The organism is Pseudomonas fluorescens (genome assembly GCF_902497855.1).
Classification (GTDB): Bacteria; Pseudomonadota; Gammaproteobacteria; order Pseudomonadales; family Pseudomonadaceae; genus Aquipseudomonas; species Aquipseudomonas fluorescens_BI.
Map to the genome: position 1 here is coordinate 115344 of NZ_CABVHU010000011.1, position 113452 is coordinate 228795.

At 60.1% G+C, this 113452-nt stretch carries 105 protein-coding genes, 3 pseudogenes and 1 riboswitch (2 of these 109 only partly in view); of the genes and pseudogenes, 75 read left to right on the top strand and 33 right to left on the bottom strand.

The window, feature by feature from the left end; all coding sequences use genetic code 11:
- The 11 genes from ccmA to phnN form a co-directional block, all read left to right on the top strand.
- Nucleotides 1-207, top strand: the end of a protein-coding gene (ccmA, locus tag F8N96_RS21630; RefSeq protein WP_150799547.1) for a cytochrome c biogenesis heme-transporting ATPase CcmA. Its footprint begins 429 nt before the window's first position; the window shows 207 of its 636 coding nt (coding positions 430-636); its start codon lies beyond the left edge, outside the window; it ends in the stop codon at nucleotides 205-207.
- Nucleotides 204-872 carry a heme exporter protein CcmB gene (gene ccmB, locus F8N96_RS21635; RefSeq protein ID WP_064679079.1) on the top strand — a complete coding sequence of 223 codons (669 nt, stop codon included), beginning with the start codon at nucleotides 204-206 and terminating at the stop codon, nucleotides 870-872. Before ccmA ends, ccmB begins: the two co-directional genes overlap by 4 nt.
- 91 nt (nucleotides 873-963) lie before the next feature.
- Nucleotides 964-1719 carry a heme ABC transporter permease gene (locus F8N96_RS21640; RefSeq protein ID WP_064679078.1) on the top strand — a complete coding sequence of 252 codons (756 nt, stop codon included), beginning with the start codon at nucleotides 964-966 and terminating at the stop codon, nucleotides 1717-1719.
- Nucleotides 1716-1892: a heme exporter protein CcmD gene (gene ccmD, locus F8N96_RS21645; RefSeq protein WP_064679077.1), complete on the top strand. Its 177-nt coding sequence runs from the start codon at nucleotides 1716-1718 to the stop codon at nucleotides 1890-1892. Before F8N96_RS21640 ends, ccmD begins: the two co-directional genes overlap by 4 nt.
- Entirely contained in the window at nucleotides 1889-2344 is a 456-nt protein-coding gene (ccmE, locus tag F8N96_RS21650; protein ID WP_064679076.1) for a cytochrome c maturation protein CcmE, read from the top strand. The genes ccmD and ccmE overlap by 4 nt, the downstream gene beginning before the upstream one ends.
- A gap of 3 nt (nucleotides 2345-2347) precedes the next feature.
- On the top strand, nucleotides 2348-4336 hold the full coding sequence (locus F8N96_RS21655; protein ID WP_150799548.1) for a heme lyase CcmF/NrfE family subunit: 1989 nt from the start codon (nucleotides 2348-2350) through the stop codon (nucleotides 4334-4336).
- Entirely contained in the window at nucleotides 4333-4869 is a 537-nt protein-coding gene (locus F8N96_RS21660; protein ID WP_064679074.1) for a DsbE family thiol:disulfide interchange protein, read from the top strand. Before F8N96_RS21655 ends, F8N96_RS21660 begins: the two co-directional genes overlap by 4 nt.
- Nucleotides 4866-5339: a cytochrome c-type biogenesis protein gene (locus F8N96_RS21665; protein WP_150799549.1), complete on the top strand. Its 474-nt coding sequence runs from the start codon at nucleotides 4866-4868 to the stop codon at nucleotides 5337-5339. The genes F8N96_RS21660 and F8N96_RS21665 overlap by 4 nt, the downstream gene beginning before the upstream one ends.
- Nucleotides 5332-6534 (top strand): c-type cytochrome biogenesis protein CcmI, encoded by a 1203-nt coding sequence (gene ccmI, locus F8N96_RS21670; RefSeq protein WP_150799550.1) that lies wholly within the window; start codon nucleotides 5332-5334, stop codon nucleotides 6532-6534. The genes F8N96_RS21665 and ccmI overlap by 8 nt, the downstream gene beginning before the upstream one ends.
- Before the next feature lie 14 nt (nucleotides 6535-6548).
- Nucleotides 6549-6959 carry a hypothetical protein gene (locus F8N96_RS21675; protein ID WP_150764493.1) on the top strand — a complete coding sequence of 137 codons (411 nt, stop codon included), beginning with the start codon at nucleotides 6549-6551 and terminating at the stop codon, nucleotides 6957-6959.
- 116 nt (nucleotides 6960-7075) lie between these two features.
- Nucleotides 7076-7645, top strand: a complete 570-nt coding sequence (gene phnN / locus F8N96_RS21680; RefSeq protein WP_150799551.1) for a phosphonate metabolism protein/1,5-bisphosphokinase (PRPP-forming) PhnN — start codon at nucleotides 7076-7078, stop codon at nucleotides 7643-7645.
- A 36-nt stretch (nucleotides 7646-7681) separates the two neighbouring features.
- Here phnN and F8N96_RS21685 read toward each other — a convergent pair whose 3' ends face one another.
- The 11 genes and pseudogenes from F8N96_RS21685 to gcl form a co-directional block, all read right to left on the bottom strand.
- Nucleotides 7682-8257: a PIN domain-containing protein gene (locus F8N96_RS21685; RefSeq protein WP_150799552.1), complete on the bottom strand. Its 576-nt coding sequence runs from the start codon at nucleotides 8255-8257 to the stop codon at nucleotides 7682-7684.
- The gene (locus tag F8N96_RS21690; protein ID WP_150799665.1) at nucleotides 8254-8721 is read right to left on the bottom strand and encodes a helix-turn-helix domain-containing protein; all 468 of its coding nucleotides are present in this window, start codon (nucleotides 8719-8721) and stop codon (nucleotides 8254-8256) included. The genes F8N96_RS21685 and F8N96_RS21690 overlap by 4 nt, the downstream gene beginning before the upstream one ends.
- Nucleotides 8722-8911: 190 nt before the next feature.
- Entirely contained in the window at nucleotides 8912-10117 is a 1206-nt protein-coding gene (locus F8N96_RS21695) for an MFS transporter (protein WP_150799553.1), read from the bottom strand.
- A gap of 230 nt (nucleotides 10118-10347) precedes the next feature.
- A complete protein-coding gene (locus F8N96_RS21700) occupies nucleotides 10348-11346 on the bottom strand; it encodes a sulfate ABC transporter substrate-binding protein (protein ID WP_150799554.1) in 999 nt (332 codons plus the stop codon).
- Between the two features lie 220 nt (nucleotides 11347-11566).
- A complete protein-coding gene (locus tag F8N96_RS21705) occupies nucleotides 11567-12391 on the bottom strand; it encodes an ion transporter (RefSeq protein ID WP_150799555.1) in 825 nt (274 codons plus the stop codon).
- 21 nt (nucleotides 12392-12412) lie between these two features.
- A pseudogene (locus F8N96_RS21710) lies at nucleotides 12413-13328 on the bottom strand (urea transporter).
- Between the two features lie 142 nt (nucleotides 13329-13470).
- Nucleotides 13471-14886 (bottom strand): pyruvate kinase, encoded by a 1416-nt coding sequence (gene pyk, locus F8N96_RS21715; RefSeq protein ID WP_150799557.1) that lies wholly within the window; start codon nucleotides 14884-14886, stop codon nucleotides 13471-13473.
- The gene (locus tag F8N96_RS21720; RefSeq protein ID WP_150799558.1) at nucleotides 14876-16156 is read right to left on the bottom strand and encodes a glycerate kinase; all 1281 of its coding nucleotides are present in this window, start codon (nucleotides 16154-16156) and stop codon (nucleotides 14876-14878) included. Before F8N96_RS21720 ends, pyk begins: the two co-directional genes overlap by 11 nt.
- A gap of 160 nt (nucleotides 16157-16316) precedes the next feature.
- On the bottom strand, nucleotides 16317-17207 hold the full coding sequence (locus tag F8N96_RS21725) for a 2-hydroxy-3-oxopropionate reductase (RefSeq protein WP_150799559.1): 891 nt from the start codon (nucleotides 17205-17207) through the stop codon (nucleotides 16317-16319).
- A 147-nt stretch (nucleotides 17208-17354) separates the two neighbouring features.
- Nucleotides 17355-18137, bottom strand: a complete 783-nt coding sequence (gene hyi, locus F8N96_RS21730) for a hydroxypyruvate isomerase (protein ID WP_150799560.1) — start codon at nucleotides 18135-18137, stop codon at nucleotides 17355-17357.
- Between the two features lie 145 nt (nucleotides 18138-18282).
- Complete coding sequence (gene gcl / locus F8N96_RS21735; RefSeq protein WP_150799561.1) at nucleotides 18283-20058, bottom strand: glyoxylate carboligase; 1776 nt, start codon at nucleotides 20056-20058, stop codon at nucleotides 18283-18285.
- Between the two features lie 266 nt (nucleotides 20059-20324).
- Here gcl and F8N96_RS21740 point away from each other — a divergent pair, with 266 nt between their 5' ends.
- Nucleotides 20325-20765: a GlcG/HbpS family heme-binding protein gene (locus F8N96_RS21740; RefSeq protein WP_150799562.1), complete on the top strand. Its 441-nt coding sequence runs from the start codon at nucleotides 20325-20327 to the stop codon at nucleotides 20763-20765.
- 214 nt (nucleotides 20766-20979) lie between these two features.
- A complete protein-coding gene (locus tag F8N96_RS21745) occupies nucleotides 20980-21438 on the top strand; it encodes an REP-associated tyrosine transposase (RefSeq protein ID WP_150799563.1) in 459 nt (152 codons plus the stop codon).
- Between the two features lie 129 nt (nucleotides 21439-21567).
- Here the strand turns inward: F8N96_RS21745 and F8N96_RS21750 are convergent, their stop codons facing one another.
- Entirely contained in the window at nucleotides 21568-22173 is a 606-nt protein-coding gene (locus tag F8N96_RS21750; RefSeq protein ID WP_150799564.1) for a TetR/AcrR family transcriptional regulator, read from the bottom strand.
- A 134-nt stretch (nucleotides 22174-22307) separates the two neighbouring features.
- On the opposite strand from F8N96_RS21750, the pseudogene F8N96_RS21755 reads away from it, so the two are divergent.
- A pseudogene (locus tag F8N96_RS21755) lies at nucleotides 22308-23222 on the top strand (DUF808 domain-containing protein).
- A 188-nt stretch (nucleotides 23223-23410) separates the two neighbouring features.
- On the opposite strand, the gene F8N96_RS21760 reads toward F8N96_RS21755, so the two are convergent.
- Together F8N96_RS21760 and F8N96_RS21765 are read right to left on the bottom strand one after the other, a co-directional pair.
- Nucleotides 23411-24199, bottom strand: coding sequence for a VacJ family lipoprotein (locus F8N96_RS21760; RefSeq protein ID WP_150799565.1), 789 nt, complete (start codon nucleotides 24197-24199; stop codon nucleotides 23411-23413).
- The gene (locus F8N96_RS21765; RefSeq protein WP_150799566.1) at nucleotides 24192-25490 is read right to left on the bottom strand and encodes a serine/threonine protein kinase; all 1299 of its coding nucleotides are present in this window, start codon (nucleotides 25488-25490) and stop codon (nucleotides 24192-24194) included. The genes F8N96_RS21760 and F8N96_RS21765 overlap by 8 nt, the downstream gene beginning before the upstream one ends.
- Before the next feature lie 224 nt (nucleotides 25491-25714).
- On the opposite strand from F8N96_RS21765, the gene F8N96_RS21770 reads away from it, so the two are divergent.
- Nucleotides 25715-26083, top strand: coding sequence for a hypothetical protein (locus tag F8N96_RS21770; protein ID WP_150799567.1), 369 nt, complete (start codon nucleotides 25715-25717; stop codon nucleotides 26081-26083).
- A 125-nt stretch (nucleotides 26084-26208) separates the two neighbouring features.
- On the opposite strand, the gene F8N96_RS21775 is transcribed toward F8N96_RS21770, so the two are convergent.
- On the bottom strand, nucleotides 26209-27804 hold the full coding sequence (locus F8N96_RS21775; protein ID WP_150799568.1) for a beta (1-6) glucans synthase: 1596 nt from the start codon (nucleotides 27802-27804) through the stop codon (nucleotides 26209-26211).
- A gap of 300 nt (nucleotides 27805-28104) precedes the next feature.
- Between F8N96_RS21775 and F8N96_RS21785 the strand changes: the two genes are divergently transcribed.
- The 3 genes from F8N96_RS21785 to F8N96_RS21795 all read left to right on the top strand — a co-directional run bounded on the left by F8N96_RS21785 (nucleotide 28105) and on the right by F8N96_RS21795 (nucleotide 31207).
- Nucleotides 28105-28956: a glycine betaine ABC transporter substrate-binding protein gene (locus tag F8N96_RS21785; protein WP_150799569.1), complete on the top strand. Its 852-nt coding sequence runs from the start codon at nucleotides 28105-28107 to the stop codon at nucleotides 28954-28956.
- Between the two features lie 284 nt (nucleotides 28957-29240).
- Nucleotides 29241-29552, top strand: a complete 312-nt coding sequence (locus F8N96_RS21790) for a DUF485 domain-containing protein (protein WP_017337238.1) — start codon at nucleotides 29241-29243, stop codon at nucleotides 29550-29552.
- The gene (locus F8N96_RS21795; RefSeq protein ID WP_150799570.1) at nucleotides 29549-31207 is read left to right on the top strand and encodes a cation acetate symporter; all 1659 of its coding nucleotides are present in this window, start codon (nucleotides 29549-29551) and stop codon (nucleotides 31205-31207) included. Before F8N96_RS21790 ends, F8N96_RS21795 begins: the two co-directional genes overlap by 4 nt.
- Nucleotides 31208-31585: 378 nt before the next feature.
- Here F8N96_RS21795 and gltA read toward each other — a convergent pair whose 3' ends face one another.
- Nucleotides 31586-32875 carry a citrate synthase gene (gene gltA, locus F8N96_RS21800; RefSeq protein WP_150799571.1) on the bottom strand — a complete coding sequence of 430 codons (1290 nt, stop codon included), beginning with the start codon at nucleotides 32873-32875 and terminating at the stop codon, nucleotides 31586-31588.
- Nucleotides 32876-33238: 363 nt separating this feature from the next.
- Between gltA and sdhC the strand changes: the two genes are divergently transcribed.
- From sdhC to F8N96_RS21860, 12 genes are all read left to right on the top strand, one after another.
- On the top strand, nucleotides 33239-33613 hold the full coding sequence (sdhC, locus tag F8N96_RS21805) for a succinate dehydrogenase, cytochrome b556 subunit (RefSeq protein WP_150799572.1): 375 nt from the start codon (nucleotides 33239-33241) through the stop codon (nucleotides 33611-33613).
- Nucleotides 33607-33975, top strand: coding sequence for a succinate dehydrogenase, hydrophobic membrane anchor protein (gene sdhD / locus F8N96_RS21810; RefSeq protein WP_007959040.1), 369 nt, complete (start codon nucleotides 33607-33609; stop codon nucleotides 33973-33975). Before sdhC ends, sdhD begins: the two co-directional genes overlap by 7 nt.
- Before the next feature lie 3 nt (nucleotides 33976-33978).
- Nucleotides 33979-35751, top strand: a complete 1773-nt coding sequence (gene sdhA, locus F8N96_RS21815; RefSeq protein WP_150799573.1) for a succinate dehydrogenase flavoprotein subunit — start codon at nucleotides 33979-33981, stop codon at nucleotides 35749-35751.
- Nucleotides 35752-35762: 11 nt separating this feature from the next.
- Complete coding sequence (locus F8N96_RS21820; protein ID WP_064679033.1) at nucleotides 35763-36467, top strand: succinate dehydrogenase iron-sulfur subunit; 705 nt, start codon at nucleotides 35763-35765, stop codon at nucleotides 36465-36467.
- Nucleotides 36468-36728: 261 nt separating this feature from the next.
- Nucleotides 36729-39560, top strand: coding sequence for a 2-oxoglutarate dehydrogenase E1 component (locus F8N96_RS21825; protein ID WP_150799574.1), 2832 nt, complete (start codon nucleotides 36729-36731; stop codon nucleotides 39558-39560).
- Nucleotides 39561-39602: 42 nt separating this feature from the next.
- On the top strand, nucleotides 39603-40823 hold the full coding sequence (gene odhB / locus F8N96_RS21830) for a 2-oxoglutarate dehydrogenase complex dihydrolipoyllysine-residue succinyltransferase (RefSeq protein WP_010456848.1): 1221 nt from the start codon (nucleotides 39603-39605) through the stop codon (nucleotides 40821-40823).
- 98 nt (nucleotides 40824-40921) lie between these two features.
- Complete coding sequence (gene lpdA, locus F8N96_RS21835) at nucleotides 40922-42358, top strand: dihydrolipoyl dehydrogenase (RefSeq protein WP_128870177.1); 1437 nt, start codon at nucleotides 40922-40924, stop codon at nucleotides 42356-42358.
- A gap of 337 nt (nucleotides 42359-42695) precedes the next feature.
- Complete coding sequence (gene sucC / locus F8N96_RS21840) at nucleotides 42696-43862, top strand: ADP-forming succinate--CoA ligase subunit beta (protein ID WP_150799575.1); 1167 nt, start codon at nucleotides 42696-42698, stop codon at nucleotides 43860-43862.
- Nucleotides 43862-44743 carry a succinate--CoA ligase subunit alpha gene (gene sucD, locus F8N96_RS21845; protein ID WP_008148605.1) on the top strand — a complete coding sequence of 294 codons (882 nt, stop codon included), beginning with the start codon at nucleotides 43862-43864 and terminating at the stop codon, nucleotides 44741-44743. The genes sucC and sucD overlap by 1 nt, the downstream gene beginning before the upstream one ends.
- A gap of 414 nt (nucleotides 44744-45157) precedes the next feature.
- Nucleotides 45158-46471 carry a branched-chain amino acid transport system II carrier protein gene (brnQ, locus tag F8N96_RS21850; RefSeq protein ID WP_150799576.1) on the top strand — a complete coding sequence of 438 codons (1314 nt, stop codon included), beginning with the start codon at nucleotides 45158-45160 and terminating at the stop codon, nucleotides 46469-46471.
- Nucleotides 46472-46726: 255 nt separating this feature from the next.
- Nucleotides 46727-47464: a DUF599 domain-containing protein gene (locus F8N96_RS21855; RefSeq protein WP_150799577.1), complete on the top strand. Its 738-nt coding sequence runs from the start codon at nucleotides 46727-46729 to the stop codon at nucleotides 47462-47464.
- Nucleotides 47464-47865, top strand: coding sequence for an MAPEG family protein (locus F8N96_RS21860; protein ID WP_150799578.1), 402 nt, complete (start codon nucleotides 47464-47466; stop codon nucleotides 47863-47865). The genes F8N96_RS21855 and F8N96_RS21860 overlap by 1 nt, the downstream gene beginning before the upstream one ends.
- 64 nt (nucleotides 47866-47929) lie before the next feature.
- Here the strand turns inward: F8N96_RS21860 and F8N96_RS21865 are convergent, their stop codons facing one another.
- Entirely contained in the window at nucleotides 47930-48163 is a 234-nt protein-coding gene (locus F8N96_RS21865) for a hypothetical protein (protein WP_064679026.1), read from the bottom strand.
- Between the two features lie 158 nt (nucleotides 48164-48321).
- On the opposite strand from F8N96_RS21865, the gene F8N96_RS21870 reads away from it, so the two are divergent.
- The 3 genes from F8N96_RS21870 to htpG all read left to right on the top strand — a co-directional run bounded on the left by F8N96_RS21870 (nucleotide 48322) and on the right by htpG (nucleotide 51248).
- Nucleotides 48322-48798: a PaaI family thioesterase gene (locus F8N96_RS21870; RefSeq protein WP_150799579.1), complete on the top strand. Its 477-nt coding sequence runs from the start codon at nucleotides 48322-48324 to the stop codon at nucleotides 48796-48798.
- The gene (locus F8N96_RS21875) at nucleotides 48795-49247 is read left to right on the top strand and encodes a PaaI family thioesterase (RefSeq protein WP_150799580.1); all 453 of its coding nucleotides are present in this window, start codon (nucleotides 48795-48797) and stop codon (nucleotides 49245-49247) included. Before F8N96_RS21870 ends, F8N96_RS21875 begins: the two co-directional genes overlap by 4 nt.
- 81 nt (nucleotides 49248-49328) lie before the next feature.
- On the top strand, nucleotides 49329-51248 hold the full coding sequence (gene htpG, locus F8N96_RS21880) for a molecular chaperone HtpG (protein WP_150799581.1): 1920 nt from the start codon (nucleotides 49329-49331) through the stop codon (nucleotides 51246-51248).
- A gap of 173 nt (nucleotides 51249-51421) precedes the next feature.
- On the opposite strand, the gene F8N96_RS21885 is transcribed toward htpG, so the two are convergent.
- Nucleotides 51422-52309, bottom strand: coding sequence for a pirin family protein (locus F8N96_RS21885; protein WP_150799582.1), 888 nt, complete (start codon nucleotides 52307-52309; stop codon nucleotides 51422-51424).
- A gap of 61 nt (nucleotides 52310-52370) precedes the next feature.
- On the bottom strand, nucleotides 52371-52787 hold the full coding sequence (locus tag F8N96_RS21890; RefSeq protein ID WP_150799583.1) for an OsmC family protein: 417 nt from the start codon (nucleotides 52785-52787) through the stop codon (nucleotides 52371-52373).
- Nucleotides 52788-52939: 152 nt separating this feature from the next.
- Here F8N96_RS21890 and F8N96_RS21895 point away from each other — a divergent pair, with 152 nt between their 5' ends.
- Nucleotides 52940-53944, top strand: coding sequence for an amidohydrolase family protein (locus F8N96_RS21895; RefSeq protein ID WP_150799584.1), 1005 nt, complete (start codon nucleotides 52940-52942; stop codon nucleotides 53942-53944).
- Nucleotides 53945-54101: 157 nt separating this feature from the next.
- Here the strand turns inward: F8N96_RS21895 and F8N96_RS21900 are convergent, their stop codons facing one another.
- From F8N96_RS21900 to purM, 3 genes are read right to left on the bottom strand one after another with little or no spacing between them, the layout of a single operon-like run.
- Entirely contained in the window at nucleotides 54102-54815 is a 714-nt protein-coding gene (locus F8N96_RS21900) for a DUF3108 domain-containing protein (RefSeq protein WP_064679020.1), read from the bottom strand.
- A gap of 8 nt (nucleotides 54816-54823) precedes the next feature.
- Nucleotides 54824-55474: a phosphoribosylglycinamide formyltransferase gene (purN, locus tag F8N96_RS21905; protein WP_150799585.1), complete on the bottom strand. Its 651-nt coding sequence runs from the start codon at nucleotides 55472-55474 to the stop codon at nucleotides 54824-54826.
- Between the two features lie 11 nt (nucleotides 55475-55485).
- Entirely contained in the window at nucleotides 55486-56544 is a 1059-nt protein-coding gene (gene purM, locus F8N96_RS21910; protein ID WP_064679018.1) for a phosphoribosylformylglycinamidine cyclo-ligase, read from the bottom strand.
- Nucleotides 56545-56925: 381 nt separating this feature from the next.
- Here purM and F8N96_RS21915 point away from each other — a divergent pair, with 381 nt between their 5' ends.
- The 6 genes from F8N96_RS21915 to F8N96_RS21940 all read left to right on the top strand — a co-directional run bounded on the left by F8N96_RS21915 (nucleotide 56926) and on the right by F8N96_RS21940 (nucleotide 62263).
- Nucleotides 56926-57978 carry a DUF2066 domain-containing protein gene (locus F8N96_RS21915; protein WP_150799586.1) on the top strand — a complete coding sequence of 351 codons (1053 nt, stop codon included), beginning with the start codon at nucleotides 56926-56928 and terminating at the stop codon, nucleotides 57976-57978.
- 35 nt (nucleotides 57979-58013) lie between these two features.
- Nucleotides 58014-59090: an AI-2E family transporter gene (locus F8N96_RS21920; protein WP_150799587.1), complete on the top strand. Its 1077-nt coding sequence runs from the start codon at nucleotides 58014-58016 to the stop codon at nucleotides 59088-59090.
- A gap of 230 nt (nucleotides 59091-59320) precedes the next feature.
- Entirely contained in the window at nucleotides 59321-60025 is a 705-nt protein-coding gene (gene hda / locus F8N96_RS21925; RefSeq protein WP_150799588.1) for a DnaA regulatory inactivator Hda, read from the top strand.
- Between the two features lie 214 nt (nucleotides 60026-60239).
- Complete coding sequence (locus tag F8N96_RS21930; protein WP_150799589.1) at nucleotides 60240-60890, top strand: C40 family peptidase; 651 nt, start codon at nucleotides 60240-60242, stop codon at nucleotides 60888-60890.
- A 163-nt stretch (nucleotides 60891-61053) separates the two neighbouring features.
- Nucleotides 61054-61593 carry a C40 family peptidase gene (locus tag F8N96_RS21935; protein WP_150764436.1) on the top strand — a complete coding sequence of 180 codons (540 nt, stop codon included), beginning with the start codon at nucleotides 61054-61056 and terminating at the stop codon, nucleotides 61591-61593.
- A 16-nt stretch (nucleotides 61594-61609) separates the two neighbouring features.
- On the top strand, nucleotides 61610-62263 hold the full coding sequence (locus tag F8N96_RS21940) for a class I SAM-dependent methyltransferase (protein ID WP_150799590.1): 654 nt from the start codon (nucleotides 61610-61612) through the stop codon (nucleotides 62261-62263).
- Between the two features lie 133 nt (nucleotides 62264-62396).
- On the opposite strand, the gene F8N96_RS21950 is transcribed toward F8N96_RS21940, so the two are convergent.
- Entirely contained in the window at nucleotides 62397-63710 is a 1314-nt protein-coding gene (locus tag F8N96_RS21950) for a PQQ-dependent sugar dehydrogenase (RefSeq protein ID WP_150799592.1), read from the bottom strand.
- Between the two features lie 116 nt (nucleotides 63711-63826).
- A riboswitch (cobalamin riboswitch) is annotated at nucleotides 63827-64061 on the top strand.
- A gap of 80 nt (nucleotides 64062-64141) precedes the next feature.
- Between F8N96_RS21950 and cobO the strand changes: the two genes are divergently transcribed.
- The 14 genes from cobO to F8N96_RS22020 all read left to right on the top strand — a co-directional run bounded on the left by cobO (nucleotide 64142) and on the right by F8N96_RS22020 (nucleotide 75845).
- Entirely contained in the window at nucleotides 64142-64753 is a 612-nt protein-coding gene (cobO, locus tag F8N96_RS21955; protein ID WP_150764433.1) for a cob(I)yrinic acid a,c-diamide adenosyltransferase, read from the top strand.
- A complete protein-coding gene (locus F8N96_RS21960; RefSeq protein WP_150799593.1) occupies nucleotides 64750-66150 on the top strand; it encodes a cobyrinate a,c-diamide synthase in 1401 nt (466 codons plus the stop codon). The genes cobO and F8N96_RS21960 overlap by 4 nt, the downstream gene beginning before the upstream one ends.
- Complete coding sequence (bluB, locus tag F8N96_RS21965) at nucleotides 66147-66797, top strand: 5,6-dimethylbenzimidazole synthase (protein ID WP_150799594.1); 651 nt, start codon at nucleotides 66147-66149, stop codon at nucleotides 66795-66797. Before F8N96_RS21960 ends, bluB begins: the two co-directional genes overlap by 4 nt.
- Nucleotides 66794-67702, top strand: a complete 909-nt coding sequence (gene cbiB / locus F8N96_RS21970; protein WP_150764430.1) for an adenosylcobinamide-phosphate synthase CbiB — start codon at nucleotides 66794-66796, stop codon at nucleotides 67700-67702. Before bluB ends, cbiB begins: the two co-directional genes overlap by 4 nt.
- A complete protein-coding gene (gene cobD, locus F8N96_RS21975; RefSeq protein ID WP_150799595.1) occupies nucleotides 67695-68687 on the top strand; it encodes a threonine-phosphate decarboxylase CobD in 993 nt (330 codons plus the stop codon). The genes cbiB and cobD overlap by 8 nt, the downstream gene beginning before the upstream one ends.
- Nucleotides 68684-70135, top strand: coding sequence for a cobyric acid synthase (locus tag F8N96_RS21980; protein ID WP_150799596.1), 1452 nt, complete (start codon nucleotides 68684-68686; stop codon nucleotides 70133-70135). The genes cobD and F8N96_RS21980 overlap by 4 nt, the downstream gene beginning before the upstream one ends.
- A 150-nt stretch (nucleotides 70136-70285) precedes the next feature.
- Complete coding sequence (gene cobU / locus F8N96_RS21985) at nucleotides 70286-70807, top strand: bifunctional adenosylcobinamide kinase/adenosylcobinamide-phosphate guanylyltransferase (protein ID WP_150799597.1); 522 nt, start codon at nucleotides 70286-70288, stop codon at nucleotides 70805-70807.
- Nucleotides 70804-71859, top strand: coding sequence for a nicotinate-nucleotide--dimethylbenzimidazole phosphoribosyltransferase (cobT, locus tag F8N96_RS21990; RefSeq protein ID WP_150799598.1), 1056 nt, complete (start codon nucleotides 70804-70806; stop codon nucleotides 71857-71859). The genes cobU and cobT overlap by 4 nt, the downstream gene beginning before the upstream one ends.
- A complete protein-coding gene (gene cobC, locus F8N96_RS21995) occupies nucleotides 71856-72431 on the top strand; it encodes an alpha-ribazole phosphatase family protein (protein ID WP_150799599.1) in 576 nt (191 codons plus the stop codon). The genes cobT and cobC overlap by 4 nt, the downstream gene beginning before the upstream one ends.
- 2 nt (nucleotides 72432-72433) lie before the next feature.
- A complete protein-coding gene (locus tag F8N96_RS22000; protein WP_150799600.1) occupies nucleotides 72434-73168 on the top strand; it encodes an adenosylcobinamide-GDP ribazoletransferase in 735 nt (244 codons plus the stop codon).
- A 283-nt stretch (nucleotides 73169-73451) separates the two neighbouring features.
- Nucleotides 73452-73856 (top strand): MarR family winged helix-turn-helix transcriptional regulator, encoded by a 405-nt coding sequence (locus F8N96_RS22010; RefSeq protein ID WP_150799601.1) that lies wholly within the window; start codon nucleotides 73452-73454, stop codon nucleotides 73854-73856.
- Between the two features lie 52 nt (nucleotides 73857-73908).
- Complete coding sequence (locus F8N96_RS22015; RefSeq protein WP_150799602.1) at nucleotides 73909-75117, top strand: MFS transporter; 1209 nt, start codon at nucleotides 73909-73911, stop codon at nucleotides 75115-75117.
- Complete coding sequence (locus F8N96_RS35720) at nucleotides 75114-75236, top strand: hypothetical protein (RefSeq protein ID WP_257784576.1); 123 nt, start codon at nucleotides 75114-75116, stop codon at nucleotides 75234-75236. Before F8N96_RS22015 ends, F8N96_RS35720 begins: the two co-directional genes overlap by 4 nt.
- Before the next feature lie 57 nt (nucleotides 75237-75293).
- Nucleotides 75294-75845: a glutathione peroxidase gene (locus tag F8N96_RS22020; RefSeq protein WP_150799603.1), complete on the top strand. Its 552-nt coding sequence runs from the start codon at nucleotides 75294-75296 to the stop codon at nucleotides 75843-75845.
- Nucleotides 75846-76045: 200 nt separating this feature from the next.
- Here F8N96_RS22020 and F8N96_RS22025 read toward each other — a convergent pair whose 3' ends face one another.
- The 3 genes from F8N96_RS22025 to F8N96_RS22035 form a co-directional block, all read right to left on the bottom strand.
- Nucleotides 76046-77317 carry an OmpP1/FadL family transporter gene (locus F8N96_RS22025; RefSeq protein WP_150799604.1) on the bottom strand — a complete coding sequence of 424 codons (1272 nt, stop codon included), beginning with the start codon at nucleotides 77315-77317 and terminating at the stop codon, nucleotides 76046-76048.
- 145 nt (nucleotides 77318-77462) lie between these two features.
- On the bottom strand, nucleotides 77463-77948 hold the full coding sequence (locus F8N96_RS22030) for a hypothetical protein (RefSeq protein ID WP_150764419.1): 486 nt from the start codon (nucleotides 77946-77948) through the stop codon (nucleotides 77463-77465).
- Nucleotides 77949-78224: 276 nt separating this feature from the next.
- Nucleotides 78225-78449, bottom strand: coding sequence for a hypothetical protein (locus tag F8N96_RS22035; RefSeq protein WP_007898912.1), 225 nt, complete (start codon nucleotides 78447-78449; stop codon nucleotides 78225-78227).
- 1000 nt (nucleotides 78450-79449) lie between these two features.
- On the opposite strand from F8N96_RS22035, the gene F8N96_RS22045 reads away from it, so the two are divergent.
- Together F8N96_RS22045 and rmuC are read left to right on the top strand one after the other, a co-directional pair.
- Nucleotides 79450-79773: a sel1 repeat family protein gene (locus F8N96_RS22045; protein ID WP_150799605.1), complete on the top strand. Its 324-nt coding sequence runs from the start codon at nucleotides 79450-79452 to the stop codon at nucleotides 79771-79773.
- Nucleotides 79774-79948: 175 nt separating this feature from the next.
- Entirely contained in the window at nucleotides 79949-81313 is a 1365-nt protein-coding gene (gene rmuC / locus F8N96_RS22050) for a DNA recombination protein RmuC (protein WP_191630697.1), read from the top strand.
- A gap of 124 nt (nucleotides 81314-81437) precedes the next feature.
- Here rmuC and F8N96_RS22055 read toward each other — a convergent pair whose 3' ends face one another.
- The gene (locus F8N96_RS22055; RefSeq protein WP_150799607.1) at nucleotides 81438-84908 is read right to left on the bottom strand and encodes a PAS domain-containing hybrid sensor histidine kinase/response regulator; all 3471 of its coding nucleotides are present in this window, start codon (nucleotides 84906-84908) and stop codon (nucleotides 81438-81440) included.
- Nucleotides 84909-85151: 243 nt separating this feature from the next.
- Nucleotides 85152-85691 carry a TetR/AcrR family transcriptional regulator gene (locus F8N96_RS22060; RefSeq protein WP_150799608.1) on the bottom strand — a complete coding sequence of 180 codons (540 nt, stop codon included), beginning with the start codon at nucleotides 85689-85691 and terminating at the stop codon, nucleotides 85152-85154.
- Nucleotides 85692-85781: 90 nt separating this feature from the next.
- Here F8N96_RS22060 and F8N96_RS22065 point away from each other — a divergent pair, with 90 nt between their 5' ends.
- The 3 genes from F8N96_RS22065 (at nucleotide 85782) to F8N96_RS22075 (ending at nucleotide 90219) form a co-directional block, all read left to right on the top strand.
- Nucleotides 85782-86990, top strand: coding sequence for an MFS transporter (locus F8N96_RS22065; protein WP_150799609.1), 1209 nt, complete (start codon nucleotides 85782-85784; stop codon nucleotides 86988-86990).
- A 107-nt stretch (nucleotides 86991-87097) separates the two neighbouring features.
- Nucleotides 87098-88249, top strand: a complete 1152-nt coding sequence (locus F8N96_RS22070) for a TDT family transporter (protein WP_150799610.1) — start codon at nucleotides 87098-87100, stop codon at nucleotides 88247-88249.
- 95 nt (nucleotides 88250-88344) lie between these two features.
- Entirely contained in the window at nucleotides 88345-90219 is a 1875-nt protein-coding gene (locus F8N96_RS22075) for an MFS transporter (RefSeq protein ID WP_150799611.1), read from the top strand.
- Nucleotides 90220-90254: 35 nt separating this feature from the next.
- Here the strand turns inward: F8N96_RS22075 and F8N96_RS22080 are convergent, their stop codons facing one another.
- The 5 genes from F8N96_RS22080 to F8N96_RS22100 all read right to left on the bottom strand — a co-directional run bounded on the left by F8N96_RS22080 (nucleotide 90255) and on the right by F8N96_RS22100 (nucleotide 95195).
- Entirely contained in the window at nucleotides 90255-91181 is a 927-nt protein-coding gene (locus F8N96_RS22080) for a GGDEF domain-containing protein (RefSeq protein WP_150799612.1), read from the bottom strand.
- Between the two features lie 363 nt (nucleotides 91182-91544).
- Complete coding sequence (locus F8N96_RS22085; RefSeq protein WP_150799613.1) at nucleotides 91545-92285, bottom strand: YciK family oxidoreductase; 741 nt, start codon at nucleotides 92283-92285, stop codon at nucleotides 91545-91547.
- A 152-nt stretch (nucleotides 92286-92437) separates the two neighbouring features.
- On the bottom strand, nucleotides 92438-93109 hold the full coding sequence (gene mupP / locus F8N96_RS22090) for an N-acetylmuramic acid 6-phosphate phosphatase MupP (RefSeq protein WP_150799614.1): 672 nt from the start codon (nucleotides 93107-93109) through the stop codon (nucleotides 92438-92440).
- A gap of 4 nt (nucleotides 93110-93113) precedes the next feature.
- Nucleotides 93114-93812, bottom strand: a complete 699-nt coding sequence (gene ubiG / locus F8N96_RS22095; RefSeq protein WP_064678985.1) for a bifunctional 2-polyprenyl-6-hydroxyphenol methylase/3-demethylubiquinol 3-O-methyltransferase UbiG — start codon at nucleotides 93810-93812, stop codon at nucleotides 93114-93116.
- Between the two features lie 48 nt (nucleotides 93813-93860).
- Entirely contained in the window at nucleotides 93861-95195 is a 1335-nt protein-coding gene (locus tag F8N96_RS22100; RefSeq protein WP_150799615.1) for a TRZ/ATZ family hydrolase, read from the bottom strand.
- Nucleotides 95196-95303: 108 nt separating this feature from the next.
- Between F8N96_RS22100 and mtnA the strand changes: the two genes are divergently transcribed.
- From mtnA to F8N96_RS22180, 16 genes and pseudogenes are all read left to right on the top strand, one after another.
- The gene (gene mtnA, locus F8N96_RS22105; protein ID WP_150799616.1) at nucleotides 95304-96380 is read left to right on the top strand and encodes an S-methyl-5-thioribose-1-phosphate isomerase; all 1077 of its coding nucleotides are present in this window, start codon (nucleotides 95304-95306) and stop codon (nucleotides 96378-96380) included.
- Between the two features lie 447 nt (nucleotides 96381-96827).
- Entirely contained in the window at nucleotides 96828-99611 is a 2784-nt protein-coding gene (gyrA, locus tag F8N96_RS22115; RefSeq protein ID WP_150799618.1) for a DNA gyrase subunit A, read from the top strand.
- Between the two features lie 92 nt (nucleotides 99612-99703).
- A pseudogene (locus tag F8N96_RS35490) lies at nucleotides 99704-99784 on the top strand (outer membrane lipoprotein carrier protein LolA); the annotation flags it as partial.
- 28 nt (nucleotides 99785-99812) lie between these two features.
- A complete protein-coding gene (gene serC, locus F8N96_RS22120) occupies nucleotides 99813-100898 on the top strand; it encodes a 3-phosphoserine/phosphohydroxythreonine transaminase (protein ID WP_064678981.1) in 1086 nt (361 codons plus the stop codon).
- A complete protein-coding gene (gene pheA / locus F8N96_RS22125) occupies nucleotides 100898-101992 on the top strand; it encodes a prephenate dehydratase (protein ID WP_007899727.1) in 1095 nt (364 codons plus the stop codon). Before serC ends, pheA begins: the two co-directional genes overlap by 1 nt.
- 10 nt (nucleotides 101993-102002) lie before the next feature.
- Nucleotides 102003-103115, top strand: a complete 1113-nt coding sequence (hisC, locus tag F8N96_RS22130; RefSeq protein WP_150799619.1) for a histidinol-phosphate transaminase — start codon at nucleotides 102003-102005, stop codon at nucleotides 103113-103115.
- Between the two features lie 28 nt (nucleotides 103116-103143).
- Complete coding sequence (locus tag F8N96_RS22135; RefSeq protein ID WP_263596458.1) at nucleotides 103144-105351, top strand: bifunctional prephenate dehydrogenase/3-phosphoshikimate 1-carboxyvinyltransferase; 2208 nt, start codon at nucleotides 103144-103146, stop codon at nucleotides 105349-105351.
- The gene (gene cmk, locus F8N96_RS22140; RefSeq protein WP_150799621.1) at nucleotides 105348-106037 is read left to right on the top strand and encodes a (d)CMP kinase; all 690 of its coding nucleotides are present in this window, start codon (nucleotides 105348-105350) and stop codon (nucleotides 106035-106037) included. The genes F8N96_RS22135 and cmk overlap by 4 nt, the downstream gene beginning before the upstream one ends.
- A 120-nt stretch (nucleotides 106038-106157) precedes the next feature.
- The gene (gene rpsA, locus F8N96_RS22145) at nucleotides 106158-107852 is read left to right on the top strand and encodes a 30S ribosomal protein S1 (protein WP_140681797.1); all 1695 of its coding nucleotides are present in this window, start codon (nucleotides 106158-106160) and stop codon (nucleotides 107850-107852) included.
- 263 nt (nucleotides 107853-108115) lie between these two features.
- On the top strand, nucleotides 108116-108394 hold the full coding sequence (locus F8N96_RS22150; protein ID WP_150799622.1) for a hypothetical protein: 279 nt from the start codon (nucleotides 108116-108118) through the stop codon (nucleotides 108392-108394).
- Nucleotides 108395-108546: 152 nt separating this feature from the next.
- On the top strand, nucleotides 108547-108843 hold the full coding sequence (ihfB, locus tag F8N96_RS22155) for an integration host factor subunit beta (RefSeq protein WP_003369729.1): 297 nt from the start codon (nucleotides 108547-108549) through the stop codon (nucleotides 108841-108843).
- Nucleotides 108844-108873: 30 nt separating this feature from the next.
- Nucleotides 108874-109113, top strand: a complete 240-nt coding sequence (locus tag F8N96_RS22160) for a LapA family protein (RefSeq protein WP_150799623.1) — start codon at nucleotides 108874-108876, stop codon at nucleotides 109111-109113.
- 228 nt (nucleotides 109114-109341) lie between these two features.
- The gene (gene rfbB / locus F8N96_RS22165) at nucleotides 109342-110418 is read left to right on the top strand and encodes a dTDP-glucose 4,6-dehydratase (RefSeq protein WP_150799624.1); all 1077 of its coding nucleotides are present in this window, start codon (nucleotides 109342-109344) and stop codon (nucleotides 110416-110418) included.
- Nucleotides 110415-111308 (top strand): dTDP-4-dehydrorhamnose reductase, encoded by an 894-nt coding sequence (rfbD, locus tag F8N96_RS22170; RefSeq protein ID WP_150799625.1) that lies wholly within the window; start codon nucleotides 110415-110417, stop codon nucleotides 111306-111308. Before rfbB ends, rfbD begins: the two co-directional genes overlap by 4 nt.
- Nucleotides 111305-112195: a glucose-1-phosphate thymidylyltransferase RfbA gene (gene rfbA / locus F8N96_RS22175; RefSeq protein WP_150799626.1), complete on the top strand. Its 891-nt coding sequence runs from the start codon at nucleotides 111305-111307 to the stop codon at nucleotides 112193-112195. Before rfbD ends, rfbA begins: the two co-directional genes overlap by 4 nt.
- A 235-nt stretch (nucleotides 112196-112430) precedes the next feature.
- Nucleotides 112431-113452: the 5' portion of an LPS O-antigen chain length determinant protein WzzB gene (locus F8N96_RS22180; RefSeq protein ID WP_318187383.1), read on the top strand. It continues 70 nt past the right edge of the window; the window shows 1022 of its 1092 coding nt (coding positions 1-1022); it begins with the start codon at nucleotides 112431-112433; the stop codon falls past the right edge of the window.

Consider the following 113452-nt stretch of genomic DNA (forward strand, 5'->3'; position numbering starts at 1 on the left):
TTGGCGCGGTTGTACCTGGAAAGCCCGGCGCTGTGGATCCTCGATGAGCCCTTTACCGCGCTCGATAAACAAGGCGTGACGCAACTTGAAGAACACCTGGCCGCACATTGCGAAAGCGGTGGCATGGTGGTGCTGACCACGCACCACACCCTGAGCCGGATGCCGGCCGGTTATCGCGACATTGATCTGGGGAACTGGGCCGTATGACTGTCTTCGGCCTGTTGGTCGCCCGCGAGGCCCGTTTGCTGTTCCGCCGTCCCGCGGAATTGGCCAACCCGCTCGTATTCTTCGCGATCGTCGTTTCGCTGTTCCCGTTGGCGGTCGGGCCCGAGTCTCAATTGTTGCAAACCTTGTCTCCGGGACTGGTCTGGGTGGCGGCCCTTTTATCGGTTTTGCTCTCGCTGGACGGGCTCTTCCGCAGTGATTTCGAGGATGGTTCCCTGGAACAGTGGGTCCTTTCGTCGCACCCCCTGCCTCTTCTGGTATTGGCCAAGGTACTGGCACACTGGGCCTTCTCTGGCCTGGCACTGGTTTTGCTCGCACCACTGCTGGCGTTGATGCTCGGTTTGCCTGCCGCCTGTCTGCCGGTGTTGCTGCTTTCGTTATTGCTGGGTACACCGGTGCTGAGCCTGCTCGGTGCGGTGGGCGCGGCGCTGACGGTGGGGTTGAAGCGCGGCGGCCTGCTGCTGGCGTTGCTGATCCTGCCGTTGTACATCCCGGTGTTGATCCTGGGCAGTGGCGCCTTGCAGGCGGCCCTGCAGGGCATGCCGGCGACCGGTTATCTCCTGTGGCTTGGCAGCCTGACCGCCCTGGCGATAACCCTGACACCTTTTGCAATAGCTGCTGGCCTGAAGATCAGCGTCGGCGAATAATAATGAGGCCTGGTCAAATTTTGACCACTTCTTTGGAAGAAAGGCAGACTCCTGGCGCTTGAAGCCAGGAGCAACCGTGATGGAAACAGCAATGAACTGGACCTGGTTTCATAAGCTCGGCTCACCCAAATGGTTTTATGGCATCAGCGGCAAGCTGCTGCCATGGCTCAGTGTCGCGGCGTTGCTGCTGATCGGCGTTGGCGTAGTATGGGGGCTGGCCTTCGCGCCGCCGGACTACCAGCAAGGCAACAGCTTTCGCATCATCTATATCCACGTCCCGGCCGCCATGCTGGCGCAATCCATCTATGTGATGCTGGCCGTGTGCGGCATCGTCGGGCTGGTCTGGAAAATGAAACTGGCGGACGTCGCCCTGCAATGCGCGGCGCCCATCGGTGCCTGGATGACCGCCGTGGCGCTGGTCACCGGCGCGATCTGGGGCAAACCGACCTGGGGTTCGTGGTGGGTCTGGGATGCGCGACTAACGTCCATGCTGATCCTGCTGTTTCTGTACTTCGGTCTCATTGCGCTGGGCAACGCGATCAGCAATCGTGACAGCGCGGCCAAGGCCTGTGCGGTGCTGGCGATCGTCGGTGTGATCAATATCCCGATCATCAAATACTCGGTGGAGTGGTGGAACACCCTGCACCAGGGCGCGACCTTCACCCTCACCGAAAAACCGGCGATGCCGGTGGAAATGTGGCTGCCATTGCTGCTGACAGTGTTGGGTTTCTACTGTTTCTTCGGCGCCGTGCTGTTGCTGCGCATGCGCCTTGAAGTGCTCAAGCGCGAAGCCCGAGCGAGCTGGGTCAAGGCCGAAGTGCAAAACAGCCTGGAGGTCGCGCGATGAGTTTTGCTTCATTCGGCGACTTTCTCGCCATGGGCCATCATGGCCTGTATGTCTGGTCGGCCTATGGCATTTGCCTGGCGGTACTGGTCCTCAACGTGGCGGCGCCGGTCCTGGCCCGCAAGCGGTATCTGCAACAAGAGGCGCGTCGTCTGCGCCGGGAGAACGGCAAGTGAATCCCCTGCGTAAAAAGCGTCTCATCATCATTCTCGCGATCCTGGTCGGTGTCGGCGCTGCCGTCGGCCTGGCCCTGAGCGCCCTGCAACAGAACATCAATCTGTTCTACACCCCGACCCAGATCGCCAACGGCGAAGCCCCGCAAGATACGCGCATCCGCGCCGGCGGAATGGTCGAGAAAGGTTCGCTGCAACGGTCCGGCGATTCCCTGGACGTGAAATTCGTGGTCACCGACTTCAAGGAGTCCGTGACCATCAGCTACCGCGGCATCCTTCCGGATCTGTTCCGTGAAGGGCAGGGCATCGTCGCCCTGGGCAAGCTCAATGCCGATGGCGTGGTGGTGGCCGACGAAGTGCTGGCCAAGCACGATGAAAAATACATGCCGCCTGAAGTGACCAAGGCTTTGAAAGACAGCGGTCAATCTGCTCCAACGCCCGCGAAGGAGGGTTGAACCATGACTTCCGGCATTTTTATTCCTGAGCTGGGCCACCTGGCCATGATCCTGGCGCTCTGTTTCGCGCTGGTCCAGGCCGTGGTGCCGTTGCTGGGTGCCTGGCGCGGCGACCGCTTGTGGATGAGCCTCGCCCAGCCGGCCGCCTGGGGGCAATTCGCGTTCCTGCTGTTTGCCTTCGGTTGCCTGACGTACGCCTTCATGGCGGACGATTTCTCCGTGGCCTATGTCGCCAGCAACTCCAACAGCGCCTTGCCGTGGTACTACAAATTCAGCGCGGTATGGGGCGCCCACGAAGGCTCGTTACTGCTGTGGGCATTGATCCTCGGTGGCTGGACCTTCGCCGTGTCGGTGTTCTCCCGGCAGTTGCCGCAAGTGATGCTCGCCCGCGTGTTGTCGATCATGGGCATGATCAGCATCGGGTTCCTGCTGTTCCTGATCCTGACGTCCAACCCCTTCGAACGGATCCTGCCGCAGGCTCCAACGGACGGTCGTGACCTCAATCCCTTGCTGCAAGACATCGGCCTGATCGTTCACCCGCCGATGCTGTACATGGGGTATGTCGGTTTCTCCGTGGCCTTCGCCTTTGCCATCGCCGCGTTGCTCGGCGGTCGTCTCGATGCGGCGTGGGCGCGCTGGTCCCGTCCGTGGACCATCGTCGCCTGGGCCTTCCTCGGTATCGGTATCACGCTGGGCTCCTGGTGGGCCTATTACGAGCTCGGCTGGGGCGGCTGGTGGTTCTGGGACCCGGTGGAAAACGCCTCCTTCATGCCATGGCTTGTCGGCACGGCGCTGATTCACTCGTTGGCGGTCACGGAAAAACGTGGCGTGTTCAAGAGCTGGACCGTGTTGCTGGCCGTCGCCGCGTTCTCGTTGAGCCTGCTCGGCACCTTCCTCGTGCGTTCCGGCGTGCTGACCTCGGTGCACGCCTTTGCGTCCGATCCCGAGCGCGGCGTGTTCATCCTGATCTTCCTGTTGTTCGTGGTCGGCGGTTCGCTGACCCTGTTCGCCCTGCGCGCACCCGTGGTCAAGAGTCACGTCGGCTTCAACCTCTGGTCCCGGGAAACCCTGCTGCTGGGCAACAACCTGGTGCTGGTGGTGGCGGCTTCGATGATTCTGCTCGGCACTTTGTACCCGCTGATCCTCGATGCGATGACCGGGGCCAAGCTGTCGGTCGGCCCGCCGTACTTCAACGCGTTGTTCATTCCCTTGATGGCGTTGTTGATGGTGGTGATGGCGGTCGGCATGTTGGTGCGCTGGAAGGACACCCCGGTCAAATGGCTGATGGGCATGCTGACCCCGGTGTTGCTCGGCAGCGCCGCGCTGGCTGTGGTGGCCGGCGTCGCCTACGGTGATTTCAACTGGGCGGTGATCGCCACCTTCATGCTCGCCGCGTGGGTATTGCTGGCCGGCGTTCGCGACATTTTCGACAAGACGCGCCACAAGGGCCTGATCAAGGGCTTGCCGACCTTGACCCGCAGCTATTGGGGCATGCAGGTCGCGCACCTCGGCATTGCCGTATGCGCCCTGGGTGTCGTGCTCTCGAGCCAGAACAGTGCCGAGCGCGACCTGCGCCTGGCGCCGGGCGAATCCATGGCCCTGGGCGGTTACCAGTTCGTGTTCGAAGGCGCCAAACACTACGAAGGCCCGAACTTCACCTCCGACAAGGGCACGGTACGCGTGATCCGTGATGGCAAGGAAATCAGCGTGCTGCACCCGGAAAAACGCCTCTATACCGTGCAAAACTCGGTGATGACCGAAGCCGGGATCGATGCCGGTTTTACCCGCGATCTCTACGTTGCCCTCGGCGAACCGCTGGGCGATGGCGCCTGGGCCGTGCGTGTGCACGTCAAGCCGTTTGTGCGCTGGATCTGGTTCGGCGGCCTGCTCACCGGTCTCGGCGGGTTGCTGGCGGCACTGGATCGGCGTTATCGGGTCAAGGTGAAAAGCCGCGTGCGTGAAGCATTGGGCATGTCGGAGGCGACGGCATGAGACGTTGGCTGATGCTGTTGCCCCTGGCGATTTTCCTGGTGGTTGCCGTGTTCCTGTACCGCGGCCTGTACCTGAACCCGGCCGAGTTGCCCTCGGCGATGATCAACAAGCCGTTCCCGGAGTTTTCCCTGCCGGCGGTGCAGGGCGACAAGACCCTGACCAGGGCCGACCTCCTTGGCAAGCCGGCGCTGGTCAACGTCTGGGGCACCTGGTGCATTTCCTGCCGGGTCGAGCACCCGGTGCTGAACAAGCTGGCCGAGAAGGGCGTGGTGATCTACGGCATCAACTACAAGGACATCAACGCCGATGCCTTGAAGTGGCTGGATGAATTCCACAACCCGTACCAGCTGGACATCCGCGACGACGCCGGCACATTGGGCCTGAACCTCGGCGTGTATGGCGCCCCGGAAACCTTCTTCATCGACGCCAAGGGCATTATCCGCGACAAGTTCGTCGGGGTGATCGACGAGCAGGTCTGGCGTGAAAAACTGGCGGCCAAGTATCAGGCGCTGGTGGATGAGGCCAAGCCATGAAGCGCTGGATAGCTGCTGTGGTGTTGGGCTTGAGCATGGCCGGCGTGGCGCACGCGGCCATCGACACCTATGAGTTCGCCAAAGAAGGTGATCGCGAGCGTTTTCGCCAGTTGACCAAAGAGCTGCGCTGCCCCAAGTGCCAGAATCAGGACATCGCCGATTCCAACGCGCCGATTGCCGCCGACCTGCGCAAAGAGATTTTCCGCATGCTCGGCGAGGGCAAGGACAATCAGCAGATCATCGATTTCATGGTCGACCGCTACGGTGATTTCGTGCGCTACAAACCCGCGCTGAATGCCAAGACCGCCGTGCTCTGGTTCGGCCCGGCCGGCTTGCTGCTGGGCGGTTTCGTGATCATCGCCGTGATCGTCCGCCGTCGGCGCGTGCAAAGCGCTGCCACCAAGGATGAGCTTTCTGTCGAGGAGCGTGAGCGCCTCGACCAACTGTTGGATAAAACCAAGAATGATTGATTTCTGGCTCGCTGCAGGTCTGCTGCTTCTGGTTGCCCTGAGTTTTCTGCTGATCCCCGTTCTGCGTGGCCGTCGCGCCCAGCTTGAAGAGGATCGTACTGCCCTCAACGTCGCGCTCTATCAGGAGCGCGTGGCCGAACTGCAAACCCAGCAGGAGGAGGGCGTGCTCGATGCCGGGCAAATGGACACCGGCCGTGCCGAAGCCGCCCGCGAGTTGCTGGCGGATACCGAAGGCGTCGAGGCACCGCGGGTATCGCGCCTGGGCAAACCGTTGCCCTTGCTGGCGGCGATTCTGGTGCCGGTGCTGGGCCTTGGCCTGTATCTGCATTTCGGGGCCAGCGACAAGGTCGAACTGACCCGGGAGTTCACCCAGGCGCCACAGTCGATGGAAGAGATGACCCGTCGCCTGGAGCGTGCGGTCGAGGCGCAGCCGGATTCGGCTGAAGGCCTGTATTTCCTCGGTCGCACCTACATGGCTCAGGATCGTCCTGGGGATGCGGCGAAGATCTTCGAGCGCACGGTCAAGGTGGCCGGTCGCCAGCCGGAGTTGCTCGGCCAGTGGGCCCAGGCCCAGTACTTCGCCGATGGCAAGAAGTGGTCGGACAAGGTCCAGGCCTTGACCGACGAAGCGCTCAAGGCCGATCCGAAGGAAGTCACCAGCCTCGGTCTGCTCGGGATCGCCGCGTTCGAAAGCGAGCGTTACCAGGACGCCATCGACTATTGGAATCGCCTGCTCGAGCAGTTGCCGGCGGATGATAATTCCCGTGCCGCGCTGCAAGGCGGGATTGCGCGGGCCAGCGAAAAACTCGTCGCCAGCGGCGGCAAGGTGACCGAGGCGCCAGTGGCCAAGGTCGCGGCGGTGCTCAAGGTCCGTGTGGATCTTTCACCCGAGCTCAAGGCCAAGGTCCAGCCGGGCGACAGCGTGTTCATCTTTGCCCGCGCCACCTCCGGCCCACCCGCGCCACTGGCGGCCAAACGCCTGACCGTGGCCGACTTGCCGGCGACCGTCGAGCTGGGCGATGCCGATGCCATGATGCCGCAGTTGAAACTGTCGAACTTCCCTGAAGTCCAACTGGTTGCACGCATCTCCCGCGCCGGCCAACCCACGGCGGGCGAATGGATCGGTCGCAGCCAGCCCTTGGCCAGCAGCACCACCGCGCAGCAACAATTGACTATCGACAGTCCGGATAAATGACAGGAAATGCAACCATGACCGCCATCGCTCGTATCACCCTGCTCAGTATGGTTTTGGGGTTAAGCGCTTGCGCGGTCCAGCGGCCCGAGCCGACGCCGACGCCACTGCCGCCGATCCCGCCCTCGCAGCCCCGCCCGACGCCGTCTACCACGCCGACGCCGAGCAAGCCGAGCATTCCGGCCAAGCCCGCCAAACCGCTGCCCCGCACCTCCGCCAGTTTCGCCCCGCCGCCCGGTGGCAACAGCCACTGGGACCCCAAGCTCGGCGTCTACGTGCTCGAAGATCAGACCAACACCTTCTACCGCCAGCGCACCTACTACCGCTGGAACAACGGCTGGAGTCGTTCGATCAGCCCCAACGGGCCGTGGGAAGACACCACTATCCAGGGCGTACCGGGCGGGTTGGGACGACAGTTCGGGCAGTAACTAGTCAGCACGGAACAAGGCGACCTTCGGGTCGCCTTTTTGATCAAATAGACACGGAGCCAGGACGGTCTGCCGGTGGTCCGCCAAGTGTGGCGACAGGCACAGAGGGTGTATTGATGGCAGGCAGGTTGATCTATCTCATCGGACCTTCGGGTTCAGGCAAGGATAGCCTGCTGGATGCGGCACGAGCGCCGTTGGCCGATCGCGGCTGTCGCATGGTGCGACGGGTCATCACCCGTTCGGCGGAAGCCGTGGGGGAGGCGGCACATGGCGTGAGTGCGCAACGGTTTGCCGAGATGGAGGCACAGGGCGCGTTTGCCCTGAGCTGGCACGCCAATGGCCTGGCGTACGGCATCCCGCGGGAAATCGACGACTGGCTGGCAGCAGGGCAGGACGTACTGGTCAATGGCTCCCGTGGCCATCTGCCGGCTACGCGCCGGCGTTATCCAAACCTGCTCGTGCTGTTGCTGACCGTCGATCAAGCCGTTTTGCGCCAGCGCCTGCTGGCGCGGGGGCGGGAGTCGGTCACCGAGATCGAGGCGCGGCTGGCGCGCAATGCCCGCTTCAGCGAACGCGTGCTCGCCAGGCACGATCCGGCAGTGCGCGTGATCGATAACTCCGGGCCGCTGGAGCACACGGTCGAGCATTTGCTGGCCTGCGTCGACGGACAATCCGAATGCGCCTGACGTGCTGGGCACAACATAGGGTCATGGGAGCATCATTCAGAGTATGGCTGAGTAGAGTGTCAATGCTTTGCTCGACTGAACCAGACCCTGGCGCAAAAGGAGATCAAGATAGGTGCCGACGTCTATCGGTGGCATCTTCAACTGCTTTCGTTGACGTTGGGCCGCCGCTATCACTGCTGCAGGGTCCAGGTCAAAGAGGTTGTCGACGAACTGGTCAGGATGCTGAGCCTCGATACCGAAAGGACCTAGTACCTCACGAGGAAAGTCTTTCTGATTGAAAGTGACGATGACACTGGCATTGCAACGAATGGCGGCTGCCAGCACGTGTCGATCATCGATGTCGGCCAGCGTTAATCCTTCAATCAGGTCTTCGTAACCCGTTACACAAGCGTCGGGTAACGCCTGATCCATCAGCTCGGACGTGCGATCGAGTTGCTCTGCGGTCAGATCCTGACGGTTTTTCAGCAGGTTGCGCTTCCATTCGTTGTGTATCTCCAGAGACCATTTCGCTCTGAAACATCCAGAGAGCGCAAGCCACATCAGAAGATCTCTCAGGGGCGCGGGGTAGAGCACACAGGCGTCATAAACAGCGGTAAAAGAGGAGTGCCTCACTCGTATCCTGTCCTTAAGGCCTGTGCCTGCTCGGCAAGAAGCATCATTGCTTGCTCGCTGGCAGTGTCGCGCCGGTCTTTATAGTCCATCAAATCGACAAAGCGCACACGTCGGTGCTTGCCTGTTTTGTGGTAGGACAATTCGCCGGATTCAAGCAGCTTGATCAGGTGGGGACGTGAGACGTTGAGCAGATCCGCCGCTTCCTGGGTAGTCAACTCAGCGTGGACCGGGACCACCTTGACGGCGTTGCCGACTGCCAGCTCGGCCAAAATATCGACCAGCAGTCGCAATGCCGAGGTGGGCAGCTCAACGCTATGAGCTTCATTCTGTTGGTCAAAAATCTGGATGTGCTGAGTTTCGATTTGAGTCGTGAGGAAGGCAGCCAAGGTGCGCTGGCCTTCGACTGCAGCCTGCACCTCACGCTCCATGGGTAAGGTAATTGGGGGATGGGTGGCGAGTGACATGGCGGTTTCCAATAGTCTGAATAACTGAAGCTGGCAGGCTATTCGAATTATTCGAAAATCGCAATAAACGAAATATGCACCTGTGCGGTGCCCCCTGGCGATTTCACCAATGCGTCCAGAATCGATGAGGATAAGACTCATGCTGGGTGGGAACTTTAATCACACGCCGTAAAACAACGCATTTTGACGTTTACGCGGTAGCGAGCGAACGCTTCTCTGAAACACTCAAAAACCGCAACAACGCCAACAATGGAAACGCACTGCCGACGATCACGATCCACAACCAGCCGCCATGCTCATACACCGCGCTGGCCACCGACGAACCAAACGCGCCACCGATGAAGATGCTGGTCATGTATAGCGCATTCAAACGGCTACGACTCTTGGCGTCGAGGGCGTAGACCGCGCGTTGGCCGAGGACCATGTTCATCTGTACGCAGAAGTCGAGTACCACACCGGTGATCGCCAGGCCGATGACGCTGTAGACCGGATGGATGAAGGCCGGCAGGAAGCTCAGGCTGGCGAACAGCAGCGCCAGCAACGAAGCGATGCGGGTATGGCCGGCATCGGCCAGGCGACCGGCGATGGGCGCGGCAATGGCGCCGATGGCCCCGACCAGGGCGAAGATCGCGATCTGGGTTTGCGACAGGCCATGATTGCGCGCCAGTTCCAACGGCACGGCGGTCCAGAACAGGCTGAAGGTCGCGAACATGCAGCCCTGGTAAAACGCGCGCTGACGCAGTACCGGTTGTTTACGCAACAAGGTCCAGAGAGAACCCAGCAACTGGCCATAAGTAGCGCTGTGATCAGGCTGGCGCTTGGGAATGGTCACCGCCAAAACGACGCTGATCGCCGCCATCAACACTGCCGCAATCACGAACATCGCCCGCCAGCCGAAATGGTCGGCCACCACGCTGGACACCGGTCGCGCCAGCAGAATCCCCAGCAGCAAGCCGCCCATGATCCCGCCGACCACACGACCGCGAGACTCTTCCGGCGCCAGGTGCGCAGCCAGGGGAATCAGGATCTGCACCGACACCGAACTGAAGCCCACCAGCAGCGAAATCAGCAAAAACACGTTCGGCTGATCGGTGAACGCCGCGCCCAGGAGGCTGGCAATCGCCACCACACTGGTGATGATCATCAGTCGGCGGTTCTCGAGCAGATCCCCCAGCGGCACCAGGAATAACATGCCCAACGCATAACCGATCTGGGTCAGCGAAACGATGAAGCTGGCCATGGAGCTGCTCAGGCCGACGTCCGGAGCGATCAGGTCGATGATCGGCTGGGCGTAATAGAGGTTGGCCACAATGGCGCCGCAGCAGAAGGCGAACAGCAGGACCATGCCTCGGGTCATTGTCGCGGTGGCGTGGGGCACCCGGGTTGCTGGGCTCATAACGGGTCTCGCTAAACTGAAGGGAAGGCACGCAGGCTAAGCGGCAAGCCAAAACGGCGGAAGAGGGATTGGCGTGATAGTCATCATGCCTGTGGGGAATGATTGACCCCCGCTTGCAGGGTTGCCGAACTACCTTATGTCAAAAATTCGCGGCCTGATGATACATTCCCGCAGAAAATCCACAAAAAAAGGCGACCTCTGCAGGTCGCCTTTTTCGTTGGGCTTAGCGATTACTGACCGCTGTAAATCTGATCAAAAACCCCGCCATCATTGAAGTGGGTCTTCTGTACGGTGCGCCAGTCACCAAAGGTTTTCTCCACCGACAGGACGTCGACTTTCGGGAAGCGGTCGGTGTACTTTGCCAACACCGCCGGGTCACGCGGTCGCAGGTAGTTCGCCGCGGCGATCTCCTGGCCTTCCGGCGACCACAGGTACTTCAGGTATTCCTCGGCGGCGGCGCGGGTGCCTTTCTTGTCGACGGTCTTGTCGACCACCGACACCGGTGGCTCGGCTTCGGCGGAGACGCTTGGGTAGATGACTTCGAACTGATCGCGGCCAAACTCGCGAGCGATCATTTCCGCTTCGTTTTCAAAGGTCACCAGCACGTCGCCAAGCTGGTTGGTCATGAAGGTGGTGGTGGCTGCGCGGCCACCGGTGTCCAGCACCGGCGCTTGTTTGAACAGCTTGCCGACGAAATCCTTGGCCTTGGTTTCGTCACCGCCATTCTTCAGCACATAACCCCAGGCCGAGAGGTAGGTGTAGCGGCCGTTGCCCGAGGTTTTGGGGTTCGGCACAATCACTTGTACGCCATCCTTGAGCAGATCCGGCCAGTCTTTCAGGGCTTTCGGATTGCCTTTGCGCACGATGAACACGGTGGCCGAGGTGAAGGGCGCGCTGTTGTTCGGCAGGCGAGTGACCCAGTTGTCCGGGATCAGTTTGCCGTTGTCCGCCAGGGCATTGATGTCGGTGGCCATGTTCATGGTAATGACGTCGGCCGGCAGGCCGTCGATCACGGAACGCGCCTGTTTGCTGGAGCCGCCGAAGGACATCTGCAGGGTGATGTTTTCGTTGTGCTCGGCTTTCCAGTGTTTCTGGAATGCAGTGTTGTAGTCCTTGTAGAAATCTCGCATCACGTCGTAGGACACGTTAAGCAGGGTCGGTGCGGCTTGAGCCACGCTGGTCAATGCCAGGCCGGCGGCCAGAAGCGAGGCGCCAAAGAGTTTTTTCACTGCGCATTCCTTGTTGTGTGTGTAGGAGCGAGCGATGCGGCGATCCGACTTGCCCGCGAACCAGGCACCTCGGTGTTTCTGCTGCACCGAGGCGATCCCTTCGCGGGCAAGCCTCGCTCCTACAGGGTTGTTTTTCAGTCATTAACAGAGTGTTGCCACCGTTTTGCCAGCGACTATAGCCGGGCGTGCATAGTCCTTTAAAGATTAAAAAGTACTTTGCTTATTCCAGTTTCTTAAACAATGCATTGCCGCATCGCGAGCAGAACGCCGCCCCCTGTTCGTGGCTGTTTTTCTTGCACACCGGACAATCGGTCTGCTGCTGCTCACCGCGCATAGCGTTCGCCAGTTCGGCGGTGAAAATCCCGGTGGGTACGGCGATGATCGAGTAGCCGGTGATCATCACCAATGACGAAATCACCTGGCCCAATGGCGTCTTGGGCACGATGTCGCCGAAGCCTACGGTAGTCAGCGTCACGATAGCCCAATAGATGCCTTTGGGAATGCTGGTGAACCCGTGTTCCGGGCCTTCGATCACGTACATCAGCGTGCCGAACACCGTGACCAGGGTGCAGACGCTGACCAGAAACACCACGATCTTCTGCTTGCTGCCGCGCAGCGCCGACATCAGGTAGTTGGCTTGCTTCAGATAAGGGCTGAGCTTGAGCACGCGGAAAATCCGCAGCATCCGAATGATCCGGATAATCAGCAAGTACTGTGCGTCGCTGTAATACAGCGCCAGGATGCCGGGCACGATGGCCAGCAAATCCACCAGCCCGTAGAAGCTGAACGCATAGCGCAGCGGCTTGGGCGAGCAATACAGGCGAAGACCGTATTCGATGGCGAAGATGACGGTGAAGCCCCACTCGATATACGCCAGCACATTGGCGTAGTTCTGGTGGACCGTGTCGATGCTGTCGAGCATCACGATCACCAGGCTGGCGAGGATGATCAACAGCAAAATGCCGTCAAAGCGCCGCCCGGCCTTGGTCTCGCTCTGGAAAATCATGACGTAAAGCTCTTCACGCCAGTTTTTGCTGCTGTCCATGGAAAACGCCTGAACCGGGAATCAGCGAAGCCTAGGGTGATTCCCGGTGGTTGCGCAAGGCGCACTGTCCCACGGGGGCCTGGCGCAGTACCCGAATGCTCGCCTGGACCAGCCAGCAGGCGAGGATGAAAGGCGCGGTCAAGGTGGCCAGGCCGAGTGCGGCGAAGCCTGGTGTGAGCAGTATGGCCAGGACAATGCCCAGCAGCGGCAGCCAGGGCTGGCGGCGCACCTGACTCAAGGCGAGGGCGGCGAGCGCCGGGTTGTAGCCGCTCAAACCCAGCAGCGCATTTGAAGTTTCGTGATGTAACAGCGCGAATCCGAGGCCGGCCATCGAGCCGAGCAGCCCCCAGAGAAAGGCCCGACGATCAGCGATCAGCAGGCCTGCAGCTATCAGTGCACCGGCCAACGGATGACCCAGAAACATGACCTGGCTGAGCCCTTTCAACGACGCTGCGAGCAGGTTGAGCGTGTTCATTTCGATCAGCGGTGCGGGTTGGGCCGGGGCGGCAAAGCAGAGTAGCAGCCAACTGATTCCGACAAAGGGCGCAGTGTAGGCGGGCAGGCAACGGTGATCGCGGGCGCGTTTGAGCCATTGTTGAGTAAACATTGCACTCAGGCCGCCAGCGGCGATGATCAGTGGCGGCAGCATGGCGGACCAGGGCAAACAAAGGCTCAGCAGCAGGCCGAGCAAAACGCCGTTGTAACAGAACAGCCCGGCCTGGCGATCGGCCTTGGCGTAGCCGCGACGCTGGGCGGTGAGCAATCCGGCGACACCACCCAGCAGCGCTCCGCCAAGCAGAGAGGGCGCGGTGAAAAGAATCGCCAACAGGCACAGCAGACCGCACAGCGGGTGTCGCTGGAGGAAGATCTGGCTGAAGCCGTTGAGCAGGGCGGTGGCCCAGTCGGGGCAGTGGGTGTTGAAGTGGTGGGCAGGCATGATGGGGTCTATGGTTACAGATCGTTCCCACGCTCTGCGTGGGAATGCCTCAATAGACGCTCTGCGTCCGCTGTTGGGACGCAGAGCGTCCCGGCTGCATTCCCACGCAGAGCGTGGGAACGATCAGGGGCTGTTAGCGATGCTAAATCAACGTCTCGATGCGCAATGAGTTAGTCGACCCCGGCTGCCCAAACGGCACACCCGCGGTGATCAACAACGTATCCCCGCGCTGAGCCATCCCTTGCGCCTGGGCAATCTCCAGCGCCGTCGAGCACACTTCATCCACCTGCCGCAGCCGATCATTGACCACCGAGTGCACGCCCCACGCCACCGTCAACCGGCGCGCGGTCTGCCGGTTCGGCGTCAGGTTGAGGATCGGCACCGTCGGCCGTTCCCGCGCCGCCCGCAAGCTCGAAGTACCCGACTCGCTGTAGTTCACCAGCACCGCCACCGGCAGCACGTTGCTGATGCGACGGATCGCACAGCTGATGGCGTCGGATACAGTGGCCTCCGCCTTCGGTCGGCTGACGTCGAGTTGCGTCTGATAATCCGGGCCGTTTTCCACCTGGCGAATGATCTTGCTCATCATCTGCACGGCTTCCAGCGGGTACTCGCCGGACGCGGTTTCCGCCGACAGCATCACCGCATCCGCGCCTTCGGCCACGGCGTTGGCAACGTCGGTCACCTCGGCACGGGTTGGCGCAGGAGAGAAGCGCATCGACTCCAGCATCTGCGTCGCCACCACCACCGGTTTGCCCAGCTCGCGGCAGATGCCGATGATGTTTTTCTGAATCTGCGGCACGCTTTCGGCCGGCACTTCCACACCCAGGTCACCGCGGGCGACCATGATCGCGTCGCTCAGTTCGGCGATTTCCCGCAGTTGAGTCACCGCCGACGGCTTCTCGATCTTGGCCATCAAAAACGCTTTGTCGCCGATCAGCTCGCGAGCTTCGCGTATGTCTTGCGGACGCTGTACGAACGACAACGCCACCCAATCCACGCCCAGCTCCAGGCCGAAGCTCAGGTCGCGACGATCCTTGGCGGTCAGCGGACTCAGCTCGAGCACCGCTTGCGGCACGTTCACCCCTTTGCGGTCCGACAATTCGCCGCCATTGAGCACGGTGGTGTCGATGGCGTCGGCGTATTTGGTGACCACACGCAGCCGCAGTTTGCCGTCATCGAGCAGCAGGTCCATGCCCGGTTCCAGCGCCGCGATGATTTCCGGGTGGGGCAGGTTGACCCGGCGCTGATCCCCCGGCGTCGGGTCCAGGTCCAGGCGCAACGCCTGGCCGCGATGCAGTTGCACCTTGCCGTCGGCGAACTTGCCGACCCGCAGTTTCGGACCTTGCAGGTCCATCAGAATGCCCAGCGGATAATTCAGCTGGCGCTCGACTTCACGGATCCACTGGTAGCGCTGGGCGTGGTCGGCGTGATCGCCGTGGCTGAAATTCAGGCGGAAAATGTTGACCCCGGCCCGCACCAGCTCACGGATGTCGTCGATCCCGTCCGTGGCCGGACCGAGGGTGGCGAGGATTTTGACCTTTTTGTCAGGCGTCATTTTTTGTGCTCTCGAGGATCAGGATGGCGCGGAAGTCGTTGACGTTGGTGCGGGTCGGCTCGGTGACGATCAGGGCGTCCAGCGCCTCGAAATAGCCATAGCCATTGTTGTTGTCCAGCTCGTCGCTGGCGCTCAGGCCGAGAGCGGCGGCGCGGGCGTAGCTGTCCGGGGTCATGAGCGCGCCGGCGTTGTCTTCGGAGCCGTCGATGCCGTCGGTGTCACCGGCCAGGGCGTAGACGCCGGGCAGGCCTTTGAGGCTGTCGGTCAGGCTCAGCAGGAACTCGGCGTTGCGTCCGCCACGGCCGTTACCGCGCACCGTGACGGTGGTTTCACCGCCAGAGAGGATCACGCAGGGTGCCGCCAATGGCTGGCCATGCAGCACGATCTGACGGGCGATGCCGGCGTGGACCTTGGCCACTTCCCTGGCTTCGCCTTCCAGGTCACCGAGGATCAGCGGACTGAAACCGGCCTGACGGGCTTTCACCGCAGCGGCCTCGAGCGATTGCTGGGGGCGGGCGATCAATTGGAAATGGCTGCGCGCAAGGCTCGGATCGTCGGGTTTGACCGTTTCCGATTCCGGGCTTTGCAGCCAGTTGCGCACCGATGCAGGGATTTCGATGCCGTAGCGCTTGAGGATCGCCAACGCTTCGGTGGAGGTGCTCGGGTCGGCCACGGTCGGGCCGGAAGCGATGACCGTGGCAAGGTCGCCCGGTACATCGGAAATCGCGTAGGTATAAACAGTGGCAGGCCAGCAGGCTTTACCGAGGCGACCGCCCTTGATCGCCGAGAGGTGTTTGCGTACGCAGTTCATCTCGCCAATGGTGGCGCCGGATTTGAGCAGGGCTTTGTTGATCGATTGCTTGTCAGCCAGGGTGATACCGGCAGCGGGCAGGGCCAGCAATGCGGAGCCGCCGCCGGAGAGCAGGAAGATCACGCGGTCATCTTCGGTGAGGTCGCTGACCAGGTCGAGCACGCGTTTGGCGACCGCCAGGCCGGCGGCATCAGGCACCGGATGCGCGGCTTCGACCACTTCGATTTTTTCGCACGGGGCGCCGTGGCCGTAACGGGTCACCACCAGACCGCTCACTTCACCCTGCCAGCAACGCTCGACCACCCGGGCCATGGCCGCCGCGGCTTTGCCGGCGCCGATGACGATCACCCGACCGCTGCGGTCAGTGGGCAAATGGGCTTCGAGGACTTGCTGTGGATGGGCGGCGTCGATGGCTGTGGTAAACAGCTCGCGCAGCAGTTGTTGCGGATCGACCGACATGGCGGGCTCCCAATCTTGTTGTTCTTGGTTTACGCAGATGATCGTTCCCACGCTCCGCGTGGGAACGCAGCCCGGGGCGCTCCGCGTCCCATGCCGAAGCGGACGCGGAGCGTCCATAGAGGCATTCCCACGCGGAGCGTGGGAATGATCATGGGATGGCTTATTTATCGCGAATCGAGAAATTCGCCATGTGTTCCAGGCCCTTGATCAGCGCCGAGTGGTCCCAGTTGCTGCCGCCGATGGCCGCGCAGGTGCTGAACACTTGCTGGGTGTTGGCGGTGTTCGGCAGGTTGATCCCCAACTCGCGCGCGCCGGCCAGGGCCAGGTTGAGGTCCTTCTGGTGCAGGCTGATGCGGAAGCCAGGGTCGAAGGTGCCTTTGATCATGCGCTCGCCGTGCACTTCGAGGATCTTCGACGAAGCGAAACCGCCCATCAGGGCTTCACGCACCTTGGCTGGATCGGCACCGTTCTTCGAGGCGAACAGCAGGGCTTCGGCCACGGCCTGGATGTTCAACGCCACGATGATCTGGTTCGCCACTTTCGCGGTCTGACCGTCGCCGTTGCCACCGACCAGGGTGATGTTCTTGCCCATGGCCTGGAACAGCGGCAACACGCGTTCGAAGGCATCGGCATCGCCGCCGACCATGATGCTCAGTGTCCCGGCCTTGGCGCCGACTTCACCGCCGGACACCGGCGCGTCGAGGTACTGCGCGCCTTTTTCGTTGATTTTCGCCGCGAAGGCTTTGGTGGCGGTCGGCGAGATCGAGCTCATGTCGATTACGACCTTGCCTTTGCCGACACCGGCTGCGATGCCGTCGGCGCGGAACAGCACGTCGTCCACCTGCGGAGTGTCCGGCACCATGATGATAATGAATTCGGCTTCCTGGGCGACTTCCTTCGGGTTGGCCAGGGCGACAGCGCCAGCGGCGATCAGGTCGGCCGGGGCGGCGTCGTGGTGCGCCGACAGGAACAGGCTGTGACCGGCTTTCTGCAGGTTCAACGCCATTGGATGGCCCATGATGCCGGTGCCGATAAATCCGATTTTAGCCATGAGAAATTCCTCTTGTTTTTATTGCTGTTTCAAGCAAATGGGAGACTGCCTTTGTAGGAGCCGGCTTGCCGGCGAAGGCGTCCGCGTGGACAGCACAAGTCTCACGGGCCTCTTCGCTGGCAAGCCAGCTCCTACAGGGAAATTGCGTCAGATTGCGTTATGGGTTTTCAGCCAGCCCAAGCCCGCTTCAGTGGTGGTCAGCGGCTTGTATTCACAGCCGATCCAACCCTGGTAACCGATACGGTCCAGGTGTTCGAACAGGAAGCGGTAGTTGATTTCACCGGTGCCCGGTTCGTTGCGCCCAGGGTTGTCGGCCAACTGGATGTGGTTGATCTCGCCCAGGTGCGCGGCCATGGTGCGGGCCAGGTCGCCCTCCATGATTTGCATGTGGTAGATGTCGTATTGCAGGTACAGATTGGCGCTGCCGACCTGCTCGCGAATCGACAGCGCTTGCGCCGTGTTGTTCAGGTAGAAACCGGGGATGTCGCGGGTGTTGATCGCTTCCATCACCAGTTTGATGCCCGCCTCTTGCAGCTTGTCGGCTGCGTACTTGAGGTTGGCGACGAAGGTTTTTTCCACGGTGGCCTCGTCGACGCCTTGTGGACGGATACCCGCCAGGCAGTTGACCTGGGTATTGCCCAGCACTTTGGCGTAAGCGATCGCCAGCTTGACACCGGCGCGGAACTCTTCGACCCGGTCCGGCAGGCAGGCGATACCGCGCTCGCCCTTGGCCCAGTCACCGGCCGGCAGGTTGAACAGCACCTGGGTCAGGCCGTTGGCATCGAGCCTGGCCTTGATCTCGGCGGAGCTGAAGTCGTAAGGAAACAGGTATTCGACGCCACTGAAGCCAGCTTTGGCGGCCGCTTCGAAACGGGTAAGAAAATCCTGTTCGGTGAACAGCATGGACAGGTTGGCTGCGAAACGCGGCATGGTGGTTTCCCGTTAATGTTTTGTTGGGGTCGCTCCCACGCTCTGCGTGGGAACGCCTCAATGGACGCTCCGCGTCCGCTTTGGGACGCGGAGCGTCCCGGGCTGCGTTCCCACGCAGAGCGTGGGAACGATCATCAATCAGCAATTAATCGAGCAGCGAAATCGCGGTCGGCGCATCGTTGCCGACCAGCGCCAGGTCTTCGAATTCATTGACGGCGTTGATCTCGGTGCCCATGGAAATGTTGGTCACGCGCTCCAGAATAACCTCGACGATCACCGGCACCTTGAACTCTTCGATCAGTTCCTGGGCCCTGCGCAGGGCAGGCTGGATCTGAGCCGGTTCGAACACACGCAGCGCCTTGCAGCCGAGGCCTTCGGCCACCGCGACGTGGTCGACCCCGTAACCGTTGAGTTCCGGCGCGTTCAGGTTATCGAAGGACAACTGCACGCAGTAATCCATGTCGAAACCGCGCTGGGCCTGACGGATCAGTCCCAGGTACGAATTGTTGACCACCACGTGGATGTACGGCAGCTTGAACTGCGCGCCCACCGCCAGTTCTTCGATCATGAACTGGAAATCATAGTCGCCCGACAGTGCCACGACCTTGCGGGTCGGGTCGGCCTTGACCACGCCCAGCGCCGCCGGAATGGTCCAGCCCAGAGGACCTGCCTGACCGCAGTTGATCCAGTGACGCGGCTTGTAGACGTGCAGGAACTGCGCGCCGGCAATCTGCGACAGACCGATGGTGCTGACGTAGCAAGTGTCTTTGCCGAACACCTGGTTCATTTCTTCATAAACACGCTGCGGCTTGACCGGCACGTTGTCGAAGTGAGTCTTGCGCTGCAGGCTGGCCTTGCGCTGCTGGCAATCCTGCAGCCAGGCGCTGCGGTTTTTCAGCTTGCCGGCGGCTTGCCATTCGCGAGCGACTTCGATGAATACGGTCAACGCGGCCGCGGCGTCGGAAACGATGCCCAGGTCCGGGTTGAACACGCGGCCGATTTGCGTCGGCTCGATGTCGACGTGGATGAACTTGCGGCCTTCGGTGTACACGTCGATCGAACCGGTGTGACGGTTGGCCCAACGGTTACCGACGCCCAGCACCACGTCCGACTTCAGCAGCGTGGCGTTGCCGTAACGGTGCGAAGTCTGCAGGCCAACCATGCCGACCATCAGCGGGTGATCGTCCGGGATGGTGCCCCAGCCCATCAGGGTAGGGATGACCGGGATGCCGGTCAGCTCGGCGAACTCCACCAGCAACTCGCTGGCGTCGGCATTGATGATGCCGCCACCGGCGACCAGCAATGGGCGCTCGGCCTGATCGAGCATGGCCAGGGCCTTCTCGATCTGCACGCGGTTGGCGGTGGGCTTGGCCAGCGGCAGCGGTTCGTAGGCGTCGATGTCGAATTCGATTTCGGCCATCTGCACGTCGAACGGCAGGTCGATCAGTACTGGACCTGGACGACCGGAGCGCATTTCGTAGAACGCTTTCTGGAATGCGTACGGCACCTGGCCCGGTTCCATGACGGTGGTTGCCCACTTGGTCACAGGCTTGACGATGGCGGTGATGTCGACCGCCTGGAAGTCTTCCTTGTGCATACGGGCACGGGGTGCTTGCCCGGTGATGCACAGGATCGGGATCGAGTCGGCCGAGGCGCTGTAGAGCCCGGTGACCATGTCAGTCCCGGCAGGGCCGGAAGTACCGATGCACACGCCGATATTACCGGCCTTGGTGCGAGTGAAGCCCTCGGCCATGTGCGAGGCGCCTTCTACGTGGCGAGCGAGGACGTGATCGATGCCACCGACCTTCTGCAAGGCGGAGTACAGCGGGTTGATCGCGGCGCCCGGGATGCCGAAAGCGGTATCAACCCCTTCACGGCGCATCACCAGAACGGCGGCTTCGATTGCTCTCATTTTGCTCATGGTTTTGTGCCTCTTACGTTTTGTAATTGTATACAAGTGGCTGTGCGCTGAGTGTATTCACGGCGGACGGCGCAGGTCAATCCATTTTCTCAAGCGTCTGTTCCATTTGTCGGAAGCCTGCTCTGCTGTGGCTTTTCGTCGCATGTGGCGCTTTTCGAGAATTATTGTATACAAAAAAATAGTTCATTGTGTTCTATTTGTTGCAGCGGACTGTTGCACAAAAAGCAGTCCAACGGCTTTCCCTATAACAAAATGAGGACAGCACCATGAGCGCTTTAACCTTGAACGTTGCAGTCAACCTGACCAGTCAGGCCATTTCCGCCGGCCGCGCCATCTCTGCGGCCCCTTTGACCATTGCCGTGCTGGACGCCGGAGGCCACCTGCTGAGCCTGCAGCGCGAAGACGGCGCCAGCCTGCTGCGCCCGCAGATTGCCATTGGCAAAGCCTGGGGCGCGATTGCCCTGGGTAAAGGCTCACGCCTGCTGGCACTGGACGCCCAACAGCGCCCGGCATTCATTGCCGCACTGAACAGCCTGGGGCAGGGCAGCGTCGTGCCGGCCCCGGGTGGGGTGTTGATTCGCGATCAGGACGGGAATGTGTTGGGGGCGGTAGGGATCAGCGGGGATCTGTCGGATGTCGATGAGCAGTGCGCGATCAGTGCGATCGAGGCGTTGGGGTTGCGGGCGGATGCTGGAGTCACAGCTTGAATTTGTAATGATTGACTGACCGCTTTCGCGAGCAGGCTCGCTCCCACATGGGACAGTGGTGGACACAAAATGTCTGAACACTGCCAATCCACTGTGGGAGCGAGCCTGCTCGCGAAGGCGATCTTCCAGACACATTCAGCTAACAGTCTGCCTCACCCTCCGGCAATCACAGGTCTAGCTTTTCTCATGACTTCATCATGAAAAGGGCAAAGGAATGCCGGAATTATCTGCTTCGCACCGTCTCCGCATCGGCCGCTTTGCCGAGCAAAACCGTATCTACCTGCTGACCACCAACACACTTGATAGAAAACCTGTTTTCAAGGATTTCTTCTTGGGTAGATTAGTCGTTGAGCAATTTCGTGCCGCGCAGGACCTGGGCTCTGCTAACTCATTGGCCTGGGTTGTGATGCCTGATCACTTTCACTGGTTGATCGAATTGCAGCGAGGGTCGCTGAGTGCACTGATGCAAAAGACGAAATCGTTGAGTACCAAAGCGGTGAATCTGTCCACGGGTCGTGAGTTCAGCCTTTGGCAGCAAGGCTTCCACGATAGAGCGCTGCGTCGTGAGGAAGACTTGGTCAAGCTGGCTCGGTATATCGTAGCCAACCCATTAAGGGCGGGACTGGTCGAGAAACTTGGCGACTATCCGCTGTGGGATGCGATTTGGATTTGAATTGAAACCGAGTTGCCTTCTTCGCGAGCAGGCTCGCTCCCACAAGGAATTTGTGTCCTGCATAAAATTGGGATCCACTACAAAACCCTGTGGGAGCGAGCCTGCTCGCGAAGAAGGCAACCCGGTCTTTCAGTCCGGCTCACACCCCTTCAATACCAACCGGATAATCGTCTGCGCCGCCGCTTCATAATCGCTTTCATCAAGCTTGGCTTTGCCGGTTATAGCGGTGATCTGCCAGTCAAAGTCGGCATACGTCTGGGTCGCGGCCCAGATGCTGAACATCAGGTGGTTGGGGTCGATGGGGGCGATCTGGCCGCGGTCGATCCAGGTCTGGATGCAGTCGATGTTGTGCCTGGCCTGGCCGTTGAGTTGGTCGACCAGGTCGGGACTCAGGTGCGGGGCGCCGTGCATGATTTCGCTGGCAAACACCTTGGAGGCGAAGGGCAGGTCGCGGGAGATGCGGATTTTCGAACGGATGTAGCCGCTCAGCACTTCACTGGGCACACCGTCGGCATTGAACGGCGTCGACGCCTGCAGGATCGGCTCGATGATGCTTTCCAGGACCTCGCGGTAGAGGTTTTCCTTGGATTTGAAGTAGTAGTAGACGTTGGGCTTGGGCAATCCCGCCTTGGCTGCGATGTCACTGGTTTTGGTCGCAGCGAAGCCCTTGTCGGCAAATTCTTCACTGGCGGCACGCAGGATCAGTTCTTTGTTGCGCTCGCGGATAGTGCTCATAAACCAGGTGGTTCCTTGCCTGTACTGGCGGTTGCGCATGGTAGCACCGGCCTCGCGCGACGCTCAAGAATGCCCCGCAGCCGGTTGAGCCGCGCTATGCTGCGCAGCATTCATTCAAGAAGGAAGCCAGATTCATGGCAGGAAGCAGTTTGCTGTTGCTGATCGACGACATTGCCGCGGTGCTCGACGATGTGGCGTTGATGACCAAAATGGCTGCGAAAAAGACTGCCGGCGTGCTGGGTGACGATCTGGCGCTCAATGCCCAGCAGGTCAGCGGCGTACGCGCGGAGCGGGAAATTCCGGTGGTATGAGCGGTGGCCAAGGGCTCGTTCATCAACAAGCTGATCCTGGTGCCGTCGGCCCTGGCGATCAGTGCGTTCATCCCGTGGCTGGTCACGCCGTTGTTGATGGTCGGCGGCGCCTACCTGTGTTTCGAAGGCTTCGAGAAGCTCGCCCATAAATTCCTGCACAGCAAGGCCGAGGATCAAGCCGAGCATGCAGAGCTGGTCGAAGCGGTCGCCGACCCGGCCATCGATCTGGTGGCGTTCGAGAAAGACAAGATCAAGGGCGCGATTCGCACCGACTTCATCCTGTCGGCGGAAATCATCGCCATTACCCTGGGTACCGTGGCGGACGCCTCGCTGACCCAGCAGGTCATCGTGCTTTCAGGCATCGCCATCGTCATGACCATCGGTGTCTATGGCCTGGTGGCCGGTATCGTCAAACTGGATGACCTGGGGTTGTGGTTGACCCAGAAACCCGGGCAGATGGCTAAAAGCATCGGCGGCGGGATTCTGCGTGCGGCACCGTACATGATGAAGAGCCTGTCGGTGATCGGCACGGCGGCGATGTTCCTGGTGGGCGGCGGGATCCTGACCCATGGCGTGCCGGTGGTGCATCACTGGATTGAAAGCGTCAGCGCGGGGGCGGGCGGTGCCGGGTTCATCGTGCCGACGTTGCTGAATGCGTTGGCGGGGATTGTGGCGGGTGCGGTGGTGTTGGCGGGGGTGATGGTGGCAGGCAAAATCTGGAAAGCCATCAAAGGCTGAAGGTGGCACTGTTCCACTGTGGGAGCGAGCCTGCTCGCGAAAGCGGTGTATCAGTCAACATGGATGGCGACTGACACTGCCTCTTCGCGAGCAGGCTCGCTCCCACAGTGGCGTTGTGGTGTTTGGAACACCTCATCAAAAAAGGCCATTCGATTCGCACCGAATGGCCTTTTTTGTGGCCGATGGATTTACTCGGCGATCTGCAACTTGCGCGATTCGGTATACACGTAACGCACCTTCTCGTACTCGAACGGCGTATTCAGCTGGCCGTAGCGAAAGCCGGTCTGATAACGCTTGTCGATGCTGCGCAGGAGCCAGACCTCGGGATGGTTGGCGCTGACTTCGGCGACGTTCAGGAAGTTGATCGCGTTCTCGGCGGTGAAGTCGACGGCCAGGCCGCCGGTGTCGCGGATGTTCGAAGGGCCCAGGATCGGCAACACGAAGTAGGCGCCACCCGGTACACCATAGAAACCCAGGGTCTGACCGAAGTCTTCGTTCTGGCGCGGCAAGCCCATGGCCGTGGCCGGGTCCCACAGGCCGGCGATACCGACGGTAGTGTTGAGCAGCAGGCGCGCGGTGGTTTCCATCGAGCGCTTGCCCTTGAACTGCAGCAGGCTGTTCATCAGGTTCGGCACATCACCGAGGTTGTTGAAGAAGTTGCTGACGCCGGTGCGCAGGAAGCTTGGGGTGATGTAGCGATAACCGTCCACCACGGGCAGGAACACCCATTGGTCGAAGCGGTAGTTGAAGTGGTAGACGCGACGGTTCCACTCTTCCAGCGGGTCGTAGACGTTCAGCGCGTTGAGCGTCGAGCGCTCGAACTCGCGCTGATCCAGCCCCGGGTTGAATTTGAGTTTGCTCAGCGGCTCCTTGAAGCCGTCACTGTCGATCACGACCGGGGCGTTGGCTTTGCTGTTGTCGGCATTGGCGACGCTTGCACAGAGTAACGCGGCGATAAGCAGGGGGTATTTAGCCACGGAAAAACTCCAGCATGGCGTCGCTGTTGACGCGGTAGTTAAGGTTGCCGCAGTGGCCGCCCAGTGGATAAACAGTCAAGCGATCGCCGAAGGTCTTGCGCAGGAAGCCAAGGTCGCCAGGGCCGAGGATCACGTCGTCGGCGTTGTGCATGACCGCGATTTTCGGGCTGTCGCGCAGGTAGTCCTTGAGCGCATACAAACTGACCTGGTCGATCAGTTGCAGCAGGCTGCCGCCGTCGGTGCGGGCGCGCCACATCGGGATGACCTGTTCGGTGATGTAGCAATCGAAGTCGCATTGCAGTGCGCGCTTGAGGAACGGCGTGAGGGTGGTGCCTTCGGTGATCGGGTATTTCGGCGGCGTGATCAGGCCGCGACGGTTGATCAGGTCCGAGGTAAAGGCAATATCGGCCGCCGAGAAGCGGAACGAAGTGCCGATCAGCATGGCCATCTGTTCGTTGCTCAGATGCTGCTTGGACTGCTGGAAATCGTAGAGCAGCGCATCGTTGAGGTCGATGTAGCCCTTTTGCTGGAAGTAGCGGGTCAGTTTGTCCAGCACCAGTTCATAGAAGGTGGTGGAGTTGTTGATGCCTTTGACCTCGGTCTGGACCAGCTTGTCCAGATTGGTGATCGAGGTGTAGAGGTTGACCGGCGGGTTGAGCAGCAAGACTTTCTTGAAGTTGAAGCTGCGACGGGTTTCGTCAAGGTGGGCGACGAATGCTGCGTCCAGTGCGCCCAGGCTGTAGCCGGTCAGGTAGTAATCGGTGACGGCGACATTGGGGTTTTGCGCCCGCACGGCCTGCATCACCCGGTACATGTCTTCGGCGTCTTCCTTGGTGATGCCGGGCGTGGCAAAGCGTGAGGCCGCGCTCATGAAGTCGAAGCTGGTGGGCGACGACAATTGCACCACGTGGTAGCCGGCCTTGTAGTAGAGCTTCTTCAGGTATTCGTTGAGGGTGCTGTCATAACGCGCGCCGGTACCGGCGATCAGGAAGATCAGCGGCGCGGCTTTATCCTGGGTGGCGATGCGGTAAGTGAGTTTCTTCACCGGCCAGAAGTTGTCCGGCAGCTGGAATTCACGCTCCGGGCGCAAGGTGACGCTACGGGTTGACTGGTTGATGTCATCGTCAAGCGGCAGCTCCGGGCGCAGGTCCGGTGGCGTCGTGGCAATGGTCGCCTCGAACGGATTGGTCAAGGGGTAGCCATAACTGGCGGCGTCGATATCGACCGCCAGTGCGGACGCACTCAAAATAATGCCGCCAAACAGGGCGGCGAAGCGCAAGGAACGGAGCATGACTAGATCCCTTAGAGGAAGGTGCCGAATGAAGTTCGCAGGCTATGACCACGGGTTTTGCGCCAAAGTGCCATGGATCGGCACCAATCAGGCCTAATTTCGGAGTAATGGTAGCTGGACGATACACTTTGCAGCTGTTTCGTGACCAATTTTCTGTGTCGCGCGTTTGCTAACCGCTGCCGGGGGATTAAGCTGGCCGCCGTTTTCGCGTATTGGAGTGTTTCATGTCCCGCCGTCTGCCCGTGATTCTGCTGCTTGTTTTGCTGCCATTGTGGCTGGCCGCCAGTTATGGCGCGCGTTATGGCTTCATGGAGGATGCCCAGTGGGTCGGCATCTGTGTGGACGAGGCGAACCGTTGGGAGTGCCAGGTCCGTTCGAACCTTGGGTTGATGATTCATTTCAGGGTATTGGGCTGGGCTGCGCTGGCGGCAGCTGTGATCGGTTTTGTACTGCCGGGGCGGGCGGGGTGGTGGTTGGCCGTGTTGGCGCTGGTGTTCGGCTTGCCGGCGCTGGCGTTGTACAACACTACGTTGGCGGTTTTTGCGGTGGTGATTGCTGCACTGCGTCTGGTCCGAGCTTCCTCTAGCGTTTGATAGTCAGTCTTCGCGAGCAGGCTCGCTCCCACAATAGATCTTCAGTGTGCACAGAGTCCGTGTACGACGAAGATCAAATGTGGGAGCGAGCCTGCTCGCGAAGAGGCCAGTAGCCGCGCTGAAGATTACAATTTGCGAACCCGCAAACTGCGCCACAACGCCCCAACCATCAACACACTCACCAACGCCCAGCCCCAAGCCTGCTGGTTCTGCAGCCCTTCCTGATACAACTGCGGCGCAATCCCCGCACCGATGATGAAGGTCAGCAGGGCGATCTCCCGACGCGGCGCGCTCACCGGACGGCACAGGTACACCAGCGCTGGCAGGATGAACGCAACACTCGGGAAGCTGCGATAACGCGGATCGAACACCAGTTCCAGCATCGTCACCGCCGCGGCGAACCCTGCTGCTGCCAGCCACCAGCCAGCCCGACGTTCCAGGAAGTTGAAAGCCCGCTCACGCCAACCGGTACGAGCGCTCAATGTCAGTGCCGCATGGGCCAGCACCAGCAGGTTCAACGCCGTCAACAAGCCGACCCACAGCCACTCGCTGGCGAAACGGGTGGTGACACGGGCCAGGTCGCCCCAGGCGCCGATCGAGCAGGCGGCCAGCGCGCCGAGCAGTGGCAGCACCAGCGCCGCGCGCGTGTTGCGCACACGACCGCCGAGGATCAGCGTGCCGATGAAGATCAAGCCACCGACCGCCAGCCACTGCGACCAGTACGGTACGTTCGACACCGGCCCCGCCAGCACGCCCTTGTCCTGGCGATCGGCATCGAACAGCCCCCAGTAACCTCCGACCGCACCTTCGCTCGCGCGTTTCCACGGTTGGTCGAAGGCTTCGATCAGGTTGTAATGCCAGCCTTGCTGCTCGGCCATGATGACAAATCCGCGGATGAACCTGGCTTCATTGACCCGGCTCGGCAGGGCGGTTTTACGTTGGCGGCCTTCGCTCGGCCAGCCGGTTTCGCCAATCATCACGTCCTTGGGCGCGAACATGCTGCCGAAAGACCGACGCACGGAGGCCACCTGCGACAGGGCGACGTCGATGTCCGAAGGGTGATCCTCCCAGTACGGCAGCAAATGAATAGTGATGAAGTCTACCGCCGGAGCAACTTCCGGGTGCTTTTGCCAGAACTCCCAGACGTCGGCATAAGTGACAGGCTGTTTGACCTGGCTTTTGACCCGGTCAATCAGTTTCACCAGCTGTGCACCAGTGATTTCCTTGCGCAACAGGGTTTCGTTGCCAACGATGACCGAGGTCACCACGTCCGCATTGGCATTGGCCGATGCGATCAGCAGGTCGACTTCTTTGGCGGTGTCCACCGGGTTGCTGTTGACCCAGGCGCCAATCATCATCTTCAACCCGTGCTTGCGCGCCAGGTCAGGCAGGGCCTCGAGGCCGGTCATGGAGTAGGTGCGGATGCATTCGAAGCTTTTGGCCAGCAGCGCGAGGTCGGCGTCCATGCGTTCGGGGCGCAAGTTGAATGGCACATCGAACGGTGACTGGTCCTTGTCGAACGGGGTGTAGGAGGCGCATTGCAGCTTGTGCGTCGCGCTGGCGACGTCCGGCAGAATCACGGGTTTGCCGAGGCCGTACCAGAAGCCACCCAGGGCAAAAAGCCCCAGCAGGCACGCAAACAGATAAGCAAAAAAAGGAAAGCGCGATGTCGCGGGCATGGTCAGGCCGTCTGGGAGCAAAGCCGCGCATGTTACCTGCATTTGCCGCGCGCTTGGTGGCCTGCATGATTTTGACATGCAAAGTTCGGGCGGATTGGCCAGGGCACTTTCCGTGGTCTAGATTAATGGCGTTCTGATGTCGTTTCTCGATGCCTTGAGGTCGCTGGCAGAGCAGGTCGTTGTTGGCGTCAGGTTGATTATCGAGGCGTCAGTGCTCTCATGAAAAATCGCACTGAAGTTCGAACGGGTTTGCGGTGAGGCGCGATGGGGGCGCTGCGCACCATAACAATACGTTGACGCGACTCGGCATCCGTCGAGCGCAGCACTTTCGGGGAAGTAACGATGAAGATGCGACGACTTTTAGGCGCAAGTGCCGCTCTGGTGCTTGCGATCGGCTCCACCCAGGCGTTTGCCGCGAAGAACACCGTGACCATCGGTTACGTCGACGGCTGGTCCGACAGCGTTGCGACCACCCATGTGGCAGCCGAAGTGATCAAGCAGAAACTCGACTACGACGTGAAGCTGCAAGCGGTCGCCACCGGGATCATGTGGCAGGGTGTCGCCACGGGCAAACTCGACGCCATGCTCTCCGCCTGGCTGCCGGTGACGCACGGCGATTACTGGACCAAGAACAAGGATCAGGTGGTCGACTACGGCCCGAACTTCAAGGACGCCAGGATCGGCTTGATCGTGCCGGAGTACGTCAAGGCCAAGTCGCTTGAAGATCTGAAAACCGACGACAGCTTCAAAAAACGCATTGTTGGCATCGACGCCGGTTCGGGCGTGATGCTCAAGACCGAGCAGGCGATCAAGGACTACGATCTGACCGGCTATCAGCTCAAGGCCAGTTCCGGCGCCGGCATGATTGCCGAGCTGACCCGTGCCGAGAAGAAACAGGAATCCATTGCCGTCACGGGTTGGGTGCCGCACTGGATGTTCGCCAAGTGGAAACTGCGCTTCCTGGACGACCCGAAAGGCGTTTATGGCGCGGCTGAGACCGTGAACAGCATCGGCAGCAAGGGCCTGGAAGCCAAGGCACCGGAAGTGGCCAAGTTCCTGAAGAACTTCCAGTGGGCATCGAAAGACGAAATCGGCGAAGTGATGCTGGCGATTCAGGAAGGTGCCAAGCCTGAAGCGGCGGCGAAGGACTGGGTGGCCAAACACCCGGAACGGGTTGCTGACTGGACCAAATGATTTGAGCTGACCCTTCTGGTCAGTACCTCCCGAGGCCGCTTGGCGTTCATGCCAAGCGGCCTTTGCTTTTTCATGTGGGAGCGAGCCTGCTCGCGAAGGCGTCGTGTCAGTCAACATTCATATCGACTGACACGACGCCTTCGCGAGCAGGCTCGCTCCCACATTTGTTTAACGCATGCCTGGCCTGTCATGTCGTTCTAATACTAAGGTCGTCTGGAACCAGTTCCGCAGCCGCATAGAGTGGATGACGTTACAACTTCAACTGTGCTGCGAGGATAAAAACAATGAACGACAGCATTTACCTCTCGATTCAAAACAGCCCGCGCTTCAAGGAGCTGGTTAGTAAGCGAGAAAGGTTCGCCTGGATTCTTTCGGCGATCATGCTTGGGCTTTACTCCGGATTCATCCTTTTGATTGCTTACGGGCCGCATATCCTGGGCGCGAAAATCAGTCCTGAGTCATCTATTACCTGGGGCATACCCATTGGTGTCGGGCTGATTCTCTCGGCCTTTATCCTGACGGCAATCTACGTACGACGCGCCAATGGCGAATTCGACGACCTGAACAATGCGATTCTCAAGGAGGCTCAGCAATGATCCGGCGTCTAATGGCTCTATTGACCATCGCAGCCTTTGCACCTGGTGCCTGGGCAGGTGAAGCCCTGACCGGCGAAGTGCACAAACAACCGCTCAACGTTTCCGCGATCCTGATGTTCGTCGCGTTTGTTGGTCTGACCCTGTGCATCACCTACTGGGCTTCCAAGCGCAACAATTCGGCGGCCGACTACTATGCGGCGGGTGGCAAGATCACCGGCTTCCAGAACGGTCTGGCGATTGCCGGTGACTACATGTCCGCGGCGTCCTTCCTGGGTATTTCCGCCCTGGTGTTCACCTCCGGCTACGACGGCCTGATCTACTCGATCGGCTTCCTGGTGGGCTGGCCGATCATTCTGTTCCTGATCGCCGAGCGCCTGCGTAACCTGGGTAAGTACACCTTCGCCGACGTGGCGTCCTACCGCCTGGGGCAAACCCAGATCCGCACGCTGTCCGCTTGCGGTTCGCTGGTGGTGGTAGCGTTCTACCTGATCGCGCAAATGGTGGGTGCCGGCAAGCTGATCCAGCTGCTGTTCGGTCTCGACTACTACGTCGCCGTGATCCTGGTCGGTATTTTGATGTGCATGTACGTGTTGTTCGGCGGCATGCTGGCGACCACTTGGGTGCAGATCATCAAGGCTGTGTTGCTGCTGTCCGGTGCCTCGTTCATGGCGCTGATGGTCATGAAACACGTCAACTTCGACTTCAGCGCGCTGTTCTCCGAGGCGATCAAGGTTCACCCTAAAGGTGAGGCGATCATGAGCCCGGGCGGCCTGGTGAAAGATCCGGTCTCCGCGTTCTCCCTTGGCCTGGCGCTGATGTTCGGTACCGCTGGCCTGCCGCACATTCTGATGCGCTTCTTCACCGTGAGTGACGCGAAAGAAGCTCGCAAGAGCGTGCTGTATGCAACCGGCTTCATTGGCTACTTCTACATTCTTACCTTCATCATCGGCTTCGGCGCGATCCTGCTGGTCAGCACCAACCCGGCCTTCAAAGATGCGGCTGGCGCGCTGTTGGGCGGCAACAACATGGCGGCGGTGCACCTGGCCAATGCGGTGGGTGGCAGTATTTTCCTGGGCTTCATCTCGGCGGTGGCCTTCGCGACCATTCTGGCAGTGGTTGCCGGTCTGACGCTGGCTGGTGCCACGGCGGTGTCCCACGACCTTTATGCCAGTGTGATCAAGAAGGGCAAGGCCAACGACAAGGATGAGATCCGCGTCTCGAAAATCACCACCATCTGCCTGGGTGTGCTGGCGATCGGTCTGGGGATCCTGTTCGAAAGCCAGAACATTGCGTTCATGGTGGGCCTGGCGTTCTCGATCGCGGCAAGCTGTAACTTCCCGGTGCTGTTGCTTTCCATGTACTGGAAGAACCTGACCACCCGTGGTGCGATGATCGGTGGCTGGTTGGGTCTGGTGAGTGCCGTTGGCTTGATGGTGCTTGGGCCGACCATTTGGGTGCAGATCCTGCATCACGAGAAGGCGATCTTCCCGTATGAGTACCCGGCGCTGTTCTCCATGGCCATTGCGTTTATCGGGATCTGGTTCTTCTCGATCACCGACAAGTCGAAGGCGGCTGACAACGAGCGGGCGCTGTTCTTCCCGCAGTTTGTTCGTTCGCAGACGGGGTTGGGGGCGAGTGGGGCTGTTGCTCACTAAGGCTTCGGGTTTCTTATATATAAGCTGAGCTGGATGAAATGCCCTGGTCGAGAGATCGGGGCATTTTTTTGTGGGCGGTTATCGGACTTTGTTGGGTTTAGGTGCGGCGGTGGATTGAAGCGAAGGCGATTTCACATTTAACGATTATGTTGACTGATATACCGCCTTCGCTGGCAAGCCAGCTCCTACAGGGGGACAGGTACGCTTCAACGGATAGGCCGGCCGGGGCAGGCCGCCTCGCTTTGCTTTTGCGGTGTGCGCCCCCTTGAGAGGCTTCGTTCCGGTTCTGCGCAGTGGGCAACCCGGCACAAACAAAAACGGCCCCTATAAATAGAGGCCGTTCCCGGTACAGCTCAAGACATTATCGCAAGACAAGTCTTATTTGCGGTCTTCCAGATCAGGAATGTCACGCGACTTGGAGCCAATGTATAACTGCCGCGGACGGCCGATCTTGTAAGGGCTGGAGAGCATTTCTTTCCAGTGGGAGATCCAGCCGACGGTCCGCGCCAGGGCGAAGATCACGGTGAACATGCTGGTTGGAATACCGATCGCCTTGAGGATGATCCCCGAGTAGAAGTCGACGTTCGGGTACAGCGAGCGTTCGATGAAGTACGGGTCGGTCAGGGCGATCTCTTCCAGGCGCATGGCCAGTTCGAGTTGCGGATCGTTGGTGATCCCCAGCTCCTTCAGCACTTCGTCGCAGGTCTGCTTCATCACGGTGGCGCGTGGGTCGCGGTTTTTGTAAACCCGGTGACCGAAGCCCATCAGTTTGAACGGATCGTCCTTGTCCTTGGCCTTGGCGATGTACTGGTCGATGTTCGAGACATCGCCAATTTCGTCAAGCATGGACAGAACGGCTTCGTTCGCGCCGCCGTGGGCAGGGCCCCACAGTGCAGCGATGCCGGCGGCGATACAGGCGAACGGGTTGGCACCCGAAGAGCCGGCCAGGCGTACGGTGGAGGTCGAAGCGTTCTGCTCGTGGTCGGCATGGAGGATGAAGATCTTGTCCATGGCCTTGGCGAGTACCGGGCTGATCGGTTTGATCTCGCACGGGGTGTTGAACATCATGTGCAGGAAGTTTTCCGCGTACGTCAGGTCGTTGCGCGGGTACATCATGGGTTGACCCATGGAGTACTTGTAAACCATCGCTGCCAGGGTCGGCATCTTGGCCACCAGGCGGATCGCGGAGATTTCGCGATGCTGCGGGTTCTTGATGTCGAGGGAGTCGTGGTAGAACGCCGAGAGGGCGCCCACTACACCGCACATGACGGCCATCGGGTGGGCGTCGCGACGGAAGCCGTTGAAGAAGGTCTTCAGCTGCTCGTGAACCATGGTGTGGTTCTTGACGGTGCTGACGAACTGGGCCTTTTGTTCTGCAGTCGGCAACTCGGCGTTGAGCAGCAGATAGCAGGTTTCCAGGTAGTCCGACTTTTCAGCCAACTGTTCGATCGGGTAGCCGCGGTGCAGCAGGATGCCGTTGTCGCCGTCGATATAGGTGATCGCCGACTCGCAGGAAGCGGTCGACATAAAACCAGGGTCGAAGGTGAAACGGCCCGTGGCCGTCAGGCCCCGAACATCGATAACATCGGGACCAACGGTGCCGGTTAAAATGGGCAGCTCGACGGGGGCTGCGCCCTCGATGATCAACTGCGCTTTTTTGTCAGCCATGTGGCCTCCTATTTATGCTTGAAATCATCAGACAGACCCCCCACGCAGGGCCCGCACCACTATAGTGAGATAAATTCGAATGTCAATTTGCCTAAACTCTTGCTCCAGAAGGCTTTAACCGGACTTTTTCCTCGAAATTGACTGCCATTTACGCCTTTTATCCCACTTGTGCAATGCGCTATTGGGGGTAGGCGAACGCGTTGTCATTAGTAGCCTAACTGTCTATACTCGGCCACCGACCGCCAGGGGCTTTTGGGCCTGCTTTATTGGGGGTCGCATCCCTGGGTGGTGGTTACCTGACCAGTGCACTCCCCAACAACTTTGCCCTGATTGTTAGGGGCTCTTCAGTGTGAAAAAAAAGCCGTGAAAAGCCAACGACCTGTAAACCTAGACCTAAGGACCATCAAACTCCCCATCACCGGCGTTACGTCGTTTCTTCACCGTGTTTCCGGCATCATCCTCTTCCTGGGCCTTGGCTTCATGCTTTATGCATTGGGCAAATCCCTGGGTTCCGAGGAAGGTTTTGCCGACGTGAAGGCAACCTTGACCAGCCCGCTGGCCAAGTTCGTAGCATGGGGCCTCCTGTCCGCTCTTCTGTATCACCTGGTAGCCGGTGTGCGCCACTTGATCATGGACATGGGCATCGGTGAGACGCTGGAAGGCGGCACACTGGGCTCGAAAATTATCATCGCCATTTCCGTGGTGTTGATCGTTCTGGCAGGAGTTTGGATATGGTAACCAGCGTTACGAACCTTTCGCGTTCCGGTCTTTATGACTGGATGGCGCAACGTGTGTCTGCGGTCGTTCTCGCGGCTTATTTCATTTTCCTGATCGGATACCTCGTTGCGAACCCGGGCATTGGCTACGACCAATGGCACGGCCTGTTCGCTCACAACGGGATGCGTATCTTCAGTCTGCTGGCCCTTGTGGCCCTGGGCGCTCACGCCTGGGTCGGCATGTGGACCATCGCGACCGACTACCTGACGCCAATGGCGCTGGGCAAGTCCGCGACTGCAGTACGTTTCCTTTTCCAGGCAGTATGCGGCGTTGCGATGTTCGCTTACTTCGTCTGGGGTGTGCAGATTCTCTGGGGTATCTGATTCATGGCTAACATTCCAACGATTTCTTTCGACGCCATCATTATTGGTGGTGGCGGTGCCGGCATGCGCGCAGCGCTGCAACTGGCGCAAGGCGGTCACAAGACTGCCGTGATCACCAAGGTTTTCCCGACCCGTTCGCACACCGTTTCCGCTCAGGGCGGCATTACCTGCGCCATCGCCTCGGCTGATCCGAACGATGACTGGCGCTGGCACATGTACGATACCGTCAAGGGTTCCGACTACATCGGTGACCAGGACGCTATCGAATACATGTGTCAGGAAGGCCCGGCTGCGGTATTTGAACTGGACCACATGGGTCTGCCGTTCTCCCGTACCGAACAAGGTCGTATCTACCAGCGTCCATTCGGCGGCCAGTCGAAGGATTACGGTAAAGGTGGCCAGGCTGCCCGTACCTGCGCCGCGTCCGACCGTACCGGTCACGCGCTGCTGCACACGCTTTATCAGGGCAACCTGAAGGCCGGCACCACGTTCCTGAACGAGTACTACGCTGTTGATCTGGTGAAGAACCAGGACGGCGCATTCGTCGGCGTGATCGCCATCTGCATCGAAACCGGTGAAACCAGCTACATCCGCGCCAAGGCCACCGTTCTGGCCACTGGCGGTGCCGGTCGTATCTACTCGTCCACCACCAACGCCTTGATCAACACCGGTGACGGCGTCGGCATGGCCCTGCGTGCAGGCGTGCCGGTGCAAGACATCGAAATGTGGCAGTTCCACCCGACCGGCATCGCCGGCGCTGGTGTACTGGTTACCGAAGGTTGCCGTGGTGAAGGTGGTTACCTCATCAACAAGCACGGTGAGCGTTTCATGGAGCGTTACGCTCCGAACGCCAAGGACCTTGCCGGTCGTGACGTTGTTGCCCGTTCGATGGTTAAAGAGATCATCGCCGGCAACGGTTGCGGTCCGAATGGCGACCACGTATTGCTCAAGCTCGATCACCTGGGCGAAGAAGTACTGCACAGCCGCCTGCCAGGCATCTGCGAACTGTCCAAGACGTTTGCCCACGTTGATCCGGTGGTTGCTCCGGTTCCAGTCGTTCCGACTTGCCACTATATGATGGGCGGCGTTCCGACCAACATTCATGGTCAGGCGATCACCCAGGATGCCGAAGGCGTCGACACCATCATTCCTGGCCTGTTCGCAGTGGGCGAAGTGGCTTGCGTGTCGGTTCACGGTGCCAACCGTCTGGGCGGCAACTCGTTGCTCGACCTGGTTGTGTTCGGTCGCGCGGCGGGTCTGCACCTGGAAAAAGCGCTGACCGACGGTATCGAATACGACGACGCCACCGACGCCAACATTGAAACGGCCCTGGCCCGTCTGTCCGCTCTGAACGAGCGTACCGATGGCGAAGACGTGGCAACCCTGCGTCGCGAGCTGCAAAGCTGCATGCAGAACTACTTCGGTGTATTCCGTACCGGCGAATACATGCAGAAGGGTATTGCCCAGCTGGCTGACCTGCGCGTGCGTATCGCCAACGTCAAGATCAACGATAAGTCGCAGGCGTTCAACACTGCACGTATCGAAGCGCTGGAACTGCAGAACCTGCTGGAAGTGGCCGAAGCCACCGCTATCGCTGCAGAGATCCGCAAAGAGTCCCGCGGCGCTCACGCCCGTGAAGACTACGAAGATCGCGACGACGAAAACTGGCTGTGCCACACCCTGTACTTCCCGGGTGACAAGCGCGTGACCAAGCGTGCTGTGAACTTCTCGCCGAAGACTGTTCCGACTTTTGAACCTAAGATTCGGACTTATTAAGGGTGGCCGCCATGTTGAAAGTCAGTGTTTATCGCTACAACCCTGATCAGGACGCTGCGCCGTTCATGCAGGAATTCCAGGTCGATACCGGTGGTAAAGACCTGATGGTGCTGGACGTGCTTGCCCTGATCAAAGAGCAGGACGAAGGTTTCTCCTATCGTCGCTCTTGCCGTGAAGGTGTTTGCGGTTCCGACGGCATGAACATCAACGGCAAAAACGGCCTGGCGTGCGTCACGCCGCTGTCTGCCGTCGTAAAAGGTAACAAGTTGATCGTTCGTCCGCTGCCAGGTTTGCCGGTTATCCGTGACCTGGTCGTCGATATGAGCATCTTCTACAAGCAATACGAAAAAGTTCAGCCTTACCTGCAGAACGACACGCCGGCTCCGGCCATCGAACGTCTGCAAACCCCGGAAGAGCGTGAAAAGCTCGACGGTCTGTACGAGTGCATTCTGTGCGCTTGCTGCTCGACCTCCTGCCCGTCCTTCTGGTGGAACCCGGACAAGTTCCTGGGCCCGGCTGCCCTGCTGCAAGCGTACCGCTTCCTGGCAGACAGCCGCGACACCAAGACTGCCGAGCGTCTGGCTGCGCTGGATGACCCGTTCAGCGTATTCCGCTGCCGGAGCATCATGAACTGCGTCAACGTATGTCCGAAAGGCCTGAACCCGACCAGGGCCATCGGTCACATTCGTAACATGCTTCTGCAAAGCGGCGTGTGATTCAGCTGTAGTACCCGCAAGACCGCTGTACCCGTAGATGCTGCGGCGCAGGCTTCAACCGGCGCCGTAGTTTTAACCTGAGCAGCAGCTTGAAAGGCTGCGGCTCTTATTTTGAAGAAATGAGACAAGCAGGGGCATCCGGGCTGGTACCCGGACTATCAGTGTGATCCTAGTGGCTTGTTTTGGTCGCTGCATTCGGACTTCTGCAAGTTTGCTCGGTGTCGACACCGGTGGTGTTCCCCTAACCGAGGGTGACCAAGCATGCAAGAAAGCGTGATGCAGCGCATGTGGAACAGCGCCTACCTATCCGGTAGTAACGCTGCCTATGTGGAAGAGCTCTACGAGCTCTACCTGCACGACCCTAACGCTGTGCCAGAAGAGTGGCGCACCTACTTCCAGAAGTTGCCTGCTGACGGCAACTCTGCCACCGATGTTTCGCACTCCACGATTCGCGATCATTTCGTCTTGCTGGCAAAGAACCAGCGCCGCGCCCAACCGGTTTCCGCCGGCAGCGTGAGCAGTGAGCACGAGAAGAAGCAAGTTGAAGTGCTGCGATTGATTCAAGCCTACCGTATGCGTGGCCATCAGGCAGCCCAGCTTGACCCGCTGGGGCTGTGGCAGCGTCCTGCACCTGCAGACCTGTCGATCAATCATTACGGCTTGACCAATGCCGATCTTGATACGACCTTCCGTGCCGGCGACCTGTTCATCGGCAAAGAGGAGGCGAGCCTACGCGAAATTCACGAAGCGTTGCAGCAGACATATTGCCGCACCATCGGCGCCGAGTTTACGCACATCACCGATTCCGAGCAGCGCCAGTGGTTCCAGCAGCGTCTGGAAAGCGTGCGTGGCCGTCCGACGTACTCCGCCGACATCAAGAGCCACCTGCTCGAGCGCGTGACCGCCGGCGAAGGCCTGGAAAAATACCTGGGCACCAAATACCCGGGCACCAAGCGTTTCGGCCTGGAAGGCGGCGAGAGCCTGATTCCGATGCTCGACGAGCTGATCCAGCGTTCCGGCTCCTACGGCACCAAGGAAATCGTGATCGGCATGGCCCACCGTGGCCGTCTGAACGTGCTGGTCAATACCTTCGGCAAGAACCCGCGCGAGCTGTTCGACGAGTTCGAAGGCAAGAAGAAGGTCGAGCTGGGTTCCGGTGACGTCAAATACCACCAGGGCTTCTCGTCCAACGTGATGACCACAGGTGGTGAAGTTCACCTGGCCATGGCGTTCAACCCGTCCCACCTGGAAATCGTTTCCCCGGTGGTCGAGGGTTCGGTTCGCGCCCGTCAGGATCGTCGTAACGACCCTACCGGCGAGAAGGTCCTGCCGATTTCCATCCACGGTGACGCGGCATTCGCCGGTCAAGGCGTGGTCATGGAAACCTTCCAGATGTCGCAGACCCGCGGTTTCAAGACCGGCGGTACCGTGCACATCGTGATCAACAACCAGGTCGGTTTCACCATCAGCAACCCGCTGGACTCGCGTTCCACCGAGTACGCCACCGACGTTGCGAAGATGATCCAGGCGCCGATCCTCCATGTGAATGGTGATGATCCGGAAGCCGTATTGTTCGTGACCCAGCTGGCCATCGACTACCGCATGCAGTTCAAGCGTGACGTGGTGATCGATCTGGTCTGCTACCGTCGTCGCGGCCACAACGAAGCCGACGAACCAAGTGGCACCCAGCCGCTGATGTATCAGCAGATCGCCAAGCAGCGCACCACCCGTGAGCTGTATGCCGATCGCCTGACCCAGGGCGGTGTGCTCGACGCCGAGCGTGTTCAGGCCAAGGTCGACGAATACCGCAACGCGCTGGACAACGGTCTGCACGTAGTGAAAAGCCTGGTCAAAGAGCCGAACAAAGAGTTGTTCGTGGACTGGCGTCCGTATCTGGGCCACGCCTGGACCGCCCGTCACGACACGCGCTTCGACCTGAAAACCTTGCAGGAACTGTCCGCCAAGCTGCTGGAAATTCCGGAAGGCTTCGTGGTTCAGCGCCAGGTCTCGAAAATCTACGAAGACCGTCAGAAGATGCAAGCCGGCGGCCTGCCGATCAACTGGGGTTACGCCGAAACCATGGCGTACGCGACCCTGGCGTTCGAAGGTCACCCGATTCGCATGACGGGTCAGGACATCGGTCGCGGTACGTTCTCGCATCGTCACGCTGTCCTGCACAACCAGAAAGACACGGGCAGCTATATTCCGCTGCAGAATCTGTACAAAGGTCAGCCACGCTTCGACCTGTACGATTCGTTCCTGTCCGAGGAAGCGGTCCTGGCGTTCGAATACGGTTATTCGACCACCACGCCTGAGGCGCTGGTTATCTGGGAAGCCCAGTTCGGTGATTTCGCCAACGGTGCCCAGGTGGTTATCGACCAGTTCATCACCAGTGGCGAGCACAAGTGGGGCCGTCTCTGCGGTCTGACCATGTTGCTGCCTCACGGTTATGAAGGCCAGGGTCCGGAGCACTCGTCCGCTCGTCTGGAGCGTTACCTGCAGCTGTGCGCCGAGCACAACATCCAGGTAGCTGTACCGACTACGCCGGCTCAGATCTACCACTTGCTGCGTCGTCAGGTGATTCGCCCGCTGCGCAAGCCGTTGATCGTGCTGACTCCGAAGTCGCTGTTGCGTCACAAACTGGCCATCTCGACCCTGGAAGATCTGGCCGAAGGTTCGTTCCAGACCGTGATCCCGGAAATCGATGCACTGGATCCGAAAAAGGTCGAGCGCGTTGTTCTGTGTAGCGGCAAGGTCTACTACGACCTGCTGGAAAAACGCCGTGCCGAAGGCCGTGACGACATCGCCGTCGTGCGTATCGAGCAGCTGTACCCATTCCCTGAGGACGACTTGAAAGAAGTCCTGGCTCCTTACACCAACGTCAAGCATGCCGTTTGGTGCCAGGAAGAGCCGATGAACCAGGGTGCGTGGTACTGCAGCCAACACCACATGCGTCGCAGCATCAGCAACCTCGACAAGTCTCTCGTACTCGAGTACGCGGGCCGTGAGGCTTCTGCTGCACCTGCATGCGGTTACGCATCGATGCACGCCGAGCAGCAGGAAAAACTGCTGCAAGACGCCTTTACTGTTTAACGCCTTCGCGCACCTGAAACCGAATTTAAGGACCCACAGATAATGGCTATCGAAATCAAAGCCCCCACTTTTCCGGAATCGGTTGCCGATGGCACCGTTGCCACCTGGCACAAAAAGCCGGGCGACGCCGTCAAGCGCGATGACCTGATCGTCGACATCGAAACCGACAAAGTCGTACTGGAAGTGTTGGCTACCGCTGATGGCGTGCTGGGCGCTATCGTCAAGAACGAAGGCGACACCGTTCTGTCCGACGAAGTCCTGGGCTCCATCGAAGCGGGCGGCGCTGCTGCCGCTCCAGCTGCTGCCGCTGCTCCGGCCGCTGCACAAGCTGCTGCTCCAGCCGCCGAAGGCGAAGACGATCCTGTTGCTGCACCGGCTGCTCGCAAGCTGGCTGAAGAAAACGGCATCAACATCGCTTCCGTTGCCGGCACCGGCAAAGGCGGTCGTGTGACCAAGGAAGACGTTGTTGCCGCTGTAGCTGCCAAGAAAGCCGCTCCGGCTGCCGCGCCTGCCAAGGCTGCTGCACCTGCCGCTGCTGCCCCGGTGTTCGCTGCCGGCGATCGCATCGAGAAGCGCGTACCGATGACCCGCGTGCGGGCCACCGTTGCCAAGCGTCTGGTTGAAGCTCAATCGAACATGGCGATGCTGACCACTTTCAACGAAGTCGACATGACCGAAGTCATGGCCCTGCGTTCGAAGTACAAGGACCTGTTCGAGAAGTCCCACAATGGCGTGCGCCTGGGCTTCATGTCCTTCTTCGTCAAGGCTGCCACCGAAGCGCTGAAACGCTTCCCGGCCGTCAACGCGTCGATCGACGGTGCCGACATCGTTTACCACGGCTACGCTGACGTCGGTGTTGCTGTTTCCAGCGACCGCGGCCTGGTTGTACCGGTTCTGCGTAACGCCGAACTGATGAGCCTGGCTGAAATCGAAGGCGGCATCGCCACCTTCGGCAAGAAGGCGCGTGACGGCAAGCTGTCGATGGACGAAATGACCGGTGGCACGTTCACCATCACCAACGGTGGTACCTTCGGTTCGATGATGTCGACGCCGATCGTCAACCCGCCGCAAGCGGCCATCCTGGGCATGCACAACATTCTGCAGCGTCCTATGGCGATCAACGGTCAGGTGGTTATCCGTCCGATGATGTACCTGGCGCTGTCCTACGATCACCGTCTGATCGATGGCAAAGAAGCTGTGACCTTCCTGGTTACCATCAAGAACCTGCTGGAAGACCCGGCTCGTTTGCTGCTGGATATCTGATAGAAGCCGCTACAGGTTTCAGGCCACAAGCTGCAAGCAATTGCAGCCTGGCTTGAGGCTTGTGGCTTCAAGCTTGTTGCCAAAAGAGGATTTTTTGAATGTCGCAGAAATTTGACGTAGTAGTGATCGGCGCGGGCCCTGGCGGCTATGTGGCTGCCATCAAGGCCGCGCAGCTGGGTCTTTCGACGGCCTGCATCGAGAAGTACACCGACAAGGAAGACAAGCTGGCTCTGGGCGGTACCTGCCTGAACGTCGGTTGCATTCCTTCCAAGGCCCTGCTGGACAGCTCCTGGAAATACAAGGAAGCCAAAGAAGGCTTCGCGATCCACGGTATCAACCACGCCGGCGTGACCATGGACGTGCCAGCGATGGTCGGCCGCAAGGCCAACATCGTCAAAGGCCTGACCTCGGGTGTTGCCACCTTGTTCAAAGCCAACGGTGTGACCTCCATCCAGGGTCACGGCAAGCTGCTGGCCGGCAAGAAAGTTGAAGTCACCAAGCCTGACGGTTCGGTAGAAATCATCGAAGCCGAAAACGTGATTCTGGCGCCAGGTTCGCGTCCGATCGACATTCCACCGGCTCCGGTTGACCAGAATGTGATCGTCGATTCGACGGGCGCGCTGGAATTCCAATCCGTACCAAAACGTCTGGGCGTGATCGGCGCTGGCGTGATCGGTCTGGAGCTGGGTTCGGTCTGGTCCCGCCTGGGCGCAGAAGTCACCGTTCTCGAAGCGCTGGACACCTTCCTGATGGCCGCTGACGCTGCCGTTTCCAAGGAAGCGCTGAAAACCCTGACCAAACAGGGTCTGGATATCAAGCTGGGCGCTCGCGTCACCGGTTCCAAAGTGAACGGCGACGAAGTCGTGGTGAACTACACCGACGCCAAGGGCGAACAGACCATCACGTTCGACAAGCTGATCGTTGCCGTTGGTCGCCGTCCGGTGACCACTGATCTGTTGTCCGCCGACTGCGGCGTGACCCTTGACGAGCGCGGTTTCGTGCACGTTGACGATCACTGCGCCACCACCGTACCGGGCGTTTTCGCGATCGGCGACGTGGTTCGCGGCATGATGCTGGCTCACAAGGCCTCGGAAGAGGGCATCATGGTCGTCGAACGCATCAAGGGCCACAAAGCCCAGATGAACTATGACTTGATCCCTTCGGTTATTTATACTCACCCGGAAATCGCGTGGGTCGGTAAAACCGAGCAGACCTTGAAAGCCGAAGGCGTTGAAGTTAACGTCGGCACCTTCCCGTTCGCAGCCTCTGGCCGTGCCATGGCTGCCAACGACACCGGTGGTTTCGTCAAGGTCATCGCAGATGCCAAGACAGACCGCGTATTGGGCGTCCACGTGATTGGCCCGAGCGCTGCAGAACTGGTTCAGCAGGGCGCGATCGGTATGGAGTTCGGCACCAGCGCTGAAGACCTGGGCATGATGGTTTTCTCCCATCCGACCCTGTCCGAAGCCTTGCACGAAGCCGCTCTGGCAGTGAATGGCGGCGCCATTCACATCGCCAACAAGAAGAAGCGCTGAAAACTATGTGAAAACGTCGCGAGCGACGGAAAGACAAGGCAAAAATAGGCGAGGAAGCGGAGTTGACGTCAGTCAATGAGCATTTCGAGCCTGTTTTTAACGCAGTATTTCCTAGCGCAGCAGTTTTCACATGTTTGAAGAGACAATAAGAAACCACGGCGGAGTGGCCCGTCGTGAGCCTTGCAAGCAAGACTCACCGCGGAATATCCGCTGGACGCAGTCTTGCGTAGCTGCACCGGTTGTCCGGGAAGGCTACGCAAGCAGCAGTCACAGGTGGTGCGGCACTTGAACGAGTGCAGCACCGAATGCGCAGTACCTAACGAAGACGGTAATAAGCATGAATCTTCACGAGTATCAGGGTAAGCAGCTGTTCGCTGAATACGGCCTGCCAGTATCCCAGGGTTTCGCCGTAGACACCCCGGAAGCAGCAGCAGAAGCATGCGACAAGATCGGCGGGACCGAATGGGTTGTCAAAGCCCAGGTTCACGCAGGTGGTCGCGGTAAAGCGGGCGGCGTAAAGCTGGTTCGTAGCAAAGAAGACGCCAAGGCATTCGCTCAACAGTGGTTGGGCAAGCGTCTGGTGACTTACCAGACTGATGCCAATGGTCAGCCAGTCACCAAGATCCTGGTTGAATCGTGCACTGATATCGCTAAAGAGCTGTACCTGGGCGCTGTCGTTGACCGTTCGAGCCGTCGCATCGTGTTCATGGCTTCCACCGAAGGTGGCGTGGACATCGAGAAAATCGCTCACGACACCCCTGAGAAAATCCTCAAGGCCACTATCGATCCACTGGTTGGCGCTCAGCCATTCCAGGGTCGCGAGCTGGCATTCCAGCTGGGTCTGGAAGGCAAGCAAGTTGCTCAGTTCGCCAAGATCTTCGTTGGTCTGGCCAAGCTGTTCAAGGATCACGACCTGGCTCTGCTGGAAGTGAACCCGCTGGTGATCAAGGCTGACGGCGATCTGCATTGCCTCGACGCCAAGATCAACATCGACGCCAACGCCATGTACCGTCAGCCTAAGCTGAAAACTTTCCACGATCCGTCGCAAGATGATCCGCGCGAAGCGCACGCTGCCAAGTTCGAACTGAACTACGTAGCGCTGGAAGGCAACATCGGTTGCATGGTCAACGGTGCTGGCCTGGCCATGGGTACCATGGACATCGTCAACCTGCATGGCGGCAAACCAGCCAACTTCCTCGACGTGGGCGGCGGTGCTACCAAAGAACGCGTTACCGAAGCGTTCAAGATCATCCTGTCCGACACTAACGTCGCTGCAGTATTCGTCAACATCTTCGGCGGCATCGTTCGTTGCGACATGATTGCCGAAGGCATCATCGGCGCTGTGAAAGAAGTCGGCGTGAAAATCCCGGTTGTTGTTCGCCTTGAAGGCAACAACGCTGAGCTGGGCGCTAAAGTACTGGCAGAAAGCGGTTTGAACATCATCGCTGCTACCAGCCTGACCGACGCTGCTCAACAAGTTGTCAAAGCTGCGGAGGGCAAATAATGAGCGTCCTGATCAATAAAGACACCAAAGTTATCTGCCAGGGTATTACCGGTTCGCAAGGTAGTTTCCACACCCAGCAAGCCATCGAATACGGCACCAAGATGGTGGGTGGCGTAACTCCGGGCAAAGGCGGCACCGAGCACCTGGGTCTGCCAGTGTTCAACACCGTGAAAGACGCTGTAGCTGCCACTGGCGCCACCGCCAGCGTGATCTACGTTCCAGCTCCTTTCTGCAAGGACTCCATCCTGGAAGCAGCATTCGGCGGCATCAAGCTGATCGTTTGCATCACTGAAGGCATTCCTACCCTGGACATGCTGGATGCCAAGGTCAAGTGCGACGAGCTGGGCGTAGTCCTGATCGGTCCTAACTGCCCAGGCGTGATCACCCCAGGCGAATGCAAGATCGGCATCATGCCAGGTCACATTCACTTGCCAGGCAAGGTCGGTATCGTTTCCCGTTCCGGCACCCTGACCTACGAAGCTGTGAAGCAGACCACTGACGCCGGTTTCGGTCAGTCGACTTGCGTCGGCATCGGCGGTGACCCTATCCCGGGTTCGAACTTCATCGACATCCTGAAGCTGTTCCAGGAAGACCCGAAGACCGAAGCGATCGTCATGATCGGCGAGATCGGCGGTTCGGCTGAAGAAGAAGCGGCGGCCTACATCAAGGCTCACGTGACCAAGCCGGTTGTTTCCTACATCGCTGGTGTGACTGCCCCTGCGGGCAAGCGCATGGGCCATGCTGGCGCAATCATCTCTGGCGGCAAAGGCACTGCAGACGAGAAGTTTGCTGCCCTGGAAGACGCAGGCGTGAAAACCGTGCGTTCGCTGGCAGATATCGGCAAGGCTCTGTCCGAGCTGACCGGCTGGGCGATCAAGTAAGCCTCGCGCTTAGCTTGTAGCTCTGCTGACAAAGGCCACCTTCGGGGTGGCCTTTGTCGTTTCCGACCGAATCAAATGAAGCATCGGTCCCTGTAGGAGCCGGCTTGCTGGCGAACCAGGCGACACGGTGTATCAGACGTACCGCCTTCGCTGGCAAGCCAGCTCCTACAGGGTTCACCGTGGGATGAACGTTATGTATGAAAACGCGACATCGAAATGTCGTGTATCGGATAGTTCGCACCCTAACAGTGCGTTTCCTGCTCAAATTCGTTAGTCTAGCCGCCATTTTGCGTCCGCAGCCCACAAGGCCGCTACGCGCTAAACGGGTCAGTCCTATACGGGCCGACAGCATTTCCCTCACCCATAAGGGAAATCCCTCTCTAAATTCCGATTCAGTAGTGTGGTATTTCCTTAATGAAAGTGTTGAAAGGCCAGGACATCCTGGCACTTGGATTCATGACCTTTGCCCTGTTTGTCGGGGCTGGCAACATCATCTTCCCGCCTATCGTCGGCTTGCAGGCCGGACCTCATGTCTGGCTGGCGGCGCTGGGCTTCCTGATCACCGCAGTCGGTCTGCCGGTGATCACCGTGGTCGCCCTGGCCAAAGTCGGCGGCGCCATGGATGCCTTGAGCAGCCCGATCGGTAAAGTCGCCGGGGGCCTGCTGGCCGCTGCGTGCTACCTGGCCGTCGGCCCGCTGTTCGCGACGCCGCGCACCGCGACCGTGTCCTTCGAAGTCGGCCTGGCGCCGCTGACCGGCGAAAGCCCGCTGGCACTGTTCCTCTATAGCTCGGTGTACTTCCTGCTGGTGTTCTTCATCTCGCTGTATCCCGGCCGTTTGCTGGATACCGTTGGACGTTTTCTCGCACCACTGAAGATCATCGCCCTGGCTGTACTGGGCATCGCGGCGTTTGCATTGCCGGCAGGCGACATTGGCGCGGGCACCCCCGAGTACGTGGCGGCACCGTTCTCTCAGGGCTTCATCAATGGTTACCTGACCATGGATACCCTGGGCGCGCTGGTCTTCGGCATTGTCATCGTCAACGCCATCCGCTCCCGTGGCGTCGAGTCGCCGGCGCTGATCACCCGTTACGCGATCATTGCCGGGCTGATTGCCGGCGTGGGCCTGGCCCTGGTGTACGTCAGCCTGTTCCGTCTCGGTTCGGGCAGCCATGAAGTGGCCGCCGGCGCGACCAATGGCGCGGTGGTCTTGCATGCTTACGTGCAACACACCTTTGGCTCCCTGGGCAGCGGCTTCCTGGCGGTGTTGATCTCCCTGGCCTGCCTGGTCACGGCGGTCGGCCTGACCTGTGCCTGCGCTGAATACTTCAGCCGTGTGCTGCCACTGTCCTACAAGACCCTGGTGATTATCCTCGCCGCGTTTTCCCTGCTGGTGTCCAACCTGGGTCTCACCAAGCTGATCGCGTTCTCGATCCCGGTACTGACCGCGATCTACCCGCCGTGCATCGCCCTGGTAGCCCTGAGCTTCTGCAAGGACTTCTGGCATGAGCAAGGCCGTATTGTCGGCCCGGTGATGTTGGTGTCCTTCATCTTCGGCCTGATCGATGCGCTCAAAGGCGCCGGTCTGGCGGATTGGCTACCGACGCAGCTGGCTAACCTGCCGTTGAGCGAGCAAGGCCTGGCGTGGTTGGTACCTTCGGTCATGACGCTGGTGGTCGCGGTGGTGTGTGATCGTTTGCTGGGCAAGCGCGAAGAAGCGCTGGCTTAAGCAGCTGCCAGGGCCGCCACAAGCGGGCCTGTGAAAGCACAAACAGAAATGCCCCGTATCAATCGATGCGGGGCATTTTTTATGGGCATGATGCAGTGTCTTTTTCCTTGAACTAACGTCGAACCAATACCTTGTAGGAGCGAGGCTTGCCCGCGAAGGCGGTGTGTCAGGCGATAATTGTTCTCCAGTGACACCGCCTTCGCGGGCAAGCCTCGCTCCTACAGGATTCAATGCCAACGTCTCACAGGGAATTGCATGTCGTTCATCCTCGCCAACCTGATCCACATTCTCGCCGCCGTCTGGTTCGTCGTCTGTTGGGGCGGCTACACCCGTTATGCGACGTGGAAAGCCCGCGACACCGCGTGCCTGGCCAGCGTCCTGCACCTGTATCGCGAAGACTGGATGCGCCGCATGCTGCTGCGCGATAACCGTATCGCCGACGCCAGTGTGATCGGCAACCTGGAGCGCAACGCCTCGTTCTTCGCTTCCAGCACGCTGATTATCCTGGCCGGCATTCTCACGGTACTGGGCGCTTCCGAAAGAGCCGTGTCGTTGCTGGCGGATATCCCGATGGTGCAGCAAGCGTCCCAAGGCATGTCGGAAATCAAGTTGTTGTGCCTGGCGCTGGTATTCGTCTATGCGTTCTTTACCTTCAGCTGGTGCATGCGCCAGTACAATTTTGCGGCGATTCTGGTGGGTTCGGCACCGATGGTCGGTGAACGGCATGTTTCCGAACTGGAACGCAAGGCCTTTGCCGCCCGGGCAGCCCGGGTGATTTCCATGGCCGCCAACCAGTTCAACTTCGGCCTGCGCTCCTATTACTTCGGCATGACCATGCTGGCCTGGTTCGTCAGTCCCTGGCTGTTCATGTTGATGAGTGCCGGCGTGGTATTGGTGCTCTATCGCCGGGAGTTCCACTCCGACGTTCTCGACGTGATGGTCTATACCCCTACAGAGGCACCCTTGCCCGAGGCGAATAAAGAGGTCGCTTGATGAGTATTCCGTTCTGGTGTGTGTTTATCAGTGCCTTGCTGATTTATGTGGCCCGCATCCCGGTGGCCAAGGCCATGAAAGAGCAGGGCGGTTACGATAATCACCTGCCGCGCCAGCAGCAGGCGCAACTCACCGGCTTCGGTGCCCGGGCGCTGGCGGCGCATCAGAACTGTATCGAGGCATTCATACTGTTTGCGGTGGGGGTGTTGATGGCGCACACCACGCAGACGGCGGGGTGGCTTATCGATTCGCTGGCAATCATTTTCGTGATAACACGAATCATTTATTTGTTGTGTTATTGGACAGATCTGGCCTGGCAGCGCAGCCTGGTGTGGTTCATCGGGTTAGTGTGTTCGTTGTTGCTGATGATTAGTCCGACTTTTAGAAGCATTTTGCTCTAGCGCCGGATTGCAGACAAAAGAAAACCCGCATTTGGCGGGTTTTCTTTGTCACGCTAAAAACGTTTTAGTTTTTAGGTGCCTCTTTTGCAGCCGCTTCGTTCGATTCAGCCTGAGCTTTGGCAGCTTCGGCGTTTTCTTTCGCTGCGTCGTTCACTTTATCCTGAGCTTTGTTCATGTCTTGCTGAGCTTGCTCAGCATGTTGGTTAGCATCTTGAGCTTTGTCCTCGGATTTTTTATCGCAAGCAGCGAGACCGAGGGAAGCGGTCAACATCAAGGCAATAGCTAAAGTCTTACGCATGGGGTGTTTCTCCTTATGGAAAATATCTACTGGCCTTTCGAGCACAGCGCTTAGCGTTAAGTTCCTCAATTCATACAGATATATAAGAATATTCCGGCGGGAACTTTTACTCAAAGCGCCTAGTGCGATCTCAGGACACTAATAAGAGTTTTTATCAAATGGCCGAAAACCCCGTTTTTGAGCGTGCGACACGATTCCTGTCGGCGCTGCGACATTGTCAAGTACTCGGGCTGCGGGTTCACAGCGCGAGTTGTGACGGGCTCACTGTGATATTGCCGTACAGCCCGCAAATCGTCGGCAATCCGCAAACCGGCGTAATCCATGGAGGGGCACTGACGTCGCTGATGGACACCGCTTGTGGCATGTCCACCCTTTGCGTGTTGCCCGAGTTCGAAGTGTGTCCGACCCTGGACCTGCGCATCGATTACATGCACGCCGCCGAACCGCACAAAGATGTCTATGGATTCGCCCAGTGCTACCGGGTTACCACCGATGTGATCTTCGCCCGCGGCTTTGCGTACCAGGACGACCCTGAACACCCCATCGCCCATGTCGTCGGCACCTTCATGCGCATGGGTAAGGCCATCAAGGGCACCAAGGGTTTTGGCGGTGTGATCGCCGGAGCTGCGCAATGACTGACAACTTCAAACAACAACTGCAACAGGCCCATGAACAGGGGGACTACGCCTCGCTGCTGCACCTGGTTCCCTATGCCAAACTGATCGGCATCGAGTGTTCGCGCGTGGGGGATGAGTTGCTGTTTCGCTTGCCGGCCAATAAAGACAACATTGGCAACCCTCTGCTGCCGGCGATTCATGGCGGCGTGATTGCCGGGTTCATGGAGTTGGCCGCGGCGCTGCACCTGCTGGTTTTCACCGGATCACCCGGCGTGCCGAAGATCATCGACTTCTCCCTCGACTACCTGCGCGCAGGGCAATTTCGTGATACCTGGGCCAGGTGCCAGGTTTGCCGCCAGGGGCGGCGCGTCGCCAACGTAGCGATTACGGCCTGGCAAAGTACCGAATCCGAGCCGATTGCCACGGCCCGGGCCCACTTCAAAATCGAAGAGCCCTTGAAATCCTGATCTGAGCCCCCAACTTTGATGACAACCCGCCGCCGACCGTCAAGGTTGCGGCTTATGCCATCTGATTGGAGTTTGATGACCATGAGTGTGGAAACTCAAAAGGAAACCCTGGGCTTCCAGACCGAGGTGAAGCAGCTGCTGCACCTCATGATCCATTCGCTGTATTCCAACAAGGAAATTTTCCTTCGCGAATTGATCTCGAACGCCTCTGACGCTGTCGATAAATTACGCTTTGAAGCCTTGGCCAAGCCTGACCTGCTGGAAGGTGGCGCCGAGCTGAAAATCCGTGTGAGCTTCGACAAGGACGCTAAAACCGTCACCCTCGAAGACAACGGCATTGGCATGAGTCGCGAAGACGCGGTGACCCATCTGGGCACCATCGCCAAATCCGGCACCGCCGATTTCATGAAACATCTGTCCGGCGACCAGAAGAAAGATTCGCACCTGATCGGTCAGTTCGGTGTGGGCTTCTACTCTGCGTTCATCGTCGCTGACAAAGTCGACGTGTACAGCCGCCGTGCCGGCCTCGCTGCCAGCGAAGGCGTACATTGGTCGTCCAAGGGCGAAGGCGAATTCGAAATCGCCACCGTCGAGAAAGCCGAGCGCGGTACCCGCATCGTCCTGCACCTGAAATCCGCTGAAGACGAGTTCGCCGATGGCTGGCGTCTGCGCAACATCATCAAGAAGTACTCCGATCACATCGCTCTGCCGATTGAGTTGCCGAAAGAAGCGGCCGCTGTTGAAGGCGAAGCTCTTGATGGAGAAGCGGGGCCGGCCGTTGAATGGGAAACCGTCAACCGCGCCAGCGCCCTGTGGACCCGTCCGCGTACCGAGATCAAGGACGAGGAATACCAGGAGTTCTACAAACACGTCGCGCACGATTTCGAGAACCCGCTGAGCTGGAGCCACAACAAGGTCGAAGGCAAGCTGGAATACAGCTCGCTGCTCTACGTACCGGCCCGTGCACCGTTCGACCTGTACCAGCGTGAAGCCCCTAAAGGCCTGAAGCTCTACGTGCAGCGCGTATTCGTCATGGATCAGGCCGAGTCGTTCCTGCCGCTGTACCTGCGTTTCATCAAAGGCGTGGTCGATTCCAACGACCTGTCGCTGAACGTGTCGCGGGAGATCCTGCAGAAAGACCCGATCATCGACTCCATGAAGTCGGCGCTGACCAAGCGTGTGCTCGACATGCTGGAAAAACTGGCGAAGAACGACCCTGAGCAGTACAAGAGCTTCTGGAAAAACTTCGGTCAGGTCATGAAAGAAGGCCCGGCAGAAGACTTCGCCAACAAAGAGAAAATCGCCGGCCTGCTGCGTTTCGCCTCCACTCAGGGCGAAGAAGGCGAGCAAGTGGTTTCCCTGGCCGAATACCTGGCGCGCGCCAAGGAAGGCCAGGACAAGATCTACTACCTGACCGGCGAAACCTACGCACAGGTCAAAAACAGCCCGCACCTGGAAGTCTTCCGCAAGAAAGGCATCGAAGTGCTGCTGCTGACCGACCGCATCGACGAGTGGCTGATGAGCTACCTCAGCGACTTCGACGGCAAGAGCTTCGTCGACGTGGCGCGCGGTGACCTGGACCTGGGCAACCTGGACTCGGAAGAGGACAAGAAAGCCGCGGAAGAAGTCGCCAAGTCCAAAGAAGGCCTGGTTGAGCGCCTGAAAACCGCTCTGGGCGATTCGGTGGCCGAAGTGCGGGTTTCCCACCGCCTGACCGATTCCCCGGCGATTCTGGCCATCGGCGAGCAGGACCTGGGCATGCAGATGCGTCAGATCCTGGAAGCCAGTGGTCAGAAGGTTCCGGAGTCGAAGCCGATCTTCGAATTCAACCCGGCTCACCCACTGATCGAGAAACTCGACAACGAGCAGAGCGACGAACGCTTCGGCGACCTGTCGCACATCCTCTTCGATCAGGCGGCCCTGGCGGCCGGCGACAGCTTGAAGGACCCGGCCGCGTATGTGCGCCGCCTCAACAAGCTGCTGGTTGAACTGTCGGTTTAACGGCGTTGTACAAAAAAACCCGCTTCGGCGGGTTTTTTTTGGATGCTGTTAACAGGGTGCAGAAGTGGATGATCATTCCCACGCTCTGCGTGGGAATGCCTCCAGGGACGCTCCGCGTCCAGTGACGCGGAGCGTCACGGGCTGCATGCCCACGCAGAGCGTGGGAACGATCATTACAACGGGGTCGGCTCGCTTCGGTGTTTCGGCAGCTCGATCCGCTCGCTTTCCCCCGGCACCGTCGGCCAATCCCCGGCCGCCCAGCGTCGCCGCGCTTCTTCGATGGCCGCCGGATCACTCGCCACAAAATTCCAGTTGATCCGCCGCGGTCCATCCAGCGGTGCGCCGCCGAACAGCACGGCGTGGCAGTCGCTCTCGGCGAACAGCGTCATCTCTTCCCCGGCAGGCAACACCGACAGCGTATGGGGTTCCAACGGCTCGCCATCCAGCTGCGCCTCGCCACTCAACACATACAGCGCCCGCTCTTCATGCTCGGCAGGTATGAGCAAAGTGGTGGCCGTTTGCAGGTTCAATTCTGCATACAGCGTAGGAGAAAGCACCGGCACCGGCGATTCCAGGCAAAAGCCTGACCCGGCAATCATCCGGATCTTCACGCCAAGGTTATCGCTGACCGGCAGTGTGGCCGCCGGATGGTGGCTGTAGTGCCCCGGGCCTTGTTCATACTCCTTGGGCGACGCCAGCCAGATCTGCAGCCCATGCATCCTGAACCCTCTGTCCTTCAGCGCCTGCGGTGTGCGCTCGACGTGGGCAATTGCGCTACCCGCTGTCATCCAGCTGACATCCCCGGCCTCGACCACCTGATCGGAGCCAAGGCTGTCTTTGTGCTGGATTTGCCCTTCGAACAAGTAGGTGAGGGTGGACAGGCCAATATGCGGATGCTGTCGGATGTTCATGCCATGGCCTGCCGGGTACAGGGTTTCCAGCATGTGGTCGAAAAATACAAAGGGCCCGACACTGCGGCATTTGGCTGACGGCAAAGGGCGAAGAATCGGTTGGCCTTCGACGTCTTCGGCGCGGGGACGGATCACGAGCGGAGTGTTCATGGTGCATTCCAGGCTGAGCGGGTGACGCGTGGAGCATAACCCGCTTGCGCAGCCCTTGCCGCTATTGGCTGAACGCACCTTCGGACAGATGGGTTTCGATGCTGACCTCAGTGCTGGTCATCAGCTTGTGTACCGGGCAGCGATCGGCTACGCGGTGCAGTTCGTCGCGCTGGGCGTCGGTGAGTACGCCCTTGAGGGTCAGTTTGACGTGCAGGGCATATTTGCCTTTCTGTTCTTCGCTGTTATCGCGTTTGACCTCGACCGTGACACCGGTCAGCGGGATGTCTTTCTTTTTGGCGTACATCTTCAGGGTCACGGCCTTGCAGGCGCCGAGGGCGGCGTCGAAGTAGTCGTGGGGCTCTGGCGCAGTGCCTTCGCCGCCGATATCTTTGGGGACATCGGCAAACAACTCGTGCTCATCGATCTGGATGCTGTGACGAAAACCTTCGGCGGAAACGGTATTGACGGTAACAGTCATGGGAAACCTCGTAGGCTAGGAAAAGTCATTCAGTCAAAAAAGACCTTGAAGGTATAGAGCATTCCTACAAGTATGCGTTCCACTTTCTTGCCTTGATGAACCCTGGACCTTGCGGTGGGGTCTACGCTGTTCCTACATTCCGGAGATCGCCCGTGCCTGTGTTCCGCTACAGCGTTGCCTGCCTGTTGGTCTTTGCCAGCCACGTTGCCAGCGCCCGGGAATATGCCTACAGCGATGCGCACCTGCATTACGTGGACTTTTTTCAGGAAACGGCCGGCATGCCGAAATTGCTCAAGGCCATGGCCGACAACCGCATCGAGCATGTGATGATTTCCGGCATTCCGGTGGCCAAGAAATGGCACGAAGACGAACCCAAGCGTCCACGTTATTACGCTGGCGATGATGCCGATGCCTACTGGTACAGCGCCACCGATGTCATAGTCGCCGCTGCTGTGAACAGCTTGCCCCCCGAGCAGCGTCAGTACTTTCACCCGTTCCTGTCAGGGTTCAACCCCAACGACAAGAACTCCGCGGCGCATATCCAGCGCATGCTCGATCTCAATCCCGGTCTGTGGCAGGGCATAGGCGAAGTCTTTACCCGCCATGACGACCTGACTGCGCTGACGTCCGGCGACACGCCACGGGCGAATAACGAAGCGATGACGCGGATCTATCACCTCGCCGCCGAAAACGACTTGCCGGTCATGCTGCATTCCAACATCACCTCCAAGCGCGAAAGAAATCCACTGTACCTGGCGGAAGTCGAAGAGCCGCTGCGCAATCATCCGCACACCCGATTCATCTGGGCCCACGCAGGTACCAGCGCCGAGATTCATCGCCACCAGACCCGGCTGGACTTTCTGCTGCCAACGTTGACCCGCATGCTTGATGCTTACCCCAACCTGTTCGTCGACCTGTCCTGGAGCATGCTGACGCCCTATCTGCTCGATGAGCAGGGCAAGCCTCGGGGCGAGTGGTTGAAGCTGGTGGAGCGCTTCCCGGAGCGCTTCATGCTCGGTTCCGATGTGGTGGGACGTTTCAACAAGCTTGGTAAGGAAATGCGCAGTTTCGATCCGTTTCTCGATGCGTTGCCGGAAGAGGTTGCCAGAAAAGTCGCGCGGGATAACTTCCTGGCGATCCTGCCGCGCTCCCTGTAGGAGCCGGCTTGCCGGCGAAGGCGGCCTCAAGCCTTGCAGCGTCTATGAAAACGCCTTCGCCGGCAAGCCGGCTCCTACAGGGAACGTATTGCACAGGGGGGTATTTGACAGGCGAAAAAAAGCCCCGCATCTGCGAGGCTCTTACGTATCGACCGGATCAGCTGCCTTTGACAGCCTTGCCGTTGACCGTGCCATCGAGGAGCATGATGTTGTACTCCTTGCCGTCCGTCTCGACTTGTTGCAGGCGGACCAGCAGGTAGTCCCAGTCCTTGGCGAACCACAGCACGGTGATGCGTTTGCTCTGTGTAGGATCGCGCACGCGCTCGACCTTGATCGCATCGATCTGGCCGGCCTTGGTGTCGACTTTTTCCGAACCCAGTACGCGGAAGTCATAGGTATCGACTTCGCCATCATCGACGACCTGATAGCTCATGCTTTTCTTGCCGGCGGCCACGTCATGCTGCAGTGCCAGCTGATAAGTGGATTTGTCGACCATGCCGCGGTTGAGCGGGAGTTTGACCGGGTCGCCGCGATCGGTGCCGGTGACCATTTTGTTGGTCCAGTCGAAGTCCAGGTCAGCCTTCTTGGCTTTGCCCAGGCCGCCACGTTCGAAATGGTAGGACTGGGGCAGCAAGGTGTCCTTGTCCAGGGTCAGGGTGCTTTCTTCGGTCAGGCTGGCGATCATCATCGAGGCCTTGAAGCTGAGCTTCCAGGCGCCGTTGGCTTGCTTGGTCAGGCTGCGCTCCGCGGTGCCGCTCATCGGCAGCTGCTTCCAGTCGGCGGTGTAGCTGGCGGAGAAAGGTTGAAGTTCTGCAGCCTGCGCAAAAGGCAGGACGAGCAGAGCGCAAGCGAAGAGCAGGGCGCGACGCATAAAATCTCCTAGGTTCGAATCAAGTGGCCGCTGGCGGCGAGTAGCTTCCCATCCAGTAAAGCACCTTGCTCGCCGAGTGATAAACGACCTTCGGCAAACCAGCGTACAGCCATCGGGTAGATCAGGTGTTCCTGGCCATGGACTCGCTGCGCCAGACTCTGCGGCGAATCCTGCAACTCTACCGGTATTACTGCCTGTACGACCAGTGGTCCGCCATCGAGTTCCTCGGTGACAAAGTGCACGGAGCAGCCGTGCTCGGTGTCGCCGGCCTCCAGCGCGCGCTGGTGAGTGTGTAACCCTTTGTATTTGGGCAGCAGCGAGGGATGGATATTAAGCAGGCGACCCTGGTAATGGCGCACGAAACCGGCGCTGAGAATGCGCATGAAGCCGGCCAGGACCACGAGTTTGGGATTGAAGGCGTCGATCATTTCGGTCAGCGCGGCATCGAAGGCCTCGCGGCCTTCGAAAGCCTTGTGATCCAGGCAGCGGGTATCGATACCCGCGTCCCTGGCGCGTTGCAGGCCGTAGGCGTCGGCGCGGTTGGAAATCACCGCAGCGATGCGGGCCGGGCTGTCGCCGGTCCGCGTGCTGTCGATCAAGGCCTGCAAGTTACTGCCGGTGCCGGACAACAGCACCACCACATCACAGGTCTGGGACATCCGCTCTTGCATCAGTGTGCCTTGAGGTTTTTCAGTTCGACCTGGGCCGCGCCTTCGGCAGCGGTGGCGATCTGGCCGATGACCCAAGGCTGCTCGCCAGCTTCACGCAGCACGTTCAGCGCGGTTTCGACGTGCTCTTGAGCGACGCAGATGACCATGCCCACGCCGCAGTTCAGCACGCGGTGCATTTCGTTTTCGTCAACGTTGCCTTGCTCTTGCAGCCAGTCGAACACGGCAGGGCGAGTCCAGCTTGCCACGTCAACCACCGCTTGAGCGCCTTTTGGCAGAACGCGCGGGATGTTGTCCAGCAGGCCGCCGCCGGTGATGTGGGCCATGGCCTTGACCGCGCCGGTGTCCTTGATCAGCTTGAGCAGCGGCTTCACGTAGATGCGGGTCGGAGCCATCAGCAGGTCGGTCAGCGGCTTGCCGTCGAGCTGGATGTTTTCGATGTCGGCACCTGCCACTTCGATGATCTTGCGGATCAGCGAGTAGCCGTTGGAGTGCGGGCCGGAAGACGGCAGGGCGAGCAGGGCATCGCCGGCAGCGACTTTCGAGCCGTCGATGATTTCGGATTTTTCCACGACGCCGACGCAGAAGCCGGCCAGGTCGTAGTCTTCGCCTTCGTACATGCCTGGCATTTCAGCGGTTTCGCCGCCGACCAGGGAGCAGCCGGACAGTTCGCAGCCGGCGCCGATGCCGGTCACGACCTGGGTCGCGGTTTCGACGTTGAGTTTGCCGGTGGCATAGTAGTCGAGGAAGAACAGCGGCTCGGCGCCGCACACCACCAGGTCGTTGACGCACATGGCCACCAGGTCGATGCCGATGCTGTCGTGCTTGTTCAGGTTCAGGGCCAGGCGCAGCTTGGTGCCGACGCCGTCAGTACCGGAAACCAGCACAGGCTGCTTGTAGCCGGCCGGGATTTCGCAGAGGGCGCCAAAACCGCCCAGGCCGCCCATGACTTCCGGGCGCGCAGTGCGCTTGGCGACGCTCTTGATGCGTTCGACCAATGCTTCACCGGCGTCGATGTCTACACCGGCGTCCTTGTAGCTCAGGGAGGGTTGCTTGCTCATGATCCAGGCCTTTAGGGGGGATTCAGGGGTAACGACCGAGTCCAGCGGGACCACTTGTACAGGCGAGGGCGATTGCCGAGCGCAAATTCAAGGGCCCGGCTGTTGCCGGTCTGCGAAGGCGCGCGATTTTATCAGGCTTGAGGCACAGCGGCCATCCTCAGGCCGACAGCAGGGGCATATCGGTTGAAAAAAACTGTAATTGCCCGGGTTGGTGCAATCGTGCAGGGCTGTATAAGGTAGCGCTATTAACCGTCTATCGTTAGGGCAGTGCGAAAAACTTACCCGGGCCGTGTGAATGTTTTGCATCGAGCGAGGGTCACAGCCTTGCTCCTTTGTCTTCATGCGGTCTGTTCCAGCCGCTCTCGTTGTCAGGAATCTTCCATGCGTTTTCTCAAATTGCTGTTTATGGGCGGTTTATCCTTGGTCAGCCTCGCCAGTCAGGCCGAAACCGTCAAAGGCCTTTATCAGGTGCGCGAGCCTGTCAACAGCCAGGCGCCCGAGGAGCGCGATCAAGCCACCCAGCGGGCGCTGGATACCCTGGTATTGCGCCTGACCGGTGATCCCAAGGCGGCGCAAAGCCCGGGGCTGGCGGCGCTGCGCAAGGATCCGCAACAGATCATCAGTCAATTCGGTTTTGAGGCCGGCCCGCCGGAAGTACTGAAGGTCGATTTCGACCCGGCCACCACGGAGCAGGCGTTGCGCCGTGCCGGGTTATCGCTCTGGGGCGCGAACCGACCGTCGATCCTGGGCTGGTGGTTGAACGATGCGACCGAGGGCTCGAGCCTGGTGGGCGATGGTCAGGCCAGCGCGACGCCGTTGCGCAGTGCGGCACGCTACCGTGGTTTACCGTTGCGCTTGCCGCTGGCGGACCTGAATGAGCAGATCGTTGCCACCGCGCCGAATCTGGAAGGCACGGATCCGGCGCCGTTGCGCGGAGTTTCGGAACGTTACAATGCCGATGCCTTGCTGGCCGTGCATGCCCGTGAAGAGGGGGGGCAGTGGCAAGCCAAGTGGCGCTTGTGGCTGGGCGATCAGAAAGAGGCTGGCAGTGTGCAGGGTGCGGATCAGGCCGCCGTGGCCGATGCCGTCATGTTGGCGGTCAGTGAGCGTCTGGCGCCGCGGTTTGTGGTCAAGCCGGGTGCTTCGAGTGAACAATTGCTGGAAGTGCAGGGCATGAACCTGGAGCGCTATGCGGCCCTTGGGCGTTTGCTCGAACCTTTTGGCGCGCGCCTGCAAAGCGTCGATGGCGACCGGATTCTGTATCGGGTCAAAGGTAGCGCCGAACAGTTGAAGGCGCAGTTGTCCCTGGCCAGGTTGCAGGAAGTGCCGGCCGGTGAGGCGCCTGCCCCCGCGGCCCCGGCCCAGCCTTCGGCCGATGGCTCGGTACCTGCCGTGGCGCCGAAACCGACGCCGCAGCTGCGTTTCCGTTGGTAAGTTGTTCTTTCCTTATATAGAAGCTGGAGTGGTTCATGGCCGATACGCGGCGTTGGTTCTGGTTGGGTGGGGTGATCCTGCTCTGCGCGTTTTTCTGGCTGTTGCATCCGATCCTGACGCCCTTTCTGGTCGCGCTGCTGCTGGCCTATCTGTTCGACCCTCTTGTCGATCGACTGGAGAAAGCCGGTCTGTCCAGGACCTGGGGCGTGATCGCGGTGTTTGCGCTGTTTACCGTGATCTTCACCACCTTGCTGTTGGTGTTGGTGCCGATGCTCGCCAAGCAGTTGTTTCGCTTGTATGAGCTGACGCCACAAATGCTCGACTGGTTGCAGCACAGCGCACTGCCTTGGGCGCAATCGAAATTTGGCCTGTCGGATGGTTTCTGGAAATTCGACAAGCTCAAGGCAGCGATCAGCGAACACATGGGCCAGACCACTGACATTGTCGGCGTGGTGCTGAGTCAGGCGACGGCTTCCGGGCTGGCATTGATCGCTTTGCTGGCGAATCTGGTGCTGATCCCGGTGGTGATGTTCTACCTGTTGCGGGACTGGGACCTGATGATGGCCAAGATCCGCGGCCTGCTGCCCCGTGATCGCGAAGCGCGTGTGATGACACTGGCCGGTGAATGCCATGAAGTGCTGGGTGCATTCGTGCGCGGGCAGTTGCTGGTGATGGTGGCGCTGGGCGTGATCTACGCGGCGGGCCTGATGCTGATAGGGCTGGAGCTGGGGCTGTTGATCGGTCTCATTGCCGGTCTGGCCGCGATCGTGCCGTACATGGGTTTTGTCATCGGGATTGGTGCGGCATTGGTTGCCGGCCTGTTCCAGTTCGGTGGCGACCTGTACCCGATGGTTGGCATCGTCGCAGTATTCATGGTCGGTCAGGCGCTGGAAGGCATGGTATTGACGCCTTTACTGGTGGGAGACCGGATCGGTCTGCATCCGGTGGCGGTGATCTTCGCGATTCTGGCGGGGGGCGAGCTGTTCGGCTTCACCGGCGTGCTGCTGGCGTTGCCGGTGGCGGCGGTGATCATGGTGCTGGTGCGTCACGTGCATGATTTGTACAAGGATTCAGATATGTACAGCGGCGGCGTCGACGAGCCCGAGCTCTGAGGTAGGTGGACCGTTGCTCGCGGGCAGCCTGGTTCATCGCCGGGTTGACCTGCCGCTTTTGCATCGCTTTTGCCCTTGGCGCCAAAAAAACTGTCATAAAACCAGTGCATTAACGCAAACCGTTGATTTTGCTTGTGGTCTGTCGCATTGTGCGGTCAGCTTCACGGGTATAAACTTCGCAAACTTTACACAGAGGCCACTAACGGTTCCCCTGGAACTGTTCAGTCAGCATGAAACCGATTCAGCTGCCCCTAGGTGTGCGTCTGCGTGATGACGCTACCTTTATCAATTACTACCCAGGCGCCAATGCCGCTGCACTCGGCTATGTCGAGCGGCTATGCGAAGCCGACGCCGGCTGGACCGAAAGCCTGATTTATCTCTGGGGCAAGGACGGGGTAGGGCGTACGCATCTGTTGCAGGCGGCCTGCCTGCGTTTCGAACAGCTGGGAGAGCCGGCGGTGTATCTGCCGTTGGCCGAGCTGCTGGACCGTGGCATCGAAATCCTCGACAACCTCGAACAATACGAGCTGGTCTGCCTGGATGACTTGCAGGCGGTCGCCGGGCGTGCGGATTGGGAGGAGGCGCTGTTCCATCTGTTCAACCGTCTGCGTGACAGCGGTCGGCGCCTGTTGATCGCCGCTTCGACGTCGCCGCGTGAGCTGCCAATCAAACTGGCGGATCTCAAGTCCCGTCTGACCCTGGCCCTGATCTTCCAGATGCGCCCGCTTTCCGACGAAGACAAATTGCGCGCCTTGCAACTGCGCGCTTCTCGTCGCGGCTTGCACCTGACCGACGAAGTCGGGCATTTCATCCTGACGCGGGGCACTCGCAGCATGAGTGCGCTATTCGAGTTGCTCGAGCGCCTCGACCAGGCGTCTCTTCAAGCCCAGCGCAAGTTGACGATTCCGTTCCTCAAAGAGACGTTGGGCTGGTGAAACCCATGTCTGACGCAGGTTTCGGCAGTTTTCCGACGCCAGCAAAGCTGCATGCCTACAGATCTGCAGGCTGCGCGACGACTAAATGGGGCTTAAGCGCTTAGATGTAATCGAGAAGCCGGGAAGTCACATAAAGGTCGATTGAATTTGCAAATGAGCATGATTGCGGGCATAGTCGCGGCCTCTCTTATAACTATCAGCCACGGTCGTGCTCATGCTAAAGCGCTTCGCACCCCTCGTGCCTCTCGCACTCGTCACCCTGTTGTTTGGTTGCGCTGCTCATTCTCCAGTGCCCCAGCAAGAGCAAAAACAGCAGGTTATCAATTCAGTTACCGCCCAATCGACTTCCGTTCTTCTCCAGGAAGCCATTGAGCAAGAGGCGGCCAGCGATAAAGAACTGGCCAGCTTCGGCAATGGCAAGTCCTACCAGCTTCCGGTTCTGGCCGACAGCATCCTCGAACGCGGCATGTCCCTGATCGGCACCCGTTACCGTTTCGGTGGCACCTCCGAAGCCGGTTTCGATTGCAGTGGCTTTATCGGTTATCTGTTTCGTGAAGAAGCCGGTATGAACCTGCCGCGCTCCACCCGCGAAATGATCAACGTGGACGCCCCGCTGGTGACCCGCAGCGATCTGAAACCGGGTGATTTGTTGTTCTTCGCCACCAACGGCCGTCGTGGGCGCGTCAGTCATGCCGGGATCTACCTGGGCGACAACCAGTTCATCCATTCCAGCAGCCGCCGCAGCGGTGGTGTCCGGATTGACAGCCTGGGCGACAGCTACTGGAGCAAAACCTTCATCGAAGCCAAGCGCGCACTCGCCATGGCGCCGGATTCGATCCCGACGATCGTCACTGCCCGCAAGTAAGCGGACATTTTGTAAGGTGAACTTAAAGTCTTACTTGAAGTTTGCCGTGCAGCAGCTAGAATCTTGATCTAATATTGATGGCAAACCGCCTGCGTCCTGCGCAGGCGGTTTTCTTTTCTGCCCCGCCGGTGGAAAAGCCGCAGCCAGATCAGGGTGTTCTGTTATGACGATGTCAGCCCGCTTCGCAATCCTGCTCTTCGCCGCGCTGCTCAGCGCCTGCGCCAGCCGCACACCGCCACCCCCTGCGCCGGTGATTCGCGCGCCGCTGGTTTTCGGCCCCTCCCAAGCCTTTTCTCCCGCCGTGGAAGACGTACTGTTTCGTGCGCTCGGCCTCGTCGGCACGCCCTATCGCTGGGGCGGCAACACGCCGGATTCGGGGTTTGATTGCAGCGGGTTGATCGGGTACGTCTACCGGGATGTGGCCGGTATTTCCTTGCCGCGCACGACTCGCGAGATGATCGGTATGCAAGCGGCCAGTATCGGCAAGGAAGGCCTGCAAACCGGCGACCTGATTTTCTTCGCGACCAATGGCGGCTCCCAAGTCAGCCATGCCGGGATCTATGTCGGTGAAGGCCGTTTTGTCCATGCGCCGGCCACGGGCGGTACGGTCAAGCTCGACAGCTTGTCCAAGGCTTATTGGCAGAGGGCTTATCTGAGCGCCAAGCGTGTGCTTCAACCAGAGCATCTGGCGCATAACCCATAGATTGCAGAGTTTGGTCATGACCGCTCGCACGCTCAATCTCGACGATTCCCTGTATCAATACCTGCTCGACGTCTCTCTCCGGGAGACGCCGCTGCTCAAACGCTTGCGCGACGAAACCCAGGCGTTGCCCATGGCGCGTTGGCAAGTGGCGCCGGAGCAGGGGCAATTCCTCGCCTTGCTGGTAAAGCTCACCGGCGCCAGGCGTGTGCTGGAAGTGGGCACCTTCACCGGTTACAGCGCCTTGTGCATGGCGGCGGCATTGCCGGAGGACGGTTCGCTGATCTGTTGTGATATTCCCGGCGACTACAACACGACCGCACGCCGTTACTGGCAGGAAGCGGGTCTGGCGCAGCGGATCGACCTGCGGTTGGCGCCAGCGTTGGAGACCCTGGCGGAGCTGGATTGCCCGGGACAGTTCGACCTGGTCTTCATCGATGCCGACAAGGCCAATTACCCGTGCTATCTGGAGCATGCGCTGCGTTTGCTGAGGGTCGGCGGCCTGGCCGTGTTCGATAACACCCTGTGGAGTGGGCGGGTGCTCGAGGACAATCCTGAAAGCGCCGACACCCGCGCCATCCAGGCGCTCAATCGGGCCTTGAAGGATGACGTGCGGGTGGATTTGTCGCTGTTGCCTGTAGGTGATGGGTTAACGCTTTGCCATAAACGCTGATCTCCTGTGGGAGCGAGCCTGCCCGCGAAGTGGCCAGCAAATTCAACCTCATTTTTGGCTGATCGACCGCTTTCGCGAGCAGGCTCGCTCCCACAGGTGCTATGCGTCTCCTGTAAGTGATGGGGTATTGCAGTTATTTGGCAGTCGACACCCGCCACACCTTGTTCCCCACATCATCCGCCACCAGCAAACCGCCCTGCCGATCGATCACCACCCCCACCGGACGACCCATGGCTTTTTCGTCATCGGTGAGGAACCCGGTGAGCACATCGACCGGTTGCCCGACTGGTTTGCCGGCGCTGAATGGCACGAAAATCACTTTGTAGCCACTGTGCGGGTCGCGGTTCCACGAGCCGTGCTGGCCGACGAAGGCGCCCTCCTTGAACTGCGTCGGCAGGGTGTTGCCTTCAGCAAAGGCCAGGCCCAGCGATGCCGTGTGCGGGCCGACTGCGTAGTCCGGCGCAATGGCCTTGGCCACCAGGTCCGGATTCTGCGGGGTCACGCGCGCATCGACATGTTGTCCGTAATAGCTGTAGGGCCAGCCGTAGAACCCGCCGTCCTTCACCGATGTGATGTAGTCCGGTACCAGGTCGCTGCCGATTTCGTCGCGTTCATTGACGGCGGTCCACAGCGCTCCACTCCGGGGTTCCCAGGCCAGGCCGTTGGGATTGCGAATGCCTGAAGCGAAGATCCGGTGGTTGCCGGTGGCGCGGTCCACTTCCCAGATCGCCGCGCGACCTTCTTCCTGGTCCATGCCGTTTTCGGCGACATTGCTGTTGGAGCCCACCGTCACGTACAGCTTGCTCCCGTCCTTGCTGGCGATGACGTTTTTGGTCCAGTGATGATTGAGCGTGCCGCCCGGCAGATCGACCACTTTGATCGGTGGCGACTTGATCGCCGTCTCGCCATTTTCATAGTGGAAGCGCAGCAAGCGGTCCGTATCGGCAACGTACAGGTCAGTGCCGACCAGGGTCATGCCGAACGGCGAATTGAGGTTTTCCAGGAACACCGTACGGGTTTCGGCGATGCCGTCGTGGTCCTGGTCCCGCAGCAAGGTGATGCGGTTCGGGCTCGGTACGGCAGCACCGGCACGGCCCATGACTTTCTTCATGACCCAGCCTTTAACGCCCTTGCCATCATCGGGCTTGGGTGGCGCGTTGGTTTCGGCGACCAGCACGTCGCCGTTGGGCAATACATACAGCCAGCGCGGGTGATCGAGGCCTTCGGCAAAGGCGGCAACCTGAGTGCCCGCCGCGGCGACGGGTTTCGCGCCGTCTGGCCAGCCGATCGCCGGGGCGACGTTCACCGTCGGGATCAGGGTCTTGTTCGGTTTCGGCAGCCTGGGCGACGGTCCGGTGCCGTCCATGACTTGCAGGCTGGAGGTTTCACCACAGGCGGCAAGCCCTCCGGCGAGCGCGATGACGAGAACGAGCTGGGGCTTGCGCATGCTGATCTTCCCTATGGACGCGTTGATACAATCATAGAGAAGCCCAGACGCGCGATGGTTCAACCGGTCAGCCGCGGGGCTCTTTCTCAATTGACGCTCCACCCCCAACCCTCTAACCTTCGCGGCTTGTTTCAGGTGCTCTGTGGCCATGGCCGACAGAGTGAAACAGGGAAGTCGGTGAGTGACAGTCTTCGAACGATGAAGCGTCATGATCCCGACGCTGCCCCCGCAACGGTAAATGAGTGAAGACTGCGCCTTGAGCCACTGTGTCGAAAGCCGACATGGGAAGGCGCGCAGTCCGGCCAGCGCCGCTCATGAGCCCGGAGACCGGCCTGATCCATCCAGCGGCATCACGGTGGGCGATGCCAGGCTTTTTGCCGTCTATTCTTGTGCCTGCCCGCCGTTATCCAGCCTCAACGGAGAGCTCCCCCATGACTGATACCCCCGATCGTGATGAACGTCACCTGGCGCGCATGCTGCGCAAAAAAGCCGTGATCGATGAACGCATCGCCAATTCCCCGAACGAATGCGGCCTGCTGCTGGTGCTGACCGGCAACGGTAAAGGCAAGAGCAGTTCGGCCTTCGGCATGCTCGCCCGCTCCCTGGGCCATGGCATGCAGTGTGGCGTGGTGCAGTTCATCAAGGGCCGCAACAGCACCGGCGAAGAATTGTTCTTCCGCCGTTTTCCGGAGCAGGTGCGGTTTCATGTGATGGGCGAGGGTTTCACCTGGGAAACCCAGGACCGCCAGCGTGATATCGCGGCCGCCGAAGCCGCCTGGGCGGTGTCCCGGGAACTGCTGAGCGATCCGTCCATCGGCCTGGTGGTGCTCGATGAGTTGAACATCGCCCTCAAGCACGGTTACCTCGACCTCGATCAGGTGCTCAGCGACTTGCAGGCGCGCCCGCCGATGCAACATGTAGTGGTTACCGGTCGCGGTGCCAAACCGGAAATGATCGAGCTGGCCGACACCGTCACCGAAATGGGTGTGGTCAAGCACGCGTTCCAGGCCGGGATCAAAGCGCAAAAAGGCGTCGAATTGTGAGTCAGCCACGTCATTGCCCGGCGGTCTTGATTGCCGCGCCGGCCTCCGGTCAGGGCAAGACCACCGTCACCGCCGCGCTGGCCCGGTTGCACCGCAATCAAGGGCGCAAGGTGCGGGTCTTCAAGTGCGGTCCGGATTTCCTCGACCCGATGATTCTCGAGCGCGCCAGCGGTGCGCCGGTGTATCAACTGGACATGTGGATGGTCGGCGAGCAGGAAAGTCGTCGACTGTTGTGGGAAGCCGCTGCTGTTGCCGACCTGATCCTGATCGAAGGGGTCATGGGGCTGTTCGACGGTACGCCGTCCAGCGCCGACCTGGCACGGCACTTCGGTGTGCCGGTGCTGGGGGTGATCGACGGCACTGCGATGGCCCAGACCTTTGGCGCGCTGGCCCTGGGGCTGGCGCGCTATCAGCCGGACTTGCCGTTTGCCGGGGTGTTGGCCAACCGCGTGGGCACCTTACGGCATGCGCAATTGCTCGAAGGCAGCCTGACGGAAGGCCTGCGCTGGTATGGCGCCCTGTCCCGGGAAACCGGGATCGAATTGCCGAGCCGTCACCTGGGGCTGGTTCAGGCCAGCGAGTTGAACGATCTTGATCTGCGCCTCGACGCGGCGGCCGATGCCCTGGCCAGCAGTTGCGAGGTGGCATTGCCGCCGGCCGTGGAATTCGCCGCCCCTGATGTGATCCCTGCCGAGCCGTTGTTGGCCGGCGTGCGGATTGCCGTGGCCCGTGACGAAGCCTTTGCCTTCACCTACGGCGCGAGCCTGGATTTGCTGCGCGCCATGGGCGCCGAGTTGCTGTTTTTCTCGCCGATCCGGGACACCGGATTGCCGCAGGCGGACAGTCTGTACCTGCCGGGCGGTTATCCGGAGTTGCACCATCTGGCGCTGTCGCGGAACACATCGATGCTCGACGCGATTCGCGCTCACCATGGGGCGGGCAAACCGTTGTTGGCCGAGTGCGGAGGCATGTTGTATTTGCTGGATTCGTTGACCGATGTCGAAGGCACCCGTGCCGAATTGGTCGGCTTGTTGGCCGGCGATGCGGTGATGCAAAAGCGTCTGGCTGCGTTGGCTTTGCAGGCGGTTGAACTGCCGGAAGGTTTGATGCGTGGGCACACTTATCATCATTCGTTGACCAGCACCGGGCTTGAGCCGATTGCCCGTGGGCTGAGCCCGAATGGCGGGCGCGGGGCGGAGGCGGTTTATCGTGAGGGGCGGATGACGGCCTCTTATGTGCATTTTTATTTTCCGTCCAATCCATCGGCGGTTGCCGCATTATTTGCGCCTGACCGTGAGGCCGCCTTCGCGAGCAGGCTCGCTCCCACATTGGTCAATGAGTTGTCTGACGAAACGCGGTCCCCTGTAGGAGCTGGCTTGCCAGCGAAGAGGCCATGACAGACAACGCCTTCTCCGAAGCCGAACGCGAAGCGGTCTACCGTGTGATCGCCGAACGCCGCGACATGCGCCACTTCACCGGCGGCACCGTCGCGCCCGATCTGCTGCGGCGCCTGCTCGAAGCCGCCCACCAGGCCCCGAGCGTGGGCCTGATGCAGCCCTGGCGCTTCATCCGCATCAGCGACCGCGCCCTGCGCGGCAAAATCCAACAGCTGGTGGAAGAAGAACGCATCCGCACCGCCGAAGCCCTCGGCGAGCGCAGCGACGAATTCATGAAGCTCAAGGTCGAAGGTATCAACGACTGCGCCGAAGTGCTGGTCGCGGCGCTGATGGACGATCGCGACCGGCATATCTTCGGCCGCCGCACCTTGCCGGAAATGGACATGGCCTCCTTGTCCTGCGCGATCCAGAACCTGTGGCTGGCCTCCCGTGCCGAAGGACTGGGCATGGGTTGGGTCTCTTTGTTCGAGCCGCAAGCCCTGGCCGCCTTGCTGGAAATGCCCGTTGGCGCCAAGCCGCTGGCCGTGCTGTGCCTGGGGCCGGTGAAGGAATTCTATCCAGCACCGATGCTGGCACTCGAAGGCTGGGCCCAGGCGCGTCCGCTTGGCGAATTGCTGTATGAAAATTATTGGGGAGTGAGTCAATGAGTGTGGCGTTGTTGAGTGTCGCCGCGGTGGCGCTGGATGCGCTGCTGGGTGAGCCCAAACGCTGGCATCCGCTGGTGGCGTTCGGCCGTTTTGCCGACCGCATCGAGCAACGTTTCAACAGCGAAGGTCGCGGCTGGCGCAGTCACGGCGTCACCGCCTGGGTCATCGCGGTCGTGCCGCTGACCTTGCTGGCCACGGCGTTTTCCTGGGCGCCTTATGTCGGCTGGATCGTCGAAATCCTCGCGCTCTATTGTGCCCTCGGCATGCGCAGCCTCGGTGAACACGTCGAGCCAGTGGCCAAGGCCCTGCGCAGCGATGATATTGAAGAAGCCCGCAAACGGGTGGGTTATCTGGTCAGCCGCCAGACCAGCGAACTGGATAAAACCGAAGTCGCCCGCGCCGCTACCGAATCGGTGCTGGAGAACGGCAGCGACGCGGTATTTGCCGCGCTGTTCTGGTTCGCGGTAGCGGGGGCGCCCGGGGTGGTGCTCTATCGCCTGAGCAACACCCTCGATGCGATGTGGGGTTACCGAAACGACCGCTTCGAACGTTTCGGCTGGGCCGCGGCCAAGATCGATGACGTGCTCAATTACATTCCCGCACGCCTGGTGGCGTTGACCTACGCACTGCTCGGCAAGACCCGCCTGGCATTGAAATGCTGGCGCACCCAGGGCCCGACCTGGGACAGCCCGAATGCCGGGCCGGTGATGGCCGCCGGGGCTGGCGCGCTCGGCGTCGAGTTGGGCGGGGCGGCGATCTATCACGGTGAACTGCATCAACGCCCGCAACTGGGTGAAGGCCCGCCGGCGGATGCCGACTCCATCGACCGTGGCTGGCAATTGGTCAAGCGCGGGGTATGGTTATGGTTGCTGATCCTTTGCGTGGGGGCTGAATTTTATGCTTGAGCACGGAGGTCGATTGCGCAGGGCGGCGCTCGAATACGGCATCGCCGAAGCCGACTGGCTGGACCTGTCCACCGGTCTTGCACCCTGGCCGTTTGCAGTCGCGCAGGTGCCATTGCGCGCCTGGGCACGATTGCCGGAAACCGATGACGGTCTGGAGCAGGCGGCCTGCGACTACTACGGCGCCGCACAGGTGCTGCCGGTGGCCGGTTCGCAAATGGCGATCCAGCTGTTGCCGCGTTTGCGTCGCATCGGCAAGGTCGGCGTGCTCTCGCCCTGTTACGCCGAGCACGCCGAAGCGTGGCGCCGCAACGGTTATATCGTGCGTGAAGTGCTGGAGCAGGAAGTCGACTTCTTTCTCGACAGTCTCGACGTGCTGGTGGTGGTCAACCCGAACAATCCCACCGGCCTGAGCCTGACCCCGAGTCGCCTGCTCGACTGGCATGCGAAACTGGCTCAGCGCGGTGGCTGGCTGGTGGTGGACGAGGCGTTCATGGACAACACGCCACACTTGAGCCTGGCGCCTTTTGCCGATCAGGTCGGGTTGATCGTGCTGCGTTCCTTCGGCAAGTTTTTTGGCCTGGCCGGTGTGCGCCTGGGCTTTGTGCTGGCCGAGCGCCGGCTGCTCAAGTTGCTGGCCGAGCAAGTAGGACCGTGGGCGGTCAGCGGACCGACCCGGGTAGTGGGGCAGGCTTGCCTGTTGGACACCGAAGGCCACACCCGCCAACGGCAGCGCACCGAAGCGGCCAGCGAGCGCCTGGCGCGGCTGCTGGCACAACAGGGTTTCGCACCCCAGGGCGGCTGCGCGCTGTTTCAATGGCTGATCACCGAGCGCGCCGAAGCACTGCATGAATTCATGGCGCGGCGCGGCATTCTGCTGCGGTTATTCACTCACAACAGCAGCCTGCGATTCGGCTTGCCCGCCGACGAAGCCGACTGGACACGTCTCGCGCAAGCGTTCGAAGCCTACGCCAAGGAAAGCCAATGACGACGTTGATGGTGCAAGGCACTACATCGGACGCGGGTAAAAGCACGCTGGTGACGGCGCTCTGTCGTTGGGTCACCCGGCAGGGCGTCAGCGTCGTGCCGTTCAAGCCACAGAACATGGCGCTCAACAGCGCCGTGACCGCCGATGGCGGTGAAATCGGTCGCGCGCAAGCGGTGCAGGCCCAGGCGGCCAACCTTGAACCGCACACCGACATGAACCCGGTGCTGCTCAAACCCAACAGCGATACCGGCGCCCAGGTGATCATTCATGGTCGCGCCGTCACGACCATGAATGCGGTGGCCTATCACGACTACAAATCCATCGCCATGCAAGCGGTGCTGGCTTCCCATGAGCGCCTGAGCGGGGCTTATCCGGTGGTCATGGTCGAAGGCGCCGGTTCGCCGGCCGAGATCAATCTGCGTGCCGGCGACATCGCCAACATGGGGTTCGCCGAGGCGGTGGACTGCCCGGTGGTGCTGATTGCCGACATCAATCGCGGCGGGGTTTTCGCCCATCTGGTGGGCACCCTGGAATTGCTGTCGCCGAGTGAACAGGCGCGGGTCAAAGGGTTCATCATCAACCGCTTCCGCGGCGACCTCGCGTTACTGCAGCCGGGGCTGGATTGGCTGGAGGCGCGCACCGGTAAACCGGTGATCGGCGTGTTGCCGTATGTGATGGACCTGCACCTGGAAGCCGAGGACGGTATCGATCAGCGCCAGACCGACAAGGCGGACCAGGTGCTCAAAGTGCTGGTGCCGGTGCTGCCGCGGATCAGCAACCACACCGATTTCGATCCGCTGCGTCTGCACCCGCAAGTGGACTTGCAATTCATCGGCCCGGGCCAGGCTATCCCGCCCGCCGACCTGATCATTCTGCCCGGTTCGAAAAGCGTGCGCAGCGATCTGGCGTATCTGCGTGCCAATGGCTGGGACAGCGCCATCAGTCGTCATCTGCGCTATGGCGGAAAAGTGCTGGGCATCTGTGGCGGCCTGCAGATGCTCGGTGAGCAGGTGCATGACCCGCTGGGCCTCGAGGGTGCGCCGGGTTCCAGCGCCGGTTTGGGTTGGCTGGCCTTCGACACGCAGCTGGAACAAGAGAAGCAGTTGCGCAATGTCCGCGGGCGTCTGGCGCTGGAAGATGCGCCGGTCACCGGCTATGAAATCCATGCCGGGGTGACTACCGGGCCGGCGCTGGAAAACGCAGCCGTGCAGTTGGACGATGGTCGCTGCGATGGCGCGCAAAGTCTTGACGGGCAGATCTTCGGCACCTATCTGCATGGCCTGTTCGAATCCCCGGCGGCCTGCAGTGCGTTGTTGCGATGGGCGGGTTTGCAGGCTGTGCAGGAGGTGGATTACCACGGGTTGCGCGAGCGCGATATCGAGCGGTTGGCGGATCTGGTGGAGAAACATCTGGATACCGGGTTGTTGCGTCAGCTCTGTGGGATTTGAGTTGATTTTGAAAGCGCCTTCGCGAGCAGGCTCGCTCCCACATTCAATCGGTGGCGAACACAGATTCTGTGTCCGCTGGGAATCAGTGTGGGAGCGAGCCTGCTCGCGAAGGGGCCAGTCGCTACAACGCCTATTTAAAGGGATATGACCATGCTCCAACTGATCCTCGGCGGCGCCCGCTCCGGCAAAAGTCGCCTGGCTGAAAAGCTGGCAACAGACACCGGACTCCAGGTGACCTACATCGCCACCAGCCAACCCCTGGACGGAGAAATGAACGATCGGGTCGCCCATCACCGTGCCCGTCGTCCGGCCGAATGGGCGTTGATCGAAGAACCCGTCGAGCTGGCCCGCGTCCTGCGCGAAACCGCCAGCGTCGATCGTTGCCTGCTGGTGGACTGCCTGACGCTGTGGATGACCAATCTACTGATGCTCGAAAATGCCGAGCGTCTGGTGGCCGAACGCGAAGCCCTGCTCGACTGCCTGGCATCGCTGCCGGGCGAGATCATTTTTGTCAGCAACGAAACCGGAATGGGGGTCGTGCCGCTGGGCGAATTGACTCGCCGTTATGTCGATGAAGCCGGCTGGCTGCATCAAGCCTTGGCCGAACGTTGTCAGCGCGTCGTCCTGACCGTCGCCGGCCTGCCCCTGACTTTGAAAGGAACTGCGTCATGACTCAATCCTGGTGGCTGAACCCGTGCAAGCCGATCGACGCCCAAGTCGTCGAACAAGCTGAGGCGCGACAGCAGCAACTGACCAAACCGGCCGGCTCCCTCGGTCGTCTCGAGTCGGTGGCAGTGCAATTGGCCGGGCTGCAGGGCCGGCTGAAGCCGAGCCTGGATCAGCTGTGGATCGCAATTTTCGCCGGTGACCATGGCGTGGTCGCCGAAGGGGTGTCGGCGTTTCCCCAGGCGGTCACCGGGCAGATGCTGCTCAACTTCGTCAACGGCGGGGCGGCGATCAGCGTGCTGGCGCGGCAACTGGGGGCCTCCCTTGAAGTGATCGATCTGGGCACCGTGACGCCGTCGTTGGAGCTGCCGGGCGTGCGTCACCTCAACCTCGGCCCGGGCACCGGCAATTTCGTGGACGGTCCGGCCATGACTCGCGCCCAGGGCGAACTCGCCTTGCAGGCCGGTCGCGACAGCGTGCAGCGAGCCATCGCGGCGGGCGCGCAGTTGTTCATTGGTGGTGAAATGGGCATCGGCAACACCACCGCGGCCAGCGCCCTGGCCTGCGCCTTGCTCGATTGCCCGGTGCTGCATCTGGCCGGGCCGGGTACCGGGCTCGACGCGGCGGGGGTCAGCCATAAGGCGCAGGTCATCGAGCGCGCGTTGGCGTTGCACGGCGCTCAGCGTGGCGACGTGCTGCAAACCCTGTTCAACCTCGGTGGTTTTGAGATCGCGGCGCTGGTCGGCGCGTATCTGGCGTGTGCCCAGGAAGGTGTCGCGGTGCTGGTGGACGGGTTCATCTGCAGTGTTGCCGCGCTGGTCGCGGTGCGCCTGAACCCGGATTGCCGCGAATGGCTGTTGTTCGGCCATCGCGGTGCCGAGCCGGGTCATCGCCATGTGCTGGAAACCCTGAACGCCGACCCCCTGCTGGACCTGGGGCTGCGCCTGGGTGAGGGCAGCGGCGCCGCGTTGGCGGTGCCGTTGCTGCGCCTGGCCTGCGATCTTCACGGGCAGATGGCGACCTTTGCCGAAGCCGCGGTAGCGGATCGTCCGGCATGACCTTGCACCTTGATCTCTTGCGCCACGGCGAAACCGAACTCGGCGGTGGCCTGCGCGGCAGCCTCGACGATGCGCTGACCGATAAAGGCTGGGCGCAGATGCGCGCGGCGGTCGTCGAGCAAGGGCCTTGGGATCGCCTGGTCAGCTCACCTCTGCAACGCTGCTCACGGTTCGCCGAAGAGCTCGGAGCACAACTGGGTCTGCCCGTGCAATTGGATAAAGATCTTCAGGAGTTGCATTTCGGGGCCTGGGAAGGGCAGAGCGCCGCGACGCTGATGGAGACCGATGCCCAGGCGTTGGGTTTGTTCTGGGCCGATCCCTATGCGTTTACGCCGCCTGAGGGAGAGCGGGTCGAGGATTTTTCGACGCGGGTGTTGGCCGCGGTCGAGCGTTTGCAGGCAACCTGCGCGGGGCAGCGGGTCTTGCTGATCAGCCATGGCGGTGTGATGCGTTTGTTGCTGGCCCGGGCGCGGGGATTGCCGCGTGAACAGTTGCTCAATGTCGAAGTCGGTCATGGTGCGTTGTTCTCGCTGGCCATCGGGGCTGACGGCTTGTTGACGGAAGCGAGCTGAACATGCTGCCGTTCTGGATTGCCCTGCAGTTCCTGAGCAGTCTGCCGATTCGTCTGCCGGGCATGCCTACGCCACAGGAAGTGGGGCGCTCGCTGCTGTTTTATCCGCTGGTCGGTTTACTGATCGGCGTGATTCTGTGGGCGCTGAACTGGCTCTTGCTAGGCACGCCTTTGTTGCTGCACGCGGCGTTGTTGTTGACAGCGTGGGTGTTGCTCAGCGGCGGGTTGCATCTCGATGGCCTGGCCGACAGCGCCGATGCCTGGCTCGGCGGGTATGGCGACCGTGAGTGCACGCTGACGATCATGAAAGACCCTCGCAGCGGGCCGATCGCGGTGGTGACGCTGGTGCTGGTGCTGCTGCTCAAATTCGCTGCGTTGCTGGCGTTGATCGAGCAGCCACACAGCGTTGTGCTGATCATCGTTCCATTGATCGGCCGTGGCGCGATGCTGGGTTTGTTCCTGACCACGCCTTATGTGCGTCCCGGCGGTTTGGGGCAGGCACTGGCTGACCATTTGCCGCGTCTGGCGGGTATGCAGGTGTTGGCGGTCAGTGTGGTGGCCTGTGTACTGGTGGCGGGTCTCGGTGGGGTTTTGGCCGTGGTGCTGGCAGCGCTGGTATTTGCCTGGTTGCGGCACGCAATGCTGCGGCGATTGGGCGGGACGACGGGCGATACGGCGGGAGCGTTGCTGGAGTTGCTGGAAATGATAGTGATCGTAGGCCTCGCGGTAATCCTGTAGGAGCGAGGCTTGCCCGCGAACCAGGCGCCGCGGTGTATCTATCGCCCCGCGTCATCGTTCTTCGCCGGCAAGCCTGGCTCCTACAGCGAACCAGGGCGCCGCGGTGTATCTATCGCACCGCGTCATCGTTCTTCGCCGGCAAGCCTGGCTCCTACAGCGAACCAGGCGCCGCGGTGTATCTATCGCCCCGCGTCATCGTTCTTCGCCGGCAAGCCTGGCTCCTACAGGCGGTGTAATGTCTAAAAAATTTGCTTTCATTTAACCGCGGGTATATACACGCACCATGCTCGACTCCCAATGTTTATGCATCAACCTGCGTCGCGCCGCCCGTGGCGTCAGCAGGCACTACGACGGCGCTCTCGACGGCTTCGGGATCAACGTTGCCCAGTATTCTTTACTGTGCAATCTGCAACGCCTGGATCAACCGAGTATTTCCACCCTGGCCGAGGCCATGGGGCTGGATCGCAGCACCCTGGGACGCAATCTGCGGGTGCTGGAGGGCGAAGGGCTGGTCATGCTGGTCGAAGGCGCAGACATGCGTAATCGCATCGTCAAGCTCACCGAGGCCGGCGCGGAACGCCTGACAGCGGCGTTGCCCGCCTGGGAGGCGGCGCAACAGCGCCTGGTTGATCGGCTGGGCGCCGAAAAACGCGAAACCTTATTGAAGCTGTTGGACGAACTGGCTTGAAGCCGGTTTTTCCGATTATAAGCGGGTATATACCCGCAACTGGGGAACAAAAATGACATCGATGTGGCGTACGTGCGGATGGGTGCTGTTGGGGAGTGCGCTGATTCTCGCGTTGTCTCTGGGCGTACGGCATGGCTTCGGGCTGTTTCTGGCGCCGATGAGTGCCGAGTTCGGCTGGGGGCGTCAGACATTTGCCTTCGCCATTGCCTTGCAGAACCTGATCTGGGGCTTGGCGCAACCGTTCACCGGCGCCCTGGCCGACCGCTTCGGTGCGGCGAAAGTGGTCGCCATCGGCGGTGTCCTCTACGCCTTGGGCCTAGTGTTCATGGGCCTGTCCGACTCGGCGGTGACCTTGTCGCTCAGTGCCGGTCTATTGATCGGTATTGGTCTGTCGGGCACCTCGTTCTCGGTGATCCTCGGCGTGGTGGGGCGCGCGGTGCCGCCGGAGAAACGCAGCATGGGCATGGGCATCGCCAGTGCCGCCGGTTCTTTCGGCCAGTTCGCCATGTTGCCCGGCACGCTGGGCTTGATCGGCTGGCTGGGCTGGTCCGTGGCGTTGCTGGTACTGGGCCTGCTGGTGGCGCTGATCGTGCCGCTGGTGAGCATGCTCAAGGACAAACCCCTGCCGGTCCTCGGCCATGAGCAAACCCTGTCCGAAGCGCTGCACGAAGCCTGCTCCCACTCGGGCTTCTGGCTGCTGGCGTTCGGCTTTTTTGTCTGCGGCTTCCAGGTGGTGTTCATCGGCGTGCACTTGCCGGCTTATCTGGTGGACCAGCATCTTCCGGCCACCGTCGGTACCACGGTGCTGGCGTTGATCGGGCTGTTCAATATATTCGGTACCTACACGGCGGGCTGGCTCGGCGGGCGGATGTCCAAGCCGCGTTTGCTCACCGGTCTTTACTTGCTGCGGGCGGTAGTCATCGGGTTGTTCTTGTGGGCGCCGGTGACGACGACCAGCGCCTATCTGTTTGGCATGGCGATGGGTTTCCTGTGGCTGTCGACCGTGCCCTTGACCAACGGCACGGTCGCGACCTTGTTCGGCGTACGAAACCTGTCCATGCTCGGCGGGATTGTGTTCCTGTTCCATCAGCTCGGATCATTCCTCGGCGGCTGGTTGGGCGGGGTGGTGTATGACCGAACCGGGAGTTACGACTTGATCTGGCAGGTAGCGATTCTCTTGAGCCTGTTGGCCGCCGCCCTGAACTGGCCGGTGCGTGAGCAGCCGGTGGCACGCCTGCAAAGCCGGATGAGTGCGATATGAACAGCCTCTGGCCGCGGATTGCGCTGACGGCTGTCTGCGCCTCGCTGCTGGCCTTGGCGTGGTGGGGCTGGCATCAGGGCGGGCTGGCCTTGATGCAGTTGGGCATGGGTGCTTGCTAGCAGGCTGTGAGGGCGAGTAACGTCGTGACTGACGACTCTCCTCAAGGATGCACCGACATGCTGATGCGCTGGCTTGCAGTTCCCGCGTTAGTGGTAGCCTTTACCGGATTGGCTCACGCGGCAGAATGCCCCGATCTGTTGCAGGGGTCGTTACCCAAGTTGCGCGCCAAGGAAACCATCGACCTGTGCCAGCGCTTTGCCGGCAAGCCGCTGGTGGTGGTCAATACGGCCAGCTTCTGTGGCTTCGCCCCGCAATTCAAAAGCCTTGAAGCGCTGAATCAGCGGTACAAGGATCAAGGGCTGGAGGTGATCGGCGTTCCATCCCATGACTTCAAGCAGGAATCGAAGGATGGTGCCGAGACCGCCAAGGTCTGTTACGCGAATTACGGCGTGACCTTCACCATGACCGAGCCGCAGAAAGTCCGTGGTGACGACGCCACTCACCTGTTCAAGGTCCTGGCCAGGCAGAGCAGTGCGCCGAAGTGGAATTTCTATAAGTACGTGGTCGATCGCCAGGGCAAGGTGATCGCCGATTTCTCCAGCCTGACCAAGCCCGACGATCCCGAATTCATCGAAGCCGTGGAGAAAGCCCTGGCTTCGCAACCCTGATCGACACCCCTTGTAGGAGCTGGCTTGCCAGCGAAAGCGATGTATCAGTCACCATTAATGTTGGATGGAATATCGCCTTCGCTGGCAAGCCAGCTCCTACAGGGGGAGCAATCATAGTCCGATAAAAAGCCCCGCCTCTGTTCAAGAGCGCGGGGCTTTTTCAATTCAGGCGGCGAGGGGTTCAGGCTCGCCGTGAATCATCAGAAACGGTAGGTCGCGCCTACACCGAAACCATTCGCATAGTTTTCATACTTGGCGTCGTAGGCTTGGCGGCCGTTGTTGTCGTTGACCTTGACCGACTCTTCATGCAGGTACGAATACGCCACATCGATGGTCAGGTCATCGGTCGGGCTCCAGCCGGCACCGAGGCTGAAGATTGTGCGATCGCCAGTCGGGATGCGTGGGGAGCGGTTTTCGTTGTTGGTCGGCGCCTGGTCAACGGACAGACCGGTACGCAGTACCCATTGCTTGTTCAGCTGGTACGACGCGCCAATAGCGTGAGCCCAGGTGTCGTGCCAGTTCTGCTCTTCGGTGATGGTGCCGAAGCCGCGTGCGGCCAGAGCGGCGGGAACGCCTTCGTTCTCGACGGAGATTTCTTTCAGGCGACTCCAGCGAGTCCAGGTGCTGCCTGCGTAGAGGGTCCACTGGTCGTCCAGTTTGTGGGTAACCGAGAAGTCGACCGATTCAGGCGTAGTGATGTCCAGCGAAGCGTCGAACTTCTGGTTCGGGTTCTGACCCAGGGCGCCGAGGAGGCCGTAGTTGACCTTGGTATCACCATCCAGCTTGTACTTCACTTTCGAGTGATAGGTCATGCCGACGCTGGTGCTGTCGGTGGCTTGAACCAGGATACCAACGTTGTAGCCCAGCGCGGTATCGTCACCCTTGATCTTGACTTCGCCGTCCGGCGCGGCCGGGTTCAGCGACAGGTTCGATTCCAGCTTGCCGTCGATGCGGTTGATGGTCGGGCCGAAACCGATGGAAACCTTGTCGTTGAAGGCGTAGCTGACGGTTGGCTGGAGGGTGACGATCTTGACTTCGCTCTTGCTGCCGAAGTAACGGCCGGCAAAGCCGTTCTCGTAATCGGTCACCAGGCCGAATGGAGCGTACACGCCGATGCCGAATGCCCACTGGTCATCGATTGGCTTTACGTAGTAGCCCATGGGTACACCCATGAAAGGGACCATGTCACCTTTGTTGGTGCCACCGTTCGGACGGGAGCTGGCATCACTGATGTCAGTGTGTGCATCGATAAATGCAACACCGCCGGTCACTTGTTCGCGTTTGAGGCGAGACATGCCGGCAGGGTTGCCAAAAATGGTGGATGCGTCGTCGGCAGAAGAAGATCGCCCGGCAAAACCTGTACCCATCCCGCTGATGCTTTGTTCGTTGAGGGCAAAGCCACTTGCAAAGATCTGGGTGGATGCCAAGGCAACGGCGAGGCTAATGGTGGTTTTGAGCATTACTTTTTTCATTATTAGAACTCCTGGTGATCACCGGGGCGAAAATTACCAAGAATTTCGTTCGGGCGCTATAGGCTGTATCGCTTGATTTAGAGCGGTTTTGTAGGACAATCCGACCAGATTCGCGACATGTTGCGCGATCTTTCGAAAAGGAGGGTCAGCAGGCGACCTGATTCAGCGGTGAAACACAGGTTTGCCAGGCGAAGGTGAAGTCACGCAGGCGTCCTTGAGGCTGGAAGGTCTGGCGCCAGATTCGGGCCATTCCCATCAGGTCGTCTGCGGCTTCGGGGAGCGGGGTATTCTGTTCTTCTACCAGCAGCCAGGCGATGGCGGTGGCGTAACGCAGGTTGACGGTCAATTCGAGGTGCGGGCTACTGAGGAATGCATGCTGGCTGGCCAGGCCGCGAACCAGGCTGGCACGCTCCGGGTCCAGTGCCAGGTAGTGGTCCCAGAGCGCCTGGTGGCGGAGTTCGGCAATTCGGTACAGGCCGTGTCCACGGCGGTCATGCAGGGCGGAACCAAGGGCAGACTGGCTGGCGGCAATGCCCAGCAGCAGGGATTCGGCAGTTGCGCTATGGCGCCCGAGGTAAATCAAGGTCGGACGGATCACATAACGGCACAGTTCGCTGGCAGCGATACCCATAACACCCTCGAAACGCGAAGTAGTCGGCGAGTCCTGAAGGGGCCTTGGCAGCAGTGGATCGGCTCAGGCTCGCCGGAAGCGGAACAGGCCGCTTGAGTTGAAGTGTAGTGTCATATTCGCGCCGTAAAGGACTGTTTTTAAAATATTTCCGGCTTCGAGTTATAACCTTTATATCGGTTAGTGCTTAGGCAGTGGCGAGGCAATGGGAAACATCGGGCAATAAAAAGCCCCGCTTTTTTGAGCGAGGCTTTTACGGTTTTCAGTCTTGCTGGCGTATCAGGCAACCAGTGCCTGACGGGTACGCTCGATCACGGCCTGCAGCGGCTCGGCGCTGGAGTATTGATCGGGGTACAGGCGTTCGCTGTGACGGGCGATGCCGTGTTCGTTGACCAGGGTAAAGCTGAAGCAGCCTTTGCGGGCGGCCATGATCAGGCAGTTCATCGGTGCAAAAGCGTTGGTCAGGGTGCGGATAGCATCCTGGGTGTGGATTTGAGTAGACATAGTCATTGGGTGTTCCTACAAGCGACACGGATAAGAGCCGTGCAAAATTAAAACGTTCCAGTGACGACGACCACCGTTGGTCGAACGAAGAACCCGACTGGAACAAAGCAGCCAGTTTGAAGCGCTGATAATTGGCGCGCTTGGGCTGGCAGGTAGGTACTTAGGAGGGCAGGCAACACATCAAGGGCAAAGGTTCTGGGCCCGGGGTGAAGATCCTGATCAATTTGCAGGCTGGTTCGGTCAGAGTAAGTGATCTTCGCAACACCCTTTGCTTTCGATTCAAAGGCTGTGTTGACGCAAGGTTTACCTGGAAACCATCGAGGTGGTCGATCCCGCTTTTTCGGTGGAGGCTTCCTTGGGGAAGGCTGACCGGGGGGATTTGTTCGACCAGAATTGACTTTCAGCTTGGTACTAACGCCGCGGATAGTAACGCAATGATTGGGCAAAGGGAAGGGTTCTGGCAAAAAAGATGCCTGCCCTCGCATTTTCCGCCTCGCGCGTCGGGCGTCTTGGATAGCTCAAGACCGGCGTTTTCGCGCTGTGGTAGCACAGATTCCGATATTCGGTCGTCGATATTCGTCGAGTTCGCACTGGGCTGGATCAGGGGTTTTGCCAGGGTTTATCCCCAGGACCGACACGAAAATGCTCCGAAAAAACGTCCCGATATAACTGCCCGAAAGGTACTTGTGCACATTAGTTGCGCGGGCTGTCACCCCACTGTCATCTAGCCTTCAACCCGGGTGGGTGCCTGTATCCGAAATTTAAGTCAATGAAAAACATCGCTTTTTTTTACTGGTGAAAAAATCGTCAGTTTGACTGCGAGCCCCATTCCATAGGGCTTTGCGAGAGTTAAAGGGAGGTTGTCCACTGAGTTATCCACAGCTTCTGTGGATTGTCCCGAGCGCTTGCTCTAGGACGGGCGTGCCGGGTTTTTTTAGGCTTTACCTGTAAGAAAAAAAGAGTAGAGTGGCGCGCCTTCCGATCTGTCCCACAGTGCTTTATGAAGTTTCGCTCAGTATCAATCTCAGTCACTTCCACACCCGCCCCTGTTACTCCGCCCAAGCGTTTTTCGATGCGTGTGGCCGAGTGGTTGCTGGACAGCCCGCGTCTGGGTGAAAACACCAACGTCAAACACTTCGCCGGACGTTTGCTCAAGCAACCGGCCCGTGAAGGCGTCGTCGCCGCGCAAAGTCGGCTCGGTCAGCTGATGTGCCGCGAGTGCGGCAATGCCCGGGATCGCCGAATCGGTCAGGACCTGCTGCGCCAGGCTGCGCGGGCAGGGGATCGACGCGCCCAGCAGGAACTGGGTCTGATCGAAGACTGAGCTGTCCAAGACCTGACGCCTTGGTTAACCTTCAAGTTTTATCGAATGGGCAGGATTGGCTATGGCTATGGACTTGACCAGCGCGTTACTCGGTCTGGCGGGTGCTGCGCTGCCGTTGCTGGTATTGGCTTGGCAATTACAGCGCCGGGCGAGCGCGATGCAGTCGCAGGTGGCGTTGCTGGAAGAGCGCCTGACCACCGCCCATCTGGCTCAGGATGGACTGAACGCCCAACTCGAAGCCTGCCGCGATGAAATCGCCGATCTGGGCCAGGCCAACACGGCCCGGCAAGCGGACCTGGCCGCGGTGCGCCGTGAAGTCGAACTGCTGCAGATCGAGCGCGACGACGCCCGCGATGCCGCTCACGCGTGGAACCTGGAGCGCGCCGGCAAAGAAGCCGAGTTGCGTCGTCTGGACGCCCAGGCCGCCTCGCTCCACGCCGAACTGCGTGAGCAGCAGGAAAGCCATCAGCAGCGTCTCAGTGACCTGCAGGGCTCGCGAGACGAGCTACGCGCGCAGTTTGCGGAGCTGGCCGGCAAAATCTTCGACGAGCGTGAGCAGCGTTTTGCCGAAACCAGTCAGCAGCGCCTGGGGCAGTTGCTCGATCCTTTGAAGGAACGCATCCAGTCCTTCGAAAAACGCGTCGAGGAAAGTTATCAGGCCGAAGCCCGGGAGCGTTTCTCCCTGGCCAAGGAGCTGGAGCGGTTGCAGCAGTTGAACCTGCGCCTGAGCGATGAAGCAACCAACCTGACCCGGGCCTTGAAAGGCCAGAAAACCCAGGGCAACTGGGGTGAATTGATTCTGGAGCGGGTGCTGGAACATGCGGGCCTGGAGAAGGGGCGCGAATACCAGACCCAGGTCAATCTCAAGGGCCCGGACGGTGAGCGATTCCAGCCGGACGTGATCATTTATCTGCCGGGCGACAAGCAGGTGGTGGTCGACTCCAAAGTCAGCCTGACGGCCTATCAGCAATTCGTGGCGGCCGAAGACGATGCCATCGGCCAGATCGCGATCAAGCAACACGTGCTGTCGCTGCGCAATCACGTCAAAGGCTTGTCCGGCAAGGACTATAAGCGGCTCGACGGTTTGCACAGCCTGGATTTCGTCTTGCTCTTCGTCCCGATCGAAGCGGCGTTTTCCGCCGCGCTGCAGGCTGAGCCGACGCTGTTCCAGGAGGCTTTCGACCGCAATATCGTGATCGTCAGCCCGACGACGCTGCTGGCGACGTTGCGTGTCATCGACAGCCTGTGGAAACAAGAGCGGCAAAGCCAGAACGCCAGGGAAATCGCCGAGCGAGCCGGGTGGCTGTACGACAAGTTCGTGCTGTTCATCCAGGATCTGGATGAGGTCGGCAATCGCTTGCAACAACTGGACAAGGCCTATAGCTCCGCGCGCAACAAGCTGACGGAAGGGCGTGGCAACCTGGTCAGTCGCAGTGAGCAGCTCAAGTTGCTGGGCGCGCGGGCGAGCAAGAGCCTGCCGGCGGACCTGCTGGAGCGGGCGATGACGGATGTGGATGGTTTGGCCGAGTTGCCGGAGTAGATGATCGTTCCCATGCTCTGCGTGGGAATGCATCCCGTGACGCTCTGCGTCACAGCTGCTGAAGCGGACGCGGAGCGTCCGTGGCGGCATTCCCACGCAGAGCGTGGGAACGATCTCTGCCACCCTACAACGGCAAATGCCGACTCAACAACGCCCGCAACGCCGCCGGTTTCACCGGTTTGGCCAGGTAATCCAGCCCGGCCGCATGCACCTGCGCCACCATCTCGGGGCGCCCGTCCGCACTGATCACCACGCCCGGCACCGGTTCGCCCAATCGCGTCCGCAGCCAGGCCATCAGCTCGGTCCCGGTCTCGCCATGGTCCAGGTGGTAATCCACCAGCGCCAGTTGCGGACGCATCCCGTCGCTGAGCAACGCCGCGCATTCGTCGCGGTTGCGTGCGGTCCAGACCTGGCAACCCCAGCGTGTCAACAGGCTGTTCATGCCAATCAGGATGCTGTCTTCGTTATCGATACACAGTACCTGCGCGCCGCTCAACGGTTTGCCGTTGAGTTCGACGACCTTGGCCGGCGTCGCGGTTTGTGCCCGGGCCAATGGCACGCTGACGCTGAACACGCTGCCGCGCCCGGGCCAGGAGCGAACCTGCAGGGTATGGCCCAACACGCGACACAAGCCGTCAGCAATCGCCAGGCCCAGCCCGAGGCCTTTCTCGGCGCGGGTCTGGTGGCTGTCGAGACGTTTGAATTCCTCGAAAATCACCCGTTGCTTATCTTCCGGAATGCCCGGGCCACGGTCCCAGACCTCCAGGCACAATTCGCCCTTGCGCCGCCGAACCCCCAACAGCACCGGCCCTTTACCGTAGCGGAAAGCGTTGGTGAGGAAGTTCTGCAAGATCCGCCGCAACAGTTTGCTGTCGCTGTCGACCCGCAACGTACTGCCCCTGACCCGGAATTTCAGCCCCTGGTCTCGGGCCAGCGCCTGGAATTCGGCACTGAGGACATCGAACAACTCATTGAGCACGAATGGCTTGGGATCCTTGTTGATCTTGCCGTTTTCCAGGCGGGATATGTCCAGCAAGTCGCTGATCAGGTCCTCGGCCGAGCGCAGCGAGGTGTCCAGGTGATGCACCAGTTTCTGCGCCTCGCTGGACAAGCCGTCGTCCTGGTGAGTCAGGGCGGCGGAGAATAGCCGCGCCGCGTTCAGCGGTTGCATCAGGTCATGGCTGACCGCGGCCAGGAACCGGGTTTTCGACTGGTTGGCCGACTCGGCGGTGCCCTTGGCTTCGGTCAGGGCCACGTTGAGCTGCGAGAGTTCGTGGGTCCGCTCGGTGACCCGTCGCTCCAGGCCTTCGTTGGCTTCGGTCAGCGCCTGTTCGGCCTCGCGGAACGCGGTGATGTCGGTGAAGCTCATGACGAAACCACCGCCCGGCATCGGGTTGCCGATCAGCTCGATCACCCGGCCATTGGGGAACAGTCTTTCCGAAGTATGGGCGCGGCCTTGGCGCATCCAGTGCAGGCGGCGGGCGACGTGCACTTCCGCTTCGCCGGGGCCGCACAGCCCGCGTTCGGCGTTGTAGCGAATGATGTCGGCAATCGGTCGCCCGACGCTGATCAAGCCGTCCGGATAGTTGAACAACTCCAGGTAACGCCGGTTCCACGCCACCAGCCGGAGTGACTGGTCGACCACGCTGATGCCCTGGGTGATGTTCTCGATCGCGCCTTGCAGCAGGGCTCGGTTGAATTGCAGCACTTCCGAGGCTTCGTCGGCGATTCGCACGACATCCTCGAGTTGCATCTCCCGACCTTCGATGGCCGCCTTCACCACCGCGCGAGTCGAGGACGCGCCGAGCACACCGGCCAGCAGGCGCTCGGTGTGGGCGATCCATTCGCCGTCGGCGTTCTGGTTCGGGTTGAAGCCTTTGCCCTGGCGGTAGGCGAAACGGATGAAACTCTGACGGGCGCGTTCTTCACCGACGAAACGGGCCGCCAATTGCAGCAAATCGTTGATCTGTACCGCCAGCATGGAGCGGGAGCTGGGACGGGCGCTGATTTCCTGACCGATGAAGCGACCGGCCTGCCAGTGTTCCGACACCCGGGTGCGCGATAGCACCGACACCCAGGCAAACAGGGTGAAGTTGCCCGCCAGGGACAGCACCACGCCTTGGGTCAGCGGGGTGATCGGCAGGTGCAGCGGGTTGCTGTGCAGCCAGGTCAGGCCCGGGAAGCTGCTCAAGGACCACCCCAGGCTGTGGGCGGCGATCGGCAGGATCAGGGTGTAGAACCAGAGGAACGTCCCAGCGGCGAGACCGGCGAATACCCCCCGACGGTTGGCCTGTTTCCAGTACAAGGCGCCGAGCATGGCCGGGGCCAGTTGGGTCACGGCGGCGAAGGCAATCTGGCCGATGGTTGCCAGGCTTGCGGTCGAGCCCAGCAGGCGATAGCTGACGTAGGCCAACAGCAGGATCACCACGATGGTGACCCGGCGCACCGAGAGCATCCACTGGCGGAACACTTCGAACGGCCGCTCGGCGTTGTTGCGTCGCAGCAACCACGGCAGCAGCATGTCGTTGGAGACCATGGTCGACAGCGCCACGCTGGCGACGATCACCATGCCGGTCGCCGCCGAGGCACCCCCGATAAACGCCAGCAATGCCAAGGCCGGATGAGACTGCGCCAGGGGCAGGCTGATGACAAAAGAATCCGGCAAGACCGAGCTGGGCAGAAGCATCTGGCCGGCGAGGGCGATCGGGACCACAAACAACGCCGCCAGCGCCAGGTAAGCCGGGAACACCCATTTGGCCACCCGTAGATCCTGAGGGTCGATGTTTTCCACCACGGTTACATGGAACTGGCGGGGCAGGCAGATGATCGCCATCATTGCCACGCCGGTCTGGACGACCATGGACGGCCAGTTGATGGTTTCCTTCCAGTATTCCTCCAGGCGTGGGGCGAGCATGGCCTGATCGAACAGGTCGCCGGGACCGTCATAGAGGCCGTAGGTCACGAACGCGCCGACCGCAAGAAACGCGAAGAGTTTGACCAGGGATTCGAACGCAATCGCCAGCACCATGCCGCGGTGGTGTTCCGTGGCGTCGAGGTTGCGGGTACCAAAGACAATGGTAAACAGCGCCAGCACCAGCGACACGACCAGCGCCGTATCCTGGGCGCGAGTGCCCGTGGCGTCCGCGCCCGCGCCGATCAGCAGATTCACCCCGAGCACGATGCCCTTGAGCTGTAACGCGATATAAGGCAGTACCCCGACCAGGCAGATCAGCGCCACCACCACCGCCAGCGCCTGGGACTTGCCATAGCGCGCGGCGATGAAGTCGGCGATGGAGGTGATGTTCTCCTGCTTGCTGATCATCACCATTTTTTGCAGGACCCACGGCGCGCAGACCAGCAGCAGGATCGGCCCGAGATAGATCGGCAGGAATGACCAGAGTTGTTCGGCGGCCTGGCCCACGGCGCCGAAGAAGGTCCAGCTGGTGCAATAGACCGCCAGTGACAGGCTGTACACCCAGGCACGCACGCGCGGCGGCAAGGGCGCGCTGCGCCGGTCACCGTAGAAGGCGATGGCGAACAGGATGGCCATATAGGCCAGGGCGACGGTGGCGATCAGCCCGCTGGACAGCGACATGGTAACTCCGGACAAAAGACGCCCGGGACTCCCGCCCGGTGAGACAGTCTCGCACGAGCGCCGGCGTTAGTCAGTGTCGACCAAGGTCGTGGCGTGGCGGGGTGTCGCGGGGGGCACCCAGATCTTCGGTGTCTGTTCGGGCCTCTTCGCGAGCAGGCTCGCTCCCACAGGGTTCTCTGTGAGTGGCAAATAGTGTGCACACCGAAGATCCCTGTGGGAGCGAGCCTGCTCGCGAAGGCGGTTTCACTGACCCAACGCCATCTCGATCAACCGATGCAACTCCCCAACCTCCAGCGGCGCTTCTGAAAACAGGATGCGAAACACCGTAGGCGCCGCCACCAGGTTGATCAATCGATCGACGCTCGGCTTCGGCTGAGCGGGATAACGATCCAGAATCGTCTGCAACTGCGCGCCAATGATGGATGCGCAATAGATCGGCAGCGTGCTGCTTTGCACATCGCGCAACATGTTGCGACCGGGTTGCGAGCTCATCTCGTCCAGATACTGCTCTGCCCAGGCCATCACGTCGCCACGTAGGCTGCCGGTGTTGGCCGGTTCATTGTCCGGGCGCATGCGGGCGAGGGCGACATCGGCCAGCAGCGCCGACAAGTCTCCCCAGCGCCGGTAAATGGTCGACGGCGTGACCCCCGCGCGAGCGGCGATTTGCGGGACGGTCAGGGTAGAGCGCTCCTGCTCCTGGAGCAGGTCACGGACGGCCGAATGAATCGACTCTTGCACCCGGGCGCTACGGCCACCGGGGCGTAAACCTTCTTTAATAGCCATGCATCGGACCTTAACACAAAGAATTTGCTTTAAGCGTTCGCCAGTAGCACACTCCGCAAAAGCAAAAAATTAGCTTTTGCGGAGTGTGCAATGCTTTCTTCAAAGTCGAACAGTTCTGCTTCCAGCCGTGCAAGCCTGTGGTTCCTGGCGATCACCTTGCTCAGCTTTCTCGCCGCTTCCACTGCCCCGACGCCCTTGTATCACCTGTATCAGGAACACCTGCAGTTCTCGGCAGCGACCCTGACCGTCATTTTCGGTGTATACGCCATCAGCTTGCTGGTGGCGCTGCTGACGGTCGGTTCCCTTTCGGATTACCTGGGCCGCAAACCGGTGATTTTCACCGCTGTATTGCTGAACATGCTCGCGATGCTGCTGTTTATCAATGCCGACAGTGTGGCGTGGTTGATCAGTGCGCGGGTGCTCCAGGGATTTGCGACGGGGATGGCCACCGCGGTTTTGAGTGCCGCATTGCTCGATACCGATCGTCAGCAAGGACCACTGATCAACAGTCTCGCGCCGTTGCTGGGCATGGCGGTCGGAGCCATGGGCTGCGGGTTGTTGGCCGAGTTTGCGCCCTTGCCGTTGCAACTGACCTATTGGGTGTTGCTTGCGCTGTTCGTGATGCAGGGGCTGTACGTCTGGCGCCTGCCTGAAACGGTCAGTCCACAAGCGGGGGCCTGGGGGGCGCTGCGGCCGACCCTGCATGTACCGATCCAGGCACGGTCCACCTTGTGGCGGGTGTTGCCGCTCAATATCGCGACCTGGGCGCTCGGCGGTTTTTATGCATCGCTGGCACCTTCGTTGGTGCGCACGGCCACCGGCTCGGACTCGAACCTGATTGGCGGCGCGACAGTGGCGGTCTTGACCCTGACAGGTGCGTCGATGATCTTTACCCTGCGCAATCGGCCCGCCGCCAGGGCGCTGCTGTTGGGGGGCACATTGCTGCCAGCGGGTGTCGTATTGATTTTGCTGGGGGCGCACGGTGCCAGCCTGCCCTTGTTTTTCCTCGGCACTCTGGTGGCCGGTTGCGGATTCGGCGCCGGGTTCCTGGGGGCGGTGCGCAGTCTGGTGCCGCTGGCGCTGCCCCACGAGCGGGCCGGGTTGATGTCGGCGTATTATGTGCTCAGTTATCTGGCGTTCTGTTTGCCGTCGTTGCTGGCGGGAAACCTGACACGGACGTTCGGCCTGGTGGCAACCACCGACGGGTATGGCGCGGTATTGATCGTGCTATCGCTGGTGGCGTTGCTGGGGTTGATGCATCAGCGGTCAGTCAAGGTCTGTAGCACCGATGTCGGGTGATCGCAATATCTATGAAGTAGATAACAGTTAGAGATATTACCCGTTATATAGATATTCGATTTGGTTCTACGATGAATTCCACCTCAACAAGAGGACAGGAGTTCGCCATGACATACCCCAACACCGCTACAGCCGGTTTCAAACCTTTCGGTCATTTGCAGCACCCGCGTGAAGTGATCCGCCAGTTCACCCCGAACTGGTTCGCCGCCACCATGGGCACCGGTGTGCTGGCATTGGCCCTGGCGCAATGGCCTGGTGCGAGTCCCGGCGTGCAGGGGATCGCTGAAGCCCTCTGGCTGTTCAATATCGTACTGTTCGTGGTCTTCTCAGCGCTATACGCCGCACGTTGGCTGCTGTTTTTTGATGAGGCGCGGCGGATTTTCGGTCATTCAACCGTGTCGATGTTCTTCGGCACCATCCCGATGGGCCTGGCGACCATCATCAATGGTTTTCTGGTGTTCGGTCTGTCGCGCTGGGGCGATGGCGTGATCGCTGTTGCCGAAATACTGTGGTGGCTGGACGTGGCGATGTCCGTGGCCTGTGGCGTGCTCATCCCGTACCTGATGTTCACCCGCCAGGAGCACAGCATCGATCAGATGACGGCAGTATGGTTGTTGCCGGTGGTGGCCGCCGAAGTCGCCGCCGCCAGTGGCGGGCTGTTGGCGCCGCACCTGGCGGATGCCCATTCGCAATTAGTGGTGTTGGTCGCCAGCTACGTGCTCTGGGCCTTTTCCCTGCCGGTGGCATTCAGCATCCTGACCATTTTGCTGTTGCGCATGGCCTTGCATAAACTACCCCACGAAAACATGGCCGCCTCGAGTTGGCTGGCGCTCGGTCCGATCGGCACCGGTGCGCTGGGCATGTTGCTGCTGGGCGCCGACGCGCCGGCGATCTTCGCCGCCAACGGTTTGCCTGGGGTCGGTGAAATCGCCGCCGGGTTGGGCCTGGTGGCCGGGATCACGCTGTGGGGATTTGGCCTGTGGTGGATGCTGATCGCGCTGCTGATCACCGTGCGCTACCTGCGCGCCGGGATTCCGTTCAACCTCGGCTGGTGGGGGTTTACCTTCCCCTTGGGCGTGTACGCCCTGACAACCTTGAAGCTGGCCAGTGTGTTGAACCTGTCCTTTTTCAGTCTCTTCGGCTGTGTGCTGGTGGTGTTGCTGGTGGTGATGTGGCTGATCGTCGGCAAACGGACGGTACAGGGGGCATGGAGGGGAGAGCTATTTGTCTCGCCTTGCATTACAGGATTAAAGAAATAACCGCCCAGGATTAGGTAATGTGTGGCCTGGATCGACGTTCGGCATTCCAATCAACGTATCCACGCCACTCTCTACCAAAATCAGGGACACGGAAGATGAGTCATCCCTCACAGTTCACCTTGCTTCGCACCCGGCGCTTCCTGCCGTTTTTCATCACGCAGTCGCTGGGTGCGTTCAACGACAACATCTTCAAGCAGTCGTTGATCCTCGCCATTCTGTACAAGCTGACGATCGACGGTGATCGCTCGATCTGGGTCAACCTGTGTGCACTGCTGTTCATCCTGCCGTTCTTTCTGTTCTCGGCGCTGGCCGGACAGTTCGGCGAAAAATTCGCCAAGGACGCGTTGATCCGTCTGATCAAGCTCGGGGAAATCGCCATCATGGCGGTCGGAGCGGTCGGTTTCATGTTCGATCACCTGCCGCTGATGCTGGTGGCGCTGTTTGCCATGGGTACTCACTCGGCGTTGTTCGGCCCGGTAAAATACTCGATCCTGCCCCAGGCCTTGCACGAAGAAGAGCTGGTGGGCGGCAACGGTCTGGTGGAAATGGGCACCTTCCTGGCGATCCTCGCCGGAACCATCGGCGCCGGGATCATGATGTCGTCCAGTCATTACGCGCCCATCGTTTCCACGGCGATCATTGGCACTGCGGTCATCGGTTACCTGGCCAGCCGCAGCATCCCTCGTGCCGCGGCCGCCTCACCGCAAATGCGCCTGAACTGGAACATTTTCAGTCAATCCTGGGCCACCCTGAAGCTGGGTCTGGGCCAAACCCCGGCCGTGTCGCGATCGATTGTCGGCAACTCATGGTTCTGGTTTGTCGGGGCGATTTATCTGACACAGATCCCCGCCTACGCCAAGGAGTGGATGCACGGCGACGAAACCGTGGTAACGCTGATTCTCACGGTGTTCTCGGTCGGTATCGCGCTCGGCTCGATGCTCTGCGAGAAACTGTCCGGGCGCAAAGTCGAAATCGGCTTGGTGCCGTTCGGCTCGTTCGGGCTGACGGTGTTCGGGTTACTGTTGTGGTGGCATTCCGGCGGCATCCCCGGCAGCGTCGACGGCCATGGCTGGGTCGAGATCCTCGGGTTTGGCCATACCTGGCTGGTGTTGATCGATATTCTTGGCCTGGGGATGTTCGGCGGTTTCTATATAGTGCCGCTGTACGCGCTGATCCAGTCACGCACTCCCGAGAACGAGCGGGCGCGGGTGATTGCAGCCAACAACATTCTCAATGCGCTGTTCATGGTGGTCTCGGCGATTGTCTCGATCGTCTTGCTGAGCCTGGTCCAGCTGTCGATCCCGCAGCTGTTCCTGGTGGTGTCGCTGCTGAACATCGGTGTCAACGCCTACATCTTCAAGATTGTCCCCGAGTTCAGCATGCGCTTCATGATCTGGCTGCTCAGCCATTCCATGTACCGCGTGGAGCATCGCAATCTGCAACTGATTCCCGATGAGGGCGCGGCGTTGCTGGTCTGCAATCATGTGTCTTTCGTCGATGCGTTACTGATCGGTGGTGCGGTGCGTCGGCCGATTCGCTTTGTGATGTACTACAAGATCTACAACCTGCCGGTGCTGAATTTCATCTTTCGCACAGCGGGGACGATTCCAATCGCGGGGCGTCAGGAAGATATCCAGATTTACGAAAAAGCCTTCACGCGCATTGCTCAGTATCTGAAGGACGGTGAGCTGGTGTGCATCTTCCCTGAAGGCAAACTGACTGCCGATGGCGAGATCAATGAATTCAGGGGCGGGCTGACGCGGATTCTTGAAGAGACACCGGTGCCGGTGATTCCGCTGGCATTGCAGGGGTTGTGGGGCAGTTTTTTCAGTCGCGATCCGGACAAGGGGGTGTTTCGTCGGCTGTGGTCGCGAGTGACCCTGGTGGCGGGCCCTGCGGTGACGGTAGAGGCGGCCGAACCGGCCAGGTTGCAAGGGTTGGTGGGCGAGTTGCGCGGCGCTGTCCGTTAGCGCCACTCAGCCAGCGCGGGTCGCCCTGGCGGCCTTTACCCCGCCATCGCCAACCGGTTGCGACCTGCGCGCTTGGCCACATACAGGGCGCTATCGGCCCGTCGCAGCAAGCTATCGGCGGACTCGCCGGGCAACAGGGTCGAACAGCCGAGGCTGATTGTCAGTTCGATCGACTTGCCGTCGGCGGCGAAATCCTGCGTCTGCGCGGCAAATCGCAAGCGCTCGCCGATCATGGCTGCCGCCTCCCGGCCGGTGTTGGAAAGCAGAATCAGGAACTCTTCGCCACCAAAGCGGAACACCATGTCCACGTTGCGCAACTGGTGCTTGATCGAGCCGGCAACCGCCTTCAGCACCTCATCGCCAGCGCTGTGCCCGTGGTTGTCATTGACGTGTTTGAAGTGATCGATGTCCAGCATCAACAGCGACAAGGGTTGCAGGTGCTGGCGCGACATCTCGATTTCCCGTTGCAGGGTCTGGTCCATCGCGATGCGATTGCCGGTGTCCGTGAGCGGATCACGCAAGGCGCTTTGGGTAGCGGCGCGGTAGAGCAGGGTATTGCGCATCGGATACAACAATGCCGACAGGATCGACTCGAGGTGGCCTTGTTCCTGGTCGTTGAATGGCTGCTTGCGGCGGAATACCAGCTGCCCCAGGTGCTCGCCCTCATGGCTGAGGCTGTAGCTGATCGCATGAGCGGCGCGCTCGCCGAACTCCAGGCGCAAGTCGCTGGCCTTGTGCTCGTAACTCAAGGCGTCCAGTGGGACCATTCGCTGGATCTCGCGAAAAAACAGCCCGAGGATGCGTTGCGGCTCAAGACTGGTTTGCAGCAGATGGCTCAGCTGCTGGCGCATTTGCGCAGGGCTGACCGACCTCTCTGGACGGGGGGGCTGTTGACCAAAGCCCAGGCGTTGCAATTTGGCGCGATCGAAGTCAATTGCGTTGGTCTGGGAAGGTGGTTTCATATGGCGTGCGCCCCTGAGCAGTAAGACCGTCGTACAGGCTGGGTGAGAGCGGCTTTGGGCTGCGCGTCATACTGATCCATCAGTCCCGTAGGACATCTCCTACAAGTCTAATCCGCTTTGCCGAAGATAAAGTAACTATCGACGTCCCGTCTGCTTTCACACTGCGTGTCTAAGCAGATTTAGAGCGAAAGTCATGCAAGAATGTTCCACTAGATTATAACGTTATAATTCAATGGCTTGAGAGTTCTCCTGGAGGGGGTGGCGCGCGATGGCGGTTGTTTGACCCGCAATCCGCTGTAGTTGCGGGGGTGTTTCAAACGCCACGACAAGGAGACTGTCGCGGCGAAAAAGCGACGCACGGTGTTACTGGGCGTTGAACGCCTGGCCGTTGATGCCGGTGCTGTCCGGGCCCATCAGGTAGAGATAGACCGGCATGATCTCCTCCGGCGTCGGATTGTTTAGCGGGTTTTCCCCGGGGTAGGCCTGGGCACGCATGCTGGTGCGGGTGGCGCCGGGGTTGATGCTGTTGGCGCGCACCGGTGCCACGGTATCGACTTCATCGGCCAGGGTTTGCATCAAGCCTTCGGTGGCAAATTTGGAAACCCCGTACGCACCCCAATACGCACGCCCCTTGCGGCCGACGCTGCTGGACGTGAACACCACCGAGGCGTCCTGGGACAGCTTGAGCAGCGGCAGCAGCGTACTGGTGAGCATGAACACCGCGTTGACGTTGACGTGCATGACGCGCATGAAGTTTTCACCGGACAGCTGCTCGATCGGTGTGCGCGGGCCGATAATCGACGCGTTGTGCAGCAGGCCGTCGAGGTGGCCGAATTCGGTTTCGATCATCGCTGCCAGCTCATCGTATTGATGGGGCAGGGCGGTTTCCAGGTTGAACGGGATCACTGCGGGCTGTGGATGACCGGCGGCTTCAATTTCGTCGTAGACCTGAGTCAGATTGGCTTCGGTCTTGCCCAGCAGCAGCACGATGGCGCCGTGGGCGGCGTAGGTTTTCGCCGCGGCGGCGCCGATACCACGACCGGCACCGGTGACCAGGATGACCCGGTCCTTGAGCAGTTCGGGGCGGGCGGAATAATCAAACATAAAAACCTCTAAAAATAGAAATGGCCGCCGTTACACGGTCCCTGTAGGAGCGAGCTTGCTCGCGATGGTCGTCAACGATAACGCGTCAAGCCAGACAGCCCGCGGCGTTCTCGGGTTTTTCGCGAGCAAGCTCGCTCCTACAGGGGGCAGGCTCAGCAGCCACAAAGGGCGCTATCAAGCACTTTGCGCAACTCCAGCGGATGATCCACCACCACATCCGCGCCCCAGTGTCGCGGGTTATCGTTCGGATGGATGTAGCCAAAGGTCACCGCCGCAGTCCTGGTGCCCGCATCGCGACCGGATTCGATATCGCGCAGGTCATCACCCACGAACAGTACGCTGGCCGGGTCCAGGTCGAGCATCTTGCAGGCGAGGATCAACGGCTCCGGGTCCGGCTTGCTGTTCTTTACATGGTCCGGGCAAATCAGCAGCGCCGAGCGCTCGGCCAGCCCCAGCCCCTGCATGATCGGCTCGGCGAACCGCAGTGGCTTGTTGGTGACCACGCCCCAGACCAGATTGGCTTTCTCGATATCGGCCAGCAGTTCGCCCATGCCGTCGAACAATTTGCTGTGAATGGCGCAACCCACGAGGTAACGCTCGAGGAACTCCAGGCGCAATGCCTCGAATTCCGGCGATTGCGGGTCCATGGCGAAAGTCGCGGCGACCATCGCCTTGGCGCCACCGGAGATTTCGTCGCGAATCTGTTTATCGTTGATCGGCGGCAAGCCGCGGTCGGCACGCATCGCCTGGCAGATGGCAATGAAGTCCGGCGCGGTGTCGAGCAGGGTGCCGTCCATGTCGAAAAGGACTGCTCTGATACGCATCGGCTTACTCCTCCCGCAGGGTCTGGATCATGTAGTTGACGTCCACGTCGGACGCGAGCTTGTAGTGTTTGGTCAGCGGATTGTAGGTCAGGCCGATGATGTCCTTGACGGTCAGCCCGGCCATGCGGCTCCAGGCACCCAGCTCGGAGGGGCGAATGAATTTCTTGAAGTCGTGGGTGCCGCGCGGCAGCAGCTTCATGATGTATTCGGCGCCGACGATGGCGAACAGGTACGCCTTCGGGTTGCGGTTGATGGTGGAGAAGAACACCTGGCCACCGGGCTTGACCATGCGGAAGCAGGCGCGGATCACCGAGGAGGGATCCGGCACGTGCTCGAGCATTTCCAGGCAAGTGACCACGTCGAACTGCTCGGGCATCTCTTCGGCCAGGGCTTCGGCGGTGATCTGCCGGTATTCGACACTCACGCCCGACTCCAGCTGATGCAGTTGCGCGACCGCCAGCGGCGCTTCGCCCATGTCGATACCCATCACGGTGGCGCCGCGCTGGGCCATGGCTTCGCTGAGAATGCCGCCACCGCAGCCGACGTCGAGGACTTTCTTGCCGGCCAGGTGGACCCGTTCGTCAATCCAGTTGACCCGCAGCGGGTTGATGTCGTGCAGCGGTTTGAATTCGCTTTCACGGTCCCACCAGCGATGGGCCAGGGCTTCGAATTTGGCGATTTCGGCGTAGTCGACGTTACTCATGCTTAAGTCCTCTGAAACTTGAAAAATCCTGTTGCCCCGACCGGGGGCTTACGATTCGGTACGGCCGCTGATGCGCTGGCCCCAGGCCTTGGCGGTGGCACAAAGCTGGTCTTCATCCAGGCGGGTCAGGCGGCGGTCGTCGAGCAATTGCTTGCCGGCAACCCATAGGTGTTTCACGCAGTCCCGGCCAGTGGCGTATATAAGCTGCGAAACCGGGTCGTAGACCGGTTGCTGCGCCAGGCCGGAAAGGTCGAATGCGACGATGTCCGCGGCTTTGCCGACTTCCAGCGAGCCAACCTCGGCTTCGATCCCCAGCGCGCGGGCGCCGTTGAGGGTGGCCATGCGCAGCGCGCGATGGGCGTCCAGCGCGGTGGCGGAGCCGGCGACGGCCTTGGCCAGCAAGGCCGCGGTGCGGGTTTCGCCGAGCAGGTCGAGGTCATTGTTGCTCGCCGCGCCATCGGTGCCGATGGCGACATTGACGCCGGCCTGCCACAAACGTTCCACCGGGCAGAAGCCGCTGGCCAGCTTAAGGTTCGATTCCGGGCAATGGATTACGCTGGTATTGCTTTCTACCAGCAACACCAGGTCCTCATCGCTGATCTGCGTCATGTGGACCGCCTGGAAGCGCGGCCCCAGCAGGCCCAGGCGCCCGAGGCGGGCCAACGGGCGTTCGCCGTATTGCTCGACCGACTGCTGCACTTCGAAGGCGGTTTCGTGGACATGCATGTGAATCGAGGCGTCCAGTTCTTCGGCGATCACCCGGATTTTTTCCAGGTTTTCGTCGCCCACGGTGTAGGGTGCATGGGGGCCGAAGGTAATTTTGATACGCTCGTGGTGCTTGAGATCGTTGAACAGTTCGACGCCCTGGCGAATGGCGTCGTCCGCCGTGCTGGCGCCCGGGATCGGAAAGTCGAGGATCGGAATGGCGATTTGCCCGCGAATGCCGCTCTCATGGATGCACCCGCTGGCAATCTTCGGGAAGAAATACATGTCGGAGAAGCACGTGATGCCGCCTTTGATCTGCTCGGCGATCGCCAGGTCGGTGCCGTCGCGAACGAAGGTTTCGTCTACCCATTTGGCTTCGGCCGGCCAAATGTGCTGTTCCAGCCAGGCCATCAGCGGCAGATCGTCCGCCAGGCCGCGGAACAGCGTCATTGCGGCATGCCCGTGAGCATTGATCAGGCCAGGGCAGAGCAGCATGTCCGGCAATTCACGGATTTCGCTTGCCTCAAGCTTCAGTGCCGCGGCGCGCGGGCCGATAAAGACGATGCGCCCGTCGCGGATGCCCAGAGCGTGCTCCTTGAGGACAACACCAGCGGGTTCGACGGGTACCAGCCAGGTCGGCAGTAATAGCAGGTCGAGCGCAACGGCAGTGTTCGGCATCGAGGATGGGTTCCAGTGCTTTTATAAAGGATGGCGAAGTATACCCGAGCGTGTTCACGGGGGGATCGCTATAATCGGCGGCTTTTGTGTCTGAGTGCGGGGTGGGGAATGCGCGATCGATTGTTGGCTGCGGAGAAGGTGAAGGCCATCGATTGGCGTGATGGCGCCCTGTATCTGCTGGATCAACGTATTTTGCCGTTCGAGGAAACATGGATCGGCTATACCGGCGCCGCGGGTGTGGCCGAGGCCATTCGCTCGATGGTCGTGCGCGGCGCACCGGCCATTGGCATCAGTGCCGCTTATGGCGTGGTGTTGGCGGCGCGTGCCCGGTTTGCCGAAGGCGGGGACTGGCGGGCGGCGCTGGAAGAGGATTTCGCGCTGCTCGCCGATGCCCGTCCCACCGCCGTCAATCTGTTCTGGGCCCTGGGCCGCATGCGCGAACGGCTTGGGCGTCTCAAGCATCACGCCGATCCGCTGGCGGTGCTGGAAGCGGAAGCCATTGCCATTCATGACAGTGATCGCGAAGCCAACCTGACCATGGCGCAGCTGGGGGTGGACCTGATTCGCAAGCACCAGGGCAATGCCCAGGCGTTCCTGACCCATTGCAACACCGGAGCCCTGGCCACCGGCGGCTTCGGCACGGCGCTGGGGGTTATTCGCGGGGCGTTCATTGAAGGCATGGTCGAACGGGTATACGCCTGCGAAACCCGGCCCTGGCTGCAAGGTTCGCGCCTGACCGCGTGGGAATTGGCCAACGAGGGCATTCCGGTCACGCTCAATGCCGACTCGGCCGCTGCCCACATCATGAAAACCAAGGGCATTACCTGGGTGATCGTGGGGGCCGACCGCATCAGCGCCAATGGCGACGTGGCCAACAAGATCGGCACCTATCAATTGGCGGTGAACGCCATGCACCACGGCGTGCGCTTCATGGTCGTGGCGCCGAGTTCGACCATCGACATGAACCTGGCCAGCGGCGATGACATTCCGATCGAAGAGCGTGACGGCCGCGAGCTGCTGGAGGTCGGCGGTACGCGGGTCGGGGCCGATGTCGCCGCGTTCAACCCGGTGTTTGACGTGACGCCGGCAGACCTGATCGATGTGATCGTCACGGAAAAGGGCATTGTCGAGCGTCCGGATACGGCGAAAATGGCGCAGTTGATGTGTCGCAAGCGGTTGCATTGATGGTCTGTGGTGCCTGATAAATCGCCTTCGCGAGCAGGCTCGCTCCCACAGTTGATCGGGGTGTTTGCGCAATTACCGGCACAACAGCGATCCAGTGTGGGAGCGAGCCTGCTCGCGAAGAGGCCCTGAAAGTCAACAAACAAGCCTCAATCAAGCCTGAAATCTGCATTCAACGACTCTCTAAGCCTCTCTCGTCCCCTTCAAGCCTGTCATCGGTCAACTAACTATGCTCCATGCGCATCAGGGGGATAGGTGCGTGGCGGCTCTTGTGATAACATCCGGCGTTTTCCGAGGCAGTCCCGCGGGGTTGTCTTCACTGCGCAGATCCATGGCATAACTCGTTGATTTGTCGTAAGTCGTTGCACGGCACTCAGCCTGCAGCGGCGAGCTTCGTTCGTCCCATATGGATGTGACGAAGTTTCACCAGAAAAAGGAATCAGGCTTCTCATGGGCGAACTGGCCAAAGAAATCCTCCCGGTCAATATCGAAGACGAGCTGAAGCAGTCCTACCTCGACTACGCAATGAGCGTAATTGTCGGGCGGGCACTGCCGGATGCGCGCGATGGCTTGAAGCCCGTGCACCGGCGTGTGCTGTTCGCGATGAGCGAGCTGGGCAACGACTTCAACAAGCCGTACAAGAAATCTGCCCGTGTTGTCGGTGACGTGATCGGTAAGTATCACCCGCACGGTGATACCGCGGTGTACGACACCATCGTCCGGATGGCGCAGCCATTCTCCCTGCGCTACCTGCTGGTAGACGGCCAGGGCAACTTCGGTTCGGTGGACGGCGACAACGCCGCGGCCATGCGATACACCGAAGTGCGCATGACCAAGCTGGCGCACGAGCTGCTGGCCGACCTGCATAAAGAAACCGTGGACTGGGTGCCGAACTACGACGGCACCGAAATGATCCCGGCGGTCATGCCGACCCGTATCCCCAACCTGCTGGTCAACGGCTCCAGCGGTATCGCCGTGGGCATGGCGACCAACATCCCGCCGCACAACCTCGGTGAAGTCATCGACGGTTGCCTGGCGCTCATCGACAACCCCGAGTTGACCATCGATGAGCTGATGCACTACATCCCCGGTCCGGACTTCCCGACCGCCGCGATCATCAACGGTCGCGCCGGCATCATCGAAGCCTACCGCACCGGTCGCGGGCGCATTTACATGCGCGCCCGCTCGATGATCGAAGACATCGACAAGGTCGGCGGCCGTCAACAGATCGTCATCACCGAACTGCCTTACCAGCTGAACAAGGCCCGCCTGATCGAGAAGATCGCCGAGCTGGTCAAAGAGAAGAAGCTCGAGGGCATCACCGAACTGCGCGACGAGTCCGACAAGGACGGTATGCGCGTCGTGATCGAGCTGCGTCGCGGCGAAGTGCCAGAGGTGATCCTCAACAACCTCTACGCCCAGACCCAGCTGCAAGCGGTGTTCGGTATCAACATCGTCGCGCTGATCGACGGCCGTCCGCGGATCCTCAATCTCAAGGACCTGCTGGAAGCCTTCGTTCGTCACCGTCGCGAAGTGGTTACCCGCCGGACCGTGTTCGAGCTGCGTAAAGCCCGCGAACGGGGTCACATCCTGGAAGGTCAAGCGGTTGCCCTGTCGAACATCGACCCGGTCATCGCCCTGATCAAGGCCTCGCCGACGCCGTCGGAAGCCAAGGAAGCGCTGATCAAGACCGCGTGGGAATCGTCCGCCGTGGTCGCGATGGTCGAGCGCGCCGGTGCCGACTCGTGCCGTCCGGAGACCCTGGACCCGCAATACGGCCTGCGCGAAGGTAAGTACTTCCTGTCGCCGGAACAGGCGCAAGCCATTCTGGAACTGCGTCTGCACCGCCTGACCGGCCTGGAACACGAAAAGCTGCTGGCCGAGTATCAAGAGATCCTCAACCAGATCGGCGAACTGATCCGCATCCTCAGCAGCGCCACGCGCCTGATGGAAGTGATCCGCGAAGAGCTGGAAGTGATCCGCGCCGAATACGGCGACGTGCGTCGCACCGAGATTCTCGATGCCCGTCTCGACCTGACCCTGGGTGACATGATCCCGGAAGAAGAGCGCGTCGTGACCATTTCCCACAGTGGCTATGCCAAGACCCAGCCGTTGGCTGCGTACCAGGCCCAGCGTCGTGGCGGTAAAGGCAAATCGGCCACCGGCGTCAAGGATGAGGACTACATCGCTCACCTGCTGGTCGCCAACAGCCACACCACGCTGCTGCTGTTCTCCAGCAAAGGCAAGGTGTACTGGCTCAAGACCTACGAGATTCCGGAAGCGTCCCGCGCTGCCCGCGGTCGTCCGCTGGTCAACCTCTTGCCATTGAGCGAGGGTGAATACATCACCACCATGCTGCCGGTCGATCTGGAAGCCATGAAGCGGCAGGCTGACGAAGAAGAAGCCGAAGGCGCCGAGGCTGATGTAGAAGAAATCGAAAACAGCAACGAAACCGACGAAGAGCGTCGTGCTCGTATCAAGGCAGCTGACCGTAAGAAGGCGCCGTTCATCTTCATGTCGACCGCTAACGGTACGGTCAAGAAGACGCCGCTGGTGGCTTTCAGCCGTCAGCGCAGCGTCGGTCTGATCGCGCTGGAGCTGGACGAGGGCGACATTCTGATTTCCGCAGCCGTGACTGACGGCGAGCAGGAAATCATGCTGTTCTCCGACGGCGGTAAAGTGACTCGTTTCAAGGAATCCGAAGTTCGCGCCATGGGCCGTACCGCCCGCGGTGTGCGTGGTATGCGTCTGCCGGAAGGGCAGAAGCTGATCTCCATGCTGATTCCGGAAGAAGGTAGCGAGATCCTCACGGCTTCGGCCCGTGGTTTCGGCAAGCGCACGGCGATCACCGAGTTCCCCGAGTACAAGCGTGGCGGTCAGGGCGTTATCGCCATGGTCAGCAACGAGCGTAACGGCCGTCTGGTCGGCGCGGTTCAGGTGCAGGACGGTGAAGAGATCATGCTGATCTCCGACCAGGGCACCCTGGTACGTACCCGTGTCGACGAAGTCTCCAGCCTGGGTCGTAATACCCAGGGCGTGACCCTGATCAAGCTGGCCAGCGATGAAACGCTGGTGGGCCTGGAGCGGGTTCAGGAGCCGTCGGAAGTCGAAGGCGAAGAGCTGGAAGGCGAAGAGGGCGAAGAAGGTGCAGTGTTCGACGGTGAAGTCGTGATCGACGACGTTGCCGAAGACCAGCAACTCGACGCCGCCGCTGACGAAGAACCACAAGAGTAAGCGGGCAAACAGGGGGCGGATGAAAATTCGCCCCCTTGTTGTTTGTCCCTTTGGAAATACTGAAATCCCATGTAGGAGCGAGCTTGCTCGCGATGGTCGTCAACGATAACGCAGGGCGTCTGGTGCACCCTTGCGCTCTCAGGTTTTTCGCGAGCAAGCTCGCTCCTACAGTGTTACCACCAAATCAGAGCGAGATTGGATGTGAGCAAGAGAGCCTATAACTTCTGCGCCGGTCCTGCGGCGCTTCCCGAAGCTGTCCTGCAGCGCGCCCAGGGTGAACTCCTTGATTGGCACGGCAAGGGCCTGTCGGTCATGGAAATGAGCCATCGCAGCGATGAGTTCGTGTCCATCGCCACCAAGGCCGAGCAGGATCTGCGTGATCTGCTGAATATCCCCTCGAACTATAAAGTGCTGTTCCTGCAGGGCGGCGCCAGTCAGCAATTCGCGCAGATTCCTCTGAACCTGTTGCCGGAAAGCGGCACCGCCGACTATATCGACACCGGTATCTGGTCGCAGAAAGCCATCGAAGAAGCGTCGCGCTACGGCCACGTCAACGTTGCCGCTACCGCCAAGCCTTATGACTATTTCGCCATCCCCGGTCAGAACGAGTGGAACCTGTCCAAAGACGCGGCCTACGTTCACTACGCACCGAACGAAACCATCGGCGGCCTGGAATTCCAGTGGATCCCGCAAACCGGTGACGTTCCGCTGGTGGCCGACATGTCCTCGGACATCCTCTCGCGTCCGATGGACATTTCGCGCTTCGGCATGATCTACGCCGGCGCCCAGAAGAACATCGGCCCGAGCGGCCTGGTCGTCACCATTATCCGCGAAGACCTGCTGGGTCGCGCCCGTTCGCTGTGCCCGACCATGCTCAACTACAAGGTCGCGGCCGATAACGGCTCGATGTACAACACTCCGCCAACCCTGGCCTGGTACCTGTCGGGCCTGGTGTTCGAGTGGCTGAAAGAGCAGGGTGGCGTCGAAGCCATCGGCAAGCTCAACGACGTGAAACAGCGCACGCTGTACGATTTCATCGACGCCAGCGGCCTGTACAGCAACCCGATCAACAAGTCGGACCGCTCGTGGATGAACGTGCCGTTCCGCCTGGCGGACGACCGTCTGGACAAGCCGTTCCTGGCCGGCGCCGACGAGCGTGGGCTGCTGAACCTCAAGGGTCACCGTTCCGTGGGCGGCATGCGTGCCTCCATCTATAACGCCGTCGATATCGTTGCGGTCAACGCACTGGTTTCGTACATGGCAGAGTTCGAGAAGGAACACGGCTAATGTCTGAGCAAGAACTCAAGGCACTGCGCCTGCGCATTGATGCCCTGGACGAAAAAGTCCTGGAACTGATCAGTGAGCGCGCACGCTGCGCCCAGGAAGTTGCCCGGGTAAAGATGGCCTCGCTGGCCGAAGGCGAAGTGCCGGTGTTCTATCGTCCCGAGCGTGAAGCTCAGGTGCTCAAGCGCGTGATGGAGCGCAACCAGGGGCCGCTGGGCAACGAAGAGATGGCGCGGCTGTTCCGCGAAATCATGTCCTCGTGCCTGGCTCTCGAGCAGCCGCTGAAAGTGGCTTACCTCGGCCCTGAGGGGACCTTCACCCAGGCGGCGGCCATGAAACACTTCGGTCACGCGGTGATCAGCAAGCCGATGGCCGCCATCGACGAAGTGTTCCGTGAAGTCGCGGCCGGCGCGGTGAACTTTGGCGTGGTCCCGGTGGAAAACTCCACCGAAGGCGCGGTCAACCACACCCTCGACAGCTTCCTAGAGCACGACATGGTGATCTGTGGCGAAGTCGAGCTGCGGATTCACCACCACCTGTTGGTCGGTGAAAACACCAAGACCGACAGCATCAGCCGCATCTATTCCCACGCCCAGTCCCTGGCCCAGTGCCGCAAGTGGCTGGACGCCCATTACCCGAATGTCGAGCGCGTGGCGGTGTCCAGCAACGCCGAGGCGGCCAAGCGGGTCAAGGGCGAGTGGAACTCGGCGGCGATTGCCGGCGACATGGCGGCAGGTTTGTACGGGCTGACCCGTCTGGCGGAGAAAATCGAGGATCGCCCGGACAACTCCACGCGATTCCTGATGATCGGCAGCCAGGAAGTGCCGCCGACCGGCGACGACAAGACTTCGATCATCGTGTCCATGAGCAACAAGCCTGGCGCGCTGCACGAGTTGCTGGTGCCGTTCCACGATAACGGCATCGACCTGACGCGCATCGAGACCCGTCCGTCGCGCAGCGGTAAATGGACCTACGTGTTCTTCATCGATTTCGTCGGCCACCACCGCGATCCGCTGGTAAAAGGTGTGCTGGAAAAGATCAGTCAGGAAGCAGTGGCACTCAAGGTGCTCGGTTCCTACCCGAAAGCAGTTCTATAAGGGGTAGCAAATGAGTGGCGACTTCCTCGCTCTGGCACAGCCGGGCGTGCAACAACTTTCGCCTTACGTTCCGGGCAAGCCCGTGGACGAACTGGCGCGCGAGCTGGACATCGATCCGGCCAGCATCGTCAAGCTGGCGAGCAACGAAAACCCGCTGGGCGCCAGTCCCAAGGCTCTGGCGGCGATTCGCGAAGCATTGGCCGAGCTGACCCGCTATCCGGACGGCAATGGTTTTGCGCTCAAGACCCTGCTGGCCGATCAGTGCCGCGTCGAGCTGAACCAGGTGACCCTGGGCAACGGTTCCAACGACATTCTCGAGCTGGTCGCGCGTGCCTATCTGGCGCCGGGCCTGAACGCAGTGTTCAGCGAGCACGCGTTCGCGGTCTACCCGATCGTGACCCAGGCCGTTGGGGCTGACGCGCGGGTTATCCCGGCCAAAGACTGGGGTCATGACCTGTCGGCCATGCTGGCCGCGATCGATGCCGATACCCGCGTGGTGTTCATCGCCAATCCGAACAACCCGACCGGGACCTGGTTCGGTGCCGAGGCGCTGGACGAGTTCCTGCAGGATGTGCCGGAGCACGTGCTGGTAGTGCTGGACGAGGCCTACATCGAATACGCCGAGGGCGGTGACTTGCCGGATGGCCTGGACTACCTGGCGGCGTACCCGAACCTGCTGGTCTCGCGCACCTTCTCCAAGGCCTATGGCCTGGCGGCGTTGCGGGTCGGTTATGGCTTGTCTACCGCAGTGGTCGCGGACGTGCTGAATCGCGTGCGTCAGCCGTTCAACGTCAATAGCCTGGCCCTGGCTGCGGCGTGCGCTGCGTTGCAAGACACCGATTACCTGGCCGAAAGCCGTCGCCTGAACGAGTCCGGCATGCAACAGCTGGAAGCAGGTTTCCGGGAGCTGGGGCTGAGCTGGATTCCATCCAAAGGCAACTTCATCTGCGTCGATCTGGGTCGTGTCGCGGCACCGGTCTTCCAGGGCCTGCTGCGCGAAGGCGTGATCGTGCGTCCGGTGGCCAACTACGGCCTGCCAAACCACCTGCGCGTCACCATCGGCCTGCCGGCGGAAAACAGCCGCTTCCTCGAGGCGCTGACCAAGGTCCTGGCCCGTGGTTGATGTTACGGCGCTGCACTCTACTACACCTGTGATCGGGCGCCTGGTGGTGGTCGGTCTGGGCTTGATCGGCGGCTCGTTTGCCAAGGGCTTGCGTGCTAGCGGCCTGTGCCGCGAAGTGGTCGGGGTCGATCTCGACCCGCAGTCGCGCAAGCTGGCAGTCGAGTTGGGCGTGGTGGACCGTTGCGAAGAAGACCTGGCCGCCGCTTGCCAGGGCGCCGACGTGATTCAACTGGCCGTGCCGATCCTCGCCATGGAAAAAATGCTCGGCCGCCTGGCCGGCATGAACCTGGGGCAAGCGATTCTGACCGACGTCGGCAGCGCCAAGGGCAACGTCGTGCGTGCGGCAACCGCCGCGTTCGGTGGCATGCCGGCGCGTTTTGTGCCGGGCCATCCGATTGCCGGTTCCGAGCAGAGCGGGGTGGAAGCCTCCAATGCCGACCTGTTCCGCCGCCATAAAGTGATACTGACCCCGCTGGATCAAACCGATCCGGCAGCCTTGGCCGTGGTCGACCGCCTGTGGCGCGAACTGGGCGCCGATGTCGAGCACATGCAGGTCGAGCGTCACGACGAAGTGTTGGCGGCAACCAGCCATTTGCCGCACTTGTTGGCGTTCGGCCTGGTCGATTCATTGGCCAAGCGCAATGAAAACCTTGAGATCTTCCGTTACGCTGCCGGCGGTTTCCGCGATTTCACAAGAATCGCGGGGAGCGACCCGGTCATGTGGCACGACATCTTCCTCGCCAACCGCGAAGCTGTCCTGCGCACACTCGATACATTTCGCAGCGACCTCGACGCCTTGCGCGACGCGGTCGATGCAGGGGATGGGCACCAATTGTTGGGCGTGTTCACGCGCGCCCGGGTTGCCCGCGAACATTTCAGTAAAATCCTGGCCCGCCGGGCTTATGTGGACGCTATGAATTCCAACGACCTGATTTTCCTGGCACAACCTGGTGGCCGCCTGACTGGGCGGATTCGTGTACCGGGCGATAAATCGATTTCCCACCGCTCGATCATGCTGGGCTCCCTGGCCGACGGCGTCACCGAAGTCGAAGGCTTCCTCGAGGGCGAAGACGCCCTGGCGACCTTGCAAGCCTTCCGCGACATGGGGGTGGTGATCGAAGGTCCGCACCACGGTCGCGTGACCATTCACGGCGTCGGCCTGCACGGTCTGAAACCAGCGCCGGGCCCGATCTACCTGGGCAACTCCGGCACCTCGATGCGCCTGCTGTCTGGCCTGTTGGCTGCACAGGACTTCGACAGCACCCTGACCGGTGACGCATCGCTGTCCAAGCGCCCGATGAATCGCGTGGCCAATCCGCTGCGTGAAATGGGCGCCGTGATCGAGACCGCCGCCGAAGGTCGTCCACCGATGACCATTCGGGGCGGCAACAAGCTCAAGGGCCTGACCTACACCATGCCGATGGCCAGCGCCCAGGTGAAATCCTGCCTGCTGCTGGCGGGTTTGTACGCCGAAGGCAAGACCACCGTCACCGAGCCTGCACCGACCCGCGACCACACCGAGCGCATGCTGCGTGGCTTCGGCTACCCGGTCAGCGTCAACGGCGCTACGGCGTCGGTCGAGTCCGGCCACAAGTTGACCGCCACCCACATTGAAGTCCCGGGCGATATTTCCTCTTCCGCGTTCTTCCTGGTGGCCGCTTCGATCGCCGAAGGTTCGGAACTGGTGCTCGAGCACGTCGGCATCAACCCGACCCGTACCGGCGTGATCGACATCCTGCGTCTGATGGGCGCTGACATCACCCTGGAAAACCAGCGTGAAGTCGGCGGCGAGCCGGTAGCGGACCTGCGCGTACGTGCAGCTAAACTCAAGGGTATCGAGATTCCCGAAGCGCTGGTTCCGCTGGCCATCGATGAGTTCCCGGTGCTGTTCGTGGCCGCGGCCTGTGCCGAAGGGCGGACTATCCTGCGCGGCGCTGAAGAGCTGCGAGTGAAGGAGTCGGACCGGATCCAGGTCATGGCCGATGGCTTGCTGGCGCTGGGTGTCAAATGCGAACCGACTCCGGACGGCATCATCATCGACGGCGGCCAGATCGGCGGCGGCGAAGTGCATGGTCACGGCGATCACCGGATTGCCATGGCCTTCAGCGTGGCCTCGCTGCGCGCCACTGCGCCGATCCGCATCCATGACTGTGCCAACGTCGCGACGTCGTTCCCGAACTTCCTTGCGTTGTGCGCGCAGGTCGGTATCCGTGTAGCACAAGAGGCTCAGTCGTGAAAATCATCGCACCGGTCATCACCATTGATGGGCCAAGCGGCTCTGGCAAAGGCACGGTCGCCGGGATTCTGGCCAAGCGTCTGGGCTGGAACCTGCTGGACTCCGGTGCGCTTTATCGACTGCTGGCGTTCGCGGCGTATAACCACGGCGTCGACCTGACCAATGAAGAGCTGCTCAAGAAACTCGCCGCTCATCTGGACGTGCAGTTCATCGCGGCGACCGACGGTCAACTGCAGCGCATCATCCTTGAGGGTGACGAGGTCAGCGATGTCATCCGCACCGAGAGTATCGGTTCGGGTGCCTCCCAGGTCGCGGCGCTGCCCGCCGTGCGTGAGGCGCTGCTGCAGCGCCAGCGTGCATTCCAGGAAGCCCCGGGCCTGGTTGCCGACGGTCGCGACATGGGCACGGTGGTGTTTCCCGGCGCTCCGCTGAAGATATTCCTCACTGCCAGTGCCGAAGAGCGTGCGCGCCGTCGATACTTGCAGTTGAAGGACAAAGTCGATGGTGTTAGTCTGTCGAGTCTGCTAGATGAGATCCGTGCACGCGATGAGCGTGACACCCAGCGCGCAGTGGCCCCGCTCAAGCCGGCGGCCGACGCGATACAGCTGGATTCCACGGAGTTGTCCATCGAACAGGTGCTTGAACGCATCATGAGCGAGATCGCAATTCGCGATATCGCCGGGTGACCAAGAAACGACCCAGGGGACCAGTCATAGTCCTGTGTCGCTTCTTTAAATGAACGTAACCCACGTCGTCTGGGATGTGGAGCTGGGCGTATCCTTCGCCCTTATTCAACAGGAATTAAAATGAGCGAAAGCTTTGCGGAACTCTTTGAAGAAAGCCTAAAAACCCTGAACCTTCAGGCAGGCTCCATCATCACCGGTGTTATCGTTGATATCGATTACCAGGCTCGCTGGGTAACCGTTCACGCTGGCCTGAAGTCTGAAGCACTCATCCCGCTTGAGCAGTTCTACAACGATGCTGGCGAACTGACAATCAACGTCGGTGACGAAGTTCACGTTGCTCTGGACTCGGTTGAAGACGGCTTTGGCGAGACCAAGCTGTCCCGTGAAAAAGCCAAGCGCGCTGAATGCTGGATTGTTCTGGAAGCAGCCTTCGCAGCCGAAGAAGTGGTCAAGGGCGTTATCAACGGTAAGGTTAAAGGCGGCTTCACAGTCGACGTTAACGGCATCCGTGCGTTCCTGCCAGGTTCTCTGGTTGACGTCCGTCCTGTGCGCGACACCACGCACCTGGAAGGCAAAGAGCTGGAATTCAAGGTCATCAAGCTGGACCAGAAGCGCAACAACGTTGTCGTTTCCCGTCGTAGCGTCCTGGAAGCCGAGAACTCCGCCGAGCGCGAAGCTCTGCTGGAATCCTTGCAGGAAGGCCAACAAGTCAAAGGTATCGTCAAAAACCTCACCGATTACGGCGCATTCGTCGATCTGGGTGGCGTCGATGGCCTGCTGCACATTACCGACATGGCTTGGAAGCGTATCAAGCATCCTTCCGAAATCGTCAACGTTGGCGACGAGATCGATGTCAAGGTTCTGAAGTACGATCGCGAACGCAATCGTGTTTCCCTGGGCCTCAAGCAACTGGGCGAAGATCCATGGGTTGCTATCAAAGCCCGTTACCCAGAAAGCACTCGCGTTACCGCTCGTGTAACCAACCTGACCGACTACGGCTGCTTCGCTGAGCTGGAAGAAGGCGTTGAAGGCCTGGTACACGTTTCGGAAATGGACTGGACCAACAAGAACATCCACCCTTCGAAAGTCGTACAAGTCGGCGACGAAGTGGAAGTCATGGTTCTGGACATCGACGAAGAGCGTCGTCGTATCTCCCTCGGCATCAAGCAGTGCAAATCTAACCCATGGGAAGATTTCTCTGGCCAGTTCAACAAGGGCGATAAAATCTCCGGCACCATCAAGTCGATCACCGATTTCGGTATCTTCATTGGTCTGGACGGCGGCATCGACGGTCTGGTTCACCTGTCCGACATCTCCTGGAACGAAGTGGGCGAAGAAGCCGTACGCCGCTTCAAGAAGGGCGACGAGCTGGACACCGTTATCCTGTCTGTTGACCCAGAGCGCGAGCGCATCTCCCTGGGTATCAAGCAACTGGAAAGCGATCCGTTCTCCGAGTACGTTCAAGAGAACGACAAAGGCGCAATCGTTAAAGGCATCGTGAAAGAAGTTGACGCCAAAGGCGCCATCATCACTCTGGCCGACGATATCGAAGCGACTCTGAAAGCCTCCGAAATCAGCCGTGACCGCGTTGAAGACGCGCGCAACGTTCTGAAAGAAGGCGAAGAAGTAGAAGCCAAGATCATCAGCGTTGACCGCAAGAGCCGTGTAATCCAGCTCTCCATCAAGTCGAAAGACGTTGAAGAAGAGAAAGAAGCAATCCAGAGCCTGCGCGACAAGCCAGCTTCGGACACTGCTGCTCCTGGTCCTACCACTCTGGGCGACCTGTTGCGTGCACAAATGGAAAAACAGAACTAAGTTCTGTCAGACCATAGAAAAAGGGCGACTTCGGTCGCCCTTTTTTGTGCCTGCGATTTGGCGAACGCACCGCTGTAGGAGTTGCCGCAAGCTCGAGCCGCGTTCGGACGATCTTTTGATCTTCTGCCGCTCCCCTGCATCCTGCGATGAACCGCGGTCCCCTCGAGCTGTCTCTTTCTTTAACAGGATCAATCGTTTAATTGCAGCTAGTCTATAGCTGAAGTAAACGACAGTCGGGCAACGCGTCCGGCATAAGGAAGTGAATGAACAAGCTCATTGTCGCAGTGGCAGTACTGGCATTGGCGGGTTGTACCACTAACGTCAAGACACACGCAAAACGCGGGGTCAGTGGCATCGAGGTCGATTGCTCCGGGCTTGGCTCAGGCTGGGAGAAGTGCCGCAAACGAGCGGACAAGGAGTGCAAGGGCGCTGGCTATAAAGTCGTGACAAGGTCCGATGATGCCAAGGAAGAGGATGAATATCCTTTCGGCTTCAATCCTGCCGGCTACCTGACCCGCACCATGCTGGTTATCTGCAGATGAGCCAATAAGGGAGCGATCGGCATCCACTTGTTCCACAAAGGGGTCGTTCACAGCTGGTAAAGATATGTGAAAACTCGGGCTGTTCAAATCCATCCGGGCGTGCTAAAACCTTTGAAGCGCTGATCTAGCTGCTTGAAAAAGAAGGGAAAAATATGACGAAGTCGGAGTTGATCGAACGAATTGTCACCCATCAAGGGCTGCTCTCATCCAAGGATGTGGAGCTGGCCATCAAGACCATGCTCGAGCAAATGTCCCAATGCCTGGCCACCGGTGATCGCATCGAGATCCGTGGATTTGGCAGCTTCTCATTGCATTACCGCGCGCCGCGGGTAGGGCGTAATCCGAAAACCGGGCAGTCGGTGAGCCTGGATGGCAAGTTTGTTCCGCATTTCAAGCCGGGGAAGGAGCTGAGGGATCGGGTGAATGAGGATGAGGAGGAGGGGCTTTGATCGTCGCTGCTGCAATTGAAGGATCCGTTCATGCGTAATTTCAAACGCGTAATGCTCGCTGTATTCGTCCTGTTGCTGGTTCTGGCAATTCTGGCGTTCGTTCTGGAGAATCAGCAATCGGTTTCATTGCTGTTTCTTGGCTGGGCCGGGCCGCAGTTGCCGGTATCGTTGGTCATGGTTATTACGCTGCTGATCGGCATGGTAATCGGGCCGATTCTCGGCTGGTTTCTGGGGCGTACATCCAGAGCCTCACGCAAGCGGCTTGTCTGATTGCCACATGACCGGGAGGCGCGCCGACTCCAGCCACAGCTTGTCCATATCCATTAGTAAAACCTTCATTAAGCTGTAAAATACTGCGCTTGTCCGATAATGGCATTTTCCCACATCGGTTCAGATTGACACGGTCAGAAGCCTCGGCAGGCTTAATGGCTTTTGCATTCATGGATCAGACGGAACTCGGTTGCCGGTCCTGTCAGTAACTAAAGGGTATGGTTTCGCGTGAAAATTCTAGTAACGGGCGGCGCCGGGTTTATCGGCTCGGCAGTCATCCGACATATCGTCTCCAACACTACTGACTCCGTCGTCAACGTCGATAAGCTTACTTACGCCGGGAACCTCGAGTCATTGGCCGAGGTCAGCCAGAACTCGCGTTATGTGTTCGAACGCGTCGACATTTGCGACCGTGACCAGATCGACCGAGTCCTGCGTGAACACCAACCAGATGCCATCATGCATCTGGCTGCAGAGTCCCATGTCGACCGCTCGATCTCCGGCCCGTCTGAATTCATTCAGACCAACATCATCGGCACTTACACTCTGCTGGAAGCGGCCCGTCACTATTGGGCAGCGCTGGACGATGCGCGTAAAGCCGGCTTTCGGTTCCACCATATTTCGACTGACGAAGTGTACGGAGACCTTGAAGGTCCGGAAGACCTCTTCACCGAAACCACGCCCTATCAGCCAAGTTCGCCATACTCTGCCAGCAAGGCCAGTTCCGATCACCTGGTTCGAGCATGGAGTCGTACTTACGGCCTGCCGACCCTCGTCACCAATTGCTCGAACAACTACGGTCCGTGCCACTTCCCGGAGAAGTTGATCCCGCTGATCATTCTCAATGCACTGGAAGGCAAGCCATTGCCGGTCTATGGCAAGGGCAATCAGGTCCGTGACTGGCTGTACGTCGAAGACCATGCCCGCGCACTGTACAAAGTCGTCACCGAAGGCGTTATCGGCGAGACTTACAACATCGGTGGTCATAACGAAAAGCAGAACATTGAAGTGGTGCATACCCTTTGTGCGCTGCTGGACGAACTGCGTCCAGACTCCGCTCATCGTCCACACGCCAGCCTGATCACCTACGTTCAGGATCGCCCGGGCCATGATCAGCGTTATGCGATTGACGCCAGTAAAATCCAGCGTGAGCTGGGGTGGACACCGGAAGAAACCTTCGAAACCGGCATCCGCAAGACTGTCGAATGGTACCTGAGCAACACTGAATGGGTTGCCCATGTGAAGAGCGGCAGCTACCAGCAGTGGATCGATCAGAACTACGCCGATCGTTCGAACAAAGCATGAAAATCCTTCTGCTGGGAAAAAACGGCCAAGTGGGTTGGGAGTTGCAGCGCTCGCTTGCGCCGCTCGGCGAGCTGATCGCCCTTGATCGTCAAACGGTCGATGGTTTATGTGGCGACCTGGCTGATCTCGACGCCTTGCGCTCGACCATCCGCCAGGTAAAGCCTGACGTAATCGTCAATGCAGCTGCTTATACAGCCGTCGATAAAGCAGAGTCCGAAACCGAGTTGGCCGATCGTGTAAACGGCCACGCCTGCCGAGTCATGGCCGAAGAAGCTGCCTCCCTGGACGCGTGGCTGATTCATTACTCAACCGACTACGTCTTCAGTGGCCAAGGGTCGACACCCTGGCAGGAGGCGGACGCAGTGGCGCCCGTGAATCATTACGGCACCAGCAAGCTGGCTGGTGAGCAAGCCATTATCGCCTCGGCGTGCAAGCATCTGATCTTCCGCACCAGTTGGGTCTATGGCGCTCGGGGCAACAATTTCGCGAAAACCATGCTGCGCCTGGCTAAAGATCGTGAAACGTTGAGCGTTATCGCAGACCAGATCGGAGCTCCGACGGGTGCAGACCTGATCGCCGATGTGACTGCACTGGCCATACAACAGGTCATGCAGCGCCCTGAATTAGCGGGCCTATATCACCTGGCGTCCGCTGGCGAAGTGTCCTGGCACGGCTATGCCAGCCATGTGATCGGCTTTGCCAAAGCCAATGGTGAGCAACTCGCCGTTGCGGCGATCAATCCGATTGAGACGACCGCGTACCCAACCCCTGCACGCCGCCCTCTGAATTCGCGTTTGAATACCCGGAAGCTGCGTGACAATTTCTGTCTACACTTGCCGGATTGGCAAAGTGGCGTAACCCGAATGCTAATGGAAGTTCTGAATAAATGACCACGACAAATCGTAAAGGCATCATCCTCGCGGGCGGCTCGGGCACTCGTTTGCACCCCTTGACCCTCGGTGTGTCCAAGCAGATGCTGCCGATCTACGACAAGCCGATGATCTTTTATCCGCTGTCGGTACTGATGCTCGCGGGTATGCGTGAAATCCTGATCATCTCCACTCCGGAAGATCTGCCGTGCTTTCGCAAACTGTTGGGCGATGGCAGTCTGTACGGCATCAAGCTGACCTACGCTGAACAGCCTAGTCCAGACGGTCTGGCACAAGCCTTTATCATCGGCGAAAAGTTTATCGGCAAGGATCCATGCTGCCTGATACTGGGCGACAATATCTTTTACGGTCAGCACTTCTCGGATAATTTGCGTTCGGCCAGCACTCAAGAGCTTGGCGCGACGGTATTTGGTTATCACGTGTCCGACCCGGAACGTTTCGGCGTTGTGGAATTCGATGCAACGGGCAAGGCGCTGAGTATCGAAGAAAAGCCACTGAAGCCAAAATCCAACTATGCGGTGACAGGTCTGTATTTCTACGACAACGACGTTGTCGAGATTGCCAAGAGCATCAAGCCGTCCGAGCGTGGCGAACTGGAAATCACTGACATCAATCGTGCCTACCTAGAGCGTAATACGCTCAATGTCGAAATGCTAGGCCGCGGCTTCGCCTGGTTGGATACCGGCACCCATGATTCGCTGCTGGAAGCCAGTCACTTCGTGCACACCATCGAGCAGCGCCAAGGCTTGAAAGTGGCCTGCCTGGAAGAGATCGCCTACCACAACGGTTGGATCACTGCCGAGCAGTTGGGCACACAAGCTAACGCCCTGAAGAAGACTGGCTATGGTCAGTATCTGCAGAAACTGCTGGATTTACCTTCCCATTGAGATGAGAGCGTTGTTTCTGGGCAACCATCGGATCCGTACATTGGGGGGCATGCTAGTCATACAAATCAGTGTTGAAGTTTACTGGGCGCTTACGATCGTATGCAGTGTATCGAGAAGCTAGTTCATCGATCCTTGCCCAATGACCAGCATACTCAACGGGTAATGTCGATGTTGATTCCCGGCTTCTGATGGCGTTTCGCTAAATCATATGAATGGATGCTGAAGAGGTAGAAGCTTGCGTCCAATCCACCGAAAAACTGAAAAGGTTAAACCTGATATGGCGAATAACCCGGCAACGATGCAGGGCGCGAATGAGATCAATCTGTTTGAATTGATTGTGGCGTTATGGGCTCAAAAATTTCTGATAATCAGCGTCACCTTGATCGTGACCTTAGCTGCAGCAATGTACGCTTTCTTTAGTAAGCCGATTTACGAAGCGCGTGTTTACCTGCAACCGCCTACCTTGAACGGTATTGCTGATTTCAACTATGGCCGAACCAAGAATGCAGAGCTAACGCCCTTCACGATTAAAGATGTGTATGAGGTTTTCACTCGTAACCTGCAAAGTGAATCATTACGTCGGTCCTTTTTCAACGAGGTTTATTTGCCTTCACTACCTGCGTCCGAACGTGGCGGATCGCAGGATGCATTGTATTCCAGTTTTTTGAGAGCACTGACCATCGGTTTTCCTACTAAGGAGCAGCCAGATCGCTATTCCGTTATCGTTGAGGGCGAGGACCCTGCCCAAGTCACCGCTTGGATAAAAACATTTATAGAAAGGGCGGGTGCTGCCGCGGAAAAGGAAATGATTAGCAATACCACCCGTGAAGCGGAAGTGCGGGCACGCAACTTTGGTCAACAGATCAGTACCCTGCAAGAAACCGAAAGTCGAATTCGCCAAGACTCCATTACGCGATTGCGCGAAGCGCTGACAATTGCTGAGGCGATTGGCCTGCAGAACCCGCCCATTATTACTGGCAATCTTTCTGCAGAGGTTTCCGCTGCTATGGATGGGCAGCTAACCTATATGCGGGGTAGTAAGGCACTCAAGGCTGAAATTGATAACCTTCAAAATCGTAAATCTGATGATCCTTTTATAGAGAAGTTAAGAGCGCTGCAAATCAAGCAAAGCTTTTATAATGACTTGAAGGTAAGCCCAGACACCGTATCGGTCTACCGCCAGGACGGTCCCATCGAACAGCCTGACCGCCCTACAAAGCCAAAAAAGGGCCTGATTATACTGCTGGGTCTGGTCTT

What these genes read in the sequence shown, in the direction of transcription:
- ccmB (WP_064679079.1), top strand. Translation starts at nt 204, where the DNA reads ATGACTGTCTTCGGCCTGTTGGTCGCCCGCGAGGCCCGTTTGCTGTTC.
- F8N96_RS21640 (WP_064679078.1), top strand. Translation starts at nt 964, where the DNA reads ATGAACTGGACCTGGTTTCATAAGCTCGGCTCACCCAAATGGTTTTAT.
- ccmD (WP_064679077.1), top strand. Translation starts at nt 1,716, where the DNA reads ATGAGTTTTGCTTCATTCGGCGACTTTCTCGCCATGGGCCATCATGGC.
- F8N96_RS21655 (WP_150799548.1), top strand. Translation starts at nt 2,348, where the DNA reads ATGACTTCCGGCATTTTTATTCCTGAGCTGGGCCACCTGGCCATGATC.
- F8N96_RS21660 (WP_064679074.1), top strand. Translation starts at nt 4,333, where the DNA reads ATGAGACGTTGGCTGATGCTGTTGCCCCTGGCGATTTTCCTGGTGGTT.
- F8N96_RS21665 (WP_150799549.1), top strand. Translation starts at nt 4,866, where the DNA reads ATGAAGCGCTGGATAGCTGCTGTGGTGTTGGGCTTGAGCATGGCCGGC.
- ccmI (WP_150799550.1), top strand. Translation starts at nt 5,332, where the DNA reads ATGATTGATTTCTGGCTCGCTGCAGGTCTGCTGCTTCTGGTTGCCCTG.
- F8N96_RS21675 (WP_150764493.1), top strand. Translation starts at nt 6,549, where the DNA reads ATGACCGCCATCGCTCGTATCACCCTGCTCAGTATGGTTTTGGGGTTA.
- phnN (WP_150799551.1), top strand. Translation starts at nt 7,076, where the DNA reads ATGGCAGGCAGGTTGATCTATCTCATCGGACCTTCGGGTTCAGGCAAG.
- F8N96_RS21690 (WP_150799665.1), bottom strand. Translation starts at nt 8,721, where the DNA reads ATGTCACTCGCCACCCATCCCCCAATTACCTTACCCATGGAGCGTGAG.
- F8N96_RS21695 (WP_150799553.1), bottom strand. Translation starts at nt 10,117, where the DNA reads ATGAGCCCAGCAACCCGGGTGCCCCACGCCACCGCGACAATGACCCGA.
- F8N96_RS21705 (WP_150799555.1), bottom strand. Translation starts at nt 12,391, where the DNA reads ATGGACAGCAGCAAAAACTGGCGTGAAGAGCTTTACGTCATGATTTTC.
- pyk (WP_150799557.1), bottom strand. Translation starts at nt 14,886, where the DNA reads ATGACGCCTGACAAAAAGGTCAAAATCCTCGCCACCCTCGGTCCGGCC.
- F8N96_RS21720 (WP_150799558.1), bottom strand. Translation starts at nt 16,156, where the DNA reads ATGTCGGTCGATCCGCAACAACTGCTGCGCGAGCTGTTTACCACAGCC.
- F8N96_RS21725 (WP_150799559.1), bottom strand. Translation starts at nt 17,207, where the DNA reads ATGGCTAAAATCGGATTTATCGGCACCGGCATCATGGGCCATCCAATG.
- hyi (WP_150799560.1), bottom strand. Translation starts at nt 18,137, where the DNA reads ATGCCGCGTTTCGCAGCCAACCTGTCCATGCTGTTCACCGAACAGGAT.
- gcl (WP_150799561.1), bottom strand. Translation starts at nt 20,058, where the DNA reads ATGAGCAAAATGAGAGCAATCGAAGCCGCCGTTCTGGTGATGCGCCGT.
- F8N96_RS21740 (WP_150799562.1), top strand. Translation starts at nt 20,325, where the DNA reads ATGAGCGCTTTAACCTTGAACGTTGCAGTCAACCTGACCAGTCAGGCC.
- F8N96_RS21745 (WP_150799563.1), top strand. Translation starts at nt 20,980, where the DNA reads ATGCCGGAATTATCTGCTTCGCACCGTCTCCGCATCGGCCGCTTTGCC.
- F8N96_RS21750 (WP_150799564.1), bottom strand. Translation starts at nt 22,173, where the DNA reads ATGAGCACTATCCGCGAGCGCAACAAAGAACTGATCCTGCGTGCCGCC.
- F8N96_RS21765 (WP_150799566.1), bottom strand. Translation starts at nt 25,490, where the DNA reads ATGCTCCGTTCCTTGCGCTTCGCCGCCCTGTTTGGCGGCATTATTTTG.
- F8N96_RS21770 (WP_150799567.1), top strand. Translation starts at nt 25,715, where the DNA reads ATGTCCCGCCGTCTGCCCGTGATTCTGCTGCTTGTTTTGCTGCCATTG.
- F8N96_RS21775 (WP_150799568.1), bottom strand. Translation starts at nt 27,804, where the DNA reads ATGCAGGTAACATGCGCGGCTTTGCTCCCAGACGGCCTGACCATGCCC.
- F8N96_RS21785 (WP_150799569.1), top strand. Translation starts at nt 28,105, where the DNA reads ATGAAGATGCGACGACTTTTAGGCGCAAGTGCCGCTCTGGTGCTTGCG.
- F8N96_RS21790 (WP_017337238.1), top strand. Translation starts at nt 29,241, where the DNA reads ATGAACGACAGCATTTACCTCTCGATTCAAAACAGCCCGCGCTTCAAG.
- F8N96_RS21795 (WP_150799570.1), top strand. Translation starts at nt 29,549, where the DNA reads ATGATCCGGCGTCTAATGGCTCTATTGACCATCGCAGCCTTTGCACCT.
- gltA (WP_150799571.1), bottom strand. Translation starts at nt 32,875, where the DNA reads ATGGCTGACAAAAAAGCGCAGTTGATCATCGAGGGCGCAGCCCCCGTC.
- sdhD (WP_007959040.1), top strand. Translation starts at nt 33,607, where the DNA reads ATGGTAACCAGCGTTACGAACCTTTCGCGTTCCGGTCTTTATGACTGG.
- sdhA (WP_150799573.1), top strand. Translation starts at nt 33,979, where the DNA reads ATGGCTAACATTCCAACGATTTCTTTCGACGCCATCATTATTGGTGGT.
- F8N96_RS21820 (WP_064679033.1), top strand. Translation starts at nt 35,763, where the DNA reads ATGTTGAAAGTCAGTGTTTATCGCTACAACCCTGATCAGGACGCTGCG.
- F8N96_RS21825 (WP_150799574.1), top strand. Translation starts at nt 36,729, where the DNA reads ATGCAAGAAAGCGTGATGCAGCGCATGTGGAACAGCGCCTACCTATCC.
- odhB (WP_010456848.1), top strand. Translation starts at nt 39,603, where the DNA reads ATGGCTATCGAAATCAAAGCCCCCACTTTTCCGGAATCGGTTGCCGAT.
- lpdA (WP_128870177.1), top strand. Translation starts at nt 40,922, where the DNA reads ATGTCGCAGAAATTTGACGTAGTAGTGATCGGCGCGGGCCCTGGCGGC.
- sucC (WP_150799575.1), top strand. Translation starts at nt 42,696, where the DNA reads ATGAATCTTCACGAGTATCAGGGTAAGCAGCTGTTCGCTGAATACGGC.
- sucD (WP_008148605.1), top strand. Translation starts at nt 43,862, where the DNA reads ATGAGCGTCCTGATCAATAAAGACACCAAAGTTATCTGCCAGGGTATT.
- brnQ (WP_150799576.1), top strand. Translation starts at nt 45,158, where the DNA reads ATGAAAGTGTTGAAAGGCCAGGACATCCTGGCACTTGGATTCATGACC.
- F8N96_RS21855 (WP_150799577.1), top strand. Translation starts at nt 46,727, where the DNA reads ATGTCGTTCATCCTCGCCAACCTGATCCACATTCTCGCCGCCGTCTGG.
- F8N96_RS21860 (WP_150799578.1), top strand. Translation starts at nt 47,464, where the DNA reads ATGAGTATTCCGTTCTGGTGTGTGTTTATCAGTGCCTTGCTGATTTAT.
- F8N96_RS21865 (WP_064679026.1), bottom strand. Translation starts at nt 48,163, where the DNA reads ATGCGTAAGACTTTAGCTATTGCCTTGATGTTGACCGCTTCCCTCGGT.
- F8N96_RS21870 (WP_150799579.1), top strand. Translation starts at nt 48,322, where the DNA reads ATGGCCGAAAACCCCGTTTTTGAGCGTGCGACACGATTCCTGTCGGCG.
- F8N96_RS21875 (WP_150799580.1), top strand. Translation starts at nt 48,795, where the DNA reads ATGACTGACAACTTCAAACAACAACTGCAACAGGCCCATGAACAGGGG.
- htpG (WP_150799581.1), top strand. Translation starts at nt 49,329, where the DNA reads ATGAGTGTGGAAACTCAAAAGGAAACCCTGGGCTTCCAGACCGAGGTG.
- F8N96_RS21885 (WP_150799582.1), bottom strand. Translation starts at nt 52,309, where the DNA reads ATGAACACTCCGCTCGTGATCCGTCCCCGCGCCGAAGACGTCGAAGGC.
- F8N96_RS21890 (WP_150799583.1), bottom strand. Translation starts at nt 52,787, where the DNA reads ATGACTGTTACCGTCAATACCGTTTCCGCCGAAGGTTTTCGTCACAGC.
- F8N96_RS21900 (WP_064679020.1), bottom strand. Translation starts at nt 54,815, where the DNA reads ATGCGTCGCGCCCTGCTCTTCGCTTGCGCTCTGCTCGTCCTGCCTTTT.
- purN (WP_150799585.1), bottom strand. Translation starts at nt 55,474, where the DNA reads ATGTCCCAGACCTGTGATGTGGTGGTGCTGTTGTCCGGCACCGGCAGT.
- purM (WP_064679018.1), bottom strand. Translation starts at nt 56,544, where the DNA reads ATGAGCAAGCAACCCTCCCTGAGCTACAAGGACGCCGGTGTAGACATC.
- F8N96_RS21915 (WP_150799586.1), top strand. Translation starts at nt 56,926, where the DNA reads ATGCGTTTTCTCAAATTGCTGTTTATGGGCGGTTTATCCTTGGTCAGC.
- F8N96_RS21920 (WP_150799587.1), top strand. Translation starts at nt 58,014, where the DNA reads ATGGCCGATACGCGGCGTTGGTTCTGGTTGGGTGGGGTGATCCTGCTC.
- hda (WP_150799588.1), top strand. Translation starts at nt 59,321, where the DNA reads ATGAAACCGATTCAGCTGCCCCTAGGTGTGCGTCTGCGTGATGACGCT.
- F8N96_RS21930 (WP_150799589.1), top strand. Translation starts at nt 60,240, where the DNA reads ATGCTAAAGCGCTTCGCACCCCTCGTGCCTCTCGCACTCGTCACCCTG.
- F8N96_RS21935 (WP_150764436.1), top strand. Translation starts at nt 61,054, where the DNA reads ATGACGATGTCAGCCCGCTTCGCAATCCTGCTCTTCGCCGCGCTGCTC.
- F8N96_RS21940 (WP_150799590.1), top strand. Translation starts at nt 61,610, where the DNA reads ATGACCGCTCGCACGCTCAATCTCGACGATTCCCTGTATCAATACCTG.
- F8N96_RS21950 (WP_150799592.1), bottom strand. Translation starts at nt 63,710, where the DNA reads ATGCGCAAGCCCCAGCTCGTTCTCGTCATCGCGCTCGCCGGAGGGCTT.
- cobO (WP_150764433.1), top strand. Translation starts at nt 64,142, where the DNA reads ATGACTGATACCCCCGATCGTGATGAACGTCACCTGGCGCGCATGCTG.
- bluB (WP_150799594.1), top strand. Translation starts at nt 66,147, where the DNA reads ATGACAGACAACGCCTTCTCCGAAGCCGAACGCGAAGCGGTCTACCGT.
- cbiB (WP_150764430.1), top strand. Translation starts at nt 66,794, where the DNA reads ATGAGTGTGGCGTTGTTGAGTGTCGCCGCGGTGGCGCTGGATGCGCTG.
- cobD (WP_150799595.1), top strand. Translation starts at nt 67,695, where the DNA reads ATGCTTGAGCACGGAGGTCGATTGCGCAGGGCGGCGCTCGAATACGGC.
- F8N96_RS21980 (WP_150799596.1), top strand. Translation starts at nt 68,684, where the DNA reads ATGACGACGTTGATGGTGCAAGGCACTACATCGGACGCGGGTAAAAGC.
- cobU (WP_150799597.1), top strand. Translation starts at nt 70,286, where the DNA reads ATGCTCCAACTGATCCTCGGCGGCGCCCGCTCCGGCAAAAGTCGCCTG.
- cobT (WP_150799598.1), top strand. Translation starts at nt 70,804, where the DNA reads ATGACTCAATCCTGGTGGCTGAACCCGTGCAAGCCGATCGACGCCCAA.
- cobC (WP_150799599.1), top strand. Translation starts at nt 71,856, where the DNA reads ATGACCTTGCACCTTGATCTCTTGCGCCACGGCGAAACCGAACTCGGC.
- F8N96_RS22000 (WP_150799600.1), top strand. Translation starts at nt 72,434, where the DNA reads ATGCTGCCGTTCTGGATTGCCCTGCAGTTCCTGAGCAGTCTGCCGATT.
- F8N96_RS22010 (WP_150799601.1), top strand. Translation starts at nt 73,452, where the DNA reads ATGCTCGACTCCCAATGTTTATGCATCAACCTGCGTCGCGCCGCCCGT.
- F8N96_RS22015 (WP_150799602.1), top strand. Translation starts at nt 73,909, where the DNA reads ATGACATCGATGTGGCGTACGTGCGGATGGGTGCTGTTGGGGAGTGCG.
- F8N96_RS35720 (WP_257784576.1), top strand. Translation starts at nt 75,114, where the DNA reads ATGAACAGCCTCTGGCCGCGGATTGCGCTGACGGCTGTCTGCGCCTCG.
- F8N96_RS22020 (WP_150799603.1), top strand. Translation starts at nt 75,294, where the DNA reads ATGCTGATGCGCTGGCTTGCAGTTCCCGCGTTAGTGGTAGCCTTTACC.
- F8N96_RS22025 (WP_150799604.1), bottom strand. Translation starts at nt 77,317, where the DNA reads ATGAAAAAAGTAATGCTCAAAACCACCATTAGCCTCGCCGTTGCCTTG.
- F8N96_RS22030 (WP_150764419.1), bottom strand. Translation starts at nt 77,948, where the DNA reads ATGGGTATCGCTGCCAGCGAACTGTGCCGTTATGTGATCCGTCCGACC.
- F8N96_RS22035 (WP_007898912.1), bottom strand. Translation starts at nt 78,449, where the DNA reads ATGTCTACTCAAATCCACACCCAGGATGCTATCCGCACCCTGACCAAC.
- F8N96_RS22045 (WP_150799605.1), top strand. Translation starts at nt 79,450, where the DNA reads ATGAAGTTTCGCTCAGTATCAATCTCAGTCACTTCCACACCCGCCCCT.
- F8N96_RS22055 (WP_150799607.1), bottom strand. Translation starts at nt 84,908, where the DNA reads ATGTCGCTGTCCAGCGGGCTGATCGCCACCGTCGCCCTGGCCTATATG.
- F8N96_RS22060 (WP_150799608.1), bottom strand. Translation starts at nt 85,691, where the DNA reads ATGGCTATTAAAGAAGGTTTACGCCCCGGTGGCCGTAGCGCCCGGGTG.
- F8N96_RS22065 (WP_150799609.1), top strand. Translation starts at nt 85,782, where the DNA reads ATGCTTTCTTCAAAGTCGAACAGTTCTGCTTCCAGCCGTGCAAGCCTG.
- F8N96_RS22070 (WP_150799610.1), top strand. Translation starts at nt 87,098, where the DNA reads ATGACATACCCCAACACCGCTACAGCCGGTTTCAAACCTTTCGGTCAT.
- F8N96_RS22075 (WP_150799611.1), top strand. Translation starts at nt 88,345, where the DNA reads ATGAGTCATCCCTCACAGTTCACCTTGCTTCGCACCCGGCGCTTCCTG.
- F8N96_RS22080 (WP_150799612.1), bottom strand. Translation starts at nt 91,181, where the DNA reads ATGAAACCACCTTCCCAGACCAACGCAATTGACTTCGATCGCGCCAAA.
- F8N96_RS22085 (WP_150799613.1), bottom strand. Translation starts at nt 92,285, where the DNA reads ATGTTTGATTATTCCGCCCGCCCCGAACTGCTCAAGGACCGGGTCATC.
- mupP (WP_150799614.1), bottom strand. Translation starts at nt 93,109, where the DNA reads ATGCGTATCAGAGCAGTCCTTTTCGACATGGACGGCACCCTGCTCGAC.
- ubiG (WP_064678985.1), bottom strand. Translation starts at nt 93,812, where the DNA reads ATGAGTAACGTCGACTACGCCGAAATCGCCAAATTCGAAGCCCTGGCC.
- F8N96_RS22100 (WP_150799615.1), bottom strand. Translation starts at nt 95,195, where the DNA reads ATGCCGAACACTGCCGTTGCGCTCGACCTGCTATTACTGCCGACCTGG.
- mtnA (WP_150799616.1), top strand. Translation starts at nt 95,304, where the DNA reads ATGCGCGATCGATTGTTGGCTGCGGAGAAGGTGAAGGCCATCGATTGG.
- gyrA (WP_150799618.1), top strand. Translation starts at nt 96,828, where the DNA reads ATGGGCGAACTGGCCAAAGAAATCCTCCCGGTCAATATCGAAGACGAG.
- pheA (WP_007899727.1), top strand. Translation starts at nt 100,898, where the DNA reads ATGTCTGAGCAAGAACTCAAGGCACTGCGCCTGCGCATTGATGCCCTG.
- hisC (WP_150799619.1), top strand. Translation starts at nt 102,003, where the DNA reads ATGAGTGGCGACTTCCTCGCTCTGGCACAGCCGGGCGTGCAACAACTT.
- rpsA (WP_140681797.1), top strand. Translation starts at nt 106,158, where the DNA reads ATGAGCGAAAGCTTTGCGGAACTCTTTGAAGAAAGCCTAAAAACCCTG.
- F8N96_RS22150 (WP_150799622.1), top strand. Translation starts at nt 108,116, where the DNA reads ATGAACAAGCTCATTGTCGCAGTGGCAGTACTGGCATTGGCGGGTTGT.
- ihfB (WP_003369729.1), top strand. Translation starts at nt 108,547, where the DNA reads ATGACGAAGTCGGAGTTGATCGAACGAATTGTCACCCATCAAGGGCTG.
- F8N96_RS22160 (WP_150799623.1), top strand. Translation starts at nt 108,874, where the DNA reads ATGCGTAATTTCAAACGCGTAATGCTCGCTGTATTCGTCCTGTTGCTG.
- rfbD (WP_150799625.1), top strand. Translation starts at nt 110,415, where the DNA reads ATGAAAATCCTTCTGCTGGGAAAAAACGGCCAAGTGGGTTGGGAGTTG.
- rfbA (WP_150799626.1), top strand. Translation starts at nt 111,305, where the DNA reads ATGACCACGACAAATCGTAAAGGCATCATCCTCGCGGGCGGCTCGGGC.